This window comes from Magnetospirillum aberrantis SpK (assembly GCF_011022235.1).
Lineage (GTDB): Bacteria > Pseudomonadota > Alphaproteobacteria > Rhodospirillales > Magnetospirillaceae > Magnetospirillum > Magnetospirillum aberrantis.
On sequence record NZ_JAAIYP010000007.1, the window covers coordinates 1 to 115,343 of the forward strand.

General features: G+C 65.0%; 86 protein-coding genes, 1 pseudogene and 5 riboswitches (1 of these 92 running past the window's edge). Of the genes and pseudogenes, 47 read left to right on the forward strand and 40 right to left on the reverse strand.

Annotated elements, in window-relative coordinates; genetic code table 11:
- The 4 genes from G4223_RS01395 to G4223_RS20170 form a co-directional block, all read right to left on the reverse strand.
- Positions 1-4,268 (reverse strand): beta strand repeat-containing protein (locus G4223_RS01395; RefSeq protein ID WP_338086793.1); only part of this gene is annotated, 4,268 nt, incomplete at its 3' end.
- Between the two features lie 10 nt (positions 4,269-4,278).
- On the reverse strand, positions 4,279-8,064 hold the full coding sequence (locus G4223_RS01400; protein WP_163674034.1) for a calcium-binding protein: 3,786 nt from the start codon (positions 8,062-8,064) through the stop codon (positions 4,279-4,281).
- 15 nt (positions 8,065-8,079) lie between these two features.
- Positions 8,080-8,559 carry a hypothetical protein gene (locus tag G4223_RS01405; RefSeq protein ID WP_163674036.1) on the reverse strand — a complete coding sequence of 160 codons (480 nt, stop codon included), beginning with the start codon at positions 8,557-8,559 and terminating at the stop codon, positions 8,080-8,082.
- Positions 8,560-8,670: 111 nt separating this feature from the next.
- Positions 8,671-9,189 (reverse strand): toxin-activating lysine-acyltransferase, encoded by a 519-nt coding sequence (locus G4223_RS20170; protein WP_163674038.1) that lies wholly within the window; start codon positions 9,187-9,189, stop codon positions 8,671-8,673.
- Between the two features lie 277 nt (positions 9,190-9,466).
- Between G4223_RS20170 and G4223_RS01415 the strand changes: the two genes are divergently transcribed.
- From G4223_RS01415 to G4223_RS01425, 3 genes are all read left to right on the forward strand, one after another.
- Complete coding sequence (locus G4223_RS01415) at positions 9,467-11,338, forward strand: type I secretion system permease/ATPase (RefSeq protein WP_163674040.1); 1,872 nt, start codon at positions 9,467-9,469, stop codon at positions 11,336-11,338.
- Positions 11,277-11,633: a hypothetical protein gene (locus tag G4223_RS01420; protein ID WP_163674042.1), complete on the forward strand. Its 357-nt coding sequence runs from the start codon at positions 11,277-11,279 to the stop codon at positions 11,631-11,633. Before G4223_RS01415 ends, G4223_RS01420 begins: the two co-directional genes overlap by 62 nt.
- A gap of 405 nt (positions 11,634-12,038) precedes the next feature.
- A complete protein-coding gene (locus G4223_RS01425; RefSeq protein ID WP_163674045.1) occupies positions 12,039-12,839 on the forward strand; it encodes a DUF2927 domain-containing protein in 801 nt (266 codons plus the stop codon).
- A 613-nt stretch (positions 12,840-13,452) separates the two neighbouring features.
- On the opposite strand, the gene G4223_RS01430 is transcribed toward G4223_RS01425, so the two are convergent.
- Positions 13,453-14,232, reverse strand: a complete 780-nt coding sequence (locus tag G4223_RS01430) for a PleD family two-component system response regulator (RefSeq protein ID WP_163674047.1) — start codon at positions 14,230-14,232, stop codon at positions 13,453-13,455.
- A gap of 97 nt (positions 14,233-14,329) precedes the next feature.
- Positions 14,330-14,785 carry an RrF2 family transcriptional regulator gene (locus tag G4223_RS01435; protein WP_163674048.1) on the reverse strand — a complete coding sequence of 152 codons (456 nt, stop codon included), beginning with the start codon at positions 14,783-14,785 and terminating at the stop codon, positions 14,330-14,332.
- A gap of 346 nt (positions 14,786-15,131) precedes the next feature.
- On the opposite strand from G4223_RS01435, the gene G4223_RS01440 reads away from it, so the two are divergent.
- The 5 genes from G4223_RS01440 to G4223_RS01460 all read left to right on the forward strand — a co-directional run bounded on the left by G4223_RS01440 (position 15,132) and on the right by G4223_RS01460 (position 24,500).
- On the forward strand, positions 15,132-18,107 hold the full coding sequence (locus G4223_RS01440; RefSeq protein WP_163674050.1) for a hybrid sensor histidine kinase/response regulator: 2,976 nt from the start codon (positions 15,132-15,134) through the stop codon (positions 18,105-18,107).
- A gap of 10 nt (positions 18,108-18,117) precedes the next feature.
- Positions 18,118-20,574 carry a nitrate- and nitrite sensing domain-containing protein gene (locus tag G4223_RS01445; RefSeq protein ID WP_163674052.1) on the forward strand — a complete coding sequence of 819 codons (2,457 nt, stop codon included), beginning with the start codon at positions 18,118-18,120 and terminating at the stop codon, positions 20,572-20,574.
- A gap of 106 nt (positions 20,575-20,680) precedes the next feature.
- Positions 20,681-22,030: an oxygen-independent coproporphyrinogen III oxidase gene (gene hemN / locus G4223_RS01450; RefSeq protein WP_163674054.1), complete on the forward strand. Its 1,350-nt coding sequence runs from the start codon at positions 20,681-20,683 to the stop codon at positions 22,028-22,030.
- 128 nt (positions 22,031-22,158) lie between these two features.
- Positions 22,159-23,577, forward strand: coding sequence for a ribulose-bisphosphate carboxylase (locus tag G4223_RS01455; RefSeq protein ID WP_163674056.1), 1,419 nt, complete (start codon positions 22,159-22,161; stop codon positions 23,575-23,577).
- A gap of 29 nt (positions 23,578-23,606) precedes the next feature.
- Positions 23,607-24,500: a phosphoribulokinase gene (locus G4223_RS01460; protein ID WP_163674057.1), complete on the forward strand. Its 894-nt coding sequence runs from the start codon at positions 23,607-23,609 to the stop codon at positions 24,498-24,500.
- Between the two features lie 370 nt (positions 24,501-24,870).
- On the opposite strand, the gene G4223_RS01465 is transcribed toward G4223_RS01460, so the two are convergent.
- Positions 24,871-26,580 (reverse strand): sensor histidine kinase, encoded by a 1,710-nt coding sequence (locus G4223_RS01465; RefSeq protein ID WP_163674059.1) that lies wholly within the window; start codon positions 26,578-26,580, stop codon positions 24,871-24,873.
- 251 nt (positions 26,581-26,831) lie between these two features.
- Between G4223_RS01465 and G4223_RS01470 the strand changes: the two genes are divergently transcribed.
- The 4 genes and pseudogenes from G4223_RS01470 (at position 26,832) to radC (ending at position 29,680) form a co-directional block, all read left to right on the forward strand.
- On the forward strand, positions 26,832-27,539 hold the full coding sequence (locus tag G4223_RS01470; protein ID WP_241003898.1) for a response regulator: 708 nt from the start codon (positions 26,832-26,834) through the stop codon (positions 27,537-27,539).
- Between the two features lie 201 nt (positions 27,540-27,740).
- Positions 27,741-28,211, forward strand: a pseudogene (locus tag G4223_RS19815) (DUF4372 domain-containing protein); the annotation flags it as partial.
- A gap of 207 nt (positions 28,212-28,418) precedes the next feature.
- The gene (locus G4223_RS01480; RefSeq protein WP_163674062.1) at positions 28,419-28,964 is read left to right on the forward strand and encodes a hypothetical protein; all 546 of its coding nucleotides are present in this window, start codon (positions 28,419-28,421) and stop codon (positions 28,962-28,964) included.
- A complete protein-coding gene (gene radC / locus G4223_RS01485; protein WP_163674064.1) occupies positions 28,961-29,680 on the forward strand; it encodes a RadC family protein in 720 nt (239 codons plus the stop codon). The genes G4223_RS01480 and radC overlap by 4 nt, the downstream gene beginning before the upstream one ends.
- A gap of 52 nt (positions 29,681-29,732) precedes the next feature.
- Here radC and G4223_RS01490 read toward each other — a convergent pair whose 3' ends face one another.
- On the reverse strand, positions 29,733-30,059 hold the full coding sequence (locus G4223_RS01490) for a DUF1476 domain-containing protein (protein ID WP_163674066.1): 327 nt from the start codon (positions 30,057-30,059) through the stop codon (positions 29,733-29,735).
- A 174-nt stretch (positions 30,060-30,233) separates the two neighbouring features.
- On the opposite strand from G4223_RS01490, the gene G4223_RS01495 reads away from it, so the two are divergent.
- From G4223_RS01495 to purS, 3 genes are all read left to right on the forward strand, one after another.
- The gene (locus G4223_RS01495; protein ID WP_163674068.1) at positions 30,234-30,989 is read left to right on the forward strand and encodes an NRDE family protein; all 756 of its coding nucleotides are present in this window, start codon (positions 30,234-30,236) and stop codon (positions 30,987-30,989) included.
- 200 nt (positions 30,990-31,189) lie between these two features.
- Positions 31,190-31,954, forward strand: coding sequence for a phosphoribosylaminoimidazolesuccinocarboxamide synthase (gene purC, locus G4223_RS01500; RefSeq protein WP_163674070.1), 765 nt, complete (start codon positions 31,190-31,192; stop codon positions 31,952-31,954).
- Between the two features lie 22 nt (positions 31,955-31,976).
- Positions 31,977-32,219 (forward strand): phosphoribosylformylglycinamidine synthase subunit PurS, encoded by a 243-nt coding sequence (purS, locus tag G4223_RS01505; RefSeq protein WP_163674072.1) that lies wholly within the window; start codon positions 31,977-31,979, stop codon positions 32,217-32,219.
- A gap of 73 nt (positions 32,220-32,292) precedes the next feature.
- Here the strand turns inward: purS and aptA are convergent, their stop codons facing one another.
- Positions 32,293-33,660, reverse strand: a complete 1,368-nt coding sequence (gene aptA / locus G4223_RS01510; RefSeq protein WP_277394998.1) for an omega-aminotransferase AptA — start codon at positions 33,658-33,660, stop codon at positions 32,293-32,295.
- Between the two features lie 78 nt (positions 33,661-33,738).
- Between aptA and G4223_RS01515 the strand changes: the two genes are divergently transcribed.
- The gene (locus G4223_RS01515; protein WP_163674074.1) at positions 33,739-34,644 is read left to right on the forward strand and encodes a LysR family transcriptional regulator; all 906 of its coding nucleotides are present in this window, start codon (positions 33,739-33,741) and stop codon (positions 34,642-34,644) included.
- A 4-nt stretch (positions 34,645-34,648) separates the two neighbouring features.
- Here the strand turns inward: G4223_RS01515 and G4223_RS01520 are convergent, their stop codons facing one another.
- From G4223_RS01520 to G4223_RS01535, 4 genes are read right to left on the reverse strand one after another with little or no spacing between them, the layout of a single operon-like run.
- Complete coding sequence (locus tag G4223_RS01520; protein ID WP_163674076.1) at positions 34,649-35,023, reverse strand: RidA family protein; 375 nt, start codon at positions 35,021-35,023, stop codon at positions 34,649-34,651.
- A gap of 4 nt (positions 35,024-35,027) precedes the next feature.
- A complete protein-coding gene (locus G4223_RS01525) occupies positions 35,028-35,225 on the reverse strand; it encodes a hypothetical protein (protein WP_163674077.1) in 198 nt (65 codons plus the stop codon).
- 12 nt (positions 35,226-35,237) lie between these two features.
- Positions 35,238-37,433, reverse strand: a complete 2,196-nt coding sequence (gene scpA, locus G4223_RS01530; protein WP_163674079.1) for a methylmalonyl-CoA mutase — start codon at positions 37,431-37,433, stop codon at positions 35,238-35,240.
- Positions 37,433-39,511, reverse strand: coding sequence for a methylmalonyl-CoA mutase family protein (locus G4223_RS01535; protein WP_163674081.1), 2,079 nt, complete (start codon positions 39,509-39,511; stop codon positions 37,433-37,435). Before G4223_RS01535 ends, scpA begins: the two co-directional genes overlap by 1 nt.
- 118 nt (positions 39,512-39,629) lie before the next feature.
- On the opposite strand from G4223_RS01535, the gene G4223_RS01540 reads away from it, so the two are divergent.
- The 9 genes from G4223_RS01540 to G4223_RS01580 all read left to right on the forward strand — a co-directional run bounded on the left by G4223_RS01540 (position 39,630) and on the right by G4223_RS01580 (position 51,715).
- Positions 39,630-41,057, forward strand: coding sequence for a short-chain fatty acyl-CoA regulator family protein (locus G4223_RS01540; RefSeq protein ID WP_163674083.1), 1,428 nt, complete (start codon positions 39,630-39,632; stop codon positions 41,055-41,057).
- Positions 41,047-41,241, forward strand: a riboswitch (cobalamin riboswitch). (Overlaps the previous gene by 11 nt.)
- A gap of 88 nt (positions 41,242-41,329) precedes the next feature.
- Positions 41,330-41,704: a hypothetical protein gene (locus G4223_RS01545; RefSeq protein WP_163674085.1), complete on the forward strand. Its 375-nt coding sequence runs from the start codon at positions 41,330-41,332 to the stop codon at positions 41,702-41,704.
- Positions 41,705-41,943: 239 nt separating this feature from the next.
- Positions 41,944-43,107 carry an iron uptake system protein EfeO gene (efeO, locus tag G4223_RS01550; protein ID WP_163674088.1) on the forward strand — a complete coding sequence of 388 codons (1,164 nt, stop codon included), beginning with the start codon at positions 41,944-41,946 and terminating at the stop codon, positions 43,105-43,107.
- An 18-nt stretch (positions 43,108-43,125) separates the two neighbouring features.
- Positions 43,126-44,358 carry an iron uptake transporter deferrochelatase/peroxidase subunit gene (efeB, locus tag G4223_RS01555; RefSeq protein ID WP_163674089.1) on the forward strand — a complete coding sequence of 411 codons (1,233 nt, stop codon included), beginning with the start codon at positions 43,126-43,128 and terminating at the stop codon, positions 44,356-44,358.
- A gap of 38 nt (positions 44,359-44,396) precedes the next feature.
- A complete protein-coding gene (gene efeO, locus G4223_RS01560; RefSeq protein WP_163674091.1) occupies positions 44,397-45,212 on the forward strand; it encodes an iron uptake system protein EfeO in 816 nt (271 codons plus the stop codon).
- Between the two features lie 91 nt (positions 45,213-45,303).
- A riboswitch (cobalamin riboswitch) is annotated at positions 45,304-45,499 on the forward strand.
- Positions 45,500-45,587: 88 nt separating this feature from the next.
- Positions 45,588-47,477, forward strand: a complete 1,890-nt coding sequence (locus G4223_RS01565) for a ribonucleoside-diphosphate reductase subunit alpha (protein WP_163674093.1) — start codon at positions 45,588-45,590, stop codon at positions 47,475-47,477.
- 5 nt (positions 47,478-47,482) lie between these two features.
- Positions 47,483-48,562 carry a ribonucleotide-diphosphate reductase subunit beta gene (locus tag G4223_RS01570; RefSeq protein WP_420844424.1) on the forward strand — a complete coding sequence of 360 codons (1,080 nt, stop codon included), beginning with the start codon at positions 47,483-47,485 and terminating at the stop codon, positions 48,560-48,562.
- Positions 48,563-48,564: 2 nt separating this feature from the next.
- Positions 48,565-49,593 carry a cobalamin biosynthesis protein CobW gene (cobW, locus tag G4223_RS01575; protein ID WP_163674098.1) on the forward strand — a complete coding sequence of 343 codons (1,029 nt, stop codon included), beginning with the start codon at positions 48,565-48,567 and terminating at the stop codon, positions 49,591-49,593.
- 58 nt (positions 49,594-49,651) lie between these two features.
- Positions 49,652-51,715, forward strand: a complete 2,064-nt coding sequence (locus G4223_RS01580) for an ATP-binding protein (RefSeq protein ID WP_163674100.1) — start codon at positions 49,652-49,654, stop codon at positions 51,713-51,715.
- 6 nt (positions 51,716-51,721) lie between these two features.
- Here G4223_RS01580 and G4223_RS01585 read toward each other — a convergent pair whose 3' ends face one another.
- The 3 genes from G4223_RS01585 to G4223_RS01595 are packed head-to-tail and all read right to left on the reverse strand — an operon-like array spanning position 51,722 to position 55,068.
- Positions 51,722-52,339, reverse strand: a complete 618-nt coding sequence (locus G4223_RS01585; protein WP_163674101.1) for a precorrin-8X methylmutase — start codon at positions 52,337-52,339, stop codon at positions 51,722-51,724.
- A 15-nt stretch (positions 52,340-52,354) separates the two neighbouring features.
- Positions 52,355-53,053 (reverse strand): TonB family protein, encoded by a 699-nt coding sequence (locus tag G4223_RS01590; RefSeq protein WP_163674103.1) that lies wholly within the window; start codon positions 53,051-53,053, stop codon positions 52,355-52,357.
- Positions 53,054-53,106: 53 nt separating this feature from the next.
- A complete protein-coding gene (locus G4223_RS01595) occupies positions 53,107-55,068 on the reverse strand; it encodes a TonB-dependent receptor plug domain-containing protein (protein ID WP_163674105.1) in 1,962 nt (653 codons plus the stop codon).
- Positions 55,069-55,316: 248 nt separating this feature from the next.
- Positions 55,317-55,498, reverse strand: a riboswitch (cobalamin riboswitch).
- A 69-nt stretch (positions 55,499-55,567) separates the two neighbouring features.
- Positions 55,568-55,805: riboswitch (cobalamin riboswitch) on the forward strand.
- Between the two features lie 115 nt (positions 55,806-55,920).
- Between G4223_RS01595 and G4223_RS01600 the strand changes: the two genes are divergently transcribed.
- Genes G4223_RS01600 through G4223_RS01610 form a run of 3 tightly spaced genes read left to right on the forward strand, consistent with a single transcriptional unit; the run spans position 55,921 to position 58,594 of the window.
- Positions 55,921-56,823: an ABC transporter substrate-binding protein gene (locus tag G4223_RS01600; protein ID WP_163674107.1), complete on the forward strand. Its 903-nt coding sequence runs from the start codon at positions 55,921-55,923 to the stop codon at positions 56,821-56,823.
- The gene (locus G4223_RS01605; protein ID WP_163674109.1) at positions 56,820-57,818 is read left to right on the forward strand and encodes a FecCD family ABC transporter permease; all 999 of its coding nucleotides are present in this window, start codon (positions 56,820-56,822) and stop codon (positions 57,816-57,818) included. The genes G4223_RS01600 and G4223_RS01605 overlap by 4 nt, the downstream gene beginning before the upstream one ends.
- Positions 57,818-58,594: an ABC transporter ATP-binding protein gene (locus tag G4223_RS01610; protein ID WP_163674111.1), complete on the forward strand. Its 777-nt coding sequence runs from the start codon at positions 57,818-57,820 to the stop codon at positions 58,592-58,594. Before G4223_RS01605 ends, G4223_RS01610 begins: the two co-directional genes overlap by 1 nt.
- Here the strand turns inward: G4223_RS01610 and G4223_RS01615 are convergent.
- Genes G4223_RS01615 through G4223_RS01635 form a run of 5 tightly spaced genes read right to left on the reverse strand, consistent with a single transcriptional unit; the run spans position 58,582 to position 62,764 of the window.
- Positions 58,582-59,337 (reverse strand): ABC transporter permease, encoded by a 756-nt coding sequence (locus G4223_RS01615; RefSeq protein ID WP_163674113.1) that lies wholly within the window; start codon positions 59,335-59,337, stop codon positions 58,582-58,584. The genes G4223_RS01610 and G4223_RS01615 overlap by 13 nt on opposite strands.
- Positions 59,334-60,053: an ABC transporter ATP-binding protein gene (locus G4223_RS01620; RefSeq protein ID WP_163674115.1), complete on the reverse strand. Its 720-nt coding sequence runs from the start codon at positions 60,051-60,053 to the stop codon at positions 59,334-59,336. The genes G4223_RS01615 and G4223_RS01620 overlap by 4 nt, the downstream gene beginning before the upstream one ends.
- Positions 60,050-60,826, reverse strand: a complete 777-nt coding sequence (locus G4223_RS01625; RefSeq protein ID WP_163674117.1) for an ABC transporter ATP-binding protein — start codon at positions 60,824-60,826, stop codon at positions 60,050-60,052. The genes G4223_RS01620 and G4223_RS01625 overlap by 4 nt, the downstream gene beginning before the upstream one ends.
- On the reverse strand, positions 60,823-61,800 hold the full coding sequence (locus tag G4223_RS01630) for a FecCD family ABC transporter permease (protein ID WP_163674119.1): 978 nt from the start codon (positions 61,798-61,800) through the stop codon (positions 60,823-60,825). Before G4223_RS01630 ends, G4223_RS01625 begins: the two co-directional genes overlap by 4 nt.
- Positions 61,781-62,764: an ABC transporter substrate-binding protein gene (locus G4223_RS01635; protein WP_163674121.1), complete on the reverse strand. Its 984-nt coding sequence runs from the start codon at positions 62,762-62,764 to the stop codon at positions 61,781-61,783. The genes G4223_RS01630 and G4223_RS01635 overlap by 20 nt, the downstream gene beginning before the upstream one ends.
- Positions 62,765-62,869: 105 nt before the next feature.
- Positions 62,870-63,088: riboswitch (cobalamin riboswitch) on the forward strand.
- Positions 63,089-63,220: 132 nt separating this feature from the next.
- Here G4223_RS01635 and G4223_RS01640 point away from each other — a divergent pair.
- The 5 genes from G4223_RS01640 to G4223_RS01660 are packed head-to-tail and all read left to right on the forward strand — an operon-like array spanning position 63,221 to position 74,350.
- Complete coding sequence (locus G4223_RS01640) at positions 63,221-64,210, forward strand: radical SAM/SPASM domain-containing protein (protein WP_163674124.1); 990 nt, start codon at positions 63,221-63,223, stop codon at positions 64,208-64,210.
- Positions 64,200-67,952, forward strand: a complete 3,753-nt coding sequence (cobN, locus tag G4223_RS01645; RefSeq protein WP_163674125.1) for a cobaltochelatase subunit CobN — start codon at positions 64,200-64,202, stop codon at positions 67,950-67,952. Before G4223_RS01640 ends, cobN begins: the two co-directional genes overlap by 11 nt.
- A 14-nt stretch (positions 67,953-67,966) precedes the next feature.
- Positions 67,967-71,458, forward strand: coding sequence for a cobaltochelatase subunit CobN (locus G4223_RS01650; protein WP_163674128.1), 3,492 nt, complete (start codon positions 67,967-67,969; stop codon positions 71,456-71,458).
- Positions 71,439-73,352, forward strand: a complete 1,914-nt coding sequence (locus G4223_RS01655) for a magnesium chelatase subunit D family protein (protein WP_163674130.1) — start codon at positions 71,439-71,441, stop codon at positions 73,350-73,352. Before G4223_RS01650 ends, G4223_RS01655 begins: the two co-directional genes overlap by 20 nt.
- Positions 73,346-74,350, forward strand: coding sequence for a magnesium chelatase ATPase subunit I (locus G4223_RS01660; protein WP_338086795.1), 1,005 nt, complete (start codon positions 73,346-73,348; stop codon positions 74,348-74,350). Before G4223_RS01655 ends, G4223_RS01660 begins: the two co-directional genes overlap by 7 nt.
- A gap of 13 nt (positions 74,351-74,363) precedes the next feature.
- Here the strand turns inward: G4223_RS01660 and G4223_RS01665 are convergent, their stop codons facing one another.
- The 7 genes from G4223_RS01665 to G4223_RS01690 are packed head-to-tail and all read right to left on the reverse strand — an operon-like array spanning position 74,364 to position 86,498.
- A complete protein-coding gene (locus G4223_RS01665) occupies positions 74,364-74,666 on the reverse strand; it encodes a hypothetical protein (protein ID WP_163674132.1) in 303 nt (100 codons plus the stop codon).
- 22 nt (positions 74,667-74,688) lie between these two features.
- Positions 74,689-76,797: an HlyD family efflux transporter periplasmic adaptor subunit gene (locus tag G4223_RS01670; RefSeq protein ID WP_163674133.1), complete on the reverse strand. Its 2,109-nt coding sequence runs from the start codon at positions 76,795-76,797 to the stop codon at positions 74,689-74,691.
- Complete coding sequence (locus G4223_RS01675) at positions 76,782-78,071, reverse strand: efflux RND transporter periplasmic adaptor subunit (RefSeq protein ID WP_163674135.1); 1,290 nt, start codon at positions 78,069-78,071, stop codon at positions 76,782-76,784. The genes G4223_RS01670 and G4223_RS01675 overlap by 16 nt, the downstream gene beginning before the upstream one ends.
- Positions 78,068-78,784: an efflux RND transporter periplasmic adaptor subunit gene (locus tag G4223_RS01680; RefSeq protein ID WP_163674138.1), complete on the reverse strand. Its 717-nt coding sequence runs from the start codon at positions 78,782-78,784 to the stop codon at positions 78,068-78,070. The genes G4223_RS01675 and G4223_RS01680 overlap by 4 nt, the downstream gene beginning before the upstream one ends.
- Complete coding sequence (locus G4223_RS19710; protein ID WP_205762321.1) at positions 78,784-79,455, reverse strand: hypothetical protein; 672 nt, start codon at positions 79,453-79,455, stop codon at positions 78,784-78,786. The genes G4223_RS01680 and G4223_RS19710 overlap by 1 nt, the downstream gene beginning before the upstream one ends.
- A 47-nt stretch (positions 79,456-79,502) precedes the next feature.
- Positions 79,503-80,525, reverse strand: a complete 1,023-nt coding sequence (locus G4223_RS19715; RefSeq protein WP_205762322.1) for a TolC family protein — start codon at positions 80,523-80,525, stop codon at positions 79,503-79,505.
- 24 nt (positions 80,526-80,549) lie between these two features.
- The gene (locus tag G4223_RS01690; RefSeq protein WP_163674139.1) at positions 80,550-86,498 is read right to left on the reverse strand and encodes a DUF4347 domain-containing protein; all 5,949 of its coding nucleotides are present in this window, start codon (positions 86,496-86,498) and stop codon (positions 80,550-80,552) included.
- A 392-nt stretch (positions 86,499-86,890) separates the two neighbouring features.
- Here G4223_RS01690 and G4223_RS01695 point away from each other — a divergent pair, with 392 nt between their 5' ends.
- The 4 genes from G4223_RS01695 to G4223_RS01710 are packed head-to-tail and all read left to right on the forward strand — an operon-like array spanning position 86,891 to position 89,891.
- Entirely contained in the window at positions 86,891-87,625 is a 735-nt protein-coding gene (locus tag G4223_RS01695) for a phage tail protein (protein WP_163674141.1), read from the forward strand.
- A gap of 38 nt (positions 87,626-87,663) precedes the next feature.
- Positions 87,664-88,374 carry a phage tail protein gene (locus tag G4223_RS01700; protein WP_163674144.1) on the forward strand — a complete coding sequence of 237 codons (711 nt, stop codon included), beginning with the start codon at positions 87,664-87,666 and terminating at the stop codon, positions 88,372-88,374.
- 44 nt (positions 88,375-88,418) lie between these two features.
- Complete coding sequence (locus G4223_RS01705; RefSeq protein ID WP_163674146.1) at positions 88,419-89,147, forward strand: phage tail protein; 729 nt, start codon at positions 88,419-88,421, stop codon at positions 89,145-89,147.
- Between the two features lie 30 nt (positions 89,148-89,177).
- Complete coding sequence (locus G4223_RS01710; RefSeq protein WP_163674148.1) at positions 89,178-89,891, forward strand: phage tail protein; 714 nt, start codon at positions 89,178-89,180, stop codon at positions 89,889-89,891.
- A 59-nt stretch (positions 89,892-89,950) separates the two neighbouring features.
- Here G4223_RS01710 and G4223_RS01715 read toward each other — a convergent pair whose 3' ends face one another.
- The 4 genes from G4223_RS01715 to G4223_RS01730 form a co-directional block, all read right to left on the reverse strand.
- Complete coding sequence (locus tag G4223_RS01715) at positions 89,951-90,802, reverse strand: alpha/beta hydrolase (protein ID WP_205762323.1); 852 nt, start codon at positions 90,800-90,802, stop codon at positions 89,951-89,953.
- Positions 90,803-90,813: 11 nt separating this feature from the next.
- A complete protein-coding gene (locus G4223_RS01720) occupies positions 90,814-93,240 on the reverse strand; it encodes a TonB-dependent siderophore receptor (protein ID WP_163674150.1) in 2,427 nt (808 codons plus the stop codon).
- A gap of 121 nt (positions 93,241-93,361) precedes the next feature.
- A complete protein-coding gene (locus tag G4223_RS01725) occupies positions 93,362-94,324 on the reverse strand; it encodes a FecR family protein (RefSeq protein WP_163674152.1) in 963 nt (320 codons plus the stop codon).
- Positions 94,321-94,830, reverse strand: a complete 510-nt coding sequence (locus G4223_RS01730) for an RNA polymerase sigma factor (protein ID WP_163674154.1) — start codon at positions 94,828-94,830, stop codon at positions 94,321-94,323. Before G4223_RS01730 ends, G4223_RS01725 begins: the two co-directional genes overlap by 4 nt.
- A 277-nt stretch (positions 94,831-95,107) precedes the next feature.
- On the opposite strand from G4223_RS01730, the gene exbB reads away from it, so the two are divergent.
- From exbB to G4223_RS01745, 3 genes are read left to right on the forward strand one after another with little or no spacing between them, the layout of a single operon-like run.
- Positions 95,108-95,857 (forward strand): tonB-system energizer ExbB, encoded by a 750-nt coding sequence (gene exbB, locus G4223_RS01735; RefSeq protein WP_163674156.1) that lies wholly within the window; start codon positions 95,108-95,110, stop codon positions 95,855-95,857.
- A 5-nt stretch (positions 95,858-95,862) separates the two neighbouring features.
- A complete protein-coding gene (exbD, locus tag G4223_RS01740; protein ID WP_163674158.1) occupies positions 95,863-96,279 on the forward strand; it encodes a TonB system transport protein ExbD in 417 nt (138 codons plus the stop codon).
- Positions 96,276-97,031 carry an energy transducer TonB family protein gene (locus tag G4223_RS01745; RefSeq protein ID WP_163674160.1) on the forward strand — a complete coding sequence of 252 codons (756 nt, stop codon included), beginning with the start codon at positions 96,276-96,278 and terminating at the stop codon, positions 97,029-97,031. Before exbD ends, G4223_RS01745 begins: the two co-directional genes overlap by 4 nt.
- Positions 97,032-97,576: 545 nt before the next feature.
- On the opposite strand, the gene G4223_RS01750 is transcribed toward G4223_RS01745, so the two are convergent.
- On the reverse strand, positions 97,577-98,473 hold the full coding sequence (locus G4223_RS01750) for an LOG family protein (RefSeq protein ID WP_163674162.1): 897 nt from the start codon (positions 98,471-98,473) through the stop codon (positions 97,577-97,579).
- A 140-nt stretch (positions 98,474-98,613) separates the two neighbouring features.
- On the opposite strand from G4223_RS01750, the gene G4223_RS01755 reads away from it, so the two are divergent.
- The gene (locus G4223_RS01755; protein WP_163674165.1) at positions 98,614-99,270 is read left to right on the forward strand and encodes an MBL fold metallo-hydrolase; all 657 of its coding nucleotides are present in this window, start codon (positions 98,614-98,616) and stop codon (positions 99,268-99,270) included.
- Between the two features lie 241 nt (positions 99,271-99,511).
- A complete protein-coding gene (locus G4223_RS01760; RefSeq protein WP_163674167.1) occupies positions 99,512-99,820 on the forward strand; it encodes a hypothetical protein in 309 nt (102 codons plus the stop codon).
- A 585-nt stretch (positions 99,821-100,405) separates the two neighbouring features.
- On the opposite strand, the gene G4223_RS01765 is transcribed toward G4223_RS01760, so the two are convergent.
- Positions 100,406-101,578 carry an EAL domain-containing protein gene (locus G4223_RS01765; RefSeq protein ID WP_163674169.1) on the reverse strand — a complete coding sequence of 391 codons (1,173 nt, stop codon included), beginning with the start codon at positions 101,576-101,578 and terminating at the stop codon, positions 100,406-100,408.
- Between the two features lie 60 nt (positions 101,579-101,638).
- Positions 101,639-102,040 (reverse strand): bacteriohemerythrin, encoded by a 402-nt coding sequence (locus G4223_RS01770; RefSeq protein WP_163674173.1) that lies wholly within the window; start codon positions 102,038-102,040, stop codon positions 101,639-101,641.
- Between the two features lie 261 nt (positions 102,041-102,301).
- Here G4223_RS01770 and G4223_RS01775 point away from each other — a divergent pair, with 261 nt between their 5' ends.
- Positions 102,302-102,775 (forward strand): hydrogenase maturation protease, encoded by a 474-nt coding sequence (locus G4223_RS01775; RefSeq protein ID WP_163674176.1) that lies wholly within the window; start codon positions 102,302-102,304, stop codon positions 102,773-102,775.
- Positions 102,776-102,907: 132 nt separating this feature from the next.
- On the opposite strand, the gene ruvX is transcribed toward G4223_RS01775, so the two are convergent.
- The 3 genes from ruvX to G4223_RS01790 form a co-directional block, all read right to left on the reverse strand.
- On the reverse strand, positions 102,908-103,375 hold the full coding sequence (gene ruvX / locus G4223_RS01780; protein WP_163674528.1) for a Holliday junction resolvase RuvX: 468 nt from the start codon (positions 103,373-103,375) through the stop codon (positions 102,908-102,910).
- Positions 103,376-103,550: 175 nt separating this feature from the next.
- A complete protein-coding gene (gene cowN / locus G4223_RS01785) occupies positions 103,551-103,847 on the reverse strand; it encodes a N(2)-fixation sustaining protein CowN (protein ID WP_163674178.1) in 297 nt (98 codons plus the stop codon).
- 128 nt (positions 103,848-103,975) lie between these two features.
- Entirely contained in the window at positions 103,976-104,662 is a 687-nt protein-coding gene (locus tag G4223_RS01790) for a LytTR family DNA-binding domain-containing protein (RefSeq protein WP_163674182.1), read from the reverse strand.
- A gap of 99 nt (positions 104,663-104,761) precedes the next feature.
- Here G4223_RS01790 and gatC point away from each other — a divergent pair, with 99 nt between their 5' ends.
- The 4 genes from gatC (at position 104,762) to G4223_RS20175 (ending at position 108,287) form a co-directional block, all read left to right on the forward strand.
- Complete coding sequence (gene gatC, locus G4223_RS01795) at positions 104,762-105,061, forward strand: Asp-tRNA(Asn)/Glu-tRNA(Gln) amidotransferase subunit GatC (RefSeq protein ID WP_163674185.1); 300 nt, start codon at positions 104,762-104,764, stop codon at positions 105,059-105,061.
- Positions 105,061-106,575, forward strand: coding sequence for an Asp-tRNA(Asn)/Glu-tRNA(Gln) amidotransferase subunit GatA (gatA, locus tag G4223_RS01800; protein WP_163674186.1), 1,515 nt, complete (start codon positions 105,061-105,063; stop codon positions 106,573-106,575). Before gatC ends, gatA begins: the two co-directional genes overlap by 1 nt.
- Entirely contained in the window at positions 106,575-108,029 is a 1,455-nt protein-coding gene (gatB, locus tag G4223_RS01805) for an Asp-tRNA(Asn)/Glu-tRNA(Gln) amidotransferase subunit GatB (RefSeq protein ID WP_163674189.1), read from the forward strand. Before gatA ends, gatB begins: the two co-directional genes overlap by 1 nt.
- 126 nt (positions 108,030-108,155) lie before the next feature.
- A complete protein-coding gene (locus G4223_RS20175; protein WP_277394999.1) occupies positions 108,156-108,287 on the forward strand; it encodes a hypothetical protein in 132 nt (43 codons plus the stop codon).
- Positions 108,288-108,329: 42 nt separating this feature from the next.
- On the opposite strand, the gene G4223_RS01810 is transcribed toward G4223_RS20175, so the two are convergent.
- Positions 108,330-110,342, reverse strand: a complete 2,013-nt coding sequence (locus G4223_RS01810; protein ID WP_163674190.1) for an O-linked N-acetylglucosamine transferase, SPINDLY family protein — start codon at positions 110,340-110,342, stop codon at positions 108,330-108,332.
- A gap of 13 nt (positions 110,343-110,355) precedes the next feature.
- Positions 110,356-115,343, reverse strand: partial view of a beta strand repeat-containing protein gene (locus G4223_RS01815; protein ID WP_163674192.1) — the 3' portion only. 3,220 nt of this gene lie beyond the right edge of the window; only the last 4,988 of its 8,208 coding nucleotides appear in the window; the start codon falls outside the window, past its right edge; it ends in the stop codon at positions 110,356-110,358.

Here is a 115,343-nt window from a genome sequence, read left to right on the forward strand (position 1 = left end):
GTATCGTCGCCGGCCCCGCCCTCCAAGGTGTCGTCACCATCACCACCGGTCAGCATATTTGCCTGCGCGTTGCCGCGCAGGATATCGGCGAAATCAGAGCCAACGACATTTTCGATGTTCGACAGAAAATCCCGTTCCGCTTCACCGCCATAGCCACGGCCGCTACCAAGATCGACGACGACCCCTTGTCCGGAATGGCTGTAAACCGCGGAATCGATACCGTCACCTCCCTCCAACGCCTCGGCGTAGCCACCGTTCTCGCCACCTTCGAGGGCATCGTTTCCGCCTCCACCGACGAGCACATCACCACCGCCACCGCCAACCAGCGTGTTGTCTCCGCCGTCACCTTTAAGGGTGTCACGGAAAGCTGTGCCGACAACGTTCTCGACGTTACTGACGCTTTGAGGCATGGACCAGGAGCTTCCGTCGGGTCCCGAGCCGGCTATGCTGCCGGAACCGGTCGACAGGTCGACCGACACGCCGCCGCCCGAATCGCCAAATGTCAGGGTGTCGTTGCCAGCGCCTCCATCAACGCTAGCGGCATAGCCCCACCAACCAAACAGGTCGTCCCGGTATCCCGTTCGATAGCCACCACTGAGGACATCGTTCCCGCCCCCACCAATCAGCGTGCTCGCTCCGAACAGGTAATAACCGGTACCATTAGGGGCCGTCAGGACCAAATTCAAATGGTTGATCAAGTCTGAATAGTCGCTGATGACGGCGGTATGGACAGAACCATCCTGTTCACGGAACTGAATCGTGGGCCGGTTGGCCGTACCGTCGAAATAATTGACGATGGTCGCCCGTTCGCCGGATGAATTATCCACCAGAATAAGGTCATTTTGGCATGCGCTGATGGCCACGTCACCGACATGGCCGTTAACAGTCCACATGACCACATCAGAACTGTCGGCGTAGATAAGGTCCGAGCCGCTGTTGGTACCGACGCTAAAGGTGTCGCTGCCGCCACCGCCGGTCAGGATATCGTCACCGGCACCACCGATCAGCGTATCGTTGCCGCCATCGCCCCAGATTCGATCATTGGAACTTGAACCGTAAAGGATGTCGTTGCCGTTGCCGCCGTAGAGGTCGGCCTTGTTGATACTGCCGAGCGACAGCACATCCGAACCTTGACCACCGACCAGCGTCTCGACGTTGATCGCACGGTCGAGATTGAAGACCACGCCGCTATTGTCACCGATCAGAACGGTATCCGAACCAGTGCCGCCATCGATCACCGTATCGACTGTATCGACGACCAAGGTGTCATCTCCGGCACCACCCAGCAGTTCATCTGCCCCGCCATTGCCGATCAATGTGTCGTTGCCGTAGGAGCCAAAAATCCAGTTATCCGAGCTATTGCCGTAGCCGGTAAAATTCAGGTAGCCGATATACTGTAGAGCTTCGAAATTTGCCAAGAGGGTGTAATTTGTGATCGATGTGCGCACGAGGTCACGGCCCTCGCCAGCACTTTCAATAATCACATCACCGGGAGCGTTGACGAGGTAAACGTCGTCACCGGCACCGCCCATCATGGTGTCGCTGCCGAGGCCGCCGTCAAGCAAGTCGTCGCCTGCGCCACCATATAAACGGTCGTCACCATCCCCACCGTCAAGCGTGTCGCCGCCATCCCCGCCATCTAGCTGGTCTGCGCCCTGGCCTCCATAAAGCGTGTCGACGCCGGTCCCACCGACCATGTGATTGTCGAGCGCATTTCCTGTTCCCACAAAGGGATCGGCACCCAGATGCACAAGGGCTTCGAAATCAGCTCCCAGCGTGAACGTTGCGGTACTGGCATAGACGGTGTCGTAGCCCCCACCAGCGTTTTCAGAGATGCAATCTCCAACAGAATCTACGTAATAGACATCATTGCCGGATCCACCGATCATCGTGTCGTTGCCGCCGCGACCGTCTAAGACGTCCGCACCAGCGCCGCCTTGGATCAAGTTCGCACGGGCGTTACCTGTACCACTGAAGGACGAGGAACCGACATAGATCAGGTTCTCAACCTCATCGCCCAAAATGTAGGATTGCAGGCTCGTGCGAACGCTATCTCGGCCACCACCATATTCCTCGACGACCACGTCGTCGGCGTTGTCCACCATGTAGACATCGTCGCCGACGCCTCCCACCATTCGGTCGGCTCCCGCACCACCGTCCAGGGTGTCGTTTCCGGCACCACCGAGGAGAGTATTGGTCTCGGCGTTGCCGGTTCCAACAAAATCCCCGGCACCTTCATGCACGAGCATTTCAATGCCCGCCCCGAGCGTATAGCTGGTGGTCAAAGCCCGTACGGTATCGAACCCCTGTCCTACGGTTTCAACAACCACGTCACCGGCGTCATCGACAACAAAGATGTCGTCACCCGCACCACCGCTCATCGTGTCGGCACCGGCACCGCCATCCAGGAAGTCGTTGCCACCGCCACCATTGAGAAAATCATTGCCGGCACCGCCGACCATTGTGTTCGCGCTGGCGTTGCCGATGCCGGAGAACGCGTCTAAACCCTGGTAGACGATGTCCTCAACCTCCGCCGCCAGTGTATAGGCAGCCAGCGACGTGATCACCGTGTCGTGACCACCATCGGCAATTTCCACCAAGATATCGCCCACGTGGTCCACATGGTAAACGTCATCGCCGCTGCCGCCCGCAAGCGTGTCAGCCCCCAAACCACCGTCCAGGATGTCTGCACCAGCCCCACCGTAGAGGGTATCGGTCACAGCACCGCCTGTGATGACATTGTCGGAATCGTTCCCGGTTCCGATAAAAGCGCCAGAACCGACAAAGCGGAGGTTTTCTATCTCCTCACCGAGCGTGTAGGTTGCCGCGGATGTTTGTACGGTGTCGATGCCCCCATCCGCCTGCTCGACCAGTTGATCACCGCTATCATCGACCAAATACAAGTCGTTTCCGGTACCACCGATCAGAATGTCGGCTCCAGCATCGCCGTCTAGGGTGTCGTCACCAGCCCCGCCATCCAGCGTATCGGCACCGGTTCCACCGACCAACCAGTTGTCCAACGCATTGCCCACCCCGACGAAAGTGCCGGTTCCGGTGAATTTTACGTTCTCAATCTGGTCCGCAAGGCCAAAGGCCTGAAGCGACGTCTCCACCATGTCGATGCCACCGTTGGCATCTTCGACAACCCAATCCCCCACGTCATCGACACGGTAAAGGTCATTTCCGGCACCACCAACCATGACGTCCGCACCAGTGCCGCCATCGAGGACGTCATCGCCGGAACCACCCACCAGCGTATTGTCCTTGGCGTTGCCGAGTCCGGTGAAATTGGTGCTGCCATCGTGCGCCAGGTTTTCGAAGGCATTCCCCAACTGGTACGACGCAAGGGAGGTGACGATGGTATCCTCACCGTCCTCCTCGGCGCTCTCCACCAACACGTCGTCCACCTGATCGACCACGTACGTATCGTTGCCGACACCGCCGGTCAGGGTGTCCGCCCCCTGACCGCCATCAAGCGTGTCATCACCAAGGCCACCATCAAGCGTGTCGCCGCTGGCACCGCCAATGATGACGTTGGCTGCATCGGTGCCTGTACCGATGAAGGCGCCCTGCCCGGTGAAGATCAGGTCCTCAACCTGGCCACCGAGCGTGAAGGTGTTGAGAGTGGTGACGATGGTGTCCTCACCTTCACCAACGGCTTCAATCACCACGTCAGAGGCGGAATCCACCATGTAGGTGTCATCCCCCGTCCCACCCGCAAGCGTATCGACCCCAACGCCGCCATCAAGCGTGTCATCGCCCCCCAAGCCTGTCAGGAAGTCGTTCCCCGTCCCCCCCGTGATCAGGTTGTCGCCATCATTGCCGATACCGGCGAAATCTCCGTCACCGACGAATTGCAGATTTTCCACATTAGCGGTCAACGTATAACCGGCCAGCACGGTTTGCACCCGGTCACGGCCTTCCCCCACCGCCTCAATGACAGTGTCCCCTTCTCCCACGAGGAAGGTGTCATCGCCGTCGCCACCGCGCAGCGTATCTGCGCCCGCGCCGCCGTCGAGCGTGTCGTCATCGGCGCCACCATCAAGATAATCCGCGCCCGCACCGCCGATCAGGGTGTCCGCCCCGGCACGGCCGTAAATAGCCGCACTGACCGTGACCCCTGCACTCAGCACATCCGTGCCCGCGCTGCCCAGAGCCATTTCCACGTTGGCTGCGCCCAGATCGAAAACCATGCCGCGGTCATCCTCGATGACGACCACGTCCTGCCCGTCGCCGCCGTCCACCAGCGTGTCGTCCTTGTCGATCACCAGTGTGTCGTCACCAGCCCCCCCCCCTCAGGACGTCGGCACCATCTGCACCGTCCAGAATGTCGTTGCCGCCCCCCCCGAGCAGAGTGTCGTTTCCGTCGCCACCATCCAGGCGGTCGTCGCCACCATTACCGGTCAGAGTGTCGTCGCCCCCTTCGCCGACCATGAGCACAGCATCGGAACCAGAGGTGAAGAGCACATCGTCTCCGACACTCCCTTGAGCCTCTTCCACATGAATGGCGGCAAGGTCTAACGAGACTCCGGCCTCGCCATCCACCACCAGGGTATCGTGACCATCGCCACCGTCGATGTTGGCTTGCGAATCGTCGGCGTCCACCACCAACAAGTCGTTCCCGGCACCACCACGGATGGTGTCGCTGCCAGCGCCGCCGACCAGCCAGTCGTTGCCTGCGGCACCGATGACGCTGTCGTTGCCGTCATGGCCGCTGATCATCACGTCGCCGGTACCGGCCGCCATCAACTGGTCGCCCATCACGCTGCCCGAAACATAGCGTGCGGTGTCGGCGGAGAAGGTAAGAACCTGCGGGGTGCTCGCGGTGGCAAAGGTAATGGACTCGCCGGAATCCAGGCTGATCTGTTGCCAGTTGGTCGCCACCGTCGAAATTTTCAGTCCGCGCTCGCTGGTTTCCAAAAAGACGTCGCCGACAAGACCATAGGAACTGTCCGCCCACTGGAAACGGCCAGTGCTGAGGACTTGGTTGCCTGTGCCCAGATCAGTGTTGAGCGAGGAAGAAATCTCGATGCCGACAATGCCAAGATTGACCAGGGTTTTCAGTTCCCCAATGTCGGTAACACCGTCCTGGTCGAGATCCTGCCAGATACGTACACTGTCAAAGGCAGCATCCTGCCAATTGAAAATGCCGTCATGGTTGCTGTCCACCGTCGCCAGGGCGGTGAAACCCGTCTTGGCGTTGGGATCCATGTATTGCGAGAACATTTCGGAGACGTCGTTGATAGCGCCGTCCCCATTGCGGTCATAGACCAGGAAGCCGTCTTCCGCCGCCACCCAGCCGGTACGCCGCACGAAACCCTGCATGGTGGTGTCAAACGCCACCTTGGACTCCGCCAAGGACACCAAATCCAACGTGCCGTTGCGGTTCAGGTCCAGCACCAGCGGATCAACGCCCTGGAGAGGGTTGGCGGCATACCAGGCTTCCAGGTAAGAGCGTCGGGTGACGGTGTCGAAGCTGGTGGCCTGATCGAGCTTAAGCGCGGTCGCCTGCTGCTGGATTTGTGACCATTTCGCCTGTAGCGCGGGATCGTTGGCGTCGGCCAGCGCCCGCAGGAACAGGGCCGGGTTGTCCTTGTAAAGCGACCACTGTGACGCGGTCTCCAGATCGGCCTGCAATTGGGCAACCGTGGTCGCGGTGCTGTGCAGCAACGCTCGCTTCATGTAAATGTCGCCGCCTTCGATTTGCAGCGTCCGGACCAAACGCAATACGACTGCCGCCACAGCGGCCTGAGCATCCGTGGTCGTTATATCCGTGACATAATTCGTCGAATAATAGCCGAGCGAGGCACGCAAATTGTCATAGACATTGGCAATCCGCCCCCCCATGGCATCAAGGATGCCATTCAAGATGTCGCAGGCGGATTGTGCGATCTGACGCGCAGTGTCGACGCTGCCGCCATTGCCGGCCGACGCCCCCATGATGGCGAACCGCTCGTTGGTGACATCGATGTTGGCCTGGGCGAACGGCGGCGGCGGCGGGGCAGGGGCTTTCTTTTTCTTGCCGAAAAGACTGCCGAGAGCTTGCCCAACAAAAGAGCCAATGGCGGCACCAAGGCCTGGGATTTGGATGGCAATCTGGCCAATGGTTGCACCGACGGCACTGGTTATGGCGGTGATCTGCGGGTCGCCGTGGAAAAGCTCGGACCCCAACTTGTTGCCGATAAACGAGCCGCCGAAATTCAGCGCGCCGTTCTCTAAAGCACTGGATAACCCGAAAGGTTGTACATTATCAGTGTTAGGCGGAATCAAGTTCCCCCCAATACCAGTCATCGGATCCCAGCCGCGAGCCATATTGGCGGAAATATATGAGGCAAGGCTTCCCAGAACCACGCCACCAGCCAGTCCGCCAGCCGTGGAGCCCAGTTTCGAGTCCAGGCCAATGGTCTTGAACAATTGACCGCCTAGTTGACCGCCAAGATAGCCCCCAACGGCATTACCCGAGGCACCCTCGAACGATCCCCCCGCCCCCTGGTAATTGGGATTCCCCTCACCGCCTAACAGCTTGCTAATGGCTTCACCGAGGTATTCACCAGACGCTGAACCAAGAGATTGTGTAAAGAGACCAAGAACAAGGTGATCGCCCGCGACCAAGCTCCCCAGCTTACTACCCAACGTCGAGCCGACTGCACCTGGACCATAACTTGAGAGCCTCTCAAGGGTAGTTATCGGTCGTTTTGCAGCTACAGCTACAGCCTCCTGCTCAGACAAGCTCAGATCAGCGACAAGAACACCGTCATCCCGCAAATAACCAACAACGCAACCGTCATCCGACAATACAATATTACGATCGCCATCATTATACATTTTCAAGTGAGAAACTTCACGGAGTTCAGCGTCTCCCGAATAAATGTCCTTTCCTTCCCCCCCCTCTATCACAAAAGAATAAACGCCGTTCGAACCAACAGAAATCTCCGTGCTCGAACCATCATCGACGAATGACAGTCTAGTAACAAGATTTGTTCCAACGAACCCAACCCCCCCTTGAACACCATAATCAACAAAAAAACCAGACGAACCATTGTATGTCATAACACTTGCGTATGCGATTTCGTCGCCATTTACGTACTCTATAAATACATTAGCCTTTGAATCGTTTGGCCAATCATTCCACGCACCACCTGTACCAGAAGGAGCATATGAAAGATTCTCAACTTTTACTTCTGGCCGAACGTCATATGGGACAACACTGCCACCCTTATCGACAACATAGTAACCATCCGGGTCTTTAACGTAAGTCCCTATGGTGGGACCAAGCACGACCCGGTCCCCAGGCTTAATGCCGGGAGCAGAAACGGAATTTAGAAAGTCAATAGCATCACTTTCCACCTTCCATTCGAATTTAACAAAGCTAGAAATTGCATCAAGAGCATACGTGATGAGTGGATATTTGTCAGGAGGAGGAACATTTATGCCCTCATAATAAATTTGGTTTATAGCTCTCCTTTTCTGAGAATCCGTCAAACGTTGATCATTTTCTATCTGCCTGCGCCTACCCCAGTAAACTTCATATTCATCAACCTGATTTCGCTGCCAAGGTCCTAAACGGTTATAGAGACCAACCAATGTAACAACATTATTCAATACACTCTCTTCCAGCAAAACTGAGAGATTATTCTGAAATCCTGGAACATCATCTACAGTAATGCCAATGGGTAGGCCAATATTTTCTTTTCCAATTTGGCGAAGAGCTCCGCGAGCCAGTGTATTACTGTTCTGCGCAGCATGATACGGTATTCCTTCAGATCTTTTATAAAAATCAGAAACCGCATTCCACTCCACCTTAGCCGCATCACCTCTAGATATTTCAATACTATACGAATCGCTACCAGGTAAATATTGCCCAGCGTCAGCGGTATGCTCCGCCTCATCAACCTCAACCTTCATTTTAATTTCGCCAGAAACACCACCTAGCAAATCAATAGAATCCGGCCCACCGCGAGCGATATATTTTGTGTCGTCAACATCTGTAAAAACAAAAAAACAATGCCCATAGCTACCACTCTCTATTTTAGATACAAACATCTCAAGCTTTGAGGTTCCCATAGCTTACACCCCTTATCATAAAAACCCGTACGAAACGCGGACATTAACGCCAGATAGAGTGCCAAGATCATAGAAAGAATCAAAGAAGACGACTATTCTACCAATAAACAAAGAAAAGCACGATGAACATCTAGTAATAATAACCCTGCACAACGTCTCTCTGTGATGCATAATTTTGCATTCGGCGCTTATCTTAAATTGATCAATATCGCGACCAGAGCCATACTTACTCAAAATACTTTTTACAACAAAATCGTTGTAAACATGAGCGGGTTGCCCGACCTTAATTGCCGAAGCAATATCTTCTTTCAGAGAGAGCTCATCAACACGGGCAGATATTCCAAAGAATTTTGATATTAAATAGTCTTCAATATAAATTCCGTCATTAATTTCTCTAGAAAATGACGCATGTGGAATAAAAATAACAAAATGAAACGACAAAAAATGCAACAGCAGCACAATATTTCGCGCCAACCGCCTTGCCGGTATATTCATATTATACCCCCAAAAAAATCATGAATTAAAACCTATTGCACTGATCCATTCAGATGGTACAGCGAGCATTTGAATGGATCAGTGCACAATTCGTTGATTTTGTGGGCCGATTTACCAGACAGAAGGTTCATGTCCATGAACCTTCTGTCTGGATCGGACCACTATGATATTTGGCCGCACACCGCCAAACACCGTCTTGGTCAGATCCGCAACAATCTCTTCCAACGCGGACGCCTGTGCGAAAGGGGCAACGGTTTCAATAACCCAGGGGCGGTCGCCTGACTTCCAGTCGGTCGGCTTGAGGCGAGGCGTGCCAGCCAGCAAACGGGCCTCCACCTCCTCGCTCAGGAACCCCCAACTGACATAGGCGATGGGTTGGTTGTCCCGGTGATAAAGTCGCGCCTGTCCCAGTTGCAGCGGCGGCAACACCAGCCAGTCGAGGTCAGCCATGAACAGATGGCGGTGAGCAGGCGAGCGCCCCATCAGCCACGCCACGGCCCCCAGGGTGGTGAAGACCTGAGCAGAGTCTGGAACGGCTGGCCGCGGAATCTCACCGTCAGTCACACCCGCCTGGGCAGGCTTGTCGGCGTTGCCCTTGGGCTTGGAACGGGCGCTTTTTTGCTCGGACACCAAAGACTCCTTCAGAAGGATTGCGCACAAACAACTTTTAGGGGGGCAACCACGGAATCACGGCGACGTACTTTCTCCCTCCCAAAAGGCGAGCATTGTTCCTATTGGTTGCGAATTCTAAAAGATGCAGCATAGCTGGAAAATTTCCCTAAAAGCATATACACCTCATGCTAACACGGTCAACAATGCATACACTTATTGGGGGATTCGCGGGAATGGCTATGCGGTGCCTCTATTCCCGGCCCCATCTTGTACGGAGAAAGCCCGTTAGGGAGCCATGACCACAACCAAACCAGAACCGCTCCCCGCGCGCGAAACCGATCCCGGCCTCGCCTGCCTCTCCCTGCTTGCCAAATACTTCGAAAAGCCCGGCGATTACGAGCAACTGCGCCACCGCCACGGCGATCCGACCCACACCGCCGACGACATCGCCCTGGTGCGCTATGCCAAGGAACTGGGCTTCAAGGCGTCGGCCATCGACAGCGAATGGGACCGGCTTTCCCGCACGCCGCTGCCGTGTCTAGCGCGGCACAAGGACGGTGGCTGGTTCATCCTGGCCAAGGTGGCTGACGACCAAGTGCTGATCCAGGACCCGCGTGTCGGCCGTCCGGAACAATTGTCGCGCGAAGACTTCGAAGCGCGTTGGGACGGCCGTCTGGTGCTGGTGGCGACCCGCGCCCAACTGGCGGCGCTGGGAGCCAAGTTCGACCTGACGTGGTTCATTCCGGCGGTGGTCAAGTACCGCCGGCTGTTCGGCGAGGTGCTGATCGCCAGTTTCTTCCTGCAATTGTTCGGGCTGGTGTCGCCGCTGTTCTTTCAGGTCATCACCGACAAGGTGCTGGTGCACCGGGCGCTGACCTCGCTGGACGTCTTGGTGTTCGCGCTGATCGCCGTCAGCCTGTTCGAGGTGCTGCTGGGCTATTTGCGCACCTACATCTTCAGCCACACCACCAACCGCGTCGATGTGGAACTGGGGGCGCGGCTGTTCCGCCATCTGATGGCCCTGCCCATCGCCTATCACGGCGCCCGGCAGGTGGGGCACACGGTGGCGCGGGTGCGCGAGCTTGAGAACATCCGTTCCTTCCTGACCGGCTCGGCGCTGACCCTGGTGATGGATCTGCTGTTCACCGTGGTGTTCTTCGCGGTGATGTTCTGGTACGCGCCAATCCTGGCGTGGATCGTGGTCGGCTCGCTGCCGTTCTATGTGGCGCTGTCGGTGGCGGCGACGCCGGTGCTGAAGGCGCTGACCGAGGAAAAATTCAAGCGCGGCGCCGAGAACCAGGCCCTGCTGGTCGAGGCGTGCAGCGGCGTCGAGACGGTCAAGGCGCTGGCGGTGGAACCGCAGATGCAGCGCAAATGGGAAGAACAACTGGCCGCCTATGTGCAAATCGCCTTCAAGGCCACCAATTTCGGCGCGATGGCCAGCCAGGGGGTGCAGACCATCCAGAAGGTCAGCATGGCGCTGACCCTGTGGTTCGGCGCGGCGCTGGTGATGAACGGAGAGTTGACCATCGGCGGGCTGGTGGCCTTCAACATGCTGGCCGGGCGGGTGTCCCAGCCCATTCTGCGTCTGGCCCAGTTGTGGCAGGATTTCCAACAGGTGCGCATCAGCGTCGACCGGCTGGGCGACATCCTCAACACCAAGCCGGAACCGGCAGCCCAGGCCCGCGCCGCCATGCCCGCCATCAAGGGCGCGGTGGAGTTCAAGGAGGTGGTGTTCCGCTATCGCCCCGACCGGGCGCCGGTGCTGAAAAGCGTGTCGCTGGCGGTGCCGCAGGGACAGGTGGTGGGCATCGTCGGGCCGTCGGGCTCGGGCAAGTCGACCCTGACCAAGTTGGTGCAGCGGCTTTACCTGCCGGAATCCGGCCGGGTGCTGATCGACAATCTGGACATCGCCAACGCCGAAGGACGCCTTCATAGCCGTGACCGGCGAAATCATCGCCAAGGCCGAAGAGTTCGACCCAGGCGGCGAGGCTGGCAAGAAGCTGGTGGAAACGGCAAAGGATGTGGGGAAAGTCCTGCTGCGCCACGGCACCTCGGCGCTCGTGCGCTTCGCCACCGCCGGTGCCCTGGACGGCAATTCTCTGGTGGCATTCGGCGAGGACACCGTCGATGCCGTCTCGGACAAGGCTGGCGACGTTGTTGGTGATCTGATCGCAAAGCAGTTGGAGAGCCGCCGCGACGAGCGCAAGGTCATGGCAGGATCCCCCCGCCGCCCTGGAGGCCGTGATCCCGGGTCGTTCGACCCGCCGGGCACCTTTCCCATGCCGAAGCCCCAGCCACCATCCAATGGTTCCAACCTGCCCGGCGGCGAACTGACGCAGCAACAGCAATTGGAGGCGCTGATCCGCATCATGAACGGCGGTAAGACGCCCGAGGCGGTCGCACAGAGGAACTTTTGGAACTGTCCAAAAAACTTGCCGCCCAAGACCCGGCAACGATGACCCCTGGGCAATTGGAACAGTGGCGCCGTGACATGACCAACATGCGGGAATTCCTGCGCCTCCCCAATACGGACGATGAAGGGTGGAACCGGCCGCGAGGACCGAAGGAGGGAGAACGGCCGCAAGTCCCTGTAGGGGAGCCGAGGCAGCCTCCGGTCGAGGGGGCGCCTCTCTCGGAGAAAACCAAGGCAGGGGAAGCATTCGAGGCTCTTGATAAATGGTTCAAGGATTTGAAGAATTCCCCCCCATTCTCGGAAACCCCACCGCTTGACCCGCCTCCTCCGAGCGGTCCTTCGCCGCTGCCCACCGGCCGCCGCCGACCTGTCCCGCGATTGCGGCCACGGCGGCGTTGAACCGCAGGAGCCTGCGGCTTGCCCGCAGGCTCCTTTCACCTACAATGGCCCCATGAAGCCTATCGACTGGATGGCCCTTATTGCCATCGCGGCTTATGCCGTTCTTCGCTTTTTCGTTTGGAGTCCTTCCGCCGAACGCATCGCGGAAGCGGATGCGCTTGTGTATAAATTCGAGCGGACCATTTTCGAATCAGAGGTTGGGGGCAAAAAGCTCCACATTCGGCGCTGGGAACATGACGTCGTCATCGGTGTGGCAGGCGAGTGGTCTAGTTATTACCTTCTCTACATCACCGATATCGCCGATCACCTGGCGCTGCTGACCGGCCGCCACATCAGCGTCATCGATCTTGGGGCCACGTATGTTCCCGACCAGACTTTTGCGGATAAGCCGACGCCGCGAGCACCCCAGGTAAATTTCCTCGTCTTGTTGACACCGCATGCAAAGCTTGCCGAAACCATGAGCTTCATCCCTGGAGCAAAAGAAGAAATCGAAGCGCGGACACCAATGGGATATGGCACTGGCGGGGGTACCGAGACAGAACAGACCATTGTCGCCGTGGCCGTCAGTGACAATTTCCCCGAACCTCAGGTTCTCGACACCCTTCTGGAAGAAATCAGTCAAGGGTTTGGGCCGATCAATGACACCGAAATCGTCCATCCCTCGGTCTGGAGCGACAACCGCCCCACCTTCGACCGCCTTCCGCTCAACGATCAGATCGTCCTGCGGGCGCTGTATGATCCGGCCTTGACGCCCGGCATGCCGAAGGATCAGGCCATGCGTCTGGTACGCGACATCATCCCCCGGCTGGTCGAAGCCGCGCGGCAACAGGGCGAGCGCGCGTTGTACCAGTGATGGTGACCATCGGCCCGGCCCGATGACAGCGCCCGCCTGCGCGGGCTTGGCTACCAACCACTGCTGCATACTGACCATTTGCCCAAACGCGCTGATCTCGTTTGCATGGCCACCGAGCTGCGTGACTTACTGCCGTCTGCCTGGATGGACTTCGGCCATCTGCCGGCGCCGCACCCAGACAAAATCGTCCCAGTTGGTCCTGAGCGGGCTTACACACTGTTCTTGGAGCGGTATGAGGAACTGAAGCAGCTTGCGCGGCCTGCGGATAAAGTTCGGAAGGTCAAAAACACTCGATAAACTACACTAAGGGCTTGACGGATCACGAATGGTCGATCATCGAGCCCTTGCTTCCGAACAACCGAGCCAAAGCGATTCAAGCTCGATCCGATCCATCAAATGCCGGGACTAAACATCTAAGACGGCACAGAACCAAGTCGTTGAAGCACGCCGTGACCGTCACCACGCTCCAACTCGGTGGCAGCCTTTTCCAAGGTCGCGACCCAATGACATTCGCCATGACGAGTCAGCAAGACCACGATCTCACGGATGGTCGCCAAAAGGCGCGCCAAAGAGACTTGGAACGTCGGTTCGTCCAAGGCGCGCCCAGGCTCCCTCAGGTGATATTGAACCGCGCCAGGCTTTCGGCCAGATCGTCGCCGAACTGCGCGCCCTTACGGATCAGCGCCGCGCGCGGCGGCAGACCGACCAGCTTGGGATGGCCCCAGTTGTAAGACGTCAGCACGGCGAAGGGAATGCCTTGGGTGGCCGGCATGGCGGCCAGCGCGCTGCCCAGGTCGACACCGCTCAGCACGCCCAGCTCCATGGAGGCGACCACCATGTCGGGCCGGGTGTGGACCACCACCTCCAGCGCCTCGAACGGGTTGCGCACCACCGAGGTACGGTAGCCACAGGCCGCCAGTTCGCGTTCGACGATCCGGCTCATGGCCTTTTCCGGCACCACCAGAAGAACCTCGACGTCCTTTTGTTCCAGGTTGCCGAAATCCACGTCGGCGGTCCGCTTGGCCGGCAGGGCACGGACCACGGTGGGGATTTCCGTCTCACCCACCTGTTCGCCATCGGCCAGCTTCTCGATGCGGTCGATGAAGACCTGAATCTCGTCCAGGCCGGGCTGGCCGACCGTCTTCAGTTCGCCGACGTATTCCTCGAGACGATGGGTCACCAGCTTGATCAGCGGCAAACCCAGCGCCTGGGCCTGACTGCGCATGTTGCTGGCTTCGCGCTTCAGTGTCGCCAGTCCTTCGTCCAGACCGACGCTTTTCGAGCGCATGTTTCCCAAAAGCACCTGCAACGCGCTGGCCGTGTCGCGCAATTCTTCGAAGAATTCGCTGAGGACGCGACGTTCGTTCTCGTTGTCGCTATCATGGACCGCCATTATGTCCCCCATGTGATCGGCATGGACACAAGGCATACACCAGTTCCGCACCAAGCGGAACCGGTGCTTTCCAGATCAGCCGCAAGCGCGTTCCAGATCAGCCGCAAGCGGCCTTGGGCCACATGCAGCGCCGCCCCTCGGCAGCGATCATGTCGGCCAGGGTATAGCGGTCCAGCGCCTCGAAAAAGGCCGCCAGACCTTGGCCGAAGGCGAGCCGGGCGACACAGCCGCCCTGCAACAGGCAAGCCTCCTCGCCATCGCATTCGGTCCCCTCGCGCATGCAGCGGGCCAAGGCGAAATCTTCTTCGGTGCGGCGGACGAACTCGCCCAGACGCACTTCCTCGGGCTGCATCAACAGGCGCACCCCGCCGTACTTGCCGCGCACGGTCTCCAAGTATCCAGCCCGCCCAAGCTGGTGAACCACCTTGGTCAGGTGGTTCTTGGAGATGGCGTAGCAATCGGCGATTTCGCTGATGGTGACCAATTCTCCTTCACGGAGTCCGACGTGGACCAGAACCCGCAAGGCATAATCCGTATGAAGCGTGAGACGCATTCTTCCGACTTCGTGTTATCCCCCGAATGAGCGCATCTTCTATTGGTTGCGAATATAAGGTCAACGCCCTATGCCACATGCCTCCCATGCGATCCTAAGGGGAACCTAATTTGCGCCTTTCCTTAAGACGCCGTCGGCGATACAAGTGATTGATCGGCAAGGAACGCCCAAAAAATGCCCAAAAAAGGACGGCCTGATGGGGGGGACGCCACTCTGGAGCACACGTGCCATCGGCAACCGGAAGCGCCACGGCCAGCCGACTGCTGCGATGGTCACGTCGTTATCTCGAGTTGAGACCGCCGACCAACAACGCTTCACCCGACATTCGGCCGGCTGAGCCTCCGCCATGGCCGCCCGCCCCACCCTTCCCTGCAACAGGCTGAACCGCTGGATCAGGTTGCTGCCCATCGCCTGGCGCATCCCGCTGGTGGTGGCGCTCAACGCCGGGGTGGCGTTGACCGTGGGCGTGCTGGGCTGGCAGGGCGCCAACATGGTGCGGTCCGACCTGGACGAGTTGCAATTGGTGCAGCAACGCTCGCGCCAGTTGGCGGACATCGACGGACAGGCCGGACGTCTGCAAAGCCTGATCCGGCAATACCTCAACAGCCCCACCGACGAATTGCTGAAAGAGATCATCCGCCGATCCGAGGACCTGTTCGCCGCCCTGGCCGCCACCGCGCCGGAAGAGGCGACCTCCAACGAGATGACACAGTTGAACGACGCCGCCCGGCGCTTCGTGTCAGGCTTCCAGCAACTCAAGAACATCAACGCCGAGATCGTCCGCGTCTACGAAAGTCAGATCGTCCACACCGCCAGCGAGATGAGCGGCCTTTACGCCATCTTGAATTCGACCGCACGCTCGCGCACCACCTCGCCACTGGCCCCGGCCCTGGTCAAGTCGCACGAAGACTTCGTCGAGGCGGTCATCGCCACCAACACTTTCTATTTCAACCCGACCCCGGCCAAGGCGGCGGCGGCCCACCAATCCCTGAACCGGGTAATCGACGCCATCCCCGGACTGGGCGAACTGACCAGCAGCGACCTGCAACGCGACGCGCTCGACGTCATCGCCTCGCGTGCCGCCACCTTGGACGAAGGAGTCGAGGCCATCGCCCACGCGGTGGACGAACGGGCCCGCGTCCTGGCCAACGAGGTCGATGCCAACCAGGCGATCATGGCCATGGCCATCGACCGTCTGATCGTCCTGGGCCACGAACGCGAAGAGACCCTGCAAGCGCAATCCCACGGCCTGTTGCGGCAAGTGGCCGGAGTGGGGGCGGTGCTGGGGCTGGCGTTGCTTCTGGTCGGCGCCTTGGCCAGCTGGGCCATCGGCCAGTCCATCCGCCAACCCATGCTGCGGCTGCGCCAAGTGATGGAAGACGGCGCCCGCGGCGACTGGGGACACGACATCGAGGACCGCGACCTGCCAGACGAACTGGCGGCCATGGCCCGCACCATCGAGGTGTTCAAGCGCGACGCCGTCGAGAAAGCCCGGCTGGAGGCCGAACGCGCCGAGACCGTGGCCAGCGAGGAGGAAGCCAAGCGCCGCACCCTTCAGGACCTTCTGGCGCAGATGGAAGCCCACGAACACGGCCTGTCGGCGCGGCCTCTGGTGCCGGTGGCCCCCGCGGCCGAGGCGGCCGAGATCGCCGCCCAATTCAACCGGGTGCTCGCCAAATTCCAGGAGGCGGCACGCGACCGCGACGCCGCCATCCGCGAACTGACCCTGGCCATGGAACAAGCCGAATCCGCCAACCAGGCCAAGTCCGCCTTCCTGGCCGCCATGAGCCATGAAATCCGCACGCCCATGAACGGCGTCATCGGCATGCTGGAATTGCTGACGCACACCGGCCTCAGCGACGAACAGGGGAGCCTGATCGCCACCATTCGCGAATCAGGTCTGGCGCTTTTGGGCATCATCGACGACGTCCTCGATTTCTCGAAGATCGAGGCGGGACGGCTGGAACTGGAACGGGTGCCGGTGGACTTTCACCGGCTGGTGGACGGGGTCGCCCAAACCCTGGCGCCGTCAGCATCGAAAAAAGGCTTTTCGCTGGTTAACTTCGTTGATCCGGCCATTCCTGCCGATGTCCTGGGCGATCCGGTGCGGATCAGGCAGATTTTGTTCAATCTGGCCGGAAACGCCGTCAAGTTCACCGAAAGCGGTCGTGTCGCCATCTTCGCCGAATACGCCGGCACCATCGACGGCAGACCCCGCGTCCGCGTTCGGGTCGTGGACACCGGCATCGGCATCGCCACCGAGGCGCAACGCCATCTTTTCCATCCATTCACCCAGGCCGAAAGCTCGACCACCCGCCGGTTCGGCGGCACCGGACTGGGACTGTCCATCACCCGACGTCTGGTGGAACTGATGGGCGGCACCATCGCGGTCTTCAGCCAACCGGGCAAAGGGGCGACCTTCCAGGTGGAACTGCCGCTCCACCCAGCCGCCGGCATCGAAACCGAACCGGCGATGCCCGAAGTGGACTTCATGGGGTTGCGGGTTCTGGTCGTCTGTCCCGACGACATGGAACGCACCACCGTCGCCCGTCACATGGAGCAGGCGGGCGCCGCCGTGGTCCGGGTGCCCGGCGCCGCCGGCGCCCTGGCCGCCTCGGAACGCGCCTCGACCACCCTGGCGCCGTTCGATCTGGCCATCCTGGCCGGCGACGCCGTCGATGCCGACGACCTGCGGACACTTGAGCGAACACCCCTTCTGTTCATCGACGGCGCCGAGCAAGGCGCGCGGGAACGGCTGGAACGCTTGCCAAACTGTGCCGGTTTCCTGGGGCGGCCGGCACCGCCATATGCCCTGCTGTCGGCGGTGTCACGCCTGAGCGGCGGATCGCCGCCGCCCGCCCTGTGCGCCCCGCGCGATCCCGTCCCGCGGCCTGTCCCGGTGAAGCCCGACGCCGGAACATACGACACCGGCACCGGCCTCGACATCCTGGTGGCCGAGGACCACCCGGTGAACCAACAGGTGGTGCTGCGTCAGCTTCGCCTTCTCGGCCACCGTCCAGAAGTGTTCCCCGATGGCGCCGCGGCACTGTCCGCCTGGCGGTCGCGGCCGTGGGACATGGTGGTCACCGATTGCCACATGCCGGTGATGGACGGTTTCCAGTTCGTCAAGGCGTTGCGGGAACAAGAACGGGCCAGCGGGCGTCACACGCCGGTTCTGGCGCTGACCGCCAACGCCATGTCGGGTGAAGCCGACCGCTGCCTTGCGGCGGGTATGGACGGATACCTGGCTAAACCTGTAGAACTTGCGCGCCTTCGTGAAGCCCTCGACCGCCTCCTGGCGGCCGAGGGGCGCGCCTCCTGACGGATATTGCATGTCTTCCGCCCCTTCGACGCCCTTTCGACACAAACGGTTTCGCCTGATTGGCCGCAATCGGCTGGCGTTGGCGGTGTTGGCGCCGGTGTTGGTTCTGGTGGTGTTCTCGACCTATGTGGTCAACGAGAAACTGTCCACCTATCAGCGGAGCGCCGATCTGCTGATCGCCGCGCAACTGGCCCGCGCCGCCCAGGGGCTGTCACGGGAACTGGAAAGCGAGCGCGGTCTGTCCGCCCTTTACGTCGGCACCGGCCGGCAATCGTGGCGCGAGGAACTGGACGCCCAGCGCGCCAACACCGACGGCCGGGCCGAGGATTTCCGCCAAGTGGTCCTGACCCCCAAGGCGTCGGCGCTGTTCGGTGCGGCGCGAACCGACCTTGGATTGGGGCAGTTGGACGCCTTGCGCGCCCTGGTGGACGGCGACGGCGCCCTCACCGAGGTCCTTGAAGGGTACGGCCGGCTGATTTCCACGCTGGTCTCGCGGGCATCCAAACTGCCGACGGCCGACCTCTCGACCCTGATCGCCGCCTATGTGGACCTGAGCCAGATGAAGGACCGGGCCACGCGCGAGCGCGCCATCGGGGCATCGTGGCTGTTGCAGGAACCGGGCCCGGAACGCGACGCCATGTTGCGCCAGTTGATCGAGGCCGAGGCCGAGCGCAAGGCGTTCGAACAATCCTTTCGCACCCACGCCTCGGCCGAACAACTGGACCTTTACGACAGCGTCGTCCGGGGTCCGTTGTTGGCGGAAATTCGCCGGCTGCACGACCAGATCGTCGAACAACGCCTGAGTCTCGCCGACACGGACACCTGGCACCGCACCCATTTGGCGCTGACCGAACTTTTGGGGCTGGCCGAGGAAAAGCTGGCCACCGAGACCGAAGCCCACATCCACGCCAATCTGGTGTCGGCCCAGGTGACGTTCTATCTGGTGCTTTTAGGGATGGTGGCGCTGGTACTGTTCGCGCTGGAAACCCTGCGCCGCAGCGAACGCCGCGCCACCCGCGCCGAGGACCAGTCGCGCAAGCTGTTTCGCGCCGTCGAGCAAAGCCCGGTGTCGGTGATGATCACCGACACCGCCGGCCTGATCGAATACGTCAATCCCGCCTTCACCACCATGACCGGCTATTCACGGGTCGAGGTGCTGGGCCACAACCCGCGTCTGTTGCGGTCGTCGATGACCCCCGATCACGTCTACCGGGAATTGTGGAAGACCATCGGCGACGGCCACGACTGGCGCGGCGAGATCGTCAACCTGCGCCACGACGGCAGCACCTATTGGGAACGCATGACGGTCGCGCCGGTCAAAGGGATCGACGGCACCGTCGAGAACTACATCGCGCTCAAGGAAGACGTCACCGAGGTTCACAACCTGCGTCAGGCGCTGGAACGGGAACACGCCAACGTCCGCCGCCTGCTCGAGGCGATCCATGACGGCATCGCGCTGACCGACGCCGAAGGCCGTTTCCAGTACGCCAACCCCGCCTTGGTCGCCCAATTCGGCAGCACCGATGGACGCACCGCGACCGAGGTGTTCGGCACACCGATCCCGGTGCCGGGTGGAGACGAGAATTCCCGGCGGTCGGAATGGCGCTCGCCCCGGTCGGGCCGCGTCTACGACCTCAGCTCGACCTGGGTCGCCACCCCGGAAGGCGGCATGTGGCTGTTGCTGGTGTTCCACGACATCACCGTGCGCAAGCAGGCGGAAGAAGCCATGACCAGCGCGCGCGAGGCGGCCGAGTTGGCCAACCGGGCGAAAAGCGAGTTCCTGGCCACCATGAGCCACGAATTGCGCACGCCGCTGAACGCCATCATCGGTTTCTCGGAAATCATCGAGCAGCAATTGCTGGGTCCCATCGACCAGGGCCAGTACTGCGAATACGCCCACGACATCAACGAATCGGGCAAGCACCTGCTGCAATTGATCAACGACATCCTGGACGTGGCCCGCCTCGAGGTCGGCCGCGTGGTCCTGCGCGAAGAAGAAGCCGACCCCGTCGCCCTGATCCAGTCCAGTCTGGCCATGGTGCGCGAACGGGCCGAGGCCGGACAGGTGGAGGTGTTCACCGAACTGCCGCCCGACGTGCCGCATCTGTGGGCCGACCCGCGCCGTCTGAAACAGGTGCTGGTCAACGTGCTGGGCAACGCGGTCAAGTTCACCCCGGCCGGCGGGTCCGTCACCGTCCGGCTGGCCTGTGAGTTCGACGCCCTGTCCATCACCGTGACCGACACCGGCATCGGTATCCGGCCCGAGGACCTGGCCAAGGTGATGGCCCCGTTCGGCCAAGCCGATTCCAGCATGGCCCGACGTTACGAAGGCAGCGGGCTGGGCCTGCCGCTGTCGCGCAAGCTGATGGACCTGCACGGCGGCGCTCTCAGGCTGGAAAGCCGGCCGGGCGCCGGCACCACCGTCACCTTGCGCTTTCCCGCCGAACGGCTGCGGCCCGCCGCCTGAGCTGCCGCCTTACCGAAGCTTAACAAGACCCCACGGCCCGGATTGTTGAAATGGTCCGGGGACCGGGTTAGGGTCGGCCTCCACGAACACTTCAGGAAATGCCACAATGCGCCGTGACCTTTCGGCCAAGTACGACCTTCGGGTTCCCCGTTACACCTCGTACCCGACGGCGCCGCATTTCCATCCGGGCGTCGGTCCCGACACCTACGGCCAATGGCTGGCCGGCATCGACCCGGCCGAGGAATTGTCGCTGTACCTGCACATCGCCTATTGCGCCGAAATGTGCTGGTTCTGCGGCTGCCACACCAAGATCACCAAGAAATACGCCCCCGTCGCCGCCTACATGGACGCGCTGCTGGGCGAGGTCGATCTGGTGGCCCGAAAGCTTCCCACCCGCATGACGGCGCGCCACATTCATTTCGGCGGCGGCAGCCCGACCATCCTCAGCCCAGAGGATTTCGTGCGCACGGTCGACACCTTGCGCGATCGTTTCGCGGTCAAGCCCGACGCCGAGATCGCCGTCGAACTGGACCCGCGCACCGCCGACGAGGCCTATGTCAAGGCCATGGCCAGCGCCGGCGTCACCCGCGCCTCGATCGGCGTGCAGGATTTCGACCCCAAGGTGCAAAAGGCCATCAACCGCATCCAGCCCTATGACGTCACCGCCAACGTCATCGACTGGCTGCGCAAGCACGGCGTGCCCCAGATCAACATGGATCTTGTCTACGGTCTGCCGCACCAGACGGTGGACGGCCTTCTCGACACCATCGACAAGGCGCACGGCTTCGCCCCGCGCCGCATCGCCCTGTTCGGCTATGCCCATGTGCCGTGGATGAAGAAGCACATGCGCCTGATCCCCGAGGAAACGCTGCCCGACACCGACACCCGCTGGGAACAGTACGAACAAGGCACCGCCAAGCTGGAATCCCTGGGCTACGTCAAGATCGGCCTGGACCATTTCGCCGCTCCCGACGACGAGTTGGCCATCGCCCTCAAGGCCAAGCGGCTGCATCGCAATTTCCAGGGCTACACCACCGACACCGCAGACACGCTGATCGGCCTGGGCGCCTCGGGCATCGGCTCGCTGCCGCAAGGCTATGTGGCCAATGTCGGCGAAATCCATTTCTATCAGGACGCCATCCGCCAGGGAAAACTGGCCACCGCGCGGGGCGTGGCGGTGAACGACGACGACCGGCTGCGCCGCGACATCATCATGACGCTGATGTGCGACCTGGAAATCGACCTTGACGTGGTCTGCGCCCGCCACGGTGCCGACGCCACGCAGTTCGAGGCCGAACTGGCCGCCATCGCGCCGATGCAGGAAGACGGACTGGCGGTGGTCGAAGGCCATCGTATCACCGTCACCGACGAAGGCCGAACCCTGGTGCGCGCCGTCGCCTCGGCCTTCGACCGCTACCTGAAGAAGGGCGAACAGCGCCATTCCAAGGCGGTGTGATCCACACCGCCGGGTAGCGGACCGGCCACCCGAACATGTCGCCTTGCCACCCCCTTGACGGGTGTTCCACGTTCGCGCGCCCACGGGCATGCTGACGCCACAAGGGAGACGGCCAAGGAAAAGCGGCAATGGATCAGTCTAGTCGCTATTGCTGCCTGGGCGCCGACGAGGCCGCGCTGATGGCCGGCGGCCGTCATGTCCTGGCCGCCTATGTGATGCGGCCGAAACCCGGTTTCGAGGCCATCTCCACCGCCGCCCACTTCGCCGCCGAATCCTCGACCGGCACCAATGTCGAGGTATGCACCACCGATTCCTTCACCCGCGCCCTCGACGCCCTGGTCTACGACCTGACTCCGCTCGAAGCCGGCGAAGTGCTGATGAAGATCGCCTATCCGGTGGACCTGTTCGACCGCAACGTCGGCGACGGCCGGGCCATGGTGGTGTCGTTGCTGACGCTGATGGTGGGCAACAACCAGGGCATGGCCGACGTGGCCTACGCCAAGCTGATGGATTTCCACCTGCCACGCGACTTCCTGCTGGCGTTCGACGGGCCGGCCTGCAACATCGCCGACCTGTGGCACGTCCTGGGCCGCCCGGAAACCGACGGTGGCATGATCGTCGGCACCATCATCAAACCCAAGCTGGGCCTGAGGCCGCAGCCTTTCGCCGACGCCTGCCATCAGTTCTGGCTGGGCGGCGACTTCGTGAAGAACGACGAACCCCAGGGCAACCAGGTGTTCGCACCGTTCCGCGCCACCATGGAGCGCGTCGCCGATGCCATGCGCCGTGCCCAGGACAGCACCGGCGAGGCCAAGCTGTTTTCCGCCAACATCACCGCCGACGATCCTTTCGAGATGATCCGACGGGGCGAACTGATCCTGGAGGTGTTCGGCGAGAACGCCCACCACGTCGCCTTCCTGGTGGACGGCTATGTGGGCGGCCCCGGTTCCGTCACCTTATGCCGACGGGCTTTTCCCGACCATTTCCTGCACTACCACCGTGCCGGCCACGGCGCCATCACCTCGCGGCAATCCAAGCGCGGTTATTCCGTGCTGGCGCACATGAAGATGGCCCGCCTGCAAGGGGCGTCCGGCATCCATACCGGCACCATGGGCTACGGCAAGATGGAGGGCAGCGCCTGCGAACGCATCCTGGCCGCCATGCTGGAACGCGACACCGCCGAGGGCACCCACTTCCAGCAATCCTGGCACGGCATGAAGGCGACCACGCCCATCATCTCGGGCGGCATGAACGCCATCCGCCTGCCCGGTTTCCTCGATAACCTGGGGCACGACAACGTGATCCAAACCTCGGGCGGCGGAGTGTTCGGCCATCGCGGCGGCCCGGCGGCGGGTGGGCGTTCCATCCGCCAGGCCTGTCAGGCATGGCGTCAGGGCGTCCAATTGGTGGAATTCGCCGCCCATCATGAGGAATTGCGCGACGCCTTCCTCAGTTTTCCCGAGGATTCCGACCGCCTGTATCCGGGGTGGCGCGAAAAATTAAAGGTGCGAGACCCAGAATTGGAGTATGGGGAAAGCGGGCGATAGCGCGCCCAGCTTGCAACAGGACCGCACCTTTGTCGAGAAAGCACCCGATCATCGCCGTGACCGGCTCTTCCGGCGCCGGCACCACCACCGTCAAGGAAGCTTTCGAACATATGTTCCGGCGCGAGGGCATCAAGCCGGCCATCGTCGAAGGCGACAGCTTCCACCGCTTCAACCGCCCCGACATGAAAAAAGCCATGGCCGAGGCCGAGAAGACCGGAAACCGGACCTTCAGCCATTTCGGCCCCGATGCCAACCTGTTTTGCGAACTGGAAGAGGTCTTCCGCCGTTATGGCGAAACAGGCCAGGGCCGCCGCCGTCTCTACATCCACAACGAGGAAGAGGCCCGGCGCTTCAGTCAGTTGAACGTCAAGTCAGGCGAGTTCACGCCGTGGGAAGACATGGCCCCCGACACCGATCTGATGTTTTACGAAGGCCTGCACGGCTGCGTCGTCACCAAGGATTGCAACGTCGCCCAGCACGTTGACCTGAAGATCGGCGTGGTGCCGGTCATCAACCTGGAATGGATTCAGAAAATCCACCGCGACACCGTCGTCCGCGGCTATTCCGAGGAAGCGGTGATGGACACCATCCTGCGCCGCATGCACGACTACGTTCATTACATCGTGCCGCAGTTCAAGCTGACCGACATCAACTTCCAGCGGGTTCCCATCGTTGACACCTCGGACCCGATCATCGCCCGCGACATTCCCACCGCCGACGAAAGTCTGGTGGTGATCCGCTTCCGCAAGCCGGACCGTTTCCGCGTCGACTTTCCCTTCCTGTTGCAGATGATCAAGGATTCGTGGATGAGCCGACGCAACACCATCGTCGTCCCCGGCGGCAAGATGGGGCTGGCCATGGAATTGATCATCACCCCCATTTTGCGCCGCATCATGGAGGATCGCCGTTCGCTGATCGGCTGAGAAAGTGCCTGCCCCCCGCCCCCTTCGGTTTTATCCGAAGGGAACGGGGGGTGGGGCCTTCCCGCCAAGGAAGCTCGAATTGGAAGGTCGGGGGGAAAGCGTTTGGGGTCGCTTTCCCCCCTTTTTTGTCCGGTCGGAAACTTGGGGTTCGGGGACGTTTCCCGACCGGACCAAGGGATATGAGGGGGAGCGTTTGGGGGCCGCTCCCCCTCTAAGGGATTTCCCACGGCGCTGGGGTTCGGGGACGTGCCGTGGAACACCCCTGTTTCACAAGTTTGAGAGGAGCCCCGTTTGGGGGCCAGGGCTCCTCTCGCAATTCCCGCCGGCACTGGGGTTCGGGGACGGCCGGAGGGAATCGTATCGATGCCGTTCAGGCGGCCTGAGCCTCCTGCTCTTGTTGATCGGCCACCACCGAAACCGTCAGCGGCAGCGAGAAACTGAAGACGCTGCCACGATCCAAGGTGGATTCCACCCACACCCGGCCACCCAGGCGTTCGACCATGCGACGCACGATCGCCAAGCCGATACCGGTGGCCGTACGCCCCTCGACCGGGCTCAGGCGGTGGAAAATCTCGAACACACGCGGCAGATGACGTTCTTCGATGCCCACACCGTTGTCGCGAACGGAGAAGATGGCGAAACCTTCCTCGCGCCGGGCGGAGACATGGATCAGCGGCTTGCGTTGCGGACTGCGATAGCGCAAGGCGTTGTCCATCAACTGGGTGAAAATCTCGGTCAGGCTGCGTTCGTCGGCGGCGACCGCCGGCAAGGTGTCGATCAACACCGTGGCGCCGGAACGGCGAACCTCGTCAAGCAGACTGGCGGCCGCGGTGTTGACCGGACCAGAGGCCTGGACCAGGGCTTCGGCGCTGGGCAAATGATCGACGGCGACGAAAGCTTCCAGATCCTGGACCAGCTTGCGCATGCGTTGGGCGCCCGACACCACATGAGCCACATAATCGCGGCTTTCGGCGTCCAGGGCGTTTTGCGCGTGGGCCGACAACAGCTGGGCGTAAGCCACCACCCGGCGCAGCGGTTCTTGCAGGTCGTGCGCGGCCACCTCGGCGATCCGCTCGAGGTCGGCGACATAACGGCGCAGCCGCTCGCGACTGGCCAACAACTCGGCCTTCTTCAGGGACAGGTCGCGGGTAATGGCCTCTTGCCGCCGCACCACCTTGTAGAGCATCAGCAGCGCCAGCCCAAGAACCGCGGTCACCACCACGCCGACCAACAGATACGCGCGTACCGTGTCGGCATGCGGCGCCAACACCTCGGCTTGCGAGCGGCCGACCCACACCGCCAGCGACAGATCGTCGAGGGTGCGATAGCTGGCGATTCGCAATTCGCCGTCCTGCGGGCCGACCACGCGCTGGCTGCCGACACCCGATCCAGAGAACAGGTTGCTGGCCATGCCCGGAGGCAACTCGCCCCCCAGAACCCCTTCCGAGGCGGCGCGGATGACCCCGTCGCGGCCAACCAGCAGGATAGCTCCCCGTGCGCCGACATTGATCGAGCCATAGAAGTCGGAAAGATATTGCGGGTCGAACGACAGCACCAGCACGCCGGCGAAAGTTTTACCTGGCCCTTCAAGACGTCTGGTCAACTGAATCGACCACTTCCCCGAGGCACGCCCCAAGACCGGCTTGCTGACGAACAAACGATCATTGGGAGTCTTGTGCACCTGGAAGTGTTCGCGGTCGGACAAGTCCACCGGGGTGAAACCCGCCACCGTGCTGTCGGCCAGCATGCCGTTGGCGTCGATCCGCGCCATCTGAAAGCTGACGTTGCGCAGGATCGAGGACCGGGCGACCATGTTGCCCAAGTTGAAGTTCTTGGGGGCCTCTTCATACGCCGCCTTCATATAAAGCAACGTCTGATCAAGGCCGGCGACGGTCCGCTGGATGTGTTCCTGAAAGGCGCGGGCAAGGTTGGCGGTGTCCGCCTCGGCCTGGGCCAGGACACGGGCACGTTCCCGCCCGAGGTCCAGGGCAAGCCCCAGCCACAGCACGGCCAGCACAAGAACGCCGAACGCCGCCACGGCGCTCCCGGCATTCAGTCTGGTCAGCATGGCCCGTGGCATGGTGCGCCCTTCATAGTGACCGCCGTCGCCGGATTTCTTCTTGCGAAGAACTCCATTGCCCATCCCATGGCGACGACGGCCGTCCGGTTACCCGGCTTCATTGGTGAATGCATGAACATTCGACCGACGAACCCGAAATCTGATGCTTGTTTTCTATCAACTCCCTTTCAATAAAATACTGGTTGTGATTGAATTCAGCTGAAATGCCGTGTGAACGGCGTGTAAATGTTGCGGCACGGAGGAGGTGGGCGTTGTCCGGGGGAAAGGCTCATGTGCTGATCGTCGAGGATGAACCCGTAACCCGGGGCAAGCTGGCCGCCCATCTGGTGGCCGAGGGCTTCCAGGTCAGCGAGGCGGCGGACGCCCGCGACATGCGCACCATCGTCTCGCGTACGGTGCCGGACGTAGTGCTGTTGGACATCAACCTGCCCGACGAAAGCGGCCTGATCCTCGCCCGCGACCTGCGCGCCAAATCATCGGTCGGCATCATCCTGGTCACCGCCCGTCAGGACGAAACCGACCGGATCGTCGGCCTGGAACTGGGGGCCGACGACTACATCACCAAACCGTTCAATCCGCGCGAACTGGCTGTCCGGGTACGCAACCTGATCCGCCGCGTGGCGCCCAGCATGGCCGCCGAACGCCAGGCCAGCGGCGTCTATGCCTTCGCCGGCTGGAAACTCGATTGCGACGCCCGGCAGTTGATCTCGCCACAGGGCGAGGCGGTGCGCCTGACGCGCGGCGAATTCGACGTCTTGGCGGCGTTGGCCCGCAACGCCGGCCGGGCGTTGACCCGCGACCAGTTGCTGGACTTGACCCAGCATGACGGCGAAGCGGTCATCGACCGCACCATCGACGTCCTGGTCGGCCGCCTGCGCCGCAAGATCGAGGTCGATCCCAAGCATCCGGCGATCATCGTCACCGTACACGGCATCGGCTATCGGCTGGTCGCCGGCTGAACCCAGTCGGCGCCTTCCAGACCGTGATGTGCTAACAGGGTGCGAAAAGTCCGTTTCGACCTATCCGTACCTTTTTCCGTCAGGCCCGGATCAAGTCCACGGCTGTCCGGTTTAGATTTTGTGGACTGAGTGCACGGTGTTGATTCTACTCGTATCCAGACGTTTGCAGCGTTTCCTGGACACGAAATCGGAGTCAGCACCGTGCGGCACCACAATAGCGTCTTCCACGACCTGTTGAAGCGGGTTCCTTGGGATGAATTCGAGCGGCTGACCGCCGCCCATGGGGCGGATCACCGTATCCGGCGTCTGCCAACCAAGAGCCAGTTCATCGCGCTGCTGTATGGCCAGTTTTCCGGGGCTGCCTGGAGAGCCATGCGGTGCGGCTCTATCACGTCGGCGGATCCACCGTGTCGCGCTCGACCTTGGCGGACGCCAACGCCCAGCGGCCAAACGCGGTGTTCAGTGAGCTGTTTGCCGTGATGGTCGCCCGCGCACAACGCGGCCTGCGCCGCGCCGTCGGCGAGGCGACCTCCCTGATCGATTCGACCGGCACCCGCCGGGGCCGCGTGGGCGCACTTTTCGGCCAAGGCGTGCGGCGCCAAGGTCCACGTCATCACCGCTGCTCAGACCATGCCCATCGAGGCCGGGGCCACCTACGTCTTCGACCTCGGCGAGGTCCGGGTCAGGATCGAGACCGGCAAGGTGCTGCGCATCTGTTGGCCGCTCACCAGGGGGAAGGTTCATGGAGAGATGAGCCCCCTGGATCGGGCCACTAGCCTCCTCTATCGCCTTCTGGCATAATCACCACACTGGACATCGCTACCGCGACGCGGTATGAATTGCGAACGATTCGCATTTAGGCCGGAGAGGACACCGACCATGTTCGCAGACAACACGCTGACGCCGAAAGAAGCCGTTCGCCTGTGCGCGCTGGGCACCATCGCCCGCGACCCCATGCGTTATGCCGCGCTGGCCGGATCTGTTCGCCATTTCCTGTCCCGTGTGGCCGGGCCACAGCTCGACCTGATGGGCGCCTCGATCGAATTGCTGCGTTACGAGGGACTGGTCGAGGCCCTGGACGGCGAGGGCATGGAGGACGATGCCCTGCTCGGCATCACCGAGGGCGGACGGCGCGAACTCAAGACCCTGTTGACCGCGCGGCTTCGCCCCAGCACCGATTTGTCCAAGCTGATCATCGCGCTCAAGATGCGCTTCCTTGACCTGTTGGAACCATCGGAACAGCGGGCCCAGGCCGATTTGCTGATCGAGATGGTCGAGGGCGAGTTGGCCCGTCTGCTCGACTTGCGCGGCAGCTTCGCCACCAACGATTCCGACCCCTGTCACCTGACCGACTGGCTGGACCACGACATCCAGATCCTGGAATTGCGTCTGGAATGGCTGGAAGCGTTCCATAACCGATTGTGACGGCGGATTCCGACCTTCCCGGCCTGGCTGACGACGGCGCCAGCGACAAGCCCCATTACCTGGGCCATCGCGAACGGCTGCGCGAGCGTTTCCTGGTCGAACCAGAGGCCTTGCCCGATTACGAGGTGATGGAGCTGCTGCTGGCCAGCGTCATCCCCCGCCGCGACGTCAAACCGCTGGCCAAGCAATTGATCGACGAATTCGGCGGCTTCGCCGAGGCTCTGGCCGCCCCGTCATCGGTTCTGGCACGGATCAAGGGAGTGTCGGCCGCCACCGCAACCTATCTGAAGGTGGTGGAACACGCCGCCCAGCGCATGCTTCAACTGAAAGTGCTGAACCGCCCGGTACTTTCAGGCTGGGACACGCTGTTGGATTACTGCACCGCCAAGATGGGACGGTTGCCGGTCGAACAGTTCCGCCTGCTGTTCCTGGACCGCAAGAACGTCCTGATCGCCGACGAGTTGCAACAGGAAGGCACGATCGACCACACGCCCCTGTACCCGCGCGAGGTTCTGCGCCGGGCGCTGGAACTGCACGCCAGCGCCATCATCATGGTGCACAACCACCCCAGCGGCGACCCCACACCGTCCAAGGCCGACATCGAGATGACCCGTACCGTCCGCGACGCGTTGCGCGCCGTGGGCATCGCCCTTCACGACCATCTGGTCATCGGCCGCAAGGGTCATACCAGCTTCAAGAGTGTCGGACTGTTATAACGAAAAAGGCCGGGAGCATTGCCCGGCCTTTTCGAAACAAATGACGGCAAGCTTACTTGCCGCCTTCTTCGATGATCTGGGCGCGGGCCACTTCGGCCAGACGCGCGAATTCCCGCTGCACCTGGTGCTCGGTCACCGCCACACCCTTGGCGGTGAAATCGCTCATCACCTTGTGGCTGGCGTCATGGTCCGCCCCGGAAAACTCGACGTCGACCACCGACAGGGCATAGGCCTTGGCGGCGTCACCCGACAGCCCCAGATGCTCGGCGGCCCACAAACCCAGCAGCTTGTCCCGGCGGAGGTTGACCTTGAATTGCGTTTCCTGGTCCAGCCGGTACTTCGCTTCGAACGCCTTCTCGCGGTCGTCGAACATAGTCATGGTGCGCGACTTCCTTTTTCGCCCACTATAGGAAAGTGGTTGTCGTTGGGTCCCGATGCCATCGTGGCGAAGGTGTTATAGCCGCCGAAGCTTCCGGTAGAAACGGATTTTTCCCGGAACAAACGGATTTTTCCTGGGCCAAACGGATTTCCCCCAGAGCAAACGGATTTCTCGATGTGCACCGTGGTCATTTTACGCCGTCCTCTTGATCCCTGGCCGGTCCTGATCGGCGCCAACCGCGACGAAATGGCCGACAGACCATGCAAGCCTCCGGCCCGGCATTGGCCGGACCGCCCCGAGGTGACGGCGGGCCTGGATGTCCTGGCCGGCGGATCGTGGCTGGGAATGAACGATTTCGGCGTAGTTGCCGCCATCCTGAACCGTGTCGGCACCCTGGGCCCCGAAGCCGGCAAGCGGTCGCGCGGCGAATTGGTGCTGGAGGCGCTGGACCACGCCGACGCCGTCGAGGCGGGGCATGCCTTGGCCGCGCTGGACGGCGGCGCCTACCGTCCCTTCAACATGCTGGTGGCCGACAACCGCGACACGCTGTGGATCCGGGCCGACGGCGGCCGCCGCATCCAGGTCCACGCCGTGCCCGAGGGGCTGCACATGTTGACCGCCCAGGAACTGGACGACGATTCCAGCCCGCGCATCCGGTCCTATCTGCCGCGCTTTCGGGCCGCCGCCATCCCCGCCCCCGGCGACGACGAATGGAGCGCTTGGGCCTCGTTGCTGGCCGATGGCGGCAACGGGCCCGACGGCGAGGAAGCGGCGGCCATGTGTTTCGCCAGACCCGGCGGCTTCGGCACCGTGTCGTCCTCGCTGATCGCCTTGCCGGCCATCGGCGACGACCGCCCCCCGATCTGGCGCTTCGCCGCCGGTCGCCCCGATCTGACGCCATGGCGACCGATCCCCATGCATCGGAGCTAGACCCGATGTTCGCCCCCCTGCAAAGGCTGGCGGCCCCCTGATTTTCCTTAAACGCAACCCTGACGGGGGCGACACTTCGTTGTCTCCCCCGTCGTTGCCTGCTATATGATCGCAGTGATCGACGGGACGCCCGGATCGTGGCCGTCCTGTTTTCCCCGCGCGAGACCCAAGCCCCGCGCTCCTAATACCGGATGTTTTCCATGGCCCGACGCAGACAGATTTACGAAGGCAAGGCCAAGGTCCTTTTCGAAGGCCCCGAGCCCGGCACCCTGGTCCAGTACTTCAAGGACGACGCCACCGCCTTCAACAACAAGAAAAAGGGCACCATCACCGGCAAGGGCGTGCTCAACAACCGCATCAGCGAATACCTGATGCTGAAGCTGGGCGAGATCGGCATCCCGACCCATTTCGTGCGCCGCCTCAACATGCGTGAGCAGTTGGTGCGCGAGGTCGAGATCATCCCGCTGGAAGTGGTGGTGCGCAACATCTCGGCCGGTTCGCTGGCCCAGCGCTTCGGCCTGTCGGAAGGCACCCCGCTGCCGCGCTCGATCGTCGAGTATTATTTCAAGTCCGACGCGCTCGGCGACCCCATGGTGTCGGAAGAGCACATCACCGCCTTCGGCTGGGCCACCACCCAGGACCTGGACGAGATCATGTCGCTGGCGCTTCGGGTCAACGACTTCCTGGTCGGGTTGTTCCTGGGCATCGGCATCCGCGTCGTCGACTTCAAGCTGGAGTTCGGCCGTCTGTACAACGGCGACGACATGCAGATCGTGCTGGCCGACGAGATCAGCCCCGATAATTGCCGCCTGTGGGACCTCAAGACCGGCGAGAAGATGGACAAGGACCGTTTCCGCCGCGACCTCGGCAACGTCGAGGAAGCCTATCAGGAAGTGGCCCGCCGCCTCGGCATCCTGCCCGAGGGCGGCCCAAGGGACCTCAAGGGTCCCGCGACCATGCAATAACGCCGCAGGGAAGGAAGAAGACGTGAAGGCGAAAGTTCACATCACCCTCAAGAACGGCGTCCTCGACCCCCAGGGCAAGGCGGTTCAGCACGCGCTGGGCTCGCTCGGCTTCTCTGGCGTCAACGATGTGCGCCAGGGCAAGTTCATCGAACTGGACCTGACCGAGACCGACCCGGCCAAGGCCCGCGAGGCGGTCGAGCAGATGTGCAAGAACCTGCTGGCCAACACGGTCATCGAGAACTACACCATCGATCTGACCGACTGAGCGGACGACGGTGCCGAAAAAGGCCGGGAGGGCAAAAGCCCCCCGGCCTTTTCTTCGTTTCGGGCAAAGACGACTATTCCAGGGAGAGGATGGCGTCGGCCACCGCGTTCATCAATCCGTCGAGATCGGATTTTTCCGCGACCAGAGGCGGGCCGAACTGAAGGGTGTCGCCGCCGTAACGGACATAATAGCCGGCATCCCAGCATTTCAACGCGATCTGCCACGGCCGCCGCGCCGGCTCGCCCGGCGCCGCCTCGATCTGCACGGCGCCGGCCAAGCCGAAATTGCGGATGTCGGCCACATGCCTCAGCCCCTTGAGGCCGTGCAGCACCGTCTCGAAATAAGGGGCCAATTCGGCGGCGCGGGCCGCCAGCTTCTCGCGCTCGAACAGGTCAAGCGCCGCAAGACCGGCGGCACAGGCCAGCGGATGGCCGGAATAGGTGTAGCCATGGGCGAACTCGACCTGATGATCGGGACCGCCGGCGGCCATGAAGGTGTCGTGGATCTCCGCTGTCGCCAGCACCGCCCCCATGGGTACGGTGCCGTTGGTCAACGCCTTGGCCACCGTCATGATGTCGGGAACCACGCCGAAACAATCGGCGGCGAACGCCGCCCCGGTACGGCCGAAGCCGCTGATGACCTCGTCGAAGATCAACAAGATGCCGTGCTTGTCGCACAGGGCACGCAGCCGTTGCAGGTATCCCTTGGGCGGCACCACCATGCCGGCCGAGCCCGAGAACGGCTCGACGATGACCGCGGCGATGTTCGAAGCGTCGTGCAGGGCAACCAGATCCTCCAGCACGTCGGCCAGATGAGCGCCGTGTTCCGGCTGGCCCTTGGTGAAGGCGTTTTCCGGCAACAAGGTGTGGGGCAGATGATCGACATCGCCCATGGTTCCGAAAATCTTGCGGTTGCCGACGATGCCGCCGACGCTGAGACCGCCGTAATTGACGCCGTGATAGCCCTTGGCCCGGCCGATCAGCCTGGTCTTGCCGGGCATGCCCTTCTGCCGCCAATAGCCCCGCGCCATCTTGAGCGCGGTATCGGCCGATTCCGAACCGGAATTGGTGAAGAACACATGGTCAAGCCCCTTGGGCGCCATGCCCGCCAGCTTGTCGGCCAGCAGGAAGGCCAGCGGGTGACCGAACTGGAAATTGGGGGCATAGTCCAAGGTGGCGACCTGACGGGCGACGGCGTCGGCGATTTCGCGACGACCGTGACCGAAACCGGTGCACCACAACCCCGACAGACTGTCGAACACCTTGCGCCCCCTGGCGTCGATGAAATGGCACCCTTCGGCGCCCACCACCATGCGCGGGTTGTCCTTGAACTCGCGGTTGGCGGTGAAAGGCATCCAATAGGCGTCCATTTGCGCGCGGGTCAGCCCCGCCGCCGCCTGGGGATCAAAGGCCATCCTGGTTTCTCCCGACATGATGGGCATGGTTGACGCCACCATGGGCGGGGGATTACACCCGATAAATCCAAACTCTCTTTAGCTTAGTGAGAAGTTTGCTTAACCATGTCGCTCTCACACCGCCCCCTGCCGTCGCTCGGCGACACCGATTTGCGGCTGTTGCGGGTGTTCCACAAGGTGGTGGAATGCGGCGGGTTCACCGCCGCCGAGATCGAGTTGAACATCTCGCGTGCCGCCATCAGCCAACACATGGCCGACCTGGAACGGCGGCTGGGGCTGAAATTGTGCCAACGCGGACGCGCCGGCTTCCGGCTGACCGACGAAGGCCGCGCGGTGCACGAAGCCAGCGGCCGCCTGTTGTCGGCGACGGAAAGCTTCCGGGCCGAGATCAACGTCCTGCATTCCCGTCTCCGTGGCGAGTTGAACATCGGCATCACCGACAATCTGGTGACGTCGCCGCGCATGCGGGTAACCCAGGCGTTGCGCGCCCTCAAACGGCGTGGCCCCGAGGTGCGGATCAACATCCGCATGATCCCGCCCAACGAGATCGAACGCGGCGTGCTGGATGGCCAGTTGCATGTGGGAGTGACGCCGGTTCGCCGGCCGTTGCCGGGCCTGGACACCCTGGCCCTTTATGACGAGGAAAGCGCGCTTTATTGCGCCGCCGGGCACCCGCTATTCGGCCGTGACGACCAGTTTCTGGACGACGCGACCGTCGCCGACGCCGACGCGGTGGCGCCGGCCACCCTGACGGCGGCCGAAACGGCACCGTTGCGGGTGACCGCCACCGCCACCGACCGCGAGGGCGTGGCCTTCCTGATCCTGACCGATTGCTACATCGGCTTCCTGCCCACCCATTACGCCCGGCAATGGGTGGAACGCGGCCAGATGCGGGCACTGGCCCCCGGCCGCTTTGCTCAAAGCGTAGAATACCGCGCCGTCACCGCGCGAAACGGCCGGCCCAATTTGGTGCAGGAAACCTTCATGGACCTGTTACGCCAGGGGAAATAATCCCCTATCCCACGCGGGCGACCACCTCGATCTCCAGCAACACGTCGCGCGGCAGGCGCGCCACCTGGACGCACGACCGGGCCGGCTTGTGGTCGCCGAAGGCTTTCTCGTAGATGCCGTTCAACTTGGCGAAATCTTCAAGGTCCTTGAGGAACACCGTGGCCTTGACCACCTTGCCCAGGGAGGAGCCGGCCGCCGCCAGCACGGCACGCAAATTGGCGAACACCTGTTCCGCCTGTTCCTCGATGCCGGTTCCCACGATCTGACCGTCCAGCCCCAGCGGAATCTGGCCCGAGCTGTAGAACCAGCCATCGGTGGCGATCCCCTGGCTATAGGGGCCGATGGCGGCGGGAGCCTTGTCGCTGTGCACGGTCTTCATGGGATCACGCTTCCTTGCGCTGGAACGTTGCGGGACGGGGTGCGCCCACACTAGAACGCCCAAGGACCAAAGTGAAGCGCGCCGCCGGTTCCGTCTTCGTCGGTTCGAGGGCGGGTCCGGGCACCTGTTCCGGCCCCCGCTCCAGCCACCCTTCGGGCAGAGGGCAGCAACCGGCGCCGGGAATCATCGGAATGTCGTCCATGGTTTGTCTCCCTCAGGCCGCCTTGGGGCCGTAGCCGAAACGCTCGTTCAACTTGTCCAACAGCTTTTCCGCCGCCTCGCTGATCACCGTGCCGGGCGGGAAGATGGCGGTGGCGCCGGCGGCATAGAGTTCGTCCCAATCCTGGGGCGGGATGACGCCGCCGACCACGATCATCATGTCCTCGGCCCCCAGCTTCCTCAGTTCCTCCTTGAGCTGCGGCACCAGGGTCAGGTGGCCGGCGGCCAGCGAGCTGGCGCCGATGATGTGGCAGTCGTTCTCCACCGCTTGGCGCGCGGCTTCCGCCGGGGTTTGGAACAGCGGCCCGACGTCCACGTCGAAGCCCAAATCGGCGAAGGCGGTGGCGATGACCTTTTGCCCGCGGTCGTGGCCGTCCTGGCCCATCTTGGCGACCATGATGCGCGGACGACGGCCGTCGCGGGCGCGGAAATCCTCGATCTGGGCCTGAACCTTGGCGACCTTGTCCGACGACCGCGCCGCCTCGCCGGCATAGACGCCGCTGATGGTGCGGATTTCCGCCTTGTGGCGGCCATAAACCTTTTCCAGGGCCAGCGAGATTTCGCCGACGCTGGCCCGCGCCCGGATGGCCTCCACCGCCAGCCCCAGCAGATTGCCGGAACCGCTTTGCGCGGCGTTGGTCAGGGCGTCGAGCGTTTGCTGGCACCGCACGCCGTCGCGCTCGGCCCGCAATTTCTCAAGCTGAGCGATCTGCTTGGCGCGGACGCTGGTGTTGTCCACCTTGAGCACGTCGATGCTCTCGGCTTCATCCAGTTGGTACTTGTTGACACCGACCACCGTCTGGCGCCCGGAATCGATGCGGGCCTGGGTGCGGGCGGCGGCTTCCTCGATACGCATCTTGGGAATGCCGGTTTCGATGGCCTTGGCCATGCCGCCCTTCTGCTCCACTTCCTGGATGTGCTCCCAGGCACGGGCCGCCAGATCGCGGGTCAGCCGCTCCACGTAATACGACCCGCCCCACGGATCGATCACCCGGCAGGTGCCGCTTTCCTGTTGCAGGAAAAGCTGGGTGTTGCGGGCGATGCGGGCCGAGAAATCGGTGGGCAGGGCCAGCGCCTCGTCGAGCGCGTTGGTGTGCAAGGATTGGGTATGGCCCTGGGTCGAGGCCATGGCCTCGATACAGGTGCGGGTCACGTTGTTGAACACGTCCTGCGCCGTCAGGCTCCAGCCCGAGGTCTGGGAATGGGTGCGCAAACTCAGCGACTTGTCGCTTTTCGGGTCGAACTGCTTCATCAGCTTGGCCCACAGCATGCGCCCGGCGCGCATCTTGGCCACCTCCATGAAGAAGTTCATGCCGATGGCCCAGAAGAACGACAGACGCGGCGCGAACTGGTCGATGCTCATGCCGGTGGCCATGCCGGCGCGGGCGTATTCGACGCCGTCGGCCAGGGTATAGGCCAGTTCCAGATCGGCGGTGGCCCCGGCCTCTTGCAGGTGATAGCCGGAAATGGAGATGGAGTTGAATTTCGGCATGTGCTGCGCCGTATAGGCGAAGATGTCCGAAATGATGCGCATGCTGGGCTTGGGCGGATAGATATAGGTGTTGCGGACCATGAACTCCTTGAGGATGTCGTTCTGGATGGTCCCCGACAGCTTGTCGGCGGAAACGCCCTGTTCCTCGGCGGCGACGATATAACCCGCCAGCACCGGCAGCACGGCGCCGTTCATGGTCATGGACACCGACATCTGGTCCAGCGGGATGCCGTCGAACAGCACCTTCATATCCAGGATGGAATCGATGGCGACGCCCGCCATGCCGACGTCGCCGGGCACGCGCGGATGATCGGAATCGTAGCCGCGATGGGTGGCAAGGTCGAAGGCCACCGACAGGCCCTTTTGCCCCGCCGCCAGATTGCGGCGATAGAAGGCGTTGGATTCCTCGGCGGTGGAGAAACCGGCATATTGCCGCACCGTCCACGGCTGGTTCACATACATGGTGGGATACGGCCCGCGCAGGAACGGCGCCAGCCCCGGCAGGGTGTCCAAATGGTCCAGCCCGGCCAGATCGGCAGCGGTGTACAGCGGCTTGACGTCCAGCAATTCCGGCGTCTGCCACAACGCCTCTTCCGGCATCTTCCCGGTTTCGGCCAGGAAGCGGGTGCGCCACGCCTGGAAATCGCTGTCGGTATCGCTGCCCAGCGCGATCTTGGTGAAATCGGGGAACGTGGACATCACAGGGCGACTCCCAGATCGGCCAGGGTGGAACGCAGGATGGCGAGCACGTCGCAGCCCACCGAGATGAAACTATCGACACCCGCCGCCGCATAGATTTCGCGCTTGTCGCCGGGATTGCCCGCCAGGAACAAGGTCTTCACCCCGGCGGCCTTCAGCGCGCGGGCGAAGGCTTCCGCATGCTCCTCGTATTGAGCATCGCCGCCGCACAGCACGGCGATGCGGGCGCCGCTGTCCTTGAACGCCTGGACGCAGCTTCCCGCGTCCTTGAACCCGGAATTTCCCAAGGCCTGGATGCCGCCCGCCTCGAAGAAATTCTTGGCATAGGTGGCACGGGCGGTGTGTTGCGCCACCCGGCCCAAATTGGCCAGGAAGACCGAGGGCCACGCGCCCGTGGCCGCCTTGTGGGCGTCGGCGGCATCGCGTAGCGCCTCGAAGCTTTCGGCATGGCGGTGACGGGGCAAGGAGGAGACGGAACAGCCGGTTCCATCGGCCAGAAGGGCGGCCATACGGCCGAGACTGACACCCAGTTCGGCGGCATCCACCAGATCGTCCATGGTGTCGGCACGCAACGCCTGGACCTCGATGCGCGCCGGCGCCAGCCGCACCGAGGCCTGCATGCGCAAGGTGGCGAAATCCGGTGCCGGCCGCTCCACCGCTTGCTCCAGGATGTTGGGGAATTCGTTGATGCCGGTCAGCGAATCCTTGCGTTTCGCGATGTTCCTTTCCCGCGCCGCCCACGATGCCGCCAGTTGTTCGGCCCACGACCCGTCCAGCAGCACGGTGGCCATGCCGCCACGTCCTTCAATGTCCTGGAACAGCGCCCAGGCGGCATCGGCCAGTTGCCGGGTCAGCGTCTCGACGTACCACGAGCCGCCGGCCGGGTCGGCCACCTTTGACAGCGAAGATTCTTCCTGCAACAGAATTTGGCTGTTGCGGGCGATGCGCCGGGCGAAATCGTCCGACGGCCCCAAGGCCGCGTCGAACGGCGCCACCGCCACGCTGTTGGCACCGCCGATCCCGGCGGCGAAGGCGGCCACCGTGGTCCGCAGCATGTTCACCCAGGGGTCGCGGCGCGACAGGATGCGTCGGGCGGTGCGGGCATGGATATGCATGGCCCGCGCCGGTGGCGTGGCGCCGCAGGCTTCGGTCAGTCGCGCCCACAACAGACGGGCGGCACGCAGCTTGGCGATGGACAGGAACTGGTCGCAGCCGACCGAAAAGGTGAAAGCCATCTGGCGGCAGGCGTCGTCGATCCCAAGCCCGCCGTCGATCATGGCCCGCAGATAGGTCAGGCCGGTGGCCAAGGCGGCGGCCAGATCCTGGGCCTCGGTGGCGCCGGCGTCATAATGGACGCTGGTGTCCACGCCGACCGCCGTGACATTGGGCCAGTTGGCGGCAGTCCAGGCGGCAAGGCCCGCCAGACGCGACAGCGCTGTATCCAGGGTCTGGGGAAGCTTGCCCTCGGACGCCAGCACCCCCAGCGGATCGGCGTTGAAGGCGCCGCTTGCCTGATCCGGCGCCACACCACGATTGCGCCACAGCGCCGCCAGCACGGCGGCGGCGGCCTCGGCCTGGGCGCCAGCCTCGAGCGACACCGGCGCCAGGTCCAGCAACACGCCGCGCAGCGCATGGTCGAGGTCGTCCACCGAATAGATCATGGCGCCGCCCCTGCCGGCCAGATCCTCGGCACGGACGTCGTCACCGTCCAACCCGTTGTGGACGGCGGCGTCGAAACGGATCGTCAACGCCGTGGCCCCACGCATCAAGTCGGTCAGCACGGCGTCGTTGAGCGCTTGCAGGTCGGGAGTGTCGTGTTCGGTGCGGATGGCCCAGCCATCCGGTCCGGCCCCGGCCGCCACCGCGCCGCGCGTATAGGGCGCCAACCCCGGCAGACCGTTCTCAACCGGGCTGTCGGCGCGGGTATAGAGCGGCTGCACGGCGATGCCTTCATAGAGCGGCGTCACCAGCTTCTTGTCGAACGGCGCCCCCTTCAGCGCCTTGTCCACCGCCGCCAGCCATTGCTCGCGCGTGGGCGTGGGAAAATCCGATGCCAGGGACAGGGCCGGCTCGCTCATGGACGCCTCCTCTTGGGCGGGATGTGTTATTCGCAAGATACGCAAGACATGTGGACACGACACCCGCAAAAGGGCTAATTCTTGCAACAGAGACAACACCATTTTGCGGATTTTGCGGATGAAAAAGGTCTTTGCCGGCATACGCCTTCGCCGTCTGCGCGAGGAACAGCGCCTGACCCAGGCGGCGCTGGCTCGTGCGCTGGGGTTGTCGACCACCTACGTCAACCAGCTCGAACACGACCAGCGGCCCTTGACCCAGACGGTGGTGGACAAGATCCGCGAGATGTTCGGCACCAGCATTCCGCTGGACGAAGACGCCGAGGCACGACTGGCCGGCGAGTTGCGCGACGCCCTGGCGGAGATCGGCGACGGCGTGGCCCAGGCGGAAATCCGCCAGCTTGCCACCACCATGCCCATGCTCGGCCGCGCCGTACTGAATCTGCACCGGCGGTATCGCCAGACCCTGGAGAAATCCGAGGCCTTGGCCGCCGGACTGGAGCAACGTGGCCAATCCATGACGGCGCTGATGCCGCACGAGGAAGTGCGCAATTTCTTTTATGACCGCCGCAACCACATCGCCGAACTGGACGAAGCGGCGGAACACCTGTTCCAGCGCCACGGCCTGAGCGCCGGCAACATGGAACGCGACCTGGAACGGGTGCTGGCCGAAGTGCACGGCATCGCCATCCGCCATCACGACGGCGCCGACCACCGCCGCTTCGACCGCGCCTCCCGCGTACTGATCCTGCCGGCCAACCGCTCGCCCGGACAACAGGCGTTCCAGATGGCGACGCAACTGGCCTTCCTGAGCGTGGGCGCCCGCCTGGACGAACTGACGCGGGCCGGCAACTTCACCGGCCCCGAGGCCCGCGCCCTGGCCCGCATCGGACTGGCCAATTATTTCGCCGGCGCGCTGGTGCTGCCGTACAGCCTGTTCCTGGCCTCGGCCGAGGAACTGAATTACGACATCGACCTGTTGGGCCGGCGCTTCGGCGTCGGCTTCGAGACGGTTTGCCATCGCCTGTCCACCCTGCAACGGCCGCGCTCCCAGGGGGTGCCGTTCTTTTTTGTCCGCGTCGACCGGGCCGGCAACATCTCGAAACGGCAATCGGCCACAGATTTCCACTTTTCGCGCGGCGGCGGCACCTGTCCCTTGTGGAACGTCTATGAAGCCTTCGCCAATCCCGGCCGCATCCTGACCCAGGTGGCGCGCATGCCCGACGACCGCACCTATCTGTGGGTGGCGCGCACGGTGTCGCACCGTTCCGGCGGCTGGGGGGCACCGGGCAAGGATTTCGCCATCGGCCTGGGCTGCGACATCCGCCACGCCCACCGCCTGGTCTATTCCAAGGGGCTGGACCTGACCGACCCCAGCGCCGCCACCCCCATCGGCGGCGGCTGTCGGGTGTGCGAACGCGCGTCGTGTCCGCAACGCGCCTTTCCCGCCATCGGCCGCCCGCTGGCGGTGGACGAGAACCGCAGCCGTTTCGAACCCTATGCCGCCGCCGGGCTTGACACCCCGCCCGCCCCCTCCTACCGTCCCTAGCGGTTACGGTCTTCGGGAACCCAATACCCGGAGCTAAGAGGGAAGCCGGTGCGAAACCGGCGCTGCCCCCGCAACTGTCAGCGGCGAGCCGCCGTCCACCATGGCCACTGGGGCAAGCTCCGGGAAGGCCGGACCAAGGCCACGACCCGCGAGCCAGGAGACCTGCCGCAACCCTTGTCAACGTCGTCGGGCGGGGTGTCCCGGTGGGGTGAGCGTGTCCCAAAGGGACCCGCCTGCTCGGATGCCCGCCTTTCGTCTGCAAAGAGGTGCGCATGCCGGTTCCCGCCGACCAAGACCCCACGGACAACGTCGTCCGCCTGAATTTCACCGCCCGCCCGATGCCGAAGGGCCCGCAAGCCATGGCGCCCTTTTTGCTGGAAGCCCGCGCCGACGGCTGGAAGATGCATACCGGCGGCCGCACGCTGGACGCCGCCGAATTGGCCTCGGCCGCCGACCTGTTGCGCGACATCGCCCGCTCGTTGACCGACATGGCGCGCGAAAGCGCCGGACAGCCGGCCCAGCCCTGCATCGCCGAATTCGTGCTGTACGACACCGGCGGCATCGACCATTGGGTCGCCGACGGCGCCGACCGCACCCGCCTGCGGCTAGGGCTACGCACCGCCATCAGCACCATCCGCGACCCGTAACAAAGCGGCGGGAACCGCCATTTCCCGCCATTTCTCGGCTTCCCCCCACGCGGGGTTGCGAAGCCCGTTACGCATTTTCCCTCAGTCTTAGCCTTGACAGATGGGACACGAGGCGTCATTCATTGCGAATGATAACGCTTCTCAATATTAAATTTCGCTCTCTGCCGCGCGCCATCGGCTCGGCACGCCGCCCCTTGCGGGCCGCCGCCCTTTCCCTTCCTTCTTCGAAAGCTTGAGACATGCCGCAGCCGTTCATCAGAAAGGCTTTGCTGGCCACGTCCGTCGTCGGTCTCACCGTCGCCGCCGGCGTGGCCGTGTTCGTCGCCGCCGAGCGCCAACAGAAGCGGGACCAGGTGACCACCGTGGTCCTGGACGGCAAGACCTGCCAGCCCGCCAACCTGACCGTCCCCGCCGGCCGCAACACCTTCCTGATCAAGAATGTCGGGCCACGCACCATCGAGTGGGAGATCCTCAAGGGCGTCATGGTGATCGAAGAGCGCGAGAACATCCGCGCCGGCCAAAGCCAGACCATGACCGTGACGCTTGAGCCCGGCACCTACGAGATCACGTGTAGCCCGCGCTCCAAGTTCGTCGCCGACCTGCGCGGCAAACTGGAAGTCACCGCCGCCCCCGGCGGCGCCCCAACCAAGCCGACCCCGGCCGAAATGATCGGCGCCCTGGCCGAATACCGTTTCTACGTGTTCGAGGAAGTCAGCGAACTGATGGACAAGACCACCGCCTTCGTCGAGGCGGTCAAGGCGGGCGACGTCACCCAGGCCAAGGCCCTGTACGCGCCGGCCCGTGTCCATTACGAACGCATCGAACCGGTGGCCGAATTGTTCTCGGACCTGGACGGCGCCATCGATTCGCGCGCCGACGACCACGAAAAGGCCGAGACCGATCCCGGTTTCACCGGCTTCCACCGCCTAGAGCACGCTTTGTGGGTGGACGGTTCCACCAAGGACATGGAAGCGGTCGCCGACAAGCTGTTGACCGACGTGGCCGAGCTTCAGTCGCGCGTGCGCAGCCTGGATATCCCGGCCGGCAAGATGGCCGGCGGCGCCGCCCTGTTGCTGGAGGAAGTGGCCGCCACCAAGATTTCCGGCGAGGAAGAACGCTACAGCCGCACCGATTTGTGGGATTTCGCCGCCAACCTGCAAGGTGCGGCCAAGGTGGTCGACCTGTTGCGCCCCATGCTGGTCAAGCTGGACGCGCCGCTGGTGGACAGGATCGACACCAACATGGCCGCCGTCAAAGCCGTTCTCGACCGATACGCCACCCCGGACGGCGGCTTCCAGACCTACGACAAGCTGGCCGACGCCGACCGCGCGGCCCTGCAAGGCCCAGTCACCATCCTGGCGGAAGATTTGTCGCGCCTGCGCGGCACCCTTGGTCTCGATTGAGGAAGCAAAGAAACAGCCATGCTTAACCTGTCTCGCCGTTCCCTGTTGCAAGGCGTCGCCGTCACCGCCGGCGCCGTCCCGCTTGCCGCGACCCTGCCCCGCGCCGCCACCGCCCAGCCGGGCGCCAAGGCCGGAAACGTGCTGCCGTTCCACGGCGTGCACCAGATGGGCATCGTCAACGCGCCGCCCGCCGCCGGCATCCTGGCCTCGTTCTCGGTCCTGGCGCCCGACCGCAAGGAGTTGGAGCGGCTGATGCGTACGCTGACCGAGCGGACGGCCTTCCTGATGGCGGGCGGCACGCCGCCGGCCTTCGACCCGCGCTTTCCACCCGCCGATTCCGGCATCCTGGGCCCGACCATCGTGCCCGAGAACCTGACGGTGACGGTGGCGGTCGGCGAAAGCCTGTTCGACGACCGCTTCGGCCTGCAAAAGCTCAAGCCGGCGCGTCTTCACACCATGACCCGCTTTCCCAACGACGCGCTTGAGGCCGGCATGTGCCACGGCGACGTGCTGTTGCAGATCTGCGCCGACACCCAGGCGGGCTGCATCCACGCCTTGCGCGACATCATCAAGCACACCCCCGATTTGCTGATGCTGCGCTGGAAGATCGACGGCTTCCTGCCGGCCCAGCCGGCCGATGGCACCGCCGAGACGCCGCGCAACCTGTTCGGGTTCAAGGACGGCACCGCCAATCCCGACACCACCAACGCCAAGCTGATGGAAGAGGTGGTGTGGGTCCAGCCCGGCGGCGACGAGCCGGCGTGGACCGCCGGCGGTTCCTATCAGGCGGTGCGGCTGGTGCGTCACTTCGTCGAACGCTGGGACCGCACCCCGCTTCAGGAACAAGAAGCCATCTTCGGCCGCAAGCGCGACAGCGGCGCCCCCATCGGCGGCAAGACCGAACACGAGATTCCCGATTACGCCGCCGATCCCGAGGGCAAGGTCATCCCGCACGATTCCCACATGCGGCTGGCCAACCCGCGTGATCCCGAATCGCGCAAGCACCTGCTCCTGCGCCGCGCCTTCAATTATTCGCGCGGCGTCACCAAATCGGGCCAACTGGACATGGGACTGGCCTTCATCTGCTTCCAGCGCGACCTGGAGGCCGGCTTCATCTATGTCCAAAACCGCCTGAACGGCGAACCGTTCGAGGAATACATCAAGCCGTTCGGCGGCGGATATTTCTTCGTCCTGCCCGGTGTCGCCGACCCGTCCAGCCATTTCGGCCAGGCCTTGCTGGAATCCGCCTGACCGCGCCCCTTTCCCACCACCACAGGAGCTTTCCCGTGATGAAAATGCTTTCCGTCAGCACGGTTCTCGCCGGCCTTTTTCTCGCTTCTCCGGCCATGGCGGCGCCGCCGCCCGAACTGGTCGGCGCGGTGACCGAGTACAAGATCTACGTCTCGGTCGAAACCAAGGCGCTGGTCGAGAAGACCAAGGCCTTCACCGCCGCCGTCAAGGCCGGTGACGTCGCCAAGGCCAAGGCGCTGTTCGCCCCCACCCGCGTCCATTACGAACGGATCGAGCCGGTGGCCGAGTTGTTCGGCGACCTGGACGGCAGCATCGACTCGCGCGCCGACGACCACGAGAAGGCCGAGGCCGATCCTGGCTTCACCGGTTTCCATCGCCTTGAGCACGCCCTGTGGGTGACCGGCTCGACCAAGGGCATGGAAGCGGTGGCCGACCAGTTGCTGGCCGACGTCACCGACCTTCAGGGCCGCATCAAGGGCCTGGCCGTGCCGCCCGAAAAGATGGTCGGCGGCGCCGCCCTGTTGATCGAGGAAGTGGCCGCCAGCAAGATCTCGGGCGAGGAAGACCGCTACAGCCACACCGACCTGTGGGACTTCCACGCCAACGTCGAAGGCAGCGCCAAGATCGTCGATCTGTTGCGTCCCATGCTGGTCAAGACCGACAAGCCGCTGCTGGACAAGGTCGATGCCAACCTGGCCACCGTCAACAAGGTGCTGGCCAAGTACGCCACCAAGGATGGCGGCTTCCAGACCTACGACAAGCTGACCGAGGCCGACCGCGCCGCCCTTCAGGGGCCGATCACCGCCCTGGCCGAGGATCTGTCCAAGCTGCGCGGCACCTTGGGCCTGAACTGATAAAATCTGCTTTCGGCGCCGGCATGCCTTCGCGCATGCCGGCGCTTTTCTTTTTTGCAAACCCGCCTTGACTCGTCCCCATTCCAGGACATAGCCTATCTTGCGTTACGGTTCCCCGGACACCACAACATCCGGGGCTAAGAGGGAAGCCGGTGCGAGACCGGCGCTGCCCCCGCAACTGTCAGCGGCGAGCCTTTGTCCATCATGCCACTGGGGAAACCCCCTGGGAAGGCGGACAGGGGCCGCGACCCGCGAGCCAGGAGACCTGCCGTGACCTGTTTGTCGTCCACGGGCGGGGTGTCCCGGTGGGTCGCCTGCCGCATCCGTGCCGCATCGCGTCCGCAATTCCCCGCTCCATCCCGGAGGGGGATTTTCATGTCGTCCGCGCCCGCCTTTGATTTCGACCGCACCGGCAATCTGGTGCCGCTACGCCCGCGCCAGCAGCACGCCGGGCCGTCGCCGCGCCGCCATCGCCTGGAGCGGCCCGCCCCGTCGGAACTGCGCCTGGACCGCTCGCGCGACGACAAGCTGACCGCTTTCGGCAAGGCCACCCTGGGCGACCGCTATCTGATGCCCGGCGAGGGCATCCAGGACATGTTCGCCCGCGTCGCCTGTGCCTTCGCCGACAATGCCGCCCACGCCCAGCGGCTGTATGATGCCATGTCCAATCTGTGGTTCATGCCCGCCACGCCCATCCTGTCCAACGGCGGCACCACGCGCGGCCTGCCGATCTCGTGCTTCCTCAATTCCGTGCCCGACAGCCTGGACGGCATCGTGGCGGTGTGGAACGAGAACGTGGACCTTGCCTCCAACGGCGGCGGCATCGGCACCTATTGGGGTGGCGTGCGCTCCATCGGCGAGGCGGTAAAGGGCAATGGCGCCACCTCGGGCATCATCCCCTTCATCCGCGTCATGGACAGCCTGACGCTGGCCATTTCCCAGGGCTCGCTGCGGCGCGGCTCGGCAGCGGTTTACCTGGACGTGCATCACCCCGAGATCGAGGAATTCCTGGAAATCCGCAAGGCATCGGGCGATTTCAACCGCAAGAGCCTGAACCTGCACCATGCCATCAACGTCACCGACGAATTCATGGAAGCGGTGCGCGACGACAAGCTGTTCGGCCTGAAAAGCCCCAAGAGCGGCGAGGTGCTGCGCCATGTCAGCGCCCGCGCCCTGTGGCAGAAGATCCTGGAAATCCGCCTGCAAACCGGCGAGCCCTATCTGCTGTTCACCGACACCGTCAACCGGGCGCTTCCCAAGCATCAGCGCGAACTGGGCCTGAACGTGCGCTCGTCCAATCTGTGCGCCGAGATCACCCTGCCCACCGGCCAGGACCATCTGGGCCAGGAACGCACCGCCGTATGCTGCCTGTCGTCGCTGAACATCGAAACCTGGGACGAGTGGGAGCAGGCGCCCGGCTTTGTCGAGGATGTGCTGCGCTTCCTCGACAACGTGCTGTCGCATTTCATCGCCACCGCCCCCGACGGTATGGAGCGCGCGGCCTATGCCGCCATGCGCGAACGCTCGGTGGGGCTGGGGGTGATGGGCTTCCATTCTTTCCTGCAAGCGCGCGGCCTGCCGTTCGAAAGCGCCCTGGCGAAATCGTGGAACCTGCGCATCTTCAGGAAAATCCGGCGCGACGCCGACGCGGCCTCGGTCGATCTGGCCGAGGAACGCGGCCCCTGCCCCGATGCCGCCGAGCGCGGGCACCAGGCGCGGTTCAGCCACAAGCTGGCCATCGCGCCGACCGCCAGCATCAGCATCATCTGCGGCGGCACCAGCGCCTGTATCGAGCCGATTCCGGCCAACGTCTACACCCACAAGACCCTGTCCGGCTCGTTCTCGGTGCGCAATCCGCATCTGTCGCGGCTGCTGGCGGAAAAGGGCCTGGATACGCCCGAGACATGGCAGTCGATCATCGAGCACGAAGGCTCGGTCCAGCATCTGGACGGCCTGAGCGACGACGAGAAACTGATCTTCCGCACCGCCTTCGAGATCGACCAGCGTTGGGTCATCGATCTGGCCGCCGACCGCGCCCCCTATATCTGCCAAAGCCAGTCCATCAATCTGTATCTGCCCGCCGACGCCGATAAATGGGACTTGCATATGCTGCACTGGACGGCGTGGGAGCGCGGCCTCAAGAGCCTTTATTACTGCCGCTCGAAATCGGTGCGCCGCGCCGCCTTCGTCGGCGGCGAGACCAAGGCGAAGGAAACCATGGCCGCACCGCGCACCGATTACGATGAATGCCTGGCTTGCCAGTAAGGGGAATGCACATGAATCTCGGACATATCAATCCCCTGGAGTTGGTCAACACCGGCAAAATCGGGCTGTTGCAAGGCAGCGGTGCCTATAATGTCGAGCGCTATCCCTGGGCCTATGATTTCTGGAAGAAGCAGCAGCAGGTCCATTGGATGGGCGAGGAAGTGCCCTTGGGCGAGGACCTCAAGGATTGGGCGTCCGACCGGGTATCGGACCAGGAGCACAACCTGCTGACCCAGATTTTCCGCTTCTTCACCCAATCGGATGTGGAGGTCAGCGACAATTACCTCAAGCGCTACATGCCGATTTTCCAGCCGCTTGAGATTCAGATGATGATGGCCGGTTTCACCAACATGGAAACCATCCACATCGACGCCTATGCCCTGCTGCTGACCACGCTGGGCATGCCGCAGACCGAGTTTTCCGCCTTCCGCGACTATGCCGCCATGCGCGACAAGGCCGATTACATGCACAGCTTCGGCGTCGGCACGGTGGCCGACGTGTCGCGCACGCTGGCCATGTTCGGCGCCTTCACCGAGGGCATGGCGCTGTTCGCCAGCTTCGCCATGCTGCTGAACTTCCCGCGCCACAACAAGATGAAGGGCATGGGCCAGATCGTCACCTGGTCGGTGCGCGACGAGTCGTTGCATTGCGAGGGCATCATCCGCCTGTTCCACGAATGGAACCGCGAAACCGGCGCGCTGACCAAATCCGTGCGCGACGACATCCTGGACGTGGCGCAGACCATGGTGGGGCTTGAGGAAAAGTTCGTCGATCTGGCCTTCGAACTGGGCGCGGTCGAGGGCATGCGGGCCGAGGACATCAAATCCTACGTCCGTTACGTCGCCGACTGGCGCCTGACCCAATTGAAGCTACCGATCCTTTTCGGTCATTTCCGCGCCACGGAAACCGGCTACGAACAGACCAAGCCCCACCCCCTGCCCTGGCTGGTGGAAATCCTCAACGGCGTCGAACACGCCAATTTTTTCGAACAGCGGTCCACCGAATATTCCAAGGCGGCGACGCAAGGCGCCTGGGACGGTGCCGACGGCGTCTGGGCGGAATTCGACCGCCTGCAAGGAGCGTGAACATGCGTAAAATCCCCACCACCATCATCACCGGCTTCCTGGGCGCCGGCAAAAGCACCCTGGTCCGTCACCTGATGGAACACAATCGCGGCCGCCGCATCGCGCTGATCGTCAACGAATTCGGTGATGTCGGCATCGACGGCAACATGCTGGCGTCATGCGGCGTGGCCGGCTGTACCGAGGACAGCATCATCGAACTGGCCAACGGCTGCCTGTGCTGCACCGTCGCCGACGAATTCCTGCCGGTGATGCAGGCGTTGGTGGAACGCGCCAACCCGCCCGAACACATCCTGATCGAAACCTCGGGCCTGGCCTTGCCCAAGCCGCTGGTCAAGGCCTTTCACTGGCCGGAAATCCGCTCGCGCGTCACCGTCGATGGCGTGGTGGCGGTGATCGACGCCGAGGCCGCCGCCTCGGGGCGCTTCACCAGCACGCCCGAGGAAATGGCCCGTCCCGACCACGACAACCCGCTGGAGGAAGTGTTCGACGACCAGTTGACCTGCGCCGACATGGTGCTGCTCAACAAGGTCGATCTGGTGGACGCCGACGGCCTGGACCGCGCCCAGGCCCGCATGGCGGACAAGCTGCGCCCCGGCGTCAAGGTGGTGGCAACCCGCCATTCCGCCCTTGACCCGGTGGTGGTACTGGGCCTTGACGCCGGAGCCGAGGACGACCTGGACACCCGCCCCAGCCTGCACGACAGCGCCGCCGACCACGACCACGACGATTTCGAAAGCTTCGCCGTCGCCTTGCCCGAGGTCGCGGACCTCGACGCACTGGCCGAACGGCTGCGCCGCACCATCGCCGACCACGACATCCTCAGGCTCAAGGGCTTCGTCGCCGTCCAGGGCAAGGCCGCCCGCCATGTGATCCAAGCGGTGGGCGCCCGCCTGGATGGCTATTACGACCGCCCCTGGGGGCCGGGCGAAGACCGCAAAGGCCATGTGGTGGTGATCGGCCGCAAGGGATTGGCACGGGAAGACATCGCGGCCCGCGTGCAAGGAGACGCCTCCGTCATTACCAACCGATAACGAAATTTCTTTGGCACCCCCCCTGCCCGCACGTTACATTCGGGCAGGGGACATGCACGTGCACCATTCCATCGAAGACCGTATCGCCGTCGAACTCTTGCGCCGTCTGGTCGCCAACGCCACCATTCCCCTGGTGGGCGTATTGCTGGGCACGGTGCTTATCGCCACCACCCATTGGGACACCCGCGACCACGCGCTGATCCTGGGCTGGGCGGCGCTGGTGGCGGTGGCGCTGGTGTTCCGCACCGCGTTGACCCTGTCCATGCGCCGCCGTCTGGAGCACGCGGCGGCCGAGCCCGGAACGCCCCAGCTTTACGCGCTTTCCTTCGCCTTCAGCGGCATCGCCTGGGGCGTGGGCGGGCTTTTGGTCAAGGGTGCCGACCCCATGGCCATGGTCATCACCATCACCGGCATGCAGGCCATGGTAATGGGCGGCGTCGCCACCATCAGCGTGTTCATGCCGGCGTTCTGGGCGTTTTCGATCCCGGCCATGCTGCCACTGGTGGTCGGGCTGGCCCTGATGGGCGGACAGGCCGGATGGGTCCTGACCCTTTACAACGTCATCTTCTTTCTGTTGATGGCCGGCATCGCGCGCCGGGCCCACGCATCGTTGCGCCACGCGCTCAGGCTGGGTTTCGAGAAAGAGGACCTGATCGCCGAGATCAGTTCGGCACACCGCGAAGCCGCCGCCGCCAACCGCGCCAAGTCGCAATTCCTGGCGACCATGAGCCACGAAATCCGCACCCCCATGAGCGGCATCATCGGTCTGGTGCGGTTGATGTTGGAACGCCCCCTCGATCCCGAGCAACACGACCACGCCGACACCATCCGCCATTCGGCCGAGGCGTTGCTGGCGATCCTGGACGACATCCTGGACTTCTCGAAACTGGAGGCCGGCAAACTGAGCATCGAGGCGATGCCGCTCGACCTGCCGCTGCTGATGACGCGGGTGGCCGAACTGATGCGCCCGCGCGCCGAGGACAAGGGATTGTCCCTGACGTTGTCGCTGGCCCCCGACCTGCCGCGCGCCATCCATGCCGACCCCACGCGCCTGCGCCAGATCCTGCTGAATTTGATCGGAAACGCCGTCAAGTTCACCGAACGCGGCGGCGTCTCCATACAGGCGACGGCACAAGACGGCCGCCTGTCCATTGCCGTCGCCGACACCGGCATCGGCATGCCCCCCGAGGTTCAGGCGCGGCTTTTTTCCGAATTCACCCAAGGCGACGGCACCATCGCCCGCCGTTTCGGCGGCACCGGCCTGGGATTGGCCATCTGTCGGCAATTGGCGACGCTGATGGGCGGCACCATCGGCGTGGACAGCCAGCCCGGCCAGGGCAGCACCTTCCGCCTGGACCTGCCGCTGGTGCTGAGCACCCCCGAACGGTTGAACGCCGCCCCGACGGCCGGGCCGGTGCCCGAGTTGCCGGCGCTGCGCATCTTGCTGGCCGAAGACAATCTGGTGAACCAGAAGGTGACGGTCACGCTGCTGACCCGTGCCGGCCATGCCGTCACCGTCGCCGACGACGGCCTGCGGGCGGTTGAGCGGGTCGCCGCCGAGGATTTCGACGTCATCTTGATGGACATGCAGATGCCGGTGATGGACGGGCTCGAGGCGACGCGGCGCATCCGCACCTTGCCCGAGCCGCGCTGCCGCATTCCCATCCTGGCGCTCACCGCCAACGCGCTCAAGGGCGACGACGAACGGTGCCTGGACGCCGGCATGGACGGCTATTTGACCAAGCCGGTCAACGGCCCGGCGCTGTTCACCGCCCTTGGCCGGATGGTGGACGCCTCGACCGTTCCCCATCCCGCCGTCGAGGAAAGCACCTTGGCGCAGATGCTGGCGATCTGCGGCCAGGATGCCAGGGGCATGGTGGACCTGTTCATCCGCGAAGCGTGGAAATCCCACGACGCGCTGATGGCGGCCGACACCCCCGAGGCCATGGCCGCCGCCGCCCACGACCTGAAATCCATGGCCGGGACCATGGGATTGCGCACGCTGCAATCCCTGGCCGACACCATCGAACAGGCCTGTCGCCAGGGGCGGCACCACGACGCCCTTCCCCTGGCCCAGGATTTGCGCCCGGCCCTGGAACGGGCGGTGACGCAACTGGCATAGGCGCGGCTATTTACCGATCAACAAGGCGTTGACCGCGGCCGAGGCCATGGCGCTGCCGCCGCGCCGGCCCTTGACCGTGATGAACGGCACGCCCCCCGCCCGTTCGATCAGCGCCGCCTTGGATTCGGCCGCACCGACAAAGCCGACCGGCGTGGCGACGATCAGCGCGGGACGCGGCGCGCCGGCCTCCAGCATGTCGAGCAGATGGAAAAGCGCGGTCGGCGCGTTGCCGATGGCCACCACCGCGCCGTCAAGATGCGGCCGCCACAAATCGGCGACGGCGGCCGAGCGGGTGTTGCCCATCGCCTCGGCGTGCTTGCGCGTCGCCTCGTCGCGGATCAGGCTGATCACCTGATTGGTCCGGCCATGGCCGGCGGTGACGCCCTGGGCCACCATCTCGCAATCGGCCAGGACCGGAGCCCCCGCCGCCAAGGCGGCACGGCCGGAACGTCCCGCGTCGTCCGACCACACAAGGTCGGCGACCAGGTCGGTCATGCCGCAGGCGTGGATCATGCGCACCACCACCGCCTCAAGGTCGGCGGGAACGCCGCTCAGATCCGCTTCGGCACGGATGGTGGCAAAGGACTGACGATAGATTTCGTGGGCATCGCGAACATAGCTCATGACGAACCTCTTTGCTTAACGCGCATCGGCAACAGCGATGCCGTCCAGTTGGAAACGAATGGGAACGATGATGTCGGCGGCGACCGCCACCCCGCCGCGCCGCGCCGGGGTGAAACGCCAGTTGCGCACCGCCTTCTGCGCCGTTTCGTCCAGCATTTCCGAACCGCTGGACGCAACCACCACGACCGATCGCGGATGGCCCGCGACATCGACCGACACCCGCAACGACACGGTTCCTTCAACTCCGCGACGGCGGGCGGCCAAGGGATAGGACGGCAAGGGATTGTCGTCGTAGCCGGGACGGGCGTCACCCCCCGGCAAGCCGCTTCCCGCTTCCGTACCGCCCGCACCGCCGGTTCCAGAAGCGGTCGCGGCGACGTTTGAAGACGGGTTTGCGCCACCGTCCCCCTCCGACGCCGCCGGCTCGGAAACCGCCGGTGCCGGGGCCGCCGCTTGAGGAGACGGAGCGACCGGCATCGGCGCAGCAGCCGGCTTCGCCGCCTTCCGCGGCTGAGCCTGCGCCTTTGACAACGGCTTCGACTTCACCTGTTCCGGCGGGGAAACCGGGGCCGGCGCGGGCAGGCCGGGCGCCGGATTTGGCGGTTCCGCCGCCGCCAGGACCAGTTCCACCACCATGGGCGCCTCGGTCTCGGCTGGTGGCCGCAACTCGGCCGCCAGCAAGGCGCTTCCCGCCGCCAGCGCGTGGAAGAGCACGGAAAGGGCAGCCCCTTTCCAATCCCTGCTCCGCGTGGTGACGGGAAGCCGCGTCATTCGCCGTCGCCGGTCAGCGCCCTGGCCGGCTCGAACGACACCTTGACGCCGGCGAAGACCCCTCGGCCGCCGGTTTCGGCGTAGCCCCAGGCGCTTTCGTGATAACGGTCGAGAATGTTCTCGACCCGGCCGAACAGTTGGACGGTGTCGTTGATGTCGTAACTGCCGGCCAGATTGAATTCCACGTATTCGCCATGGCGGTTCGGCGGCTGGTCCGCGCTGGTCGAACGGTTTTCCTGGAAGTCCGAGCTATAGACCGTGGACAGGGTCAGGTTGGCGCGCTTTTCCCAAAAGCGCCAGTTGACGTCCACGCCGGCCCGATGCATGGGACGGCGAGCCAGTTCCTCGCCGGACAGCCGGTCATATGCACGAGTGTAGGTGTAGTTGGGATTAAGGGACAGGGATTGGCCGCCGTCATCGAACACCAGATAGTTGAAGAAGGTTTCGATGCCGTAGGTCGTGCCCTTGCCGACGTTCTGATACTGTTTGTCGACGCTGTTGTATTCGATCAGGTTGGCGATGTCGTTGCGGAACCAGGTCAGCCCGGTCTTGGCCCGGCCCGACAGCAATTTCTGTTCGACGCCCACATCCCATCCACGTCCCATTTCCGGCTGAAGCTCAGGATTGGGATTTCCCGACGGATAATGGATCTGATAGAGCAGCGGCGCCTTGAACGTCGTGCCATAGGACGCCTTGAGCGTGGTGTCCGCAGTCACGTGCCAGGCGCCGGAACCGAACCATGTCGGTTGCCAGCCGAACGCCTCGTGATCGTTGCCGCGCCAGCCGGCGGTGAGGTCCAGCACGTCGAACAGATGCGCCTGATGCTGGATCAGCCCCGACAAGGTGGTCATGCTGGCGTCGACCTTTCCGGGACGCTGATAGTTCCTTTGCCGGTACTTGTCCTCGACCCCTTCGAAGATGAAGGTGGTGGTGTGGTCCTTGTGGAAACGCAGGTCGTTCTGCCACGAGGCGTTGACGGTGGTGCTTTCGTAAGAGGCGCACAGCGGCCCGCCGATGGTGCAGCCCGTGGTGGTCCCGCCCATGTTCCATTGGTCGTTCTTCACGCCCGACACGCTGGCGGTCTGGGTCCACGCCTCGTCGAACAGCGACAGCGTGCCCTTGAGGTGGCCGTTGTCCACATGCTTGTGCTTGGACCGCATGGTGTCCATGGTGCCCGGCGTCTTGCTGCCGTCCAGTTCCGACCACATGTCGGTGTGGGAATAGCGCGCCTCGATCTCGCTGTTGTCGGTGGGCGAAACGCCCAGCTTGAGGTGGTAGGTGTTGTTCTGCGACCCATCCTTCTCCGAGCCGTAGCCCCGTTCCTCGGACGCGGTGGACCAGCCGGCGGTGCGATAGCGCGACCAGCCGAAACTGTAGTCGTAGCGGTCGCCGCCGCCGCTGGTCGACACGCTTTCGCGGTTGGTGCCGAAACTGCCCAATTCGCCAAGCGCGGTGACCTTCATCGGCCCCTTGCCCTTTTTGGTGATGATGTTGACCACGCCGCCCACCGCGTCCGACCCCCATTGGCCGGCGGCGGGACCGCGCAACACCTCGATCCGCTCGATGTCGTCGGTCTGCATCCAGTCGAAATCGAAATTGTACATGGTGTCGTGGTAGTTCACACGCTGCCCGTCCACCAGCACCAGGGTATGGTTGGTGTCGGTGCCGCGGATACGGATTTGCGAGGTCGATCCCATGCCGCCCTGGCGGGTGATCGACAGGCCCGGAACGGTCCGAAGCGCGTCCTCGACCTTGGTGATCTGCTTGTCCTCGATCTCTTCCGCCGTGACCACGGTGACCGAACTGCCCACCTGGTCGGCCTTGGTCTTGGTGCGGGTGGCGGTCACCACCACGTCGTCAAGGACGATCGGCGCCTGTTCGGCCCAGGCCGGCGCGACGACGAACGCCGCCGCCACCAACGGCCAGGAACGGGGGCGACGGGGACGAAAAACAGACATGGAACAGCTCCTCTCGATCCGCGAATGGTCATGACGAATGCCGGACAAAGGCACCCGCCGCGTGGTCGCGCGAAGCTGTGAAAAGTTGGAATGGGGCTTGACCAAACCCGCCGGAACCGCCCTTGCGGTCTGCGGTCGTTTTCGATGTCGTTGGTCTTAGCTTGTTTCCGGTCCTCTTTCCCACAGCAGCGCAAAGCGCACCACCACAGGCGAAAGAGCCATACCAAACGGGTGTCCCGCCCGTCGGAAAGGTGATACTCGCGCCGGCAGGTCTCCTGACTCGCGGATTGTCGGAACGCCCCTCGCCTTCCCGGTTTCCCAGTGGCTGATTGAGAGGCCCCTAGCCGCTTACAGTTGCGGGAACAGTCGCGGAATCGCACCGCGTTCCCTCTTGCCCCCCATCACGGGGACCGTCGCTGGGCACAGGAATACCCTTGCGGATTTTAGGGTGTCAAGGGTGCATGCAGGTTGCATCTTGACCTTGCCATATCACCTGACCCAAGGTGTGGCCGTCTTCGGTGTCCGAAGGCGGCCCTGGCCGCCCTTGGATCGCAAGTGGGAACCCGGTGGAAATCCGGGACTGTCGCGCAGCGGTATTGGGGAACGAAGGCCACAAGGCGGCACGTGCCGCCGGGCACTGGTCCGAATGGACCGGGAAGCCGTGGCCCAAGGATCGTCGGACGGATTGGTCCGACCTGCCCCTAAGTCCGAACACCGGCCGAAGACATGACGGGGGAATGGTCCCGCCGTCATCGACATGGGCTTTCGCGTCAAAAGGCACCATGACCGGAGAGGCGATGCCCCTTCCGCGTCCTGGCCCCGCGCGCAAGCCGGAACAGGCGGAAGGACGTCATGCTTTCCTTTCTTCCCAAGGGCCCGCGCGCAACGGGTCTTGCGCTGTTGGCGCTGTTGACGGCGACGTCCATGGCCCAGGCCCAGACACACCCCCGCGTCATGTCCCCCCGCGTCATGTCCCCCCGCGTCATGTCCATCGACAATTGCGCCAACCAGTACCTGATGGCGCTGGCCGACCGCGAACAGATCGTTTCCCTGGCCAAGGGCGGCGACCAGACCACCCTTGCGTTCCTGTCGGCACGGGTCGAAGGCGTGCCGCGCAACCACCGCACCGTCGAGGAAATGGTGGCCGCCCGTCCCGACATCCTGTTGACCGGACAATGGGCGATGAGCGCGGCCAAGGTGGCGAAACATTTCGGCGTGCGCGTCGTCGCGCTGGAGGCGCCGCGCGACATCGCCCAGGCCCGCCGCCAGATCCTGGACGTCGCCCATCTGTTGGGACAGGAGGAACGCGGCCGCGCGCTGGTCGCGGACCTGGACCAAAGCCTCGCCGAGGCCGCGGCGCGGCGGAAGCAACACCGCACCGAGGGCGTGGTCTACCGCAGCGGCGGCTATGCCTATGGCGCCGACACCTTGGTCGATTCGATCATGGACGGGGCCGGTATCGCCAACGTCGCCGCCCGACTGGGCCTGCGCCGGGCCGGCAACATCGACATGGAAACCCTGTTGGTGGCCCGCCCCCAGGTCATGCTGGACGACCAGGCCCGCGACGCCCGCGATCCGCGCATCGCCACCGACTTCCTGGCCCATCCGGCGCTGCGGCGCGGTTTGCCACAGGCGACGCGCATCCAGTTCCCCATGGCCTATTGGCTATGCGGCGGCGAGGCGTTGCCGATGGCGGTGTCCTCGCTCGCCACCTTGGTCAGCGAACGGGACGCCAAGCGGGAGGATGTGCGATGACATCCCTGTCTTTCGCCCGTCGCGACGGGCGCCTGTTGCTGTTGCTGGGCTTGCTGGTCGCGGTGTTGTCGGTGGTGTCGCTGGCGGTCGGCCCGACCGAGATCCCCCTTTCCGGCCTGTTCGAAAGCGGTGACGGCCCCAACGCCATCATCATGCAGGAATTGCGGCTGCCGCGCGTGCTGCTCGCCTTGTGCGTGGGCGGCACGCTGGGGCTGGCCGGTGCGGCACTTCAGGGATTGCTGCGCAACCCGCTGGCCGAACCGGGACTGGTCGGCGCCTCGTCCTCGGCGGCGCTGGGCGCGGTGCTGGTGCTGTATTTCGGCATCTACAACCTGTTCCCGCTGGCCTTGCCGGTGGCGGCCATCCTGGGCGCGCTGGCGGCGGTGGGGTTGCTGTACCTGCTGGCCGGGCGCAATCCCGGCGTGATGACGTTGATCCTGGCCGGCATCGCCGTCAGTTCCCTGGCCGGTTCGGTCATCTCGCTGGCCATCAACATGTCGCCCAATCCCCATTCGGCGGCGGAAATCGTCTTCTGGCTGTTGGGGTCGTTGAAGGACCGCAGCATGGACCATTTCCGTCTCGCCCTGCCGTTCATGGTGGCGGGTACGGCGCTGCTGCTGACCTCGGGGGCGGCGCTGGACGCGCTGACGCTGGGCGAGGACACCGCCCGCACCCTGGGCTTCAACCTTGGCCGCGTGCGCTTCTTCCTGGTGGCCGGCACGGCGCTGACGGTGGGGTCGGGGGTGGCGGTGACCGGGGCCATCGGCTTCATCGGGCTGGTGGTGCCGCATCTGCTGCGCCCCTTTGTCGGTTACCAGCCGCGCCGACTGTTGCCGGCCAGCCTGTTGGGCGGCATGGCGCTGTTGCTGGCCGCCGACATCGGCGTCCGACTGATTCCCACGCAACTGGAACTGAAGCTGGGGGTGCTGACGTCGCTGGTGGGTGCGCCGTTTTTCCTGGCCCTGGTACTCAAGACACGGAAGGTGATGCAGTGATGCTGACGGCCACCGACATCCATCTGAGGCGCGGCGACAACACCGTGCTGAAAGGCGTGGATTTCCACCTGTCCATGGGCGAGATGATCGGCCTGATCGGTCCCAACGGCGCCGGCAAGACCTCGCTGCTGCGCTGTCTGGTCGGGCTGGAACGCCCGGAACGGGGGGAAATCCGCCTGGGCGACAAGTCCCTGGCACATTGGCCGGCCCGCGCCTTGGCCTCCGAAATCGCCTATCTGGCGCAAAGCGCCGCCTGCCACTGGCCCATGGCGGTCGAGCGCATCGTCGCCCTGGGCCGTCTGCCGCATCTGGGATCGTGGCAGTCCCCCGCCGCGACCGACGTGGCGGCGGTGAAACAGGCCATGGCGGCGACCGACGTCGCCCATCTGCGCCACCGTCAGGCCACCGCCCTGTCGGGCGGCGAACAGGCCCGCGTGCAATTGGCCCGGTCGCTGGCGGTGGGGGCACGCGGATTGTTCGCCGACGAACCGGTGGCCGGCCTCGATCCCGGCCATCAGATCCAGGTGATGGAATTGCTGCGCGGCCACGCCCGCTCCGGGCACGCGGTGGTCATCGTGCTGCACGACCTGACCTTGGCCGCGCGCTATTGCTCGCGGCTGGTGCTGATGGCCGAAGGCAAGGTGGCGGCCGAAGGTTCCCCGGCCGAGGTGATGACCCCCGGCAACCTGGCCGCCGTCTACGGCATCGCCGCCCGCATCGAAACCCACGACACCGGGTTGCTGGTGGTGCCGGCGGGGCTGGCTCACTCGCGGTAACGCGCCACCACCCACACCGCTGCCGCCAGCAAGGCCACGGCGAACGCCGTCAGGGCCGCCAGCGCCCAAAGCGCCTCGGCGGTCAGGCCCGGCTGGCGGAGCGCGATGTTGGCGTGGGTCAGCGGCAACAGATGCAACGGCCCCGACAACCAGCCCGGCAGGTTGGACAGCGGAAAGAACGTGCCGCAAAAAAAGCCCATGGGGGTGATGACGAAGTTGGTGTAGGTGGTGTGTTCCTCCATGCCGCGCGTCTTGAGACCGATCACCATGCCGATGGCGGCGAACAGCGCGGTCTCAAGCAACAGCGCCAGCGGCAATGCCACCGACGGTTCCGGCCGCCAGCCGGCGGCCAGACCGGCCACCCCAACCAACAGCGTGGCGATCAGCCCACGCGCCATGCCCGCGCCGACATTGCCCGCCACCACGGCCACCGGCGACACCGGCGCCAGCATGACCAATTGCCAGGTGCGATGATAGAAACGCGCGATATTGAGGCCGCTGGCCACCCAGTTGAAGGAATTGTGCATGGCCGCCATTCCCATCAGCCCCGGCACCAGGAACGACAGGTAATCCCCGCCGTCCACCCGCACCTGACGCCCCAGCCCCAATCCGAACACCACCATGTACATCAGCGGCGTGATCATGGTGGACAAGACGAAGCTGGGCCGCGCCAGCTTGAGCCGGAACAGCAGCATCTCGCGCCGGAAGATGGAACCGGCGCCGGCCAGGGGATTGGCGTTCATTCCCGTCCTCCCGCCCCCAGGGCGACCACCACGTCCTCGAGACGCGGCCCGCCATGGCGGGCGACCAGTTCCTCGGGCGAGCCCAAGGCGACGATGCGGCCATGGTTGATGATGCCGACCCGGCCGCACAGGGCCTCGGCCTCCTCGACGTAATGGGTGGTGAGGACGATGGTGCAGCCGCCGTCGCGGATGTCGCGGACCAGATCCCACAGGTCGCGACGGATGGCGGGGTCCAGGCCGGTGGTCGGTTCGTCCAGCAACAGCACCTTGGGTTCGGTCATCAACGCGCGGCCGATGACCAGCCGGCGCCGCTGGCCGCCCGACAGCCGGTCGACCGGCGTGTCGGCCTTGGCCGCAAGCCCCAACCGCCCGATCATCGCGGCAACCCGTTTCTCCACATGGTCCAGCCGATGCAGACGGGCGTGAAAGGTCAGGTTCTGACGCGGCGACAAGTCGCGGTCCAGGTTGTTTTCCTGGAACACCACCCCCAACAACCGCTTGACCGCGCCCGCCTGGGTCACCGTGTCGTGCCCGCCCACCGCCAGACGGCCACCATCGGGCCGCGCCAGGGTGGACAGCATGCGGACCAAGGTGGTCTTGCCGGCGCCGTTGGGTCCCAACAGGCCGAAAGCCTCGCCCTCGGCGATGTGCAGGTCGACGCCGTCCACCGCCACGGCCGCGCCATAGCGCCGGGTCGCCGCCTCTATTCGGATCATATCGCTCTCCGTGCCACGACGGCGTGCCGTCCGGCCAATTCCACCACCTCGGCCTCGACCCCGAACACCGTCGCCAGATTGGCGGCGGTGACCACCTGGGGCGCCGGGCCGTCGGCGTGGACACCGCCGTCGGCCAGCATCAGCACCCGGTCGGCGAAAGCCAAGGCGAGATTGGGATCGTGCAACGACATCAGCACCGTCAGCCCCCGCTGTGCCGCGATGGCCCGCACGGTCTGCAAGACAAGAAGTTGATTGCGCAAATCCAGATGCGAGGTCGGTTCGTCCAGCAACAGCACCGGCGCCGCCTGGGCCAGGGCGCGGGCGACCATGACCATCTGCCGTTCACCGCCGCTGAGTTCGGCGAAACGCCGCGCGGCCAAGGCCGACACCCCCACCTGGGCCAACGCCTCCTCGGCGGCCTGACGGTCGCGCCGGCCGGGGGCGGAAAACGCCCCCACATGGGCGGTGCGTCCCATCAACACTACTTCGAACACGTCATAGTCGAACGACATTTCATGGTCCTGGGCCACGCTGGCCACCATCAGCGCCCGGCGCCGCGCCGGCTGATTGGCGACGGCGTGTCCGGCCACCGTCACCTGGCCGGCGGTGGGGCGCCATTGGCCGGAAACACAACGCATCAACGTGGTCTTGCCACAGCCGTTGGGTCCCAGCAACGCCACCACCTCGCCGGGAGCGATGGCGAAATCCACGCCGCGCAGCACCTCGGGCCCGGCGGCGGCGTGGCGGAAGCGCACATCCGAGACCCGGATCATGCCCCCCACCTTCCCTTGCGGCCCCGGCGCAACAGCAGCACGAAGAACGGCGCGCCGGCAAGGGCGGTGACGATGCCCACCGGCACCTCCCAATTGGCCAGGGACCGCGCCACCGTGTCGGCGGCGATGACGAAAGTGGCGCCGCCGGCCATGGCCAGCGGCAACAGGCGGCGGTGATCGGGACCGAAGACCATGCGCACCAGATGCGGCACCATCAGCCCCACCCAACCGACGATGCCGCTGACCGACACCGCGACCGCGACCGCCAACGTGGTGACGGTTATCAGCAAGAAGCGCAGCCGTCCGGCCTCGACCCCCAGGGCGCGGGCCTCGTCGTCGCCCAGGCTGAGAGCGTTGAGCCGCCAGCGCAGCGCCAGCACCGGCCCCAGCCCCACCACCAGCGCTCCGGCCACCAAAGCCACCTGTTGCCAGCGCGCCAGGGCGAAGCTTCCCATCAGCCAAAAGACGATGCTTTGCAGCCGTTGCGGATCGACCATCACCTTGACCAAGGACACCAGGGCGGTGAACAGCGCCGACACCACCACCCCGGCCAACACCAGGGTCAGCCGGCTGTCGCCGCCGACGCCGCCCAGGACACAGGCCGCCGCCACCGCCAGCGCGGCGAAGAAAAAGGCCAGGAACGGCAACGGCAGGGCCGGCACGAAACCGATTCCCACCGCACAGCCGAACGCCGCCCCGGCCGAGACGCCCAGGATGAAGGGATCGACCAACGGATTGCGGAACACCGCCTGAAGACAGGTGCCCGACCCGGCCAGGATGGCGCCGACCAATCCGGCCAGCAAGATGCGCGGCAGGCGGATGTCGAGGACGATCGAGCTTTCCGGTCCCGCCGGAACGCCGGTCAGGGCGGCCCACACCGCCTGCGGAGTCAGTCCGTAGGCGCCGACGAACAACGCCGCCGCCGCCGCCGCCAGCGGCGACAGGACCACCAGACTAAGGCTTAGGCGCGACAAGGGGATTCATCCGGTCGTAAGAGACGCCGTAAAGGCCGCGCATGTAGCCGTCGATCCTGCCGACAACGTCCACGTCGGCATAAAGTTCGGGATAGGCGGTGGCCGCCACCCACAATGCCTTGGCCGCCACCCGCGGCGACGACGTGGACCAGCGCGGTCCGCGAAAGACGGCATGTTGGCGGACCGCCCGCAACTGGCTCCATTGCGGATTGGCCATCACCTCGTCCACGTCGGTATGGGAATAGCCCCACACATACAGCAGATCGGGATTCCACGCCAGGATGCGTTCCGGCGACACCTCGCCGGTGCGCCGCTCGACCTCGTCGGCGGCGTTGACGATACCGGCGGTGCGCAACAGGTCGGACAGCACGCCCTCGCGTCCGGCCACCGTGTTCTGGCGTCCCACCATCCACATGCCGCGCCGCCGCTGTTCCGGGGCAAGGCGGGCCGCGCGTCCGGCGACAAAGGCCATCATGGCGCGGGCTTCGTCCTCGGCCTTGGCCGCCGCCTGTTCGGCGCCGAACAACCGCCCCTCAAGCGCCATGGCCGCCATCACCTCGTCGAAGGATTCGGGGCGCAGGGCGATCACCGTCAACCCCTTGTCGGCCATGTAATCCACAAGCTGGCGGTTCAGGTCCCAGGTCACCACCAGATCGGGCTTGAGCGCCATCAACGCCTCGATATTGACGTCGACCGGCGTGCCGACATCGGTGAAACGCCTCGCCGCGTCGGGAACGCTGGCCCGGATCAGGTCGTTGGCGAAGGCGAAGCGCGACACGCCCACCACCCGATCCCATGCCCCCAGCGCGGCGACCAGTTCGTAGGTGTCAAGCAGCACCGCCCGCTTCACCGGCACCTCGACCGTCACCACCCGGCCGAACTTGTCGGTGACGGACAGGCTTTCCGCATGGGCTTCGATTCCCAGGAAAAGCACCAGAAACAAGGCCACCACCCTGGCCGTCATCGTCACCCACCCGTCAAATTATGCGACTGCGTTGGATTGGTAGGCGATCGCGACCACCTCAGGCAACCCTAAAGTGATGGTTGACAGGCTGGCGCCGCGGGTGCCAGTTTGCGCCCTGCGTACAGGTTCCCCATTGGGCAAACCCCAGGGGATTAATAGGGAACACGGTAAGGACGACCCGTTTCGGGGCCGAATCCGTGGCTGCCCCCGCAACTGTGAGCGGCGAGCTTGCGTCCACGCTTGACCACTGGGACATCCCCGGGAAGGTCGGACGCCAAGCCCTGACCCGCAAGCCAGGAGACCTGCCTGACGCCGTCGCCCAACCGTCCGAGCGGGGTGTCTCGGGGGTGCGGAAGCCTTTCTTCCGATGGTGGTGACGTCGTTTCCGGCGCATGGCGCGGGACGGGTCCGGCCTGTCCGCGTCACGGCCGGATGGCTTTGTCGCGCGGAGGGCCGATGGCTGGGCTTGATCTTCTTGTGGTGTGGGCGACGACCCGCTGTCAGCTGACGTGCCGCTATTGCTACATGTCGGCCGGCGACGGACCGGGCCGCGACCTCGATCCCGCCTTGTTCGCCGCCTTGCTGGACGCGGTGCCGCTGGCCCCCGGCGCGACGGTTCAGATCGCCGGCGGCGAACCGGGACTGGTGCCCGAGGTGGTGGACACCGTCGCCGACGCCGCCTGGCGGTGCGGCGCCGGCCGCGTCGGCATCCAGACCAACGGACTGGCCATCGACGACCGTTTCCTCGAACTGGTGCGGACCCGGCGCCTGGGCGTCGGCGTCAGCCTGGACGGTCCGACAGAGGTCAACGACGCCGTACGCGGCCGCACCGCCGAAGTCCTGGCCGGTTTGCGGCGCCTTGACGAAGCGTCCATCCCCTTTGGCATCACCACCGTTCTGACCCGGCAATCGCTTGCCGGCTTGCCGCGTATTGCCATGTTGCTGGGCGGCTTCGCCCAGGCCCGTTCCATCGGGCTTGACATCCTGCGCCCGACGGGGCGGGGAAGCGACCTTTCCCTGCCCTCCGCGAGCGAGGTGGCCCACGCCTATGAGCAATTGGCGACCGCTCTGGCCTGGGTCAACCAAAGACGGCGCTGCCCCATCAAACTGCGCGAGGCGGCCAGCGTCGCCTGTGGCGAGAAACGCGCCTGTTGCCCGGCCGAGGAAGGGCGCGCGGCGGTGTTGACCCCCGACGGCACCTTGTGGCCGTGCGCCAGTCTGGTCGGCCAGACCGAATATGCCTGCGGCACCGTGCATGCCCCCGACCACTCCCGGCTGGGCCGCGGCCTGCGCCCCGACGAATCGCAATGCGCGCGTTGCGCCCTGCCCGGCTGTCGCGGCCGCTGTCCGGCGCGGGCCACCCTTTCACCCCGCGCCGCCGCCCTGGATTGCGTGTTGCGCCGCGCAGCCCTTGCCCCGTCCACAGGAACTCACCATGCGTCCTGATCCCTTCGTCCTGGTGGTCGTGGATTCCACCGGCAGCACCTTGCCCAACCTGATCCGCGCCGTGCGCGCCCTGCCGCCTGAACCCCAGGTGCGGGTGATCGCGCGAACCCGCGACGACCTTTACGACGACAAGGCCATCGCCCGATGCTGCGCCGACATCGCCGGGGCTGACGCGCTGGTGCTTCTGCCCCATGGCGGCAGCGAATCCCTGCCCGGTTTCGACAGCCTGGTGGCGGCGGCGGCGGACAGGCTGGTCCATGTCCAGGTGTCGCCATCCTCGCCGGAAAGCCTGGAACTGGCACGGCGTTTCACCGCCGATTTCGCCAGCCCTGCCTTTGCCCGGCGTCAGGAATATCTGGCCAAGGGCGGCCCGGACAACGTGCGCCATCTGGTGCGTTTCATGGTCACCGGCGAAGCCCCCGTTCCGGCCGAGGTTGCGGTTCAAGGCATCTACCATCCCGATTACCACGGCGTATCCGACCCCGATTCGTATCTGGCCTGGGCTCGGGCCCGACTAGGAGACGACGCCCCGGTCATCGGCCTGTGGTTCTATCGCAGCGCCTGGCTGGCCGGCGATCTGGCCGCCTATGACCAACTGATCGCCGAAATCGAAATCCAAGGCGGCATCCCGCTGGCGCTGTTCCACGTCCGCACCGCCGAAAGCGACCTGGGCGGCCTGAGGGTGGCGGATCTGGCCCGGCGTTTCTTTCAGGGACGTATCGAGGTTCTGTTGTCGCCCATCAGTTTTTCCCTGGCGCGCATGGGCCATGGCTGCGACCGCATCCTGCCCGAATTGGACGTCCCGGTACTGCAACTGATCATCACCAGCAACCCGCGCGCGGTATGGGAGGAAACGGTACAGGCGGTAACGCCCCTGGACGTGTCCACCAACGCCGCCCAACCGGAATTCGACGGCGTGGTGATCGGCACGGTGGTCGCCACCCGCGAACACGACGGCGAGGACCAGGAAACCGGGGCGCGGCTGGTCCGCCGCCAGCCGGTCGAGGACCGCTGCCGCCACACCATCGCCTGGGCCATGAACTGGGCGCGGCTGCGGCGCACGCCGCCCGAGCGGCGCAAGGTCGCCATCCTGTTCCACCACTACCCGCCCAAGAACGACCGCCTTGGCTCGGCGGTGGGGCTGGACAGCTTCGCCTCGGTCAAGGCCATCCTGGAACGGCTCAAGGCCGAAGGCTATCACGTCGCCCACGACTATGCCGACGGCGACCAGTTGGCGGCGGAATTGCTGGGACGGCTGACCAATGACCGCCGCTACCTGCCGCCCGAGGCCATGGCCGAACGCGCCGTGGCGCGCATCGACACGGACATCGTCCGGCAATGGCACGCCGCGCGAACCCCGACCATGCGCGCCGAGATGGACGACAAATGGGGGCCGGCGCCCGGCACCACCTTCGTCCATGACGGCAAGGTTCTGGTGGGCGGTGTCGTCAACGGCAACGTCTTCATCGGCATGCAGCCGCCACGCGCCCGCATGGAGGACGGCGACGAGCCGTCGGCGCAACAGGACGGCACGTCGATCCACGACCCCTACTTGCCGGCCACCCACCATTACCTGGGATATTACCGCTGGCTGCGCCAGGAATTCGGCGCCCAGGTGGTGTTCCACATCGGCACCCACGGCACGCTGGAATGGATGCCGGGCAAAAGCCTGGGGCTGTCGCGCGGCTGTTATCCCGACGCCGCCATCGCCGACCTGCCCAACCTTTATCCCTACAACATCAGCATTCCCGGCGAGGGCACCCAGGCCAAGCGCCGTTCCTATGCCTGCATCCTGGACCACATGATCCCGGCCCAGACCCATGCCGGCCTGAGCGAGCCCTTGGCCGCCGTCGAGGAATGCCTGGAAAGGCTTTATTTCGTCGAGACCGAGGACCCGGCCAAGGTTGCGTTGGTGGTCGAACAATTGTGGGAGCGGGTTACCGCCGCCCATCTGGACCGCGACCTGGACCTGACCCGCCCAGAACTGGACGCCGATCCTGCGGCAATCGCCAACCGCCTGCATTCCTATCTGTGCGAGGTCGAGGTGACGTCCATCAACGATGGGCTGCACGTCTTTGGCCAGCCGCCCGCCGGCAACCGTCTCAGCCAGACCCTGGTGCACCTGACCCGTCTGCCCACCGGTCCGCACGGATCGCTGTGGGACGCGCTGGCCGCCGCACGCGGGTTGGACGGTCAGGATCTGCGCGACGATCCCGGCGGATTGCTGCCCCATCTCGGCCGCACCAAGGGGCAAGTGCTGGCGGAACTGGTGGACGCCGCCGCCGCCGCGTTGGACCGGCTGGAAGAAACCGGCTGGGACGAAGACACCCTGGACCGCGAGGCCGGCGGGTCGGCCCGGCTCGGCGCGGTGCTGCGCTTCATCCGCGACGACATCCGGCCGCGCGTGCAAGGCGTCGCCGACGAATTGGAATATGCCGCACGCGGCACCGCCGGCCGGTTCGTGCCGCCGGGCGGATCGGGGGCGCCGACCCGCGGCACGGTGGACATCCTGCCCACCGGCCGTAACTTCTTTTCCATCGACCCGCTGAAGATTCCAACGCCCGAGGCGTGGCAGGTGGGCTGTGCCATGGGCGACGCCCTGGTACAGCGTTTCCGCGCCGACGAAGGCCGCTGGCCCGAGCAACTGGGCATGGTGCTGTGGTCCAGCCCGACCATGCGCACGCGTGGCGACGACGTGGCGCAAATCCTTTATCTGATGGGCGTGCGTCCGGTGTGGGAAGCGGGAAGCGACCGGGTCAAGGGCGTCGAGCCCATCCCGTTGGCCGAACGCAGCTTTCCCCGCCTGGACGTCACCGTGCGGGCCAGCGGCCTGTTCCGAGACACCTTCCCCAACATCATGGACCTGATCGACGAGGGCGTGCGCATGGTCGCCGCCCTGGCCGAGCCGGCCGACATGAACATCCTGGCGCGCAACGTGGCGATCGACGCCGAAACCCTGCGCAAGGCCGGCGTTCCGGCCGAGGAAATCGCCCGCCGAGCCGCCTTTCGGGTGTTCAGCGACCAGCCCGGAACCTATGGCGCCGGGGTCAACGCCCTGTTGAACAACGGCGGCTGGAAGGAGGTCGCCGATCTGGGCGACATCTACATCCATTGGGGCGGTTTCGCCTATGGCGCCGGCACCTATGGCGAGGACCGGCGCGACGATTTCCGCACCCGCATGGGCCGCCTTGATCTGACGGTCAAGAATTCCGACACGCGCGAGCACGACATCTTCGCCAGCGACGACTTCAACTCGTATCACGGCGGCATGAATGCGGCGGTGGTGTCGGCCTCGGGCCGGCGGGCGCGATCCTATACCGGCGATTCCAACGATCCCCGCCGTCCGCGCATACGCTCCACCGCCGAGGAAGGGCGTTTCGTGTTCCGCACCCGCGTCCTTAACCCGAAATGGATCGAGGGCATGAAACGCCACGGCTACAAGGGCGCCGGCGACCTGTCCAAGCTGGTGGAATACTGTTTCCAGTGGGACGCCACCAGCAAGATCCTGGAAGACTGGCAATACGCCGAACTGGCGCGCACCTACGCCTTCGATCCGGCCATGCGTGACTTCTTCCGCGAACACAATCCCTATGCGCTGCACAACATCACCGAACGGCTGTTGGAAGCCATCGAACGTGGGTTGTGGGCGAACCCGGGGGCCGACAGGGACCGGCTGCAAGCGCTGTATCTCGACGCCGAAGGCGACGTCGAGGACACACTGGCCCCGGCGGCGGCACAATGAACACCGAGGCGGACATGAGCAAGGTCACCTTCCTTTTCACCCACGCCACCCTGGGCCGGGTGTGGAAACAGGCGCGGGCCTTGTTGCCCGCCGGCGTCGAATTGCGCGTGTCCAACCAAGGCGCGCCGTTCGATCCGGCCTTGCTGGAAGGATGCGACGCCGCCTATCTGGACGTCACCCGCCATGCCGGGTGTTTCGATCAGGTGGTGGAACTGGCCGCCGCCCTGCCGCTCGCCGTGCCCGGCGGTCCCGACACCATGGCGGCGATGCGACGCGACGATCCCGGCACGCGCGCCACCATCCAGGCCTATCTGACGGCGGGAACGGCCGAGGATCTGGCCCATGCCGCGCTTTACCTTCTGCATCGCGCCGGCAGGCGGGCCGAGCCGCCGCCGCCGCCCAACCCGCCAAGTCTGGCCGGAATCCACCACGACGGCCCGGCTATCGGCCCGGTAGTGGCCATCCTGTTCGACCGCAATTCGTGGCTGGACGGCGACACCGACACGGTGGACCACTGCGTCCGCGCGCTCCAGGACCAAGGCCTGGGCGCCCTGGCGCTTTATTGCGAGGCGGAACTGGCGCGGCGCCTGGGCGAGGACGGCCATCCCCTGGAACACCTGTTGCGTCCCGCCCTTCCCCGCCTTGCCGCCATCTGGAACCTGAGCGCCATGCATGGCCGGCTGGACCTGGACGGCGGCGGACCGTTCGCCCGTTTCGGTGTCCCGGTGTTCCAACTGCTGCGTCATTGGACCGGTCCCGAGAGCGGTTGGCGCGCCGCCCCCGAGGGGGTTTCCCCCATGGCGGTGGCGTTCAGCGTGACGCGGCCCGAACTGGTGGGGTGTGTGGACCCCACCTTGGTCGCCGCCACCACCCGCGACGCCGACGACTTGCGCCGTTCGGCCCCCATCGCCGACCAGATCGCCCGGCTGGCTGGCCGCACCCGTGCCTGGGCGGATTTGCGCGGCAAACCCAACGCCGAGAAACGTGTCGCCATCATGGTGCACAACCCGCCATGCAAGGCGCTGGAAGCCACCATCGGATCGGCCGCCGCCTTGGACGGGCTGGCCAGCACGGTGCGCGTGCTGCACCGCCTGAAGGCCGAAGGCTACACCGTCGAGGCTCCGCCCGCCGACGGCGCCGAATTGCTGGACCTGTTCCTGTCGCGCAAGGCGATCAGCGAATTCCGTTGGACCAATGTCGAGGAAATCGTTGCCAAGGGCGGCGCCCTGACCTTTGTCGATGAAGACACCTACCGCGCCGATTTCGACACCTTGTCCGCCGAAATACGCGAAAACGTGGACCGCGCCTGGGGGGCATTTCCGGCCAAGTCCATGGTGCACCGGCCGAAGGACGGCCCGCCCCGGCTGGTGGTCACCGGTCTGCGCTTCGGCAACGTCATGGTCATGACCGACCCCAAGCGCGGCTGTTACGGCCCGCGCTGCGACGGCGAGGTCTGCCGCATCCTGCACGAGCCCGACATTCCACCGCCGCACCATTGGCTGGCGACCTATTGGTTCCTCCAGCGCGAGGCCGACGCGCTGATCCACATGGGGGCCGAAAGCGCGCTTGAATACCTGCCGGGCAAGCGGGTGGGACTGAGCGAGGATTGCTATTCCACCATTTCCCTGGGCAATTTGCCGTCGCTTTATCCGTTCCTGGTCAACTCTCCCGGCGAGGGGCTGATCGCCAAGCGGCGTGGCCGCGCGGTCATGGTCGATCACCTGAGCGCGCCGGTGGCCCGCGCCGACCGATTGGGCCGGCACTGGGACCGGATCGAGGACACACACCGCCAATATCTGGCGGCAGACGGCGGCCGCAGGCTGACCCTGGCGCACACCCTGCGGACAGAATTGGTGGGGCTGGGGCTGTTGGCCGACGACGCCGACGACGCGGCGCAAGCCCTGGCCATCGACCAGTTGCCGCGACGCCTGCAAGCCTTGCGCGGGCGCAAGCTGGCGGTGGGCCGCCACACCCTGGGCGTGGTGCCGGGCGAGGAATGGCGGGATTTGTACGTGGCCGAGGCCGGACGCGACCCCGACGCGGTTCGCGCCGGCCTGGCCCAGGTCGGGGCCGAACTGGACACGCTGGTCCGGGCGTTGGCCGGCGGCTTCGTCGAGCCGGGACCGGGCGGCCATCTGTCGCGCGGACGCGTCGACATCCTGCCCACCGGCCGTAATTTCTATGGCGTCGATCTGGCGTTGTTGCCGACCGAGGCCGCCTGTACGGTGGGTGCCGCCTTGGGCGAGAAGCTGCTGAACGCCTATCTTGCCGACGAAGGCGAGTGGCCGCGCACCATCTCGCTGACCCTGTGGTCGAGCGACGCCTTCCAGGCCGATGGTGAACTGAGCGCCCAGGCGTTGTGGCTTTTGGGATGCCGCCCGACGCGCGACAGCAACGGTCGCGTCAGCGGTGTCGAGGCCATCCCCGCCGAAGAGATGGTCCTGTCCACCCCGGACGGCCCCCGCAATCGCCCGCGCATCGACGTGATGATGCAGATGAGCGGCGTGGTGCGCGACACCTTGCCCGAGCTTTACGCCCTGTTCGACCGCGCCGTCGCCCTGGTGGCGGCGCTGGACGAGCCGGACACCGACAATTTCGTCCGCGCCCATGTCCGAGACCGCGAAGCGGAATTGGCCGCCACCCTGGGCGACCTGCCGGCCGCCGCGCTACGACGGCTGGCCCGTGCCCGGCTGTTTTCCGCCACGTCCGGCGCCTATGGCAGCGGCATCTCGCTGGCGCTCGACGCGGCGGCATGGCGAGACGACACCGATCTGGCCGAGGTCCTGGTCAATTGGAGCGGCCACGCCTATGACGGCGACGGCCGGGCCATGCCTGACGGCGCGGTGGTGTTGACGGAATACGCCCATCTGTTGAGGCGAACCGACATCGCCTTCCAGAAACAGGCGACACCCGACCACGACCTGTTGTCCATTTCCAGCTATCTCGACATCCAGGGCGGCACCGCCGCCGCCAAGCGCGGCCTGGGCGGCGGAACCATGCGGCTTTATTGGGGCGACACCCATTCCCCCGACGGCGCCCAGGTGCGCACCGTCAAGGAGGAATTGAGCCAAAGCCTGGCCGCCACGCTGCTCAATCCCGACTGGCTGGAGATGAGCAAGGGCCGCGGCTATGCCGGCGCCCGCGACGTGGCCGAACGCACCAACCGGCTGTTCGGGTGGTCGGCCACCACCCATCAGGTGGACAAGGCGCAGTTCGACGCGGTGCACGACCGTTATGTCGCCGACCGCGCCAACCGTGAATGGCTGCGCGCCACCAACCCCTATGCCTTGGAAGAGGTCACCCGCCGCCTGTTGGAGGCCCAGGCACGCGGCCTGTGGGATGCCGGCGACGAACGGCTGGCGGCGCTGCATGCCGCCGTGCTGGAGACCGAGGGCGACATGGAAGACCGCATGGGCTCGGCCGGCGGCGAGTTCCAGGGATCGTCGGTGGACGTGCTGACCCGCGACCGGGTCGAGGAGTGGTCCTATGACTTCCGCCTGCGCTGACTATCCCTTCGCCGCCATCCTGGGTCAGGAACAGATGGTGCTGGCCCTGCTGCTGACGGCGGTGAACCCGGCCATCGGCGGCGTGGTGGTGCGCGGCCAGAAAGGCACCGCCAAATCCACCGCCGCCCGTGCCCTGGGGGCGTTGCTGCCACCCGGCGAAGATGGCGGCAAGGCGCCGTTCGTCACCCTGCCGCTTGGCGCCACCGAGGACATGGTGATCGGTTCCTTGGACCTGGAAGCCGCCATCGCCAACGGCGAAGTGCGGTTCCAGCCCGGTCTTCTGGCCCGCGCCCATGGCGGCGTGCTGTATATCGACGAGGTCAACCTGTTGGACGACCATCTGGTGGACGGCATCCTGGGAGCCGCAGAAAGCGGCGTCAACCGGGTGGAACGCGAAGGCCAGAGCCGCGCCCATGCCGCCCGCTTCGTGCTGGTCGGCACCATGAACCCGGAAGAAGGCGAGTTGCGGCCGCAATTCCTTGACCGGTTCGGACTGGCGGTGGCGGTCGAAGGCGCCGCCGATCCCGAAACCCGCGTCGCCCTGATGCGCCTGCGCGAGGAATTCGACCGCGACGGCCACGCCTTCGCCCAACGTTTCGCCGCCCAACAGCAAGTCCTTCGCCAACGTCTGGCCCAGGCACGGCGGCAATTGCCGGAAGTGAGCGTCCCCCGCCGTCTGTTGGCCTTCATCGCCGAAATCTGTCAGCGCAACCATGTGGCCGGCCACCGCGCCGACATCGTCATCGAACGTGCGGCCCGCGCCCATGCCGCCTGGAACGGCCGGGCCGAGGTCACCGCCGACGACATCCTGGCGGTGGCCCCCATGGCCTTGCTGCACCGCATGCGCGACGCCAACCCCGACATGCCGCCCCCTCCTCCGCCCCCACCGCCATCGGACGAGGACGAACCGGAAGAGGACGAAGAGGACGGCCAGGGCGACCATAAAGGCCAAGACGACCATACGGGCCAAGACGAACCGCCACCGCCCGCCGAGGACGAATCCCCCCAGCCACCGCCGGCATCCCCGCCCGAGGACGAGGTCCAGGCGGTGGGGGCGCCGTTCCCGGTGCGCCGTCTTCAGAACGAAGGGACCGACCGCATGCTGCGCACCGGCTCGGGCCGACGCAGCAGCACCCGCTCGGCCACCCGCCAGGGACGCTATGTCAAAAGCACGCCGCGCCGCGCCCGCGACGATCTGGCGCTGGACGCCACCATCCGCGCCGCCGCCCCCCACCAGCGTCAACGCCGGCAGGAAAGTCCGTCACCGCTGGCCATCCACATCCGCCCCGGCGACATCCGGGAAAAGGTGCGTGAGCGCCGGGTCGGCAATTTGCTGCTGTTCGCCGTCGATGGTTCCGGTTCCATGGGCGCGCAAAAGCGCATGAGCGAGACCAAGGCGGCGATCATGAGCCTGTTGATGGACGCCTATCAAAAGCGCGACCGCGTCGCCATGGTGGTGTTCCGGGGACAGTCCGCCCAGGTGGTGCTGCCGCCCACCGGTTCGGTGGAACGTGCCGCCCGGCTGTTGGCCGACCTGCCGGTGGGGGGGCGCACGCCGCTGTCCTCGGGCCTTGAGGAAACCTCGAAACTGTTGGATCAGGCACGGCGGCGCGACCCGCACGTCCTGCCCCTGGTGCTGGTGCTGACCGACGGCCGGGCCAATGCCGGCCTGGGCGACGGCCCGCCGCACGAAGAAGCCTTGCGCGTGGCCGCCGCCTTGGGCCAACGCCATCCCCAGGCCCGTTTCGTGGTGGTGGACACCGAGGCGCCGGGCATGATCCGCCTGGAACTCGCCCGCAAGCTGGCCCTGGCGCTGGGCGCCGACTATCTCGGCACCGGCGACCTGAGGGCCGAGGACCTGATTTCCCTGGCAAAGGAGCATCAATCGTGGTGAACCCGTCCGGCGCCCGCGCCGTCTATCCTTTCGTCGCCATCGTCGGACAGGAGGCCCTGAAGAAAAGCCTGATCCTCAACGTCATCGACCCCAGCCTGTCGGGCGTGCTGATCCGTGGCGAGAAAGGCACCGCCAAGTCAACCGCCGTGCGTGCGCTGGCCGCTCTTTTGCCCGAGATCGATGTGGTCGAGGGATGCCCGTTCCAAAGCGATCCCCACGACCGCCGCGCCATGGCCCCCGACGCCCGTGCCCGTTTCGACGCCGGCGAGCGGTTGCCGGTACAACGTCGCAAGGCGCGGGTCGTCGAATTGCCCATCAGCGCCACCGAGGACCGGGTGATCGGCACGCTGGACCTGGAACACGCATTGAAGGAAGGCGCCAAGCGCATCGAACCGGGCCTGTTGGCCACCGCCAACCGCGGCATCCTTTATGTGGACGAAGTCAACCTGTTGGACGACCACGTGGTCGACGTCCTGCTGGATTCGGCGGCCATGGGCGTCAACACCATCGAGCGCGAAGGCATCAGCTTCACCCATCCCGCCCGCTTCACCCTGGTCGGCACCATGAACCCGGAAGAGGGCGAGTTGCGGCCGCAATTGCTGGACCGTTTCGGTCTTTGCGTGCACGTCGAAGGTCTCTCTTCGCCCGAGGACCGGGTCGAGGTGGTCAAGCGCCGTGCCGCCTTCGAACGCGACGCCGACGCCTTCGCCGCCCAATGGCGGGAGCAGACCGAAACATTGGGGGCCGACATCGCCGCCGCCATGGCCCGTCATCCCATGGTGGAAGCGGAGGATTCCATCCTGCTCGACATCGCCAAACGCTCGTTGGCCATGGGAGTGGACGGCCACCGCGCCGACATCGTCATGCTGAAGACCGCCAAGGCGCTGGCCGCCTGGCACGGTCGCGACACGGTGGTTGCCGCCGACGTGGACGAAGCCGCCACCCTGGCCCTGCCGCATCGCATGCGCCGCCGCCCGTTCGAGGACGTCGTGCGCTGAAATCACGAAGTGGTCACCGCCCGCGCGAGGCCCCGTCGATTTCCAGATCCAGACGGGTCAACGCAGCGTCCAGCTGGGCACGCAGCAGCGCACGCTTGGCCGGGGGAGCCTGGCGCAGTTGGCGCAACAGGTCGTCCGCTTCAAGCAACGAAGCGTTGACCGACGCCGACGAGACGACCATGGCACGGGCGCGCAGCAATTCGACCTGAGCGGTCTTGCTGGCAAGGTCGGCCTCGTCGGTGGCGGCCTGATCGGCGGCCCAGGTCGGGGACACGGCCAACAGGCCGAGGATCAAGGCAAGGCGGAACATGGACATGACGGTTCCTTCCAAGAAAGAATCAAACACCCCATTCGCGAATCAACACGATCAGCACTGAACGGGCCAAACGGCCCACCAGACTGGAACGTTCGGCGGCGACGGTCAGCGTCCCCATGGTTTCATGGGCGGGGGGCGAACCGTCCAACGTCACTGTAACCCGAGTGACGGCGCCATCGGGAACAACTTGGCGGCCGACGACACGGCTGGGAATCGGACCGTGGTGAATCGACGCCAGGGATTCGTCGGCCAGAACCTTGGTCGGGGCCGGATCGACACGCGACACACGTCCCGAACGCCTTCCCTGTTCCGGGATGACCGGAACGAAACGGGCCTCGGCGTCGGGAGCGATACGCGAAAGATCGCTTTCCGCCACATAGGCGACGGCGACTGGCGGCGCGTCGGCGACCACGATTCCCAGGGCCTGACGCGGCGACAGCCAGTCACCGGGGGCGATCCCCGGCAACAGGTCGTACACGAAACCGTTTTCCGGGGCGACCAGCACCAAACGGGCGCTTTCCGCCACCAACGCCGCCAACTCGGCCTCGGCCTTGCGCAGGTCCTCTTGCGCGACCCCGGCCTGCCCCCGCAGAAGCGGATCAAGGGTGGCGGCATCCAGCACGGCGCGCCGTCCGGCGATCCGGGCGGCGGTCGCCGCCTTGCGCAGTTCGAGATCCGGCGACGAGAACCGCATCAGTTCGGCTCCGGCCTCGACCCGCTGGCCTTGGACAACGGCGACGGCGTCAAGCCGGGCGGGAAACGGCAAATACAGATCCTTCGTCCGCGCCGGCTTGAGCACCGCCGGCGCCTCCACCGTGCTTTGCCACGGAATCAGGGCGACCAACAGCGCTCCCCCGACCGCCCCCAGGGTCCAGCGAACCCGCCGGCCCGCCAGGATGGCGGCTTTCATCTGTCCCCACCGCCGCATCTCGTTCCAGATCGGCAGAATAACGAACCAACCGATCTCGACCACGAACAGCACAACGCCGACGGCCTTGATGAAAAAGTGATAGACAAGCACGGCGATGCCGAGGAACAGCACCAGCCGATAGACCCACACGGCAACGGCGAAGGCGACCAGGGCGTGACGCCGGGCGGCGGACAAGGGTTCGGGCGGCTGCACCCCCAGACCGAACAGCATCTCACGCAACCACCACGTGGCCATGGCGAAGGCACGCGGATGAAGGTTGGGCATCTCCAGCGCGTCCATGGCGATGAAATAACCGTCGAACCGCATGAAGGGAGACAGGTTGATGACCAGGGAACTGACCCAGGTCAGCGTCGCCAGAACGAAAGCTCCCTGTTTCCACGGTCCCTCGGGCAGGAAGGTCCAGGCCAGCGTCGCCCAGGCAGCCACCGTCAGCTCGGCGACGATTCCCGCCGATCCCACCTGTAGGCGCTTGCGCCGTTCGGGCATCAGCCAGGTGTCGTTGACGTCGGTATAGAGCACCGGCCACATCACCAGGAACGCCACCCCCATGCTGGGAACCCGTCCCCCATGGGTCTTGGCGGTATAGGCATGGGCCAGTTCGTGAATCACCTTGACCACCGACAGGGCGATCCCATAGCTGACCAGCCCCGACAGCGACAGCGTGTCCACCAGCGAGACGGCGAACAGATCCCATTGCCGCCCGGCCAGGATCACCCCCAGACCCAGCGCGGCCACGGTGGCGGCGCGGAACCACCCCGAGCCCAGCCACCGCACCAGCGGCAAGGAAGCCCCCAGCCACCGGTCGGGACGGACCAGCGGAATACGAAAGAACAGATAATGGTGCAAAAGCCAGTGGAACCAGGACTGGCGTTCGGCCTCGGCCCGGGCGATCAGGCGCCGGGTGTCCTGTGTTCCCTGCGGCTGGGTCAACTGATTGGCGACCAGGAAACGGGCGATGTCGGCGACATCGTCTTCATCGGGATCAAGCGTGGTTTCGTCGCGGACCTGGGCGGCGACCGCCGCCGGATCGCCCGCGCCCCAACGCGACAGGATTTCGAAAGCCGGCCAGGACAGGCGGAAGAAGCGGTTGCGAACCGGATCACGGATGGTCCAGGTGGGGGCGCCGTCGGGCTCGGCCGGGCCGGGATGCAACGACAATTCGCCGCGCAACGCCGGCAGCATGTTCACCGCCCCAGCCATTGCCGAACCACCGCAAGCGGGCGCCGAACCAGCCAATAGACCAACGGCACACGGTTTCCGTCCAACCGGGCGGTTCCCTTCAACCCGATCCGGGGATCGGCACCGCCGGCGATCGCCGCCCGAACCCGGTGCGCCAACAACCCATCGGGCTGTAGCGTCGCCTCGAAGGCGACATAGCCCAGGGACGCGGCGACCGGAGCCAATGGATCGGTATTGAGGAACACGGTCACCGCTCCCCCCGGTGACAGGTCGATCAGGTCGGCGGGGGCCAGCCAGGCCTCGACCTCGACCTGGGCCGGATCGGCCACCGCCAGAACCCTCTCGCCGACGTTGACCGGTCGGCCGATCCATTCGCTGGGGTCATCCATCACCGCCACCCCGTCGCGCGGCGCCTTGACCTCGGCCCGGCCCATCACCTCCTGCAACTGGGCCAATTCGGCCTGACGCTCCTCGACCCTGGCCTTGATCACCGCCCAATCGGCCTTGGCCTTGGGGTCGAAAAAGGCTTGCTGGGTCGCCTGATCCAACTCGGCCATGGCGGTGTCCAGCGCCTTGGCCGCCACCTCCTGCTTGCCGGAAATGGTGGTACGGTCGAAGGTGAACAGCAATTGTCCGGCGACAACGGCTTGGTTGGGACGGACCAGCACGGTATCGATGACACCATCCAACGGCGCACGGATCACCGCCGGGTCCTTAGGCACGATCTCGGCCGGAGCCAGCACCGAGAGGTGCACAGGAAACAGCAAGACCAACAATCCGGCGGCAACCGCCCCCCATTTCCAGCGCGGCCAGTTGTTCAGGCGGTCGCGCCATTGCCGCCACGGCGGCGGGCGGTGCAGGGCGGACCAGGCATAGGCGTAGGTCTGGACCAGACGGGACAGCAAGGCGGTGATCGCCTCGTCCCATGGGTCATCCCGGACCAGCAGCAAGGTGGCGATCCGGGCGCCGTCGGCATCGGCCAAGGCCAGGAACAGCGGCTGTTGCGGCAACCAGTCGGCCCATTCCGCATGGTCGCTTGGACTGACGCGACGCCCGGCGAGCTCGGCCCGGAACACCCGCTCCAGGAACAGGGCGAAGGGGGCGTTGGTCTCGACGGTGGAAACGCCGGACACCGCCACGACCCCGCTTCCGGGAACGAACAAAGCCGCCTGACGGTAACCGACCAGGGCGCGGGTATCGTTGACCATGACGAAGGCCAGTTGCAGGGCCGTGCGCGCCTTCAGCGCGTGTTCTTCCAGCCCCAACAGAGTGACGAGCGGGGCGACGTCGCTCATGGTCCGGTCATTCGTACTTTTCCGGTCATGCCGGCCATCAATTCCGGGAAATGACCATTGATCTCGGCGACGATCTTCACGGAATGGCTGACCGAGTCCACACGGGCGCCGAACCGGGCGATCTTGGCCGGATAGGCTTTGCGGGTTTCATCGACCACGATCTCCACCGTCGTTCCGGCCTTCAGGTTCGGAGCCCAGCCCGAGGGAACGATGAACTCGGCCTCAAGGCTTGAATCGTCCAGGATATCGAGCAGCGGTTGGCCGGCCTGAACATATTGATGAGCCTGGGCCTTGCGTTCGATCACCCGTCCGGGATAGGGCGCGGTAACCGTGCATTTGCTGACCACCGCCTGGGCGGAATTAAGCTTGGCCTGGGCGACGGCTGCGTCGGCGACCGCCTTTTCCACCTCCAGCGCACCGGCCGAATTCAGTTCCAACAGACGCTTGTGGGCGGCCTTGGACTTGTCGGCGGCAATCAGGATGGCACGGGCCTCGTCCAGTTGGGCACGCTGCAAGGTGCAGTCGAACGCCACCAGAAGCTGGCCGCCCTGGAACCGTTCACCATCCTTGACGGTGATCTTGTCGATCTTGGCCGGAACCTCGGCCGACAAGGTGGTGGTGCGGGTCGCCACCAATTGGGCGGGAATGGCGGTTTCCTGGGCCAAGGAAACCGCCGGAAACGTCAGCGCGACGGCAAGAACGACACCGCGCATCAATGGCCGACCAACAGGCCACTGGTCAGCCCCGCCTGTTCGGCCAATTCTTCCGCCGACAAACCGGCCAGTTCTTCCGTCACGGCCGGCGCAGCGGCCTCTTGGGGAACGGCCGGCGCAGCGGCCTCTTGCGGAACAGCCGGCGCAGCGGCCTCTTGCGGAACAGCCGGCACAGCTTCTTGCGGAACGGAAGCCGTTGGCGCGGGACTTGACTCAGCCGGCTGCGAAGAAGCGGGCGGAACGGCGGAGGAAACCGCCGCATCCATGGCCCGGATACCGTCCGAGATCGCCTCGACGTCGTGGGCGGCCACGGTCTGCGGGACCGGATCGATGCCCAGCGTCGCCTGTAGCTTGCCGAACGAGGACTGAAGCTGGGCATAGCTTTGGTAACGACGCAATTCGGCGGCGATGGCCGAGGTCTGGGTGGTGATCTTCTCGATCTCGCTTTGGACGCCGCCCCGGCTCTGATCCCTGGAGGCGGCGGCAAGGCGGGATTCGATCGACCACAGCCGGTCGGCGCGGTTGTATTGTTTGACCGCGCTGGCGAACTGATGCGACACCACATGCACCTGGGCCAGCACCGCCATGCGCAATGCCACCCGTTTGGCGTTGGCCACCTGTTCCGAGGTCTCGGCGTGGTCGATCCGGTCGGGACCGGACAGGATGTTCATCAGGTTCCAAGATATCTTGGCACCAGCCTCGTTCCAGTGGTTGTCCATCAGAAACGAGTTGCCATCGTATGATGTGACAGCGAGAAATTGATCCCCGGCAGCAATCTCAGGATTTCCTTGCGGGTCTCGTCGATGGCGATGCGGCTTTGATAATCCTGTTCGCGCAGGTCCGGATTGTTGGTCAGCGCCAGTTCTTCCATCCGCGCGACATCAAGATCGACGGTCGGAACCCCCATCGGACCCGAGGTGTCCAGGCGGAAATCGGAGCCCGGCGGCAGGTTGACCAACGCCGCCAGCTCGGCCTTGGCACTGGTCAGTTCCTGGTCGATCGCCTCCAGTTGGCGGATGCTTTCCAGCAAGGTCTTTTGCACCCGAAGCGAATCGACCGGATCGCGCAGCCGCTCGGCCTCGACCCGTTCGGCATCCTTCAGCGCCGCTTCGGCGGCCTTGACCGTGCCCTTGACCTTGTCGCGCAATTCCTGGGCGGCGGCGGCACGCCAGAAGGTGAAGCGCACCTCTTGCGCCAGGTTCTGCACCGTGCGGCGGCGGCGCTCGCTGGCGATCAGCGCCCGGTCGGCGTTCTGGTGGGCGGTGTAATAGGAAACGCCGAAATCCAGGATGTTCCAGGTCAGGCCCAGATCGGCGGTGATGGCGTCGCGATCCGCCGAATAGGTCGGATTCGCGTTTGACGTGGTCTGGGTGTAGTAATCGCGCGAGCGGGTGGCGTCGGGCTCGGAGCGGCCGGAATAGCCGGCGTTGGCGGTGATCTTGGGCAGAAGGTCGAAGCGGTCGAGACTGGTCTGCCCCAGGGCCAGCGCCTCCTCCATCATCTTGGCGCGGCGGTCGAGGTTGTATTTCAACACGCGCGCCAACGCCTGTTCGAGCGTCAGGGGACCGGACAGCGTTTCCTGCCCTTCGAACATGGTGGTGCGGTCGGCCGTCGCCTTGGTCGCGAACTCGGCCTGGGTGAAAGGCTCGGGTGTCACGGCACAGGCCGCCAACAACGCCAGGGTAGAAACGGTGACGGCCAGACGGGCAACCCGCCATCCAGTATGTGAGAAGCGGCTCATGTTAAACATATCCCCCTGAAGTCATCATCCGTGACGAGCGACCGCGCGGGCGGCCGCCAACAATTGGGCCTGACGGACACCGGACAGTCGGCCCGCCATGCTCAATTCGCTTTGGAAACTCGGCTTGCCGGCTGGGGTTCCCATTTCCCCATCCGAAAACTTGATGGTCGTGTCTCCCAAACCCGGCGCCGCGTCGCCGCTTTGGCCGGAACCGCCTTCGCCCTGGGGCTGGGGTTGCCCCTCGCCCTGGGGTTGGCCCTCGCCCTCGCCCTGGCCCGGCTGTCCCTGCCCTTGCGGCACGCCGCCGCCGACATTGATGCGGATGGTGGCGATGGCCTCGCGGCCGGCCTGGTCGCGGGCGATGACGCGGATCACGACCTCGCCGGTGACACCGGGGGGAGGTTGCCCCACGAAGGTCCCTGTCTGGGGATTGAAGGCCAGCCATCCGGGCAGCGCGGCACCGTCAAGCTGGCTGGCGCTCAATTGCACACGGGCGTCGGCCTGGGTCGAGGCGAAGGTGTCGCTCGGCAAGGTGAAGTTGACCTGTGGACCGGTGCTGTCCACCACCACCACCGGCTTGACCACCACCAAGGCGTCCCCCTGCCCGGCACCGGCCGAGACCGTCGGAACCTTGTAGCTGGTGTCGCCAGTGCCGGTCGTCGTCGAGGTCGTCGGAGCAATGGTGCCACCCTGGGTGCCGCCAGAGCTTTGTGTGGACGACGAGAAAGTCGTCCCCGAAGTCCCGGTGTCACCTGTCGTGCCGGTGGTATCCGTCGAGGTCTCGGTGTTGCGCAACACGGTGACCAGCGGCGCCACCGGGTCACTGGACACAGGCGGCGTGGGCGGCGGAGCGGTCGTGCCGGTATCCCCGCCCTGGGCCGGCGCGGTGCTGCCGTTGTTGCCCGAGCTTTCGGTGGTCGGCGTGGCGATGGACACCGTCACCGTCATGGCGGTCGAGGTCGCCGGACTGCCGGCGCCGTCAACGATCTGCACCGCGTAGCTGCCGCTGGCGTCGCCGGTCGATGTCAGCTTGAGGCTGCGTAACAGCGCCTCGATCCGGGCCGGAGTCGGGTTGGCGTCGTTGGCGAAGTCGATGCGCAGCGCGTTGCCGCCCTGGCCATCGCTGACGGCGTGAACCGTGCCGATGACCACCCCGTTCACCGTCACCGTCTCGCCGGCGGCGATGGTCGAATCGCCGCCCGACGCCGCCGTGGTGCCGTCAAGCGAGAAGCTGACCCCGCTCAGCGAACCGGTGCCGGTGATGGTGATGTACCCTTGGCGAAAATCGGTCGAATCGGCGTCGGTCACCGTGGCGTTGCCGCCACTGTCGAAATCCAGCGTCGTTCCGGGGGCGCCGCTGACCGTGTCGCCGCCAAGTCCGCCGACCACCGGCGCCGCGTTGGCCACCGCGACGGTGATCGAACCGCTGGCTGTCTTGGCCCCGCCCGTGCCCTGGCTGACCGTGGTGCCGTCCGAGAACGTCCAGTTGATCTGCACGTTGCCCGCCGTCTGGCCAGTGTCCGCGCGATAGGCGATCTGTTGGATCGCACTGTCGACCAAGGCGGCGGTCGCGTTGGCGTTGAAGGTCAGCACCAAGGTCCCGGCGGAATTGGTGGTCACCGTGCCGATGGTGGTGGTGCCGATCTTCAGTGCGCCACCTTCGGTCAAGGTCGCGGAATCCGCCGCCCCCAGCAAGGTTCCAGAGCCCGAGAACAGGTCGTTGGCGCTGGCGCCGCCGTTGCGGACCAGCGTCAAGGTGGCGCCGTTGTAGTTGTTGCCAGCGTCCAGTTCCACGTCGGCGACGGTGGCGTTGGCATCCAGCACCACCGCCGAACCGCCCTTGGTGAAGCTGGGCGTGGCGTCCAGCCCCGAGAAGCTGGGCGTGTCGTTGACCGCCGCCACGGTGACGGTGATCGAGCCGGTGGCGGTCTTGGCCCCGCCCGAGCCCTGGCTGACCGTGGTGCCGTCCGAGAAGGTGAAGTTGACGGTGATGGCCCCCGATTCGGTGTCGCTGGCGTTGGTGTAGGTGATCTGTTGCAGCACGCTGTCGACCAGCGCCGCCGTGGCGTTGGCGTTGAAGGTCAGCACCAGGGTCCCGGCGGAATTGGTGGTCACCGTGCCGATGGTGGTGGCGCCGACCGTCAGCGAGGCCCCCTCGGTCAACGCCCCCAGGGTGCCGGTATTGCCGAACGTGTCGTTGGCGTTGGCGCCGCCGTTGCGGGCCAGCGTCAGGGTGGCGCCGTTGTAATTGTCGGCGGCGTCCAGTTCCGCGTCGGACAAGGTGGCGTTGGCATCCAGGACGGTGGCGACGTTTTCGTTGGGATTGGGGGTGGCGTCCAGCCCGGCAAAGGCCGGCGCGTCGTTGACGGCGGCGACGCTGACCGTCGCCGTCGCCGCCGAACCGGTGTGGCCGTCGGTGTCGCGCCCGGTGAAGGTGATGGTGCGATCCGTGGTGTTGGGCGCGTCGGAGGTATTGTTGAAAGTCACCTCTTTCATCAACGCCAGATACTCGGCCTTGGTGGCCAAACCCGACAGGGTGATCTGGGACGCCGAATCGTAGGTGATGGTGATGTTGGTGACGATGTCGCCACTGGTCCGCGAGCCAACCTTGATGACGTCGCCGCTCTGGGCGTTGGTGATCTGGATCACCAACTGGTTCAGATTGGCGCTGTCACCATCGGCCACGGTGGCGTCGGCGGCGACGATGGACACCGCGCCGCCATCCTCGGTGAAGCTTGCGGTCTTGCCGGTTCCGGCGGCGGTGCCGTCCAGGTCGATGATCGGCGCGGCAACCACCGAAATGGTCGCGGTCGGCGGCGTGGCGTCGGCGGCGGTGCCGTCGTTGACCGTCACCGTCACCGTGCGGCCGCCGGCGGTGGTCGCCCCCGCCGCGTTGGTGTTCTGGTAAAGGATCGTTTTGATCACCGTTTCATAGGCCGCCTTGGTGGCCGAGCCCGACAAGGTGATCTGGGTCGCCGAATCATAGGTGATGGTGATGCCGTTGCTGGTGGCCGGGGTGCCGCTGATGGTCAGCGACTCGCCGGCGTCGGTGTTGCCGGTCAGGGTGATCACCGCGCTCGCCATGTTGGCGTTGTCCACGTCGGTGATGGTGAAGTCGCTGTCCACCACCGCGACCGCGCTGCCGCCGGCCGAGAACGCGGTGGTGAAGTTGCCCGACCCGGCACCCGAACTGTCATTGGCGTCGGCGACCGCGCTGGGGGCGTCGTTGACCGCGCTCACGCTCAGCGAGCCGCTGGCGGTGGTGTTGGAATAGGCGGTGGCGTTGCCGTTGGTTTGGGTGTCGGCATAGCGGGCGGTGGCCCCCGACGACGCCGTTCCCGAGCTCTGGTCCCAGGCGCGGACGGTGATGGTGGCGGTCTCGCCGTTCTGGCTGTCTGGCACATAGCGCACATAGGCGGTGGGCGACAGCAGCAGCGAATTGGCCGCCGACGGGGTCTGGCTGGCGGCGAAGCTGGTCCAGGTGCCGTCGCTGCCGTTGGTCGAATCGGTCGAGAACTGCCAGGTGCCGTTGCCGGTGGTGCCGCTGACGGCGATGCCCAGCGTGTCGCCGTCAACGTCCGCCGAGGTCAGCCCGGCCAGGATAGTCGCCACCGTGACGCCGGTGGTGGTGGTGTCCTCGTTGGTGGTGGTGAAAGCATAGGTGCCCGAGGCCGTGGGCGCGTCGTTGACGGCGGTGATGTCAACGCTGACCGTGCCCAGGGTCACGGTGCCGCCGGCTCCACCGTCGTTGGCGGTGATGGTCAGGGAGGTGGCGGCGTTGCCGCTGGCGTTGCTGGCGCCCGTGTACTGGATGTTGCTGGCGGTGTTCAGGAAGGTGTCGATGTTGGCGGCCGTCCCGGTCAGCGTCAGCGTGCCGGTACCAGAACCGCCCACGGTGACGCTGCCACCCGAGGTGGCGGCCAGGCTGCCCGCCCCGGCCGCGATGGTCACGGTGATGTTGCCCGCGGTATCGACGTCGGCCAAGGTGATGGCCGACAGATCGACGTTGCTGGCGGTATCCTCGGTCACCGTCACGCTGGCCGGCACGCCCGAGGCGGTGGGCACGTCGTCACCACCGCTGAAGTTGACGGTATAGGTCTTACTGTCCGTCAGCGTCCCGTCGGACACCGTCACCGTGAAGGTGTCGGTGGGCGAGGTGCCCGAGGCGATGGCGTTGATGTCCGCGGCTTTCGGCACATAGGCGTAGGCGCCGCTGGTGCTGTTGACGTACAGCGTGCCGTAGGTTCCCTCCAAAGAGCGGTCGTACGCGGCAGCGAGATAGCTGCCGCTGAAGCCACCCGAAATGCCGTAGGTCTTGGTCGCCCCGGTGTCGGCGTCGGTGGCCGACAACGTGCCGGTGGTGTTGCTGAACGTGTCGGCGGCAGTGGTGTCGGTGTACGACCCGGCGCTGGGCGTGCTCAGTACCGGGGCGTCGTTGGTGCCGGTGATGGTGACATTCAAGACGCCGTGATCGCTGTTGGTGCCGTCGGTGGTGGTGTAGTTGAAGTAATCGTGCAGCGTGGCGCCCGCCGCCAGCGCCGCGACGGCGGGATTGGAATTGTCCACCGTGTAGGTGTAGGTGCCGTCGCTGTTGAGCGTCAGCGACCCATAGGTGCCTGCTAACGCCTGCCCCACGACTCCCGCCGGCCCCGCGCCTTCGGTGTTGCCGGTCCTGAACGACGACACCGAGGTCGCCAGGAAATCGTTGGTGAGAACGTTGCCGGTCGGGTTGGTGCTGGCCGTTCCGTCGCTGACCCCGCCCGCCTCGGTCGCGGCGGCGGTGTCGTTGCTGGCGGTGGTGGTGGTCGGAATATAGAAGTTGATCAGCGCGAGGTCGGTATAGGTCACCCCGGAAATGAAGATGTTGAAGATGTTGAAGCCGTCCTTGTCGTACACGACGGCCATCGTTCCATCCGTGCCGGTCGTCGCCGTGACGGACGCCAACCCTCCGCTTTCCTTGGCCGGCGTCACGATGACCAGATTCACGCCACCGGGATCGGCACGAGCGCTATTGTCGTAGGAATAGAACTGGGCCTGAGCCTCGAACGTGAACGTCGAGACGTCGATGCCGTAATCCGCGAACGAGAACCTGTCGGTCGCCGCCTGAAAATTCGTCACGATATTCGCGACGTCGGACAAACCGTCTTCCGCCGGCAGGGTATTGTTGCTGGCAGTCCCCGTGTCGAACCCACCGCCGGTGGCCACGACAAAGATGTCGGCACCGGCCGTACCGGCCGTCGTTCCCGGGTTCATGGTGACATTACCGAGCACGCTGCCGTAAGTGTCGATCGCCAGCGTCACGCCATCGACATCGCCGACCGTCGCCTCGAAGGACCAGTCGCCGCCCAGGATGGCCGCGCCCGTGGCGTCGTCCGACGCCGCCACGTCGGCACCGGTGATGTCCGCCAGTCGGGCGACAAGGGCTTGGCCATTTTCGCCGGCGCCAACCGAACAACCGTAAAGCAACAGGTCGCCATCGGCGGAAAGCGCGGCCCCCAAAGCCGTCAGATCGGCCTGGACCCCGGAATCGGCCAGGGTGGCGGCGGTGACAGTGTCGGTGCCGATGGTCAAACTGCCCTCGGTCCCGTGGGACAGGATATGGATGGCGTCGTAGCCGGAATGGGTTTCCGCCCATTGCGCCATCTGGTCCAAACCGCTTTCGCCGCCGTCGATCAGCACCACCTCGACGCCCGCGCGCACGCCGTCCACCAATGTCTGGTAACCGGCGAGGCTGGTATCGACGAAGGCGACTTCCTTCTTGCCGTCGTTCAACGCCGGATCGGCCTCGCGCACCGTGACCGGAGCGGGCGTGTCATGACCGGAATCCGAAGCAGAATCCGAGATGGAATCGCCGCTGTCGGCGGTCTGGTGAACCGCGTCGGCGACGGCCGCGCCGTCGAACATGAAGCGCGGCTCCAGGGCCAGGATGGTTGGCCGGATCATCGTCCGGGCCTTTTGCCGCTGGGCATTCATGGGCGTTCCTCCGGCAACATCTCTCAACCTCAAAGAGGTACACTACACCGAAAACTCGTAATAGGTGATGATTTTGGAATCAAGGAACAATTTGAAACATTTATGCACAGGTCGTCAGTGCCATTAGACTCATATCTAGCGCAATGCACATCTATTGGTAAACGGCAAACCGAGTTCACATAGACGCCATAAGGTTGCCCAGGAACCAGCATGATGGGCGGTAAACAGATCATTTTTCCTGTTTTGCGAGCATACACTTTTCATTTTAACAAATTTTGATACAGTAACTTCGCCTGATTGGCCACCATAGCGACTCAAGCAAGTAGCTTATCGCCATTTGGATGCCACGGATTGGAGTCGTTTGCATCGATAATTGTAAGGGGAGAGCAAGGATGAAAACCAAACGAGCTCTGTTTTCGACCACCGTGCTGGCGGCCACGGCCGCAGCCGCGACCCTGAGCCTGAGCGCACGCCCTGCCGCCGCCTGCGGAACCGAGGCCTATATCGGGCAGATTTGCATCATGGCCGGGTCATATTGCCCCTACAACACCGCCGAGCCGACGGGCCAGCTTCTTCAGATCAGAGAGTATCAGGCCCTGTATTCACTGATCGGTTGTACCTATGGCGGCGATTGCCGCGACACCATGGGGGTCCCCGACATGCGTGGCCGTGCCCCGATCGGCTATGGCACCGGACCGGGATTGACCCCGCGCGCCTGGAGCGGGAAATACGGTCAGGAATATGTCACCCAGACCATCGCCATGATGGCGCCCCACACCCATACGGCCACCTTCAAGCCCAGCGGAAACGGTGGCGGCGGCACGGCGGCCGAGGTCAAGGTCTCGACCGATCCCGGCGACACCAACAGTCCGGCCGGGGGCAAGTACCTGTCCGCCGCGTCCTCGTCGGGGGTCAAGATCTACAACAGCGGAACCAACGCCAGCGCCTTGACGCCCCTGAGCGGAGTGTCCGGCGGCGGCGGCGGCGGTAGCAGCGGCGGGACCGTCACCGTCAATCCCACCGGCGGCCTCCCCAATGGCACGGCGGCCCCCATACCAACCGTACCGCCGTCGATCGCCATGCGTTACTGCATCGTCCTCGATGGCCTCTATCCGCCCCGCCCATAGGCGTCGGGTCCAGTGACAGCAAAAAGGGGAATTCAGACATGAAAACAAAGCATGCCCTGTTCTCGACCTCCATGCTGGCCGCCGTCGCGGCCTTGACCCTGGGGGCGCGGCCCGCCGCCGCCTGCGGCGACGACGCCTATATCGGGCAAATCTGTATCGTCGCCGGGAATTTCTGCCCCCGCAACACCGTCGAAGCGAACGGTCAGCTTCTTCCCTTCAACGCCAACCAAGCATTGTATTCCCTGATCGGCACGACCTATGGCGGCGATGGCCGCACCACCGTTGGGGTCCCCGACCTGCGCGGCCGGGTCCCGACCGGCTATGGCACCGGGCCGGGGCTGACCACGCGCGCATGGGGACAAAAATATGGTCAGGAAGGCGTCACCCAGACCATCGCCATGATGGCGCCCCACACCCATGCGGCGACCTTCGTGCCCAGCGGAAGCGGTGGCGGCGGCACGGCGGCCGAGGTCAAGGTCTCGACCGATCCCGGCGACACCAACACTCCGGCCGGGGGCAAGTACCTGTCCGCCGCGTCCTCGTCGGGGGTCAAGATCTACAACAGCGGAACCAACGCCAGCGCCTTGACGCCCCTGAACGGAGTGTCCGGCGGCGGCGGCGGCGGTAGCAGCGGCGGGACCGTCACCGTCAATGCCACCGGCGGCGGACAACCCATCCCGACCCTGCCGCCGTCCATCGCCATGCGTTATTGCATCGTCACCAGCGGCCTCTATCCACCCCGCCCATAAGCGCCAACGTCGTGAACAACAGAGCAAACAAGGAGAGTTCAAGCATGAAAACGAAACATGCCCTGTTCTCAGCCTCGGTGCTGGCCGCTGTCGCGACCTTGACCCTGGGGGGCCGGCCCGCCGCCGCCTGCGGCACCGAGGCTTATATCGGACAAATCTGTATCGTCGCCGGGAGTTTCTGCCCCCGCGGCACCGTCGAAACCAACGGCCAGCTTCTTCCCCTCAGCGACAACGAAGCATTGTTTGCCTTGATCGGCTGCACCTATGGCGGTGACTGCCGTACCACCATGGGGGTCCCCGACCTGCGCGGCCGGGCGCCGACCGGCTATGGTCAAGGGCCGGGGCTGACAGAATACTCTGTGGGCGAGAGATATGGTCTGGAAAGCGTCACCCAGACCATCGCCATGATGGCGCCCCATAACCACACGGCCACCTTCACGCCCGACGGCAGCGGTGGCGGCAGCAGCGGCACGGCGGCCCAAGTCCTGGTCTCGACCGACCCCGGCGACACCAACAGTCCGACCGGGGGCAAGTACCTGTCCGCCGCGTCCTCGTCGGGGGTCAAGATCTACAACAGCGGAACCAACGCCAGCGCCTTGACGCCCCTGAGCGGAGTATCCGGCGGCGGCGGTAGCGGCGGCGGCGGGACCGTCACCGTCGATCCCACCGGCGGCACCCCCAATGGCACGGTGACCCCCATCCCGACCGTGCCGCCATCGATCGCCATGCGCTATTGCATGGTCACGGTAGGCCTTTATCCATCCCGCCCATAAACGTCTGGTCCAATAAGGGGGAGTTCAAACATGAAACCGAAACATGCCCTGTTCTCAGCCTCGGTGCTGGCCGCTGTCGCGACCTTGACCCTGGGGGGCCGGCCCGCCGCCGCATGCGGCACCGAGGCTTATACCGGACAAATCTGCGTCGTAGCCGGGAATTTCTGCCCTCGCAACACCGTAGAAGCCAATGGCCAGATCATCGCCATCAGCACAAACACCGCATTGTTTTCCTTGATCGGCTGCACCTATGGCGGTGACTGCTCTACCACCATGGGGGTGCCCGATCTGCGCGGTCGGGCGCCGACCGGCTATGGTCAAGGGCCGGGGCTGACCACGCACGCATGGGGACAAAAATATGGTCAGGAAGGCGTCACCCAAACCATCGCCATGATGGCGCCCCACACCCATGCGGCGACCTTCACCCCCAGCGGCAGTGGTAACAGCAGCAGCGGCACGGCGGCCCAAGTCCTGGTCTCGACCGATCCCGGCGACACCAACAGTCCGACTGGGGGCAAGTACCTGTCCGCCGCGTCCTCGTCGGGGGTCAAGATCTACAACAGCGGAACCAACGCCAGCGCCTTGACGCCCCTGAACGGGGTGTCCGGCGGTGGCGGTGGCGGTGGCGGGACCGTCACCGTCGATCCCACCGGCGCGGGGCAATCCATCCCCACCGTGCCGCCATCGATCGCCATGCGCTATTGCATGGTCACGCAAGGCCTTTTCCCAGAGCGCCAAAATTAACCACGTTCCGATCCGAGGCCGCCGCCATGCGCGGCGGCCCCCTCTCCATTACATCGTGTTCAACGCGAGGCGAAACGCACCGCCCGACTGATGGCGGCGGGCAGGACGCTGCCGTGGTTCTCGCCAGGAAAACGCACGAACGCCGCATCAATCCCCATCGCCGACAAACCTGCCGCCATTTCGGCGGCATTGTCCACCTGACGGCGGCTGGCCAGCTTGGCGACACTCGCCACGTCGGCATCGGGGGTGAATTGTTCTCTCTCGCCCACGGTGACCATCACCGCGGGAGGAACGGCCGGCCATGCCGCCGCCTTCATCTCGGCCAGGATGGCCCGGTCGTTCCACCAGATGGACGGACTGGCGGCCACATAGGTCTGAAAGGCATCCGGCCGGGTGAACAGAACGTGCAAGGCGAACAACCCGCCAAGGGAATGGCCGAACAGCGTCTGACGGCGCCGGTCGATGGGCAGATCGCGTTCGACCGCCGGCTTGACCACCTTTTCCAGGAAATCCAGGAACCGATCGGCACCGCCGCTGGCGGCCACGGGCTGTCCCGGAACGGGCGGCGTCAGGTCGCGTTGCCGCCGTGCCGGGTTCACCCCACCGGGATCGGGATAGGCGATGGCAACCACCACCGCCGGGCGTGCTCCGGTCGCTTCCGGCCGACCGGCCTGGACACGCAAGCTGTCGCGGAAGGTGGCGAAGGTGGTGGCGCCGTCCAGGGCATAGATCACCGGCCATCCCTGGGCCGGGGCCTGCCCCGCCGGGACGGCGACCAGGATGCGATAGGCGTCGCCATCGGCGGACGAAAGGGTGCGGACCTGCGTCCCCTCCAGCACGACCGGAGGAAACGCCGCCTGGGTGCAGGCCGCCGCCGTCACAAGCAGGACGGCGGCGACAAGACGGGACAAGAACACCACGGTCAGAACTTGGCGCCGAGCTTCAGCCAATAGCTGCGCGGCTCGCCGTAGAAGTTGAAGACCGAACTGCTTCCGACGCGGGAGTAATATTCCTCGTCGAAGACGTTATTGACCGTCAACGTCAGATCCAGGTTGTCGGTCAACTGGTATCCCACCTGGCCGTCCACCACGGTATAGCCATCCTGATACCAGCGCACGGCGCCGACCTGATTGTAGAAGGCGCTGAGCATGCGGGCGCCGCCGCCGACGTTGAAGCCTTCCAGCGGCGATCCCTCGCCGAAGGTGTACTTGGTCCACAAGGTCACGGTGTGCTTGGGCGTCAGCGTGCTGACCGGCTGTCCCTCGACGGCGGTGGCCCCGTCGCCCTTGAGGAACTTGGTCAACACATAGGAATAGCCGGCGAACACCTGCCATTCCGGGGTCAACGCCCCGCTGATCTCGGCTTCCAGTCCCTTGGATTCCGCCTCGCCGGCGGCGACCTTGTAGGTGGCGTTGGCGGGATCGTTGATCAGGCGGTTTTCGTCGCGGATGCGGAACACGCCGAGATGGGTGTTCAGGCGACCTTCCAGGAACTCGCCCTTGACGCCGGTTTCGTATTGGTTGCCCACGCGCGGCTTTGGCATGGCGCCGCTGGACAGGGTACCGGTCTGCGGCTGGAAGATTTCGGTGTAGCTGGCATAAAGCGACACTTGTTTGGTGACGTCGAAGACGACCGCCGCATAGGGCGTGGTCTCGGCGTTCACGTCCAGCGAAGTCGTGGTGTTGTTGACCAGATTGGTGACGTCCTGGTGGTAATAGCTGAGCCGCCCACCGCCGATCAGGGTCAGCGGTTCGGCCACCTTGAGACGCAACTGGCCGTAGACCGAATATTGTTCCGGCACCGTGCGGGTGCCGGAGGTCTGCGCCGGATAGGTTTCCGCGAAACCGGTGGTGTTGGGCGAATTGACGTTGCTGGTCCAGGCGTAGGAGCTGTTGCCGGTGGACCACAAGGTCTGTTCGTAGCGCCGGTAATCGGCGCCGACCAGGGCGTTGTGGGTCAGGCCGAAAGCGGTAAACGGCTTGCTGAGGTGACCATCCAGCGACAGGGTCTGTTCGTCGTAATTGCGTGCCAGCACCGCCATGGTGGAGGTGGTGTCGGCGGCGCTCACCGCGCTGCCGGAATAGGCGTATTTCATGTCGGCCCAACGATCCACGTACCGGGCCGAGACCTGGGCGAAACCTCCGTCGTCGAAGGTATGCTTCAACTCGGCCAACGCCTCGTTGGAAGCGCTTTCGAAGCGGTTCCAGTCGGCGCCGTAATAGGTCGAGCGGTCCACGTTCAGCAAACGGCCGTCGGCATAGGCCGGCAAGCCGTTGGTGGGGGTGATGTCGCGCTCCTGGCGGTTCAGCGCCAGGGACAGGGTGGTGGCCGGCGTCAGGTCGAATTCCAGCGTGCCGTATCCCAGCTTGCCGGTGTTGTGGTTGACGTCGATGAAGCTGTCCTTGTCCAGATATGACGCCACCACGCGGCCACGAACGCGCCCCGACGACACCAGCGGGCCGGTGGCGTCGGCCATCGCCTCGTAGGCGTTCCACGAGCCATAGGTGAACGAACCGCTGGCCGCCGCGTGGTCCAAGGCCCGCTTGCGCGCCAGGTTGACGGTGCCGCCCGGTTCGCCGGTACCGCCGAACAGACCGGACGGGCCACGCAGCACCTCGACCCGGTCGAACATGGCCAGATCGGGCTGGGTGCCATAGATGCTCGACAACGAGGTGGGCAGGCCGTCCACCAGATAATTGTCCAGTTCATAGCCGCGCACGAAGATCGAGGAACGGCCGTTGTCGTTGGTGGCGATGGTCATGCCGGTGGTCGCGCGCATGGCGTCCTCGAGCCGTTGCATGTTCTGGTCGTCCATGCGCTGGCGGGTGACCACGGTCACCGATTGCGGAATCTCGCGCAAGGTCGCCGGCATCTTCGACCCCACGGTGGCGACCCGGCTGGTGTACGAGCCGCTTCCTTCGGTGGTGGCGGACAGCGCCCGCGCCTGTCCTTCCACGGTGACCGGCCCCAGTTCCATGGCTCCGTCCTGGGCGGGCACCGCTTCCAACGTCACCACGCCGGAATCGGTGTAGCGCCAGGTCAGGCCCGTCCCGCCCAGCAATTGAACCAGCGCCCGTTCCGGGGACAGCGTCCCCGACACCCCCGCAGTGTTCCGGTTCTGAAGCAAGGCGCTGGGAACCAGCACCTTCAACCCGCTGGCCTCGCCGAAAGCGGTCAACGCACGCCCCAGCGGGCCGGCGGGAATATCGAAGGAACGCACATCCCCGGCCTGCGCCACCTGCGTCGCCTCGGCCGCCATGGCGGCGGGAACGACGACCAGTGTCGCCAACGCCGTGCCACCCAGCAAGGCGGCGGCAAGACCGCGCCAGCATGCCAATCCACTTACCATGGTCACCCCTTTGTTCAAACGGCAGATCATCTTCGATTTATGTGATGCAAATCATTCTCATTATCGAAGACGCCACCAGGGGCGCGAGCCGACAGCACTTTTTTCGAAGAAGTGATTTTTCTCAGGACGTGCTACGGACAATGGCCAGGCCGGGCAGACGGTACACCCGCACCGGCAGCACGGCGGCAACGGCATCCAACAGGCCGTCAAGGTCGCCGCTGTCGAACATGCCGGTGACCGGCAGCGCGCGTAAGCCGTCGTCGGCGAACACCACCATGCCCCGGTGATAGCGCCCCATCTCGGCGACCACCTCACCCAGCGGCAAGCCGTCGAAGACCAGGCGGCCACGTTGCCACGCGGTAGCCCCGGCCGTGGCGGCCACCGCCCGGCCAAGGCCGGCCGACGGTCCATAGGCGATCTGGCGGCCGGCCGGCACGTCGGCGACGGCCTCGGCTCCTGCGGGATAGCTGACCCGGACCACATGTTCGGTGACCACCACCCGGACCAGATCGTCCATGCGGCGCACGTCGAAGGCGGTGCCCAGGGCCCGCACGGTGCCGCCGGCCGCCTCGACCTCGAACGGACGGTCGGGATCGGGACTGACCTGAATGTGGATGGCGCCGCCGCGCAGGATCACCCGCCGCCGCTCGGGGGAAAAGACCAGGTCGACCCCCGAAGCGGTGTCGAGAACGATCCGGCTGCCATCCTCCAGAACGAAAGAACCGCGTTCACCCACATCGGTCCGCAAATCGGCCAGCCATGTCTGTGGCGGCCCCGCCCCCCGCAATTCCAAACCACCAACAGCCATCAGCACGGCCAGCGACAAAGCGGCAGCAACCTTGACCACGGGACGGCGGCGCGGCAACGCCGTGCCCAGACCGGCCCACAGGCTTTCAGCCGCGTCGGCGGCTTGCCGGTGGGCCGGGGCGGCCTCTTTCCAGGCGTCGTAACGCGCCCAATCGGTCTCGGTCGCTTCGCCGGAATGCAGGGTCACCAGCCATTCCAGCGCCGTCTCGGTCAGCGGCGAAAGCGGCGCGTCGTCCTCGCCGGACGGGAAAGCCGACAACGGTGTTTGCACTCTCATGTCCACCCCAGACGGCGGGCACAATGGCGCACCGCCCGCATGATGTGCTTGGACACCATGCTGGACGAGATGCCAAGACGCCGCCCCACCTCGGCATGGGTCAGCCCCTCCAGCCGATTGAGCAGCAGCGCCGCCCGGCATTGTGGCGGCAATTCCTCGAGGGCTTGCCGCAGCCTTGCCAGACGCTGGCGCGATTCCGCCACCTGTTCCGGTGTCGGGCGGCCATCGGCCAAGGTGTCGGCCATGGCGTCGATGCTGTCGTGAATTCCCCGGCGTACCTTGCCGCGCCCGAAATCGGCGACCAGGTTGACGACGATCCGCCACAGGAAGAAACGGGGGTTCTCTATCGCCTGAACCGGACGCTCGCCACAGGCCATGCCGGCATAGCGCAGAAAGGCGTCCTGCACCACGTCGGCGGCGACATCATGGTCACCGACGCGGCGAAAGGCCAGACGTTGCAATTCCGCGTGATACTGGCGGAACAGGGAATCCAGATCATCCGCCATGGGCCGCTTTGGTTCCTGTGACACAAAATGGTGTTTTCCCGACGGGAATGGACTATAGGAATAGTGCGAATGATTCGCAAGCGCATCAGGCAAGCATCCGGGCGATGAAATTATTTTCCATTCCAGGTGTGGGTTTCGGCCCGCCAACCGTCTTAGGAAAAGGGGACGTGCGTGGAAATCTCATTTCCTGGCCCATCGCCAGCCCTCATCGCCCGCATGTCCATGGGTGCGTCATGACGCCATTCCACGCCGACAATCCGAAAGGCCCGTAAGAACGATGACCGTACAAACTTCGGACACCCTGGGCTCCGCCGCTCCCCATGAACTGGCGGCCAGCCTTCTGCCTCACGACCTGTCGCCGTGGAACATGTTCCTGTCCGCCGACATCGTGGTTCAGGTGGTGATGGTGGGGCTGGCCCTGGCCTCGGTCGCCACCTGGAGCGTCTGGCTGGCCAAGACGGTGGAACTGCGTCAGGCCCGCCGCCGCGTGCACCAGACCATCGCGTCCCTGGCCGAGGCGCGAACGCTGGCTGACGCGGTCAGGCGCCTGGACGGGATCGACGGCCCCGAAGGACAACTGGCCCGCGCCGCCATGGCCGAAGCCCGGCTGTCGGCCGGCATCCCCGGCGAAGGATTGAAGGAACGGGTGGAAAGCCGCCTGGCCCGCATCGAAGCGGCGGCCGGCCGTCGCATGGCGGTGGGCACCGGCATCCTTGCCACCATCGGTTCGGTCGGTCCGTTCGTCGGCCTGTTCGGCACCGTGTGGGGCATCATGAACAGCTTCGTCGGCATCTCGAAAGCGCAGACCACCAACCTTGCCGTGGTGGCACCGGGCATCGCCGAGGCCTTGCTCGCCACCGCCATCGGTCTGGTCGCCGCCATTCCGGCGGTGGTGATCTACAACGCCTTCACCCGGTCCATTTCCGGCTACAAGGCCCTGATGGGCGATGCCGCCGCCGACGTGCTGCGCATCGTCAGCCGCGACCTCGACCGCCGCGCCCTGCCGCTTCACGAAGCGGCGGAGTAAAGACCATGGCCGCACGCCTCAGGGACGACGACGATCTGGTCGAAAGCCACGAAATCAACGTCACCCCGTTCATCGACGTCATGCTGGTGCTGTTGATCATCTTCATGGTGGCGGCGCCTTTGGCCACCGTGGACGTCAAGGTCGATCTGCCCAGTTCCACCGCCGAGCCGGCACCCAAGCCGGACAAGCCGCTGTACCTGACGATCCGCGCCGACAAGAGTCTGGCGGTGGGCAACGACAGCGTGCCGGCCGAGGGGCTGGCCGCCGCGTTGGATGCCACCACCAAGGGCAACAAGGAAACGCGGGTATTCCTGCGCGCCGACAAGAGCATCGAATACGGTGCGCTGATGGAGGTGATGGATGGCTTGCGCGCCGCCGGCTACCTCAAGGTCGCCCTGGTCGGATTGGAAGGCCAGTCATGAGGGGCAAAAGCGACGTTCACCCCGGCGCGCCGTGGCGCTCGGCGACGGCGGTGGCGACCATGCTGCATGGCGGCGCCCTGGCGGCGGCGGTGCTGTGGCATGCCTCCGCACCTCCACCGCCGCCCGCGCCGCCCGCCGCCATGATGATCGAGTTGGCCCCCATGGCCGCACCGGCGGCCCCCACGGATAAAGCGCCCGGCATCGAACAAGAGGCGGCCCGCCCCATTGAGAAGGCGGTCCAAGAACCACCCAAGCCGGAACCGGTGAAGAAGGCAGAGGTTCCCCTGCCCCGGCCTAAACCCCGACCGAAACCTCGGCCCGCCCCGCCGGTGGAAGCGCCGCCGGCCGAGAAGGTGGTTGAACAGACCACCGCCCCCGCAGCCGCCGAAGCCCCCACGGCCCAGAAAACCGCCGCCCCCACCCTTGGCTCGCTATCTGCGGCTCCCAGCAACGCCGTCCCCACCTGGCAAGGTGCTTTGCGTGCCCATCTGGAACGCCACAAGCGTTATCCATCGGCCGCACAGTTCCGCCGTCAAGAGGGCGTGGCCTATGTCCGGTTTTCCATGAAACGCGACGGTTCGGTCCTGTCGGCGCGGCTGGAGCGCGCCTCGGGGTTCAGCCGCCTGGACGACGAGGCGCTGGCCCTTCTCGACCGCGCCCAACCCCTGCCGTTGCCGCCGCCTGAAGTGATGGGAGAAGTCATCGACATCGTCGTGCCCATTCAATTCTTCCTGAGATCCACCGGGTCCTGAACCCGTCGAAAATCAATGACAATCCCGATCGCCACGAGCGTTGACGGATTGCACCACCAGCGTCTTGCGGGTTCGGCACACGCTTTTCAGAGGCAATAGAATACTTAGACCATCGGGCGTCAAACATGACGCCCGATGGTCTAGCTTTACGTTTAGCCCTCGCCGGGTACGGGCGCGACATCGAAAGTGGGTAATTCCGTGGAAAGCAGCCCGGCCGTTAAAGGGTGCTTCGGCGCCCCGACCGGCCGCAATGAAAGCCGCCGAACCGAGGCGCCGCCCCCTTCCCCCCCCCGGAGAAACGGTGAGCGGGGAACGGAGCCGCCAAAGGCAGCTCCGCTCGGCGGTGTCGTAGAAAACGACGACACCACGTGGCGGCAGAGCCGAAGCCCCCCTTCGCGTCCGCCGCCAAGCGTACCCGCTGGAAAGCCATATTATCCGAGGGTGTATACGAAAGCATCAGGTATTAACCCGACCACTAGGTAATCAGGTAAGAACGTCTCCAGGAATCTGGTCCGTTCGAGGGATGCGGGCGGGAGCTCTCCAACCTATTTGGGTAGGCTGTAGTATTCCGCGACGATATTCCAGGCTTCCTCGGCGGTTTCCACGAAGGTCAGAAGGTCCTTGTCCTCGGGACTGACCATGCCCTCCATGATCATGGCGTCGATGTTAAGAACGCGTTCCCAATATTCCCGGCCGAACATCAACACCGGAATCGGTTCGATCTTGCCGGTCTGGATCAAGGTCAACGCCTCGAACAACTCGTCCATGGTGCCGAAGCCACCGGGGAACACCACCAGCGCCTTGACCCGGATCATGAAATGCATCTTGCGGATGGCGAAATAATGGAAACGGAAACACAGTTCCGGGGTGATGTAGCGGTTGGGGGCCTGTTCCATGGGCAGGACGATGTTAAGCCCGATGGACTTTCCCCCCACCTCGTCGGCGCCGCGATTGGCCGCCTCCATGATGCCCGGTCCACCGCCGGTCTTGACCACGAAGTCGCAAACATGCTCGCCGACGCAGGTGTTGGTGACGATCTGAGCCAGCCGCCGCGCCTCTTCGTAATAGCGGGAATTGGCCAGCATGCGCCGGGCCACCATCACCTTGCGCGCCAGGATCTTGTCGTGCGGCGCGGAACGGGCGGCGGCTTCGGCCTCGGCCAGATGCTTCGCCGCCGTCTCGGGGTCGGGAATGCGGGCGGAACCGAACATGGCGATGGTCGAGCGGATACCCTGTTCCTGTTGCAACAGCTCGGGCTTCAACAATTCAAGCTGCAACCGCACCGGACGCAGGTCGGGGCGAAACAGGAAATCGTCGTCCTCGTAGGCCAGCCGATACGCCGGAGACGCGGTTTGCGGCGTTTCCGGGATGGCGACCTGGACGGCGGCGCTGTCTTCGCGGGCGGAACGGAAGGGATGGTTGGGAGGAGTGTTCTTTGGCATCGCACCTTTCCGCGGCAAGGGATTTCCAGGATGCCCCTTCAAGCTTACCTCACGGTAAACGCCCTGTTTCCTGGAAACGTTCTCGGGCTTGGGCTATATGGGGACACGCCCATCCGATCCCCCGAAGCGAGCTCCCGGCCATGTCCGTCCATCACCTTGGCGAATTCGGCGACTTCTCCCTGACCGTGGTGGTCACCAGCCCGCCGTGGTACGAAAACGCCTACATCGTCCGGCACCGCGCCAGCGGCCAGTTGGTGGTGGTGGACCCCGGCGGCGACGCGGAACGGATCCTGGCCGCCGTCTCCGCCGAGAACGGCACGCCGGTCGCCATCTGGCTGACCCACGGCCACCCAGACCATCTGGGAGCCGCCGGTGCGATCGAGGACGCGCTGGACATCGACACCATCGCCCACCAGGACGAATTGCCGGTGATCGCCGCCGCCGGCGACCTGGCCCGATCCTTCACCGGCGAAAGCATGAGCGGGCCACGCCGGGTCCGCACTTTCGCCGACGAAAGCCCCTTGACCCTGGGCGGCGCGGAAGTTGCGGTCACCCACACGCCGGGCCACACGCCGGGCGGGGTGTGCTTTGATTTCGGCGGCTTCGCGTTGACTGGGGACACCTTGTTCCGCCAGGGCGTCGGCCGCACCGACCTGCCCGGCGGCAGCGAGGAGAAATTGTGGCAATCCATCCCGCGTTTCCTGGGACGGGTGAGCGACGACACGGTGCTGTTTTCCGGCCATGGCCCGGAATGGCGGGCGGCGGATGCCCGACGCTGGTGGAAATTCATGGTCTAATCCAAATCGCGTTGATCTGAACCGATCAACGCCGCCGCCCTCAAGCGCCGGGCGGGTTTTTCCAAAACCCTTGGCTCCCGCCGCATTGGCGGCGCGGGCGCCTTGCGCCCGACCAAGTCTCGCCCATCGAGACTTGGTGTAAGCTTGGAGGGAAACGGGAGCGGACACTATTTTTTTCGCGCCTTGCCCCCAGCTCTTGAGCTCCACCACCCCCAGCCCCTGCGGTACCTGGGCGGCAGCGATGTCCAGGTCGTCGCCGGTCACCGGAATACGCATTGTGCCGGCCGGCAACGACAAGTCGATGGTGCGCCGCGTGGAATCGTCCATGCGCGGCACCGGCCGGATCATGCCGATGGTCGAGCGCAACAACCGGGCCCGCGTCGGGTCGGCGGCGACGATCATCACCCGCTTCAACACCGTCTGGGCCGTTGCCAGCGTCAAGACGGCAATGGCACGCGGCGGCATGTCCTCTTCGACCGAGGCCAAGGCGACCACGCGACGGCGTTCCCCCTCGGCGGTGAAGGTGGCGGGCGGCGCCTCCCAATCGTAAAGCCATTGCCCGCTGGACAGGGCATAGACGCCGCGGCGGTTGGAATGTTCGACCACCAAGGTACCGTCCTCGCCAAACGCCGCCGAACGGCCCGGCGCGATGATTGTGTAAAGCGAGGGCCCCCGCACGTCCTCGATCCCGTCCAGGGGCCACACGTCCAGACGCACCCGCCCCTCGCCGGGACGCGAAGCGAAGACGTCGGCGTTGGTCACCTCGAGGCGCAGCAGCAGACGGCGCGGGCGCGGGTCGCCCGGCATGACCACATGCATGGTCTGAAAGGAAACGTTGATCATGCGGCCGTCAAGCCGCCCGTCCCGTTCGCGCACCCCAAACACCGACTCGCCCGACAAGGCGCTGAAGGCGTTGTTCTTGGCAATCCAGGCAACGGTGCCGATTCCGGCCATCAGCAAAGGCGAACTGACCGCCATGACGAAGGCGGCGAAGGCGATGCCGATCAGGAACGTCCAAACGAAACGCATGCTGGTCCATCGATTTGCGCAAAGGCTACGGCCATCGCGCAGGCCCCCAATCCCTGCGGACGAACCTTACGCGCAACACGGGGGCGGAGCAACCGCCGAACCTTTCCTACATTTCCATACCCGTCTTGAAGAACTGGTCGGCCAACCGGCCCTGAATGTATTTGACCCCCAGGGTTCTGGCGAATGGGAAAGCCTTTGGCGAATCGCACCGCGACAAGATCAACTCGCAGTTTTCGGCCAGGCCGGACTTGCCGCGCACCAGAATGGCGATCTCGTCGTGGCTGGCCGCCAAAAGGTCGTTGTGCCAGATCACCTTGACGAAGTCCGGCGCCAGCCGCTTGAGATGCAGAACCTCGAAATCCCGCCATTCCAGGCCATCGATACACAGCCGCAGACCCTTTTTACGCACAAGCTCCTTCACGTCTTTGACCAGCGAGAAGTTCTGCACCAGGTCCGTTTTGTGAATCTCCAGCACGATCTTGCCCGCCAGCTTGGTCGGCAAGGCGTCGTAGAACTCGGCGAAATCCTTGGACAGGATGGTCGACAGGCTGACGTTGACGCTGAACGCCTTGTGGCGGTATTCGCCGATTTCCTTGGCCAGGGTGCGCAAGGTGGCGCGGTCGTAATCGCCGGCCAAGGCGTGGAACAGCCACGGGTTGCCGCCCAAGGAGACGTCGGGCAGGAACTGCGCCTCGATCTGGCGGCTGGCCATGTAGAATTCCAGGAATTCGATGGACGGCACCTTGGCGCCGATGAAATAGACCGGCTGGTTGAAGATGCAGTGGCGCAAGTCGGTGGTGCGCAGCTTGTCCGACAGGAAGGTCAGATGCTCGGGCGCCATGGGACGCTTGAGCGCGCCAGCCTCGTTGTCGTTCTGACCGCCAGACAAGATGCCCTTGAAGGCGGCGAACACCAGGTCCAGTTCCTTGACCGCGTCGGCCACCTTGTAGAAGGCATATTCGTTATAGGGGTTACGGGCACTCACCGGTTCATCGCAAAACAGCTTCTCGACCCGCGAACACACCCCCAGGACCTCGGACACCGGTATGTGGGAATAGGCGACGAACAGGTCGGAATTGCTGGCTTGGTACACCTGGCAATAGGGGCTGCGTTCGAAGCTTTTCTTGATGAAATGCTTGGCCCGCTCGACCCGGTGCGAAACGTCGCGGTGAGGCGGCGCCATGGACACGCAGAAATGAATCAGCCGCTTGCCCAACGGATTTTTCTTGACCACATGAAGTTCGTGCAGGAACGCACGTTCGGCTTCCGTCACGCGCATGGTGAAGGTTCCTTGTAAAATCGCTATGTCGGGACGGCCGCCGCCGCCGAAAAAAAGGGATCAGGCAGCCTTGCTGGCGATGAAGGCCGCATATTCCCGATCCGAGCCCAGGATGTGCCCCAACAGCCAATCAAGGACAAAAGCGCGGACCCTGATCGCCACCTTGTGCACGTCGCCGCTGTGGGCCTGGGCCTGAAGGTGTTTGACCTCGGCGGCGAACTGCACATGCTTGGCCGAATGCGCGTCGATGTCGGGATAGTCCCAGGCCCGCATCAACGCTTCTTCATGGGCGAAGTGGTAATCGATATAGCCCCCCAGCGCGGTGATGACGTCGGCCAGACAGTCGCCCGCCCGGTCGTTGTCGATGTTCACCGTCAACTGGTTCAACAAGGCGAACAGGATCAGATGCTGGGCATCCATTTCCTCGTTGCCGATCTTGTACTCGTCTTCCCACACCAGCATGTCCATCCCCCCCAGGAGCACATAAGGCCACCGCGCCCAAAAAATGGCGGATGGCCTGTGCGCAAAACACTACCGAATGGTTAATGACCGAATCAAGCGCAGAATGCACTCCTTCCCCGGTCCATGCCTTTGACATAGCCGCCCGATGGTGCCATCCGCAGCCCGCCGCCGCAACGTATTCTTATGGTTGTTGTGGCACTCGCCCCAGTTGTAGTATATCCTTCCCTGAAAGCGCGACACCGCGAAAAGGAACGGGTTTCGTTGATTCATCTGATCTGCCTTGGCAACCCCCTGCATGCAGACGACGGCTTCGGTGCCGCCATGGTTCACCGTCTGGCAGCCATGACTTGGCCCGAGACTGTTCGCGTCCTGGACGGCACGGCCAGGATCAGCCCGGTCACCTTGTTCGAAAATTGCCACCACGCCGTGGTGATCGAGTCCTTGCCGCGCCGGCTTGGCACACCGGGAGAGATTCTGCGCCTGGATGGCGCCGGCTATCGTGGACACCCGCCCGACCAGTTCAACGGCGGCACCGCCGCCGTGCTGGCCGCGGTGCGTCGCCAACCATCCGGTGGTCCGTCGATCGAAGTGATGGGACCGGTGGTGGCCAGCCGCCTGCCGTTCGCGCCAGGGCTGACGCCACTGGTCATGGCCGCCGCCCACAGCCTGACCGTCCGTCTGGCCCAGGAATTCGGTGGCGTCCGTCCACCGATGCGCAAGCGGCTTCGGGCCTGAGGCCCCCTGCACTGATCCATTCAGATCGTACACGGACCATCTGAATGGATCAGTGCACAATTCGTTGATTGCGTGGGCCGATTCGCCAAACTGAAGGTTCAGGCCCCAGAACCTTCCGTCAGGATCGGACCACTAGCCCTGACGGGCCATGGCGTCCAAGGCCCCTTGCAGGATGTAGGCGGCGGCCATCTTGTCCACCACCTCGGCCCGACGCGCCCGACTGGCGTCGGCCTCCAGCAAGGTGCGGGTCACCGCCGCCGTGGACAGCCTTTCGTCCCACAGCGCCAGGGGAAGGTCGCGCAATCCCAGCAAATTGCGGGCGAAAGCTCGGGTGGACTGGCACCGCGATCCCTCGGTTCCGTCCATCTCGACCGGCAGGCCAAGCACCAAGCCACCGACCTCGTGCTTGTCCATGATGGCGAACAGCGCCTCGACATCCTTGGTGAACTTGGTGCGGCGGATGGTATCGAACGGCGTGGCGATGGAGCGCAGCACGTCGGACAGCGCCAGACCGATGGTCTTGGTGCCCAGGTCGAGCCCCATGACGCGGGCATGGCGCGGCAACGCGGTGGGCAGTTCGGCAATGGAAAAAATCGGCATGGCGGCAAGGTGCGGCATGACGCCGACGCGCGCAAGCGTTACCTTGATGCCATGCCGTTCCGACTGTTTCTGGCCCTGATGCTTGCCGTCCCCCTTGCCGCCTGCGGCGCCTGCGAAGGCCACGGCAGCAATTGGGGCAGTTCGGCACGCTGTTCGCTCAGCGTGCCGTGGTAGCTCAGCAGCACTCGTCTTCCAGGCGGCGCAGGGCTTCCAGCCCCTCTTCGTCGCCGTGTTCCTCGAACAATTCCTCGATGTAATAGGTATGGCTGCACGCCAGGCACAGTTCGTCGGCCTTGCGCGCTCCCACCTTTCCGGCTTCGGACAGCCGCACCTTGAAGCGTTCCCACAGCGCGTTGCTCTTGGCCGGGTCGGCGATCAGCGCCAGCACGTGCTCCACCACGATCTTGGCGTTCCCTTCGCAGTCGATGCCGCTATAGGTGATGTAACGATCGGTCTTCACGTCGATAGTCATCTTTTCCAGGTTCCCTTGGTGGCGTCACCAAAGTCGCCGGAACCTGCACGAACGGCAACATGGGATGCACCAACGGTCACCTGCGCACACAAACCCACAAAGAAAGTACGTGAATGGCAAAAGCCCGCCTAAAGCGCCAGCCGGCGGCGCACCAGTTCCACCCGTGCGCGGCTGACCGGCACCCGCGCCCGGCCGGTCATGATGATCGCCCAGTGGCCGTCGCCACGCTCGATGGCCTCGGCGTGACGCAGGTTGACGATGTAGGAACGGTGCACGCGCAAGAACCCGGCGGGATCAAGGCGCCGCACCAGTTCGGCGAACGACAATTGGCAAAACCGCTGGCCGTCGGCGGTATGGACACGGGTGTAATGCCCTTCCGCTTCGAGGTACATCACCGAGGCCACGTCGATCAGGGTGACCCCTGCCCGGCTGCCCACCGGCAGCTTGACCAGCACGTCGTCGGAAGCGGGGGCACCGCTTTGACCGAAATTCTCGGGCAAATGGAACACCAGGCACCAGCCGGGACCGTTCACGGTCTCAAGAGTGGTCACGCGCGAAATCAGCGCCCCCATGGGCAGGGTCATGGCCATGCCCACCGGCTCGTCCGGGCGGGCGCTGGCGGCGTCCAGCATCCATTGCACCTTGGCCCGCGCCGCCTCGGGGTGGATGGACAGCAGCTCGCGGCCCAGGATGGGACCGGCCACCGGTTCCAGCAGGCGGCGGGCCAGCGGGTTGGCCGCCACCACCGTTCGATCGGAATCGACCTGCAACACCCCCACCGGCGAGCGTTGCAGCCGGTACTCGAAGCTGCTCATGGCCTTCCCCGGTTGCGGATGGATTAGACGGATGCTAACGTCCGCCCACGCTGAAAATAGCAAGTTTTCTTGCAGATTGTCCCAGAGGAACCACACCGCATGTCGCTGGACAGAACCACCGTGCGCAACATCGCCGAACTGGCCCGTATCGAGGTTCGCGATGACGAACTCGACCATCTGGCCGGTGAACTTTCCGGCATCCTGACCTTCGTCGAGCAATTGGCCGAGGTGAACACCGACGGCATCGCCCCCATGGCCAGCGTCGCCGACATCACCTTGCCCATGCGCCAAGACGTGATCAACGACGGCGGCTACGCCGAAGCGGTGCTGGCCAACGCCCCCGACGCCGTGCGCGAGGACGAAGGCGGCTTCTTCACCGTGCCGAAGGTGGTGGAATAATGACAAAGCTGACCAACCTTACCATCGCCGACGCCCTGACCGGGCTGTCCAAGGGCGACTTCTCCGCCGTCGAGCTGACCAGCGCCCATCTGGACGCCATGGCGGCCAAGCGGAGCCTGAACGCCTACATCACCGAGACGCCCGAGCTGGCGCTGGAACAGGCCAAGGAATCCGACGCCCGCCGCGCCGCCGGCCGTGCCGGCGCGCTGGACGGCATCCCGCTGGGCATCAAGGATTTGTTCGCCACCAAGGACGTGCTGACCACCGCCGCCAGCCACATTCTGGACGGCTTCAAGCCACAGTACGAATCCACCGTCAGCCAGAAGCTGAAGGATGCCGGCTCGGTCATGCTGGGCAAGCTGAACCTGGACGAATTCGCCATGGGGTCGTCCAACACCACCAGCTATCACGGCAACGTCGTCAACCCGTGGAAAAGCAAGAGCGACCCGGCCAAGCAACTGGTTCCCGGCGGCTCGTCGGGCGGGTCGGGCGCGGCCGTCGCCGCACGCATCGCCATGGGCGCCACCGGCACCGACACCGGCGGTTCGATCCGCCAGCCCGCCGCCTTTTGCGGCGTCACCGGCATCAAGCCGACCTATGGCCGTTGCTCGCGCTGGGGCATCGTCGCCTTCGCCAGTTCGCTGGATCAGGCCGGTCCCATGGCCCGCACGGTCAAGGATTGCGCGTTGATGCTGAACGTCATGGCCGGGCACGACCCCAAGGACAGCACCTCGGCCCCCATCGCCGTGCCCGATTTCGCCGCCGCGCTGACCGGCGACATCCGCGGGCTCAAGGTGGGCATTCCCAAGGAATACCGCCCCGACGGCCTGTCGGACGAGGTCAACAAGGTGTGGGAACAGGGCATCGAATGGCTGAAGGCCGCCGGCGCCACCCCGGTCGAGATCACCCTGCCGCACACCAAGTACGCGCTGCCGACCTATTACATCGTCGCCCCGGCCGAGGCGTCGTCGAACCTTGCCCGCTATGACGGCGTGCGCTTCGGCCTTCGGGTCAAGGGCGATTCGCTTGACGACATGTACAAGAAGACCCGCGCCGCCGGTTTCGGCGCCGAGGTTCGCCGCCGCATCATGATCGGCACCTACGTCCTGTCGGCCGGCTATTACGACGCCTATTACACCAAGGCGCAGAAGGTCCGCCGCCTGATCGCCGAGGATTTCAAGAAGGCGTTCGAGACCGTCGACGTCATCCTGACGCCCACCGCGCCGTCGGCGGCGTTCGGCATCGGCGACAACACCGACGATCCGGTCACCATGTGGCTGAACGACGTGTTCACCATCCCGACCTCGCTGGCCGGCCTGCCCGGCCTCAGCCTGCCCGCCGGCCTTTCCGCCGACGGCTTGCCGATGGGCCTGCAACTGATCGGCCGTCCGTTCGACGAGGAAACCGTGTTCAAGGTGGCCGGCGTGATGGAATCCGCCGCCGGCTTCACCGCCACTCCGGCCGGCGTGGCCGGCAACGAAACTAATGCGGGCTCCGCCCGCGGGGGTGTGTGATGATCATTCAGGGCGAAACCTGCGATTGGGAAATCGTTATCGGCCTTGAGGTCCATGCCCAGGTCATTTCCAATTCCAAGCTGTTCTCGGGCGCGCCGACCGAATTCGGTGGTGCCCCCAACAACCAGGTCAGCTTCGTCGACGCCGGCTTTCCCGGCATGCTGCCGGTGATCAACGAGAAGTGCGTCGAACAGGCGGTGCGCACCGGCCTTGGCCTCAAGGCCAAGGTCAACCTGACCAGCGTTTTCGCGCGTAAGAACTATTTCTACGCCGACCTGCCACAGGGCTATCAGATCAGCCAGTACGACCAGCCGATCATCGGCGAGGGCACCCTGCTGATCGACCTGGATGACGGTTCCACCCGCCCCATCGGCATCGAACGCCTGCACCTGGAACAGGACGCCGGCAAATCGATCCACGACCAGCACCCCAGCAAGTCGTTCATCGACCTGAACCGTTCGGGCGTGGCGCTGATGGAAATCGTGTCCAAGCCGGACATGCGCAGCCCTGAAGAGGCCGGCGCGTATCTCACCAAGCTGCGCACCATCCTGCGTTACCTCGGCACCTGCGACGGCAACATGCAGGAAGGCTCCATGCGTTGCGACGCCAACGTGTCGGTGCGGCCGGTCGGCAGCACCGAATTGCGGACCCGTTGCGAGATCAAAAACGTCAACTCGATCCGCTTCGTGCAGCAGGCCATCGAATACGAGGCCCGGCGTCACATCGACGTCTACGAATCGGGCGGCGACATCAAGCAGGAAACCCGCCTGTTCGATTCGGTCAAGGGCGAGACCCGTTCCATGCGCAGCAAGGAACACGCCCACGACTACCGCTATTTCCCCGATCCCGACCTGCTGCCGCTGGTGATTTCGCAGGAATTGGTGGACGGCATCAAGGCCACCCTGCCCGAACTGCCGGACGAGAAGAAGGCCCGCTTCATGAGCGAGTACGGCCTGAACTCCTATGACGCGGGCGTCATGGTCGCCGAAAAGGACTCGGCCGAGTTCTTCGAGATCGTCGCCAAGGGCCGCGACGGCAAGACCGCCGCCAACTGGGTCATGGGCGATTTCTTCGCCACCATGAATTCCAAGCCGGAATACACCTGGGCCAATCCCCCGGTGTCGGCAGAGAACCTGGGGCGGATGATCGACCTGATCAAGGACGGCACCATCTCCACCCGTCTGGCCAAGGACGTGTTCATCTTCATGGTGGAAAGCGGCAAGGACCCCGCGACCATCGTCGAGGAAAAGGGCCTGAAGCAGGTCACCGACACCGGCGCCATCGAAGCGGCCATCGACGCCGTCTTCGCCGCCAACCCGGACAAGGTGGCCGAGGTCAAGGCCGGCAAGGACAAGCTGATGGGCTGGTTCGTCGGCCAGGTGATGAAGGCGACCCAGGGCAAGGCCAATCCCGGCATGCTGAACGAACTGATCGCCAAGAAGTTCAAGGAATAACCGGTCTCCCCACCCGCCCCCTTTTTTTTCCGAAGGGGCGGCGGACCGGATGACAAAGGTCAAGGATGGCGCCGGCCAATGGCGCCATCATTCCAGACGGATCGTTCCTTTCCGTCGGAGACCATTATGCGCCCCACCGCCGTCGCGGCCACGATGCCCGAAACCACCGCCATCATCATCGCCCTGGCCACGCTGAGCGCCGCCACCGTGGCCGCCATCGGCGCTACCGGGTTGCTGATGTGGGTTACCGGCTTCTGATCCTCACCTGAAAGCGGCGAAGGGTCGAAGACCCTTCTCCCCCTATTCCTCCGTGCCACCGTTCCACAAGCGCGCATCCGCCGGGATGGGGCGCAATTGGTGGCGGATGGCCAGACGATCCCGCCACCACGCGACGGGGTCGTGCCCGTTCAACGGATCGATGGCGTCGAAATCCAGTTCGGTGCCGATTTCCATGTAGGTTTCAAGGTTGCGCAGGTCGGGCCGCGGCAGGGTGCCGGCCTGGAACTCGTCCCACATCTGGCGATAAAGCTGTTCCAGGCGGCGAACCAACGTGTCCATGTCGAACAGCGCCCCGTGCTCGCTCAGGCGCTGGCGATAGGCCGCCAGGCGGCTGGGCTCGCGTCCCAACGCCACCGCGCGGTCCACGTATTCCTGGGCCGAGGTGCATACCAGATCGGGCAAACCGGCGGCACGCACCAGACTGCCGCACACCCGCGACGCGAACGACCGCCCGGACAGGGTCAGCATCGGCACCCCCATCCACAAAGCGTCCGAGGCGGTGGTGTGGGCACCATAGGGGCTGGTGTCGAGGAACAGGTCGGCCAACGGATAGCGGGCGAGATGGTGGGGATTGGCCAGCTTGCCGGCGAAGACCAGGCGCTGGGGATCGATTCCACCTTGAACCGCCGCCTCCCGCAGACGGGTCTGCGCCCCCTCGGTGCCGCTCATCAGCCACAGAACGCTGCCCGGCACCCGCCTCAGGATGTCCAGCCAGCGCTGGAAGGTGAAGCGGTTCACCTTGTGCAGACCGTTGAAGCAGCAATAGACCATGGCGTCGTCGGGCAACCCCATCTCCGCCCGCGTCGGCGCGATGGCGGCCACCGCCCGCTTGCGGTCGTTGGGCTGATAGCACGGCAGCCGCAACACCTTTTCCGAATAGAACACCTCGTCGCCTTCGGGAATGATCCAGTCGTCGGCGATGATGTAATGGTGATAGGGGCTGCCGGTGGTGCCGGGATAGCCCAGCCAGTTGACGATCACCGGTGCCGGACGCAACGCCACCAGCTTGGTCCGGCCATCGCGGGTATAGCCGTTGAGGTCGACCAGGATGTGGATGCCGTCGTCGGCGATACGCCGCGCCGCCTCGGCGTCGCTCAGGCCGGTGACGTCGATCCAATGGTCCACCGCGTTCTGGAAACGCTCCTTGAGCGGATCGCTTCCCGGAATACCGGTGTAATAGGCGAAAACCTCGACCGCCGCCTTGTCGTGCAGTTCGAACAGTTCGGCGCACAAATAGCCCACCGCGTGTTCGCGCAGATCCGAGGACAGGTAGCCGATGCGCAGCCGCCCGCCGGGAGCACCCTCGCGCGCCGCCCAATAGGAGCGGATCAGTCCGTCACCGGGAAGCCCGACGTCGCGGCGGTTGTAGTTCCACGCCGCCGCCAGATGCAGCACCGGATCGTCGGCATAGGCCCCCATGGACAAGGGCGACATACCCGACACCAACGTCTTGTGGCTGACACGGTCCCACGGGGTCAGCACCGGCCATTCGCACTGGCGCTGGCGCAGGGCGATGAAGTGCTGCAACGCCTCGGGCTGATCGGGAGTAAGGTCCAGGCTTTGCCGCAGCATGTTCTCGGCCGCGTCGTCCTGGCCGGCGTCCTCCATCACCCGCGCGATCTGGTTGAGCGCGGTAATCTTGTGGCTGATGGCGGTTCCCGTCACCGCCGCCAGACGGTCCACCGCCGCCGCCCATTGCCGCACCGCCGCCTCGGCACCGCCCTTGCGTTCGAGCAGACGGCCCAGATTGATGCTGGCCGGGGTGAAATCGGGGTTGATCTCAAGCGCACGTTCCAGGCATTGCACCGCCCGCTCGATCTCGCCGCAATCGCTCAGCGTGACCGACAGGTTGAACAGAACCGCGTACAGCAGCGGGTCGTCGCCGTTGTGTTCGACCCAGCAATCGTACAGCGCCACCACCGCGCCCGCCCCGTGCGAGCCCCGGACCTGGTCCACGGCCCGGATCAGGTCAAGCACCCCAAGCGTGCGCTGACGCGCCTGGGCCATGCTCGAGGCGAGGAAATCCTGGTTCATCCATCAAACTCCATCAAGCCAGCGCCGAATCGATCGCCGCCAATTGGGCCGGGCTGAGCGCGGCCAGCTGGGTTTCGGTCAAGGCGTCGATCTGCGCCGCGGTCAGTGCCTCGAACTGGGTGGTCGCCAAGGCGGCGACCACGTCGGGGGACAAGGCCGCAATGGTGGTGGTGGTCAACCCGGACAATTGGGTGGCCGACAACGCGCCGATCCCGGCGTTGGTGAGCGAGCCGATCTGGGTCGGGGTCAACGCCCCCACCTGGCTGGAGCTCAAGGCCGCCAACTGGGTCAGGGTCAATGCCTGCAACTGGGTGCCGCTCAGGTTGGACACCTGGGTCGTGGTCAAGGTGCCAAGCTGACCGTTGTCCAACACGGCGATCTGTTCCGAGGTCAGGGCGCGGATCTGCACGCGCCCCAACGCCGTCAGTTGGGTGTCGGTCAAGGCGCGGATCTGAGTGGTGCCCAGGCCGGAAATCTGGGTGGTGGTCAGCGCCAGCATCTGGGTGGCGGAAAGTGCTTCGAACTGGCTTTCGCTGAGCGACGCCAATTGCGTCGCCGTCAGGCCATTGACCGAGGTGGTGGACAAGGACGCCACCTGGACCGGCGACAGCGCCGCCAACTGAGTGCTGTTGAGCGATTGCAACGCGGTCGAGGTCAACCCGGCGATGCCGCCGGCCGAAAGCGAGCTGATCTGGGTGGTGGTCAGACCCGCGACCTGGGTGGTGGTCAGCGCCGCCAGACCGGTGCTGGACAATCCGCCCAACTGGGTGGCGGTCAAGGTGCCGATCAGGGTCTGGGTCAGACCGGCCACCTGATCGGCGGTCAACGAGCCGATCTGGGTGGTGGTCAGCGCCTGCAACTGGGTCGCGGTCAACGCCGCGATCTGGGTGTCGCTGAGCCCGCTGATGCCGGTGGTGGACAAGGACGCCATCTGGGTGGCGGTCAGCGCCCGCAACTGGGTGGTGCTGAGCGCCGCCATGCCGGTGCTGGACATGCCGCCCAACTGGGTGGCGGTCAACGCCGCCAGCGCGGTGTTGGCCAAGGCCGAAATCTGCGTGGTCGCCAAGCTGCCCATCTGGGTCGCGGTCAGGCCGCGAAGCTGGGTGGTGACCAGGGCGGAAATCTGGCTTTCCGACAGCGCCGCCAGCGCGTCCGTGGACAACGCCCCCATCTGGGTGGATTGCAGACCGCGCAATTGCGTGGTGGTCAACGCCGCGATCTGGGCCTCGGTCAGGCCGCTCAGGCCGGTGGTGGACAAGCCGGCCAGTTGCAGGGTGCTCAGGCGCCCGATCTGGGTGGTGGTCAGCGCCTCGACGTCGTCGGCGCCCAACCCGGACAATTGGGTCGAGGTCAGCACCGCCAAATCGGTGGTGCTCATGCTTTGCAACTGCGTCGCGGTCAGTTCGGCCATCTGGGTGGCGGACAGGCCGCGCAACTGCGTGGTGGTCAGGGCGTCGAACTGAGTGGCGGTCAGGCTGGAAATGGCGGTGGTGCTGAGCGAGCCGACCTGGGTCGAGTTGAACGCCCGAAGCTGGGTGGTGCTGAGCGCCGCCACCTGATCCTCGCCCATGCCCGCCAATTGGGTGGTGGACAGCGCGGAGATCTGGGCGTTGGTCAGACCCGCGATCTGGGTCGGGGTCAGGGCGTTGAGACCGGTGGACGACAAGGCCCCCAACTGGGTCGAGGTCAACGCCCCCAACTCGGTCGCGGTCAGGCCACTGACCTGGGTGGTGGTCAGCGCCGCCAGTTGGGTGACGCTCAGCCCGCGAATCTGGGTGGTGGTCAGCGCCGCCAACTGCGTCTCGTTCAGGCCGGTGACGCCGTCGGCGGAAAGCGCCGCGATCTGCGACGACGACATCCGCCCCAACTGGGTGGTGCTGAGCGCCGCCACATGCTCGGCACTCAGGCCGGACAATTGCTCGGTGGTCAACGCGCCGATCTGGGTGGTGGTCAAGCCGGCGATGGCCGAGGTGCTCAGCGCCTGCATCAGATAGGCATCCAGCCCCCGCAACTGGGTCGAGGTCAGCGAGGCGATCTGGCCGGCGGTCAGCGCCCCCACTTCCTCGAAGCCGAGGTTGTAGATCTGAGTGCTGGTCAGGCCGTCCAACTGAGTGGCGGAAAGCGCCGCCATCTGGGTTTCGTTCAGGCCCAGGATGGCGGTGGCGGTCAAGGCGCCGATCTGGCTGGAGGTCAGGGCCGCAAGCTGGCTCGTCCCCATTTCTTCCAATTGGGTGGCCTGAAGGCCGGACGCCTGGGTAATGGACAGGCTGGCGATCTGGCTGGGATCGAAGGCGTTCAACGCCTCGGCGGTCAACGCGCCGATCTGGGCCGATCCCAGGCCGCGGACCTGGGTGGTGGAAAGCGCCTGCACCTGGGTCGCGGAAAGACCGCCGATGCCGGTGGCCGACAACGCGCCGACCTGGGTCGAACTGAGCGCGGCGATCTGGTCCGTGGTCAGCGCCCCGGTCTGGGTGGTGTCCAGACCCGTCAACTGGGTGGTGGTCAGCGCCGATATCTGGGTGGTGCTGAGCGCCGCCATGTGGGTTTCGTTCAGCAGCCCCAACTGGCTGGGAGTCAACGCCCGGATCTGGCTGGTGGAAAGGTCCGCCATCTGGGTGACGGTCAGCCCGTTCAGCACCGTCTCGACCAGCCCGGCCATCTGGGTCGAGGTCAGCGCCGCCAATTGCGTATCGTCCAGCACCCGCACCTGTTCGGTGCGCAGACCGCTGAGCGCGGTGGTCGACAACGCCTTGATCTGGGTGGTGGTCAACGCCGCGATCTGGCTGGTGGACAACGCGTCGATCTGTTCGGCGGTCAGGCCGGCCAATTGGCTGCTGGACAGGGCCGAGAACGCGGTGCTGGTCATGCCGCTGATCTGGGTCGGCGTCAAGGCGCCGATCAGCGCCGGCGTCAACGCCTTGAGCTGGGTCGAGGTCAGTTCGGCGATCTGGGTTTCGGTCAGGCCGCTGATGGCGTCACCCGACAGGGCGGCCATCTGGGACGAGGTCAGGACGCCCAGTTGCAGCGCGGTCAACGCCTCGACCTGGGTGGTGGCCAGACCGGACAATTGGGTGGTCGACAACACCGAGATGGCGGTGGTGGTCAGGCCGGCCAGTTGCTTGGCCTCGAACGCCGCCAGTTGGGTCGGGGTCAGGGCGCGAATTTGGCTGGTGGTCATGGCCTCGACCTGGGTCGAGCTGAGACCGGTGATCTGTTCGCCGTCCAGGCTGGCGACCTGGACATTGGTCAGCGCCCGCAACTGGGTGGTGGCCAAGGCGGCGATCTGGGCGTTGCTGAGACCGTCCAGGGCGTCGGTGGTCAATGCCTGCATCTGGCTGGACGACAGCACCGCCAATTGGCTGGTCTCAAGGGAATGCAGCCCGGTGGCGGTCAGACCGCGCAACTGGGTCGAGGTCAGCAACGCGATCTGGTCAGTGCCCAACCCGTCCAACCCGGCGTCGGACAACGCCGCCAGTTGGGTGCTGCTCAAGGCCCGGATCTGGGCGTCGGACAATGCCGCCACCTGTTCGCTGTTCAGACCATCGACACTGTCGGAGGACAGCGCGGCGATCTGGGCGGTGGACAGCGCCGCCACCTGGGTCACGCTCAGCCATTCCACCTGTTCCTGGGTCAGACCGGCAACCTGGGTGGTGGTCAGCGCCGCCAGTTGGGTGCCCGACAGCATCCCGAACTGGTTCTCGCTCAGACCGGAAATGGCGGTTTGCGACAGGGCGCGAAGCTGGGTGGCGGTCAAGCCGCCGATGGCGGTGGTGGTCAACGCCCGCAACTGGGTCTCGGTCAGTCCGCCCAGTTGGGTAACGGTCAACGCCCCCAGGCCGCTGGCGGTGAGCCCGCCGATCTGTTCGGCGCTGAGCGCCGCCACCTGGGTCTGGCTCCAGGCGTGCAACTGGGTGGTGGAAAGCGCACCGATCTGGCTGGCGGTCAGGCCGGCCACGGCGGACGAGTTCAACGCCGCGACCTGGCTGGCCGACAGCGTCGCGACCTGGGTGGTGTCCAGACGCGAGACGGTCTCGGCGCTCAGGGTGCCGATCTGGGTGGTGGTCAGCGCCGACACCTGGCTTTCCGACAACCCGCGCAATTGTTCGGTGCTCATGGCCGCGAACTGGGTGGACGACAACGCCCGCAACTGGTTGACCGAAAGCGAGGCGATGGCCGAAGCGTCAAGACCGCCGATCTGGTCCGCGGTCAAGGCCGCCATTTGGGTCGAAGTCAGCGCCGCCAACTGGGTCGCCGCCAGCGAATCGATCTGTTCCTCGGAAAGGGCGGCGATGGCCGCGTTGGACAGCGCGGCGACCTGGCTGGACGACAGCGCCGCCAATTGGGTGGTGGTCATCTCGCCGACCCGCTCGGGAGACAAGGCCGCGATCTGCGAATTGCTCAGCCGCGCCAGCGCGGTTTCGTCCAGGCCGGAAACCGCGTCGAGCGCGCCGATCTGGGCGGTGCTGAGGGCGCGAATCTGGGGCGCGGTCAAAGCCGCCACCTGGGTAGTGTCGAGACCGGCGATGGCGCTGGTGGACAAAGACGCCACCTGAGTAACCGCCAGGGACTGCACCTGGGTCGCCGACAGCCCGGAAACCTGTTCCTCGCTCAGAAGCGCCATCTGGGTCGTGGTCAACGCCCCCAACTGGGTGTCGGTCAACATGCCGAGCTGGGTGCTGGACAACCCCCGGATCTGGACGCCGCTCAATGCCCGGATCTGGGTGGCGCTGAAGCTGGTCAGGTCTTCCGCGCCCAGGCTGCCCAATTGCTCGGCGCTCAGGCCCGCCAACTGGGTCAGGGTGATGGCGGCAAGCTGGGTGGCGTCGAAAGCGGCGATCTGTTCGGCGCTCAGGCCTTTGAGGGCGGTCGACGACAAGGCGCGGATCTGGCTGGTGTTCAGGCTGGCGATCTGGGTTTCGCTCAGCGCCGACAATTGGGTCGAATTCAGGCCGCCGATCTGGGTCTGACTGAACTGAGCCAGACTTTCGGGCGTCAGCGTTT

Bases quoted from the DNA above. Each gene is read 5' to 3' on its own strand.
- G4223_RS01405 (WP_163674036.1), bottom strand. From the start codon at position 8,559: ATGAATATACCGGCAAGGCGGTTGGCGCGAAATATTGTGCTGCTGTTG.
- ruvX (WP_163674528.1), bottom strand. From the start codon at position 103,375: ATGCCGATTTTTTCCATTGCCGAACTGCCCACCGCGTTGCCGCGCCAT.
- G4223_RS01675 (WP_163674135.1), bottom strand. From the start codon at position 78,071: ATGAGCGACGTCGCCCCGCTCGTCACTCTGTTGGGGCTGGAAGAACAC.
- efeB (WP_163674089.1), top strand. From the start codon at position 43,126: ATGCTTAACCTGTCTCGCCGTTCCCTGTTGCAAGGCGTCGCCGTCACC.
- G4223_RS01770 (WP_163674173.1), bottom strand. From the start codon at position 102,040: ATGCTGGTGTGGGAAGACGAGTACAAGATCGGCAACGAGGAAATGGAT.
- G4223_RS01400 (WP_163674034.1), bottom strand. From the start codon at position 8,064: ATGGGAACCTCAAAGCTTGAGATGTTTGTATCTAAAATAGAGAGTGGT.
- G4223_RS01725 (WP_163674152.1), bottom strand. From the start codon at position 94,324: ATGAGAGTGCAAACACCGTTGTCGGCTTTCCCGTCCGGCGAGGACGAC.
- G4223_RS20175 (WP_277394999.1), top strand. From the start codon at position 108,156: ATGCGCCCCACCGCCGTCGCGGCCACGATGCCCGAAACCACCGCCATC.
- G4223_RS01605 (WP_163674109.1), top strand. From the start codon at position 56,820: ATGACATCCCTGTCTTTCGCCCGTCGCGACGGGCGCCTGTTGCTGTTG.
- G4223_RS01570 (WP_420844424.1), top strand. From the start codon at position 47,483: ATGCACATGAATCTCGGACATATCAATCCCCTGGAGTTGGTCAACACC.
- efeO (WP_163674088.1), top strand. From the start codon at position 41,944: ATGCCGCAGCCGTTCATCAGAAAGGCTTTGCTGGCCACGTCCGTCGTC.
- G4223_RS01435 (WP_163674048.1), bottom strand. From the start codon at position 14,785: ATGCGTCTCACGCTTCATACGGATTATGCCTTGCGGGTTCTGGTCCAC.
- G4223_RS01535 (WP_163674081.1), bottom strand. From the start codon at position 39,511: ATGAGCGAGCCGGCCCTGTCCCTGGCATCGGATTTTCCCACGCCCACG.
- G4223_RS01545 (WP_163674085.1), top strand. From the start codon at position 41,330: ATGCCGGTTCCCGCCGACCAAGACCCCACGGACAACGTCGTCCGCCTG.
- G4223_RS19715 (WP_205762322.1), bottom strand. From the start codon at position 80,525: ATGAGCCGCTTCTCACATACTGGATGGCGGGTTGCCCGTCTGGCCGTC.
- G4223_RS01585 (WP_163674101.1), bottom strand. From the start codon at position 52,339: ATGAGCTATGTTCGCGATGCCCACGAAATCTATCGTCAGTCCTTTGCC.
- G4223_RS01600 (WP_163674107.1), top strand. From the start codon at position 55,921: ATGCTTTCCTTTCTTCCCAAGGGCCCGCGCGCAACGGGTCTTGCGCTG.
- G4223_RS01465 (WP_163674059.1), bottom strand. From the start codon at position 26,580: ATGCCACGGGCCATGCTGACCAGACTGAATGCCGGGAGCGCCGTGGCG.
- cobN (WP_163674125.1), top strand. From the start codon at position 64,200: ATGCGTCCTGATCCCTTCGTCCTGGTGGTCGTGGATTCCACCGGCAGC.
- G4223_RS01680 (WP_163674138.1), bottom strand. From the start codon at position 78,784: ATGCGCGGTGTCGTTCTTGCCGTCGCGCTGACGTTTCCGGCGGTTTCC.
- G4223_RS01755 (WP_163674165.1), top strand. From the start codon at position 98,614: ATGTCCGTCCATCACCTTGGCGAATTCGGCGACTTCTCCCTGACCGTG.
- G4223_RS01610 (WP_163674111.1), top strand. From the start codon at position 57,818: ATGCTGACGGCCACCGACATCCATCTGAGGCGCGGCGACAACACCGTG.
- G4223_RS01520 (WP_163674076.1), bottom strand. From the start codon at position 35,023: ATGAAGACCGTGCACAGCGACAAGGCTCCCGCCGCCATCGGCCCCTAT.
- efeO (WP_163674091.1), top strand. From the start codon at position 44,397: ATGAAAATGCTTTCCGTCAGCACGGTTCTCGCCGGCCTTTTTCTCGCT.
- G4223_RS01455 (WP_163674056.1), top strand. From the start codon at position 22,159: ATGGATCAGTCTAGTCGCTATTGCTGCCTGGGCGCCGACGAGGCCGCG.
- exbD (WP_163674158.1), top strand. From the start codon at position 95,863: ATGGCCGCACGCCTCAGGGACGACGACGATCTGGTCGAAAGCCACGAA.
- G4223_RS01595 (WP_163674105.1), bottom strand. From the start codon at position 55,068: ATGTCTGTTTTTCGTCCCCGTCGCCCCCGTTCCTGGCCGTTGGTGGCG.
- G4223_RS01625 (WP_163674117.1), bottom strand. From the start codon at position 60,826: ATGATCCGGGTCTCGGATGTGCGCTTCCGCCACGCCGCCGCCGGGCCC.
- G4223_RS01540 (WP_163674083.1), top strand. From the start codon at position 39,630: ATGAAAAAGGTCTTTGCCGGCATACGCCTTCGCCGTCTGCGCGAGGAA.
- G4223_RS01445 (WP_163674052.1), top strand. From the start codon at position 18,118: ATGTCTTCCGCCCCTTCGACGCCCTTTCGACACAAACGGTTTCGCCTG.
- G4223_RS01710 (WP_163674148.1), top strand. From the start codon at position 89,178: ATGAAACCGAAACATGCCCTGTTCTCAGCCTCGGTGCTGGCCGCTGTC.
- G4223_RS01730 (WP_163674154.1), bottom strand. From the start codon at position 94,830: ATGGCGGATGATCTGGATTCCCTGTTCCGCCAGTATCACGCGGAATTG.
- purC (WP_163674070.1), top strand. From the start codon at position 31,190: ATGGCCCGACGCAGACAGATTTACGAAGGCAAGGCCAAGGTCCTTTTC.
- gatA (WP_163674186.1), top strand. From the start codon at position 105,061: ATGACAAAGCTGACCAACCTTACCATCGCCGACGCCCTGACCGGGCTG.
- G4223_RS19710 (WP_205762321.1), bottom strand. From the start codon at position 79,455: ATGAACATCCTGTCCGGTCCCGACCGGATCGACCACGCCGAGACCTCG.
- gatB (WP_163674189.1), top strand. From the start codon at position 106,575: ATGATCATTCAGGGCGAAACCTGCGATTGGGAAATCGTTATCGGCCTT.
- G4223_RS01430 (WP_163674047.1), bottom strand. From the start codon at position 14,232: ATGGCGGTCCATGATAGCGACAACGAGAACGAACGTCGCGTCCTCAGC.
- G4223_RS01640 (WP_163674124.1), top strand. From the start codon at position 63,221: ATGGCTGGGCTTGATCTTCTTGTGGTGTGGGCGACGACCCGCTGTCAG.
- G4223_RS01495 (WP_163674068.1), top strand. From the start codon at position 30,234: ATGTGCACCGTGGTCATTTTACGCCGTCCTCTTGATCCCTGGCCGGTC.
- G4223_RS01790 (WP_163674182.1), bottom strand. From the start codon at position 104,662: ATGAGCAGCTTCGAGTACCGGCTGCAACGCTCGCCGGTGGGGGTGTTG.
- cobW (WP_163674098.1), top strand. From the start codon at position 48,565: ATGCGTAAAATCCCCACCACCATCATCACCGGCTTCCTGGGCGCCGGC.
- G4223_RS01670 (WP_163674133.1), bottom strand. From the start codon at position 76,797: ATGGCTGGGGCGGTGAACATGCTGCCGGCGTTGCGCGGCGAATTGTCG.
- G4223_RS01765 (WP_163674169.1), bottom strand. From the start codon at position 101,578: ATGCGCGTGACGGAAGCCGAACGTGCGTTCCTGCACGAACTTCATGTG.
- G4223_RS01750 (WP_163674162.1), bottom strand. From the start codon at position 98,473: ATGCCAAAGAACACTCCTCCCAACCATCCCTTCCGTTCCGCCCGCGAA.
- aptA (WP_277394998.1), bottom strand. From the start codon at position 33,660: ATGCCCATCATGTCGGGAGAAACCAGGATGGCCTTTGATCCCCAGGCG.
- scpA (WP_163674079.1), bottom strand. From the start codon at position 37,433: ATGTCCACGTTCCCCGATTTCACCAAGATCGCGCTGGGCAGCGATACC.
- G4223_RS01525 (WP_163674077.1), bottom strand. From the start codon at position 35,225: ATGGACGACATTCCGATGATTCCCGGCGCCGGTTGCTGCCCTCTGCCC.
- G4223_RS01415 (WP_163674040.1), top strand. From the start codon at position 9,467: ATGACCACAACCAAACCAGAACCGCTCCCCGCGCGCGAAACCGATCCC.
- G4223_RS01425 (WP_163674045.1), top strand. From the start codon at position 12,039: ATGAAGCCTATCGACTGGATGGCCCTTATTGCCATCGCGGCTTATGCC.
- G4223_RS01490 (WP_163674066.1), bottom strand. From the start codon at position 30,059: ATGACTATGTTCGACGACCGCGAGAAGGCGTTCGAAGCGAAGTACCGG.
- G4223_RS01440 (WP_163674050.1), top strand. From the start codon at position 15,132: ATGGCCGCCCGCCCCACCCTTCCCTGCAACAGGCTGAACCGCTGGATC.
- hemN (WP_163674054.1), top strand. From the start codon at position 20,681: ATGCGCCGTGACCTTTCGGCCAAGTACGACCTTCGGGTTCCCCGTTAC.
- G4223_RS01655 (WP_163674130.1), top strand. From the start codon at position 71,439: ATGACTTCCGCCTGCGCTGACTATCCCTTCGCCGCCATCCTGGGTCAG.
- G4223_RS01515 (WP_163674074.1), top strand. From the start codon at position 33,739: ATGTCGCTCTCACACCGCCCCCTGCCGTCGCTCGGCGACACCGATTTG.
- G4223_RS01650 (WP_163674128.1), top strand. From the start codon at position 67,967: ATGAGCAAGGTCACCTTCCTTTTCACCCACGCCACCCTGGGCCGGGTG.
- exbB (WP_163674156.1), top strand. From the start codon at position 95,108: ATGACCGTACAAACTTCGGACACCCTGGGCTCCGCCGCTCCCCATGAA.
- gatC (WP_163674185.1), top strand. From the start codon at position 104,762: ATGTCGCTGGACAGAACCACCGTGCGCAACATCGCCGAACTGGCCCGT.
- G4223_RS01745 (WP_163674160.1), top strand. From the start codon at position 96,276: ATGAGGGGCAAAAGCGACGTTCACCCCGGCGCGCCGTGGCGCTCGGCG.
- G4223_RS01480 (WP_163674062.1), top strand. From the start codon at position 28,419: ATGTTCGCAGACAACACGCTGACGCCGAAAGAAGCCGTTCGCCTGTGC.
- G4223_RS01690 (WP_163674139.1), bottom strand. From the start codon at position 86,498: ATGAATGCCCAGCGGCAAAAGGCCCGGACGATGATCCGGCCAACCATC.
- G4223_RS01565 (WP_163674093.1), top strand. From the start codon at position 45,588: ATGTCGTCCGCGCCCGCCTTTGATTTCGACCGCACCGGCAATCTGGTG.
- G4223_RS01810 (WP_163674190.1), bottom strand. From the start codon at position 110,342: ATGAACCAGGATTTCCTCGCCTCGAGCATGGCCCAGGCGCGTCAGCGC.
- G4223_RS01665 (WP_163674132.1), bottom strand. From the start codon at position 74,666: ATGTCCATGTTCCGCCTTGCCTTGATCCTCGGCCTGTTGGCCGTGTCC.
- G4223_RS01620 (WP_163674115.1), bottom strand. From the start codon at position 60,053: ATGATCCGAATAGAGGCGGCGACCCGGCGCTATGGCGCGGCCGTGGCG.
- G4223_RS01705 (WP_163674146.1), top strand. From the start codon at position 88,419: ATGAAAACGAAACATGCCCTGTTCTCAGCCTCGGTGCTGGCCGCTGTC.
- G4223_RS01695 (WP_163674141.1), top strand. From the start codon at position 86,891: ATGAAAACCAAACGAGCTCTGTTTTCGACCACCGTGCTGGCGGCCACG.
- G4223_RS01635 (WP_163674121.1), bottom strand. From the start codon at position 62,764: ATGACGGCCAGGGTGGTGGCCTTGTTTCTGGTGCTTTTCCTGGGAATC.
- G4223_RS01720 (WP_163674150.1), bottom strand. From the start codon at position 93,240: ATGGTAAGTGGATTGGCATGCTGGCGCGGTCTTGCCGCCGCCTTGCTG.
- G4223_RS01615 (WP_163674113.1), bottom strand. From the start codon at position 59,337: ATGAACGCCAATCCCCTGGCCGGCGCCGGTTCCATCTTCCGGCGCGAG.
- G4223_RS01700 (WP_163674144.1), top strand. From the start codon at position 87,664: ATGAAAACAAAGCATGCCCTGTTCTCGACCTCCATGCTGGCCGCCGTC.
- cowN (WP_163674178.1), bottom strand. From the start codon at position 103,847: ATGACTATCGACGTGAAGACCGATCGTTACATCACCTATAGCGGCATC.
- G4223_RS01760 (WP_163674167.1), top strand. From the start codon at position 99,512: ATGTCCAGGTCGTCGCCGGTCACCGGAATACGCATTGTGCCGGCCGGC.